We start from the raw sequence: 115,343 nt of genomic DNA on the forward strand, positions 1-115,343 counted from the left end.
GCTGGTCAGTCCCTCTTCGCGGGCCCAGCGCAGCAGTTCCGCCTCGGCCTCGTCCCGGTCCAGTGGGCCGCGCTCCAGGCGTACTTCCTTGAGGTGTTTCCAGGCCCGCCCGACGATCGGCCCCGGCGGTACGCCGAGCAGCTCCATGATCGCGTTGCCGTCCAGGTCGGGGCGGACCCGGGCCAGGTCCTCCTCGGCCTCGATCCGGGCGATCCGCTCCTCCAACGCGTCGTAGTCGGCCGAGAGTTGGGCCGCCTTGCGCCGGTTACGGGTGGTGCAGTCGGACCGGGTCAGCTTGTGTAGCCGAGACAGCAGGTCGCCGGCGTCGGTGACGTAGCGGCGTACCGCCGAGTCGGTCCACTCGCCCCGACCGTAGCCGTAGAACCGCAGATGCAGCCCGACCAGCTTGACTACCTGGGACGTCACGTCCTTGGGGTAGCGCAGCGCCTTCATCCGCTGCTTGGTCAGCCGGGCTCCGACCACCTCGTGGTGGTGGAAACTGACCCGCCGGTCCGATCCGACCGCCTTGGTCGCCGGCTTGCCCACGTCGTGCATGAGCGCGGCCATCCGCAGTACGAAGTCACAGTCACCGGCTTCGAGCCGGATCGCGTTGGCGACCACGGTCAGGGTGTGCTCGTAGACGTCCTTGTGCTGGGCGTGCTCGTCGATCTCCAGCTTCAGTCCGGACAGCTCGGGCAGGAACCGGTCGGCCAGGCCGGTGTCCACCAGCAGCCGCAGCCCAGTGATCGGGTCGGCACCGCAGAGCAGCTTGGTGAACTCGTCACGAATCCGCTCGGCCGTGATCCGGTCCAGGTCGGTGGCCATCGCCGCCATCGCCGCGCGTACCGCCGGGTGCACGGTGAACCGGAGCTGGGCGACGAAGCGGGCGGCCCGCAGCATCCGCAACGGGTCGTCCCCGAACGACTCCTCCGGCGTGCCCGGCGTACGGACGACCCGGGCGGCCAGATCTTCCAGCCCGCCGTACGGGTCGGTGAACCGGTGCTCGGGCAGGCTGACCGCCATCGCGTTGATGGTGAAGTCGCGTCGCTTCAGGTCGTCGACAAGATTGGTCCCGTATTCGACGATCGGATTGCGGGTGACGCGATCGTAGGATTCCGCCCGGAAGGTCGTGATCTCCAGTCGCAGTCCGGTGCGTTGCGCTCCGATCGTCCCGAACTCGCGGCCTGTCTCCCAGGTCGACTCGGCCCAGCCCTTGAGGATGCGCAGGGTCTGGTCCGGATGGGCGTCGGTGCAGAAGTCGAGATCGTCGCCGAGCCGACCGAGCAGCGCGTCCCGGACCGAGCCGCCCACCAGGTGCAACTCGTGACCGGCCTGGGCGAAGCGACGGCCCAGCTCGTCGGCGACCGGGGAGACCCGGAGCAGTTCGGCGACGGCGTTGCGTTGCGCGGCGGTCAGATCGCGCCGGTCGGGGGCGCTGGATACGGAGGCTTCGGACATGGGAGCGCCAGCCTATCGGGCGGTGCCGTCCTCCCGATCGGCGGGCGGCGAAGAGCCATGCGGATGCCGGGACGCCGGAACCAGGTACGGGTTGACTAAGGTCTGAGGGTGCTGGCGGGCAGCCCGTCCGCGATATCCCCCTGGGAGGCTGGCATGGGTGGCGGGCTCTACCGCAGCGCGAACGCCACGCCCGACGGGGTTCCCCCACCGCGCGACGGTGCCACCTACATCTCGGTCGACCGGCTCGACCAGCCGATGGTCGAGACCACCGCGCCGGCACCGGAGCCACCCGTCGAGGGCAGCGCCGCCGGCAACAGCGCGATCATGGCGGCCGGCAGTCTGGTCAGCCGGGGTACGGGCTTCCTGCGCACCGTGGCGCTCGGTTCCGCGCTGGGTACGCTCGGGGTGAGCAACGCGTACACCACGGCGCAGATCTTCCCGGGCATGGTCTACGAGTTCCTGCTCGGCGGCATCCTGACCAGCGTCCTGATCCCGGTGCTGGTGCAGCGGCGCAAGGTCGATCCGGACGGCGGCCAGGCGTACGCCCAGCGGCTGCTCACCCTGGCGGTGCTCGCCCTGTGGGTGGCGACGGTGGCGGCGGTCGCCGCCGCACCGATCCTGACCTCGCTCTACGGCGGCGATAATGTCCCCGGATTCCAGCGACTGGTCACGCTGCTCTCCTACCTGATGCTGCCGATGATCTTCTTTACCGGTCTCTCGGCGTTGATCAGCGCGGTGCTCAACACCCGGGGGCACTTCGCCGCCCCAATGTGGGCACCGATCCTGAACAACCTGGTGGTCATCACCACCTTCGGGCTCTACATCGCCATCTTCGGGGCGAAGATCGTCGAGCCCGACCAGATGACCCCCGGCCGGATCATCCTGCTCGGCGGCGGCACCCTGCTCGGGGTGATCGTCCAGGCGGCCGGTCTGCTCCCGGCGCTGCGCAAGGTGGGCTTCCGCTGGCGCTGGCGCTTCGACTTCCGGGCCCTCGGCCTACGCGAGCTGGGTCGGCTCGGCGGCTGGATGATCTGCTACGTGGCGGTCAGCCAGGTCGGTCTGGCGATCCTGTTCCGTCTGCTCAACCAGGCTGGCAAGGAGAACGGTGCCGGTCCAACGATCTACAACAACGTCTTCCTGCTGCTCAACATGGCGCACGGCATCATCGCCGTCTCGATCGTGACCGCGTTGATGCCCCGGATGAGCGCCGCCGCCGGGGACGGTCGCTTCACCGACATGACCCGCGACCTGTCCCGGGGCACCCGGATGATCACCGCCGTGCTCGCGCCGGTCGCGGTCCTCTTCGGCGTGCTGGCACTGCCGATCTCGGTCGCCCTCTTCAAGTGGGGCGCGTACGACGCGGACAGCGCACTCGCCACCTCGACGGTGCTGATCGTCGCCGCAGTGGCACTGGTGCCGTTCTCGATCAGCCAACTCTTCACCTTCGCCTTCTACGCCCTGCCCGACACCCGGATGCCGGCCCTGATCAACATTCCGGTGGTGGTGCTCCGGGTGCTGGTCCAGATCGGGCTCTTCGCGGCCTTCTCCGCCGAGTTCACGGCTTCCGGTCTGATGCTCGGCAACGCGGTGTCGTACGTCGCCGCCGCCGTACTCTCCGCCTGGCTACTCCGGCCCCGGATCGGCCGGATCGGCATGGGTGAGATCGCGCAGACCCTCGGCAAGGTGTTGGCTGCCGCGCTCGGTGCCGCCGTAGTCGGCCTGGTCGTGATCAACCTGCTGCCGAGCGGAGAGCATCTCAGCCGGGCGGAGGCGATCCTCCAACTGGTGGTGGGCGGTGCGGTGATCGGCGGCAGCTACGTCGGGCTGGCCGTGCTGCTGCGGATTCAGGAGATCAACGAAGTGATCGGAATGGTCCGTCGCAAACTGGGTCGGTGATCCGCGCCACCCTCCCTTGCGGGTGTCCACACCCACGGGCACAGCTGTGGACAGGGCTGTGGATAACTTGTCGATTTCCCCGTCCACAGCCACGTCCAGCCTGTGGATAACTCGCTGACCTGCCCGATCCTCCCGACATACCGGCAGCTCGGAAACGCCGGCCGGCTCTCGACGTACCAGGATGTGCCCCACTGGAGCCACGCCGGACAGGGCGGGCGGTTCACTGGGGCTCGCTCGTCCCGACGTACCGAACAGCAAGGGCGATGACCTCGCGATTTGCCCGGATGACACCGGCAAATTCATCGATACCTGCGAGGATTCTTCTGATTCGTTACTAATTGTTGGAGTAGCCAACCCGGATGACGGTCTCCGTACCTGGACGTATCACCGCACTCCTGGCACCTTGGAGGGTACGACCGCAAGATGACATGTCGGGGATCAGTCGAACCCGGGTAAGGTCGCTCCCGTCGGGTGCGGCAAGCGCCTACGCTATGCAAGGACGCTGCCGGCCGGTTCCTTCGACGGCGGAGCGGGAAGCCAATGCCCAGCAGTGCGGGTCCATCGATTGACAAGTTCACCGAGGGAGGACGGGTGACCCAGGTCGGCGAAGGCCAGGAGGCGGATGGATCCGCCCCGCCGGTAATGACCTTCGGTACGCCCGCGGTCGGTGAGGTTCTTGCCGAGCGGTACGAGTTGGCCGAGCACATCAACGACGACAGCGCCGGCCGACAGGTGTGGCGGGGCGTCGACGTGGTGCTCCGCCGGCCGGTGGCGGTGGTGCTGCGGTACCCGGGTGGTGACTCGGCCAAGGAAATGTTGCAGGGTGCCGTTGCCGCCAGCCGCGTGATCCACCCCAACCTGGTCGGCGTCTACGACGCCATCGACGAGGAGGACCGCGCCTACGTCGTACGGGAATGGGTGAACGGCCGGTCGCTGCGTGAGTTGGTCGCCGAGGGGGTCCTCGATCCCGCTCGGGCCACCAGCATCGCCCACGCCGTCGCCGGTGCCATCGCCGCCGTACACACCACCGGGATGGTGCATGGCAACATCCATCCGGGCACGGTGATGGTGGACAGCGACGGTCGCGTGGTGCTCGCTGACGGGCGCTCCGATGGTGCGGACACCCCGGAAACCGACGTACGTGCCGTCGGCGGCATCCTCTACTTCGCACTCACCGGTCGCTGGCCGCACGCCGAGGCCTCGCTTACCTCCGGTTCGAGTGGTCGAGGCCGCTCGGCGCTGGCCGACGCGGTCCGCGACGGCAGCGGCGCAATCGCCGCACCACGCCAGGTCCGGGCCGGCGTTCCGACCTACCTCGACGATCTGACCATGGACCTGCTCGACTCCGAGCTCGCGGTGCCCGCCTCGGACGTACTGGCCGCGGAACTGGCCCGGCTCGACGCTCCCGCCGAGGAGCAGTACCTCGACACCGGACCACTGCGCTTCACAACCAGCACCGAGGCGATGCCGCCCCCGGTGAGCGGCGGTCGAAAACTCATTATCGGCATCGCCAGCCTGCTGGTCATCGCCCTGGTCGGCCTCTTCCTCGGCGTGCAGGCACTGAACAGCGACGACGACCAGCCCACCGCCGGGCCGACTCCCACGTCCGGCGCCGGTGACCCGTCCAGCGGCGCCCCCGCCCAACCGGTCGGCAAGCCCGAAAAGATCTCGCTCAGCGGCACCCAGGTACGGATCATCGATCCCGACGGCGACGGCAGCCGATCTGAGGTCAGGGGTGCTGAGAAGACCGTCGACGGCGACACCAACGAGGGCTGGTACACCGAGAGCTACCGGGGCCGTTCCAACTTCGGCAACCTCAAGCGGGGAATGGGCATCCTCATCGACCTGCAACAGCCCCGCACCCTCAACTCCGTGCAGGTGCTGCTCTCCGCTCGGGGAGCCACCGCCCAACTGTTCACCGGCACCGTCAACCCACCGGCTACCCAGGCCGGTGACAAGCAACTCGTGAGCACCTACCTGAAGAACCCGGTCGGTGTGCCGTTCGAGAACGCCGGATCCACCATGGACTTCAGCGCGTTCGACCCGGACGCGAAATACCAGTACCTGCTGCTCTGGATCACCGATCTGCCGCTCGACGAGCCGGGCAGATACAAGATCGGCGTCCAGGAGATCACGGTCATCGGGCTGTGACCACCCGGTCCTGGCAGGTCACCAGCCAACCGGCTGGGGGTCCGCCATGACCGAACTCGCACCCTCCGGCCCGGACGGCGGGCCGGGTGAACAGCCCACGACCGTGGGTCGGGCAACGGCCGGTGGTCCGCACCGGCTCGTCGACCTGACCGACGAGCAACTGCTCCGCGCACACGTCGACGGCGATCCGGACGCCTTCGCGCAACTCCTCCACCGACACCGCGACCGGCTCTGGGCGGTCGCGGTGCGCACCGTCTCCGACCGGGAGGAGGCAGCCGACGCGCTTCAGGACGCACTGCTCTCCGCCCACCGGGCCGCTCCCCGGTTCCGGGGGGATGCCGCCGTCACCACCTGGCTACACCGGATCGTGGTCAACGCCTGTCTCGACCGGATCCGCCGCCGCCAGGCCCATCCCACCGTCCCGCTGCCCGACGGCTCCCGCCCGGCCGACTCCGACCGGTTCAGCGGAATCGAACCGGCCGCGCCCGCACCGGACCACGACACCGCGCTCGTCGTCCGGCAGGCCCTGGCCGAGTTGCCCGTCGAGCAACGGACCGCCCTGATCCTGGTCGACGTCCAGGGCTACCCGGTCGCCGAGGTCGCGGTGATACTCGGGGTGGCCGAGGGCACCGTAAAGAGTCGATGCGCGCGGGGACGGGCCAGACTTGCCCAGATCCTCGGCCACCTACGTACGGGCCCGCCCCGTGAACGAGCCCCAGGATCCGGCAGTGACTCGGCCCGAGGGCACGGCAGTGACTCGGCCCGAGGGCACGGCAGTGACTCGGCCCGAGGGCACGGCAGTGACTCGGCCCGAGGGCCAGGTGGCGGCTCGGCAACGGAGCCCACCACGGCCCGCGCCACGGACATCCCCGTACCCGCCCGAGCCGGCACCGACGTGCCTGCGGTCACCCTCGGGAACCCCGCACCCGGCAACCGCGTCCGATCAGGGTCAAGCCGGTCGGGACACGACGTCAGCCAGGAGGAAAAGTGACGGGGGGCCAGTTCGGGGAGGTCGACTTCGACCTGCTGGCCGACTATGTCGGCGGGGCGCTGGCCGGCACCCCCGGAGAGGCGGAGGTGGCCCGGCTGATCGCCTCGAACACCACTTGGGCTCAGGCGTACGCCGAAGTCACCACCGCCGTCGACGCGGTCGGTGTCGACCTGGCGAGTTGGGGCGCCGTACCGGAGCCGATGCCGGACGCGGTGACGGCCCGACTCACCGCGGCCCTCGCGGAGGCCGTATCCCTCGCGGACGCACCGCTCGCGGAGGCCGTACCCCTTGCGGACGCGTCCCTCGCGGAGGACGCGAACTTCGCAAATGCCGCAGCCCTCGCGGACGTCACCACGGTACGGGCTCCGAGCCCGGCTACCGAGCCGGCCGACCCCGGCGAGCGCCCCGGCCGGCGACCGGCGGGCGCACCACATGGAGGCGTCGCATCCTCCGGGCCGGGCCGGGCCGCCCGCTCCCGGCGGCGATGGTCGCGGCTGGCCGGCCCGGTGGCGGTCGCCGCCGCCGTCACCGCGTTCGCCGGCTTCGGGCTTCCCCGACTCACCGGCTCCGACGGCGCGGACAGGTCCAGCGGAGCAGCGGTCAGCGGCCCAGGTGCCGAACGTGCCGAGGGCGACAGGACACCGGCCAACATCCTCGGCGCTCCGCAGGCTCCGGTGGATGCCGCCGCGATGACGTCGACCTCCAGCGGCACCAACTACGCCGCCAGCACCCTTGCCGACCGGGTGGCCGCCCTGAGCGGGCAGCGGATCAACACGACGGAGACGGACTCCGGCGAGCAGCCCAACGGGACGCCCGAGCAGTCCCGAGCCGCCGGCGCGTACGGCCTGGAACGGCTCTCCGATCGAGGCGCGCTCACCGGCTGCCTCGACGCGGTGGCTCGCGCACACGGCGGCGCCGGCACGTTGACGGTGGATATCGTGGACTACGCCAAGTTCGAGGGCAGCCCCGCTCTGGTGATCTCCTTCACCGACCAGGCCGGTACGCGGTGGGCCTGGGCAGTCGGTCCCGAGTGTGGTCTGCCCAACGTCGGCACCGACGAGCGGCATCACACCCGGGTAGGGTGATTCGACAGTCCCAGCGGGTATGGCCGTCCACGTGACGTGACCCACCGGATGACCGGCTCGGGAATCTCCGTCCATACGATGCTGTTCTGCTGTGCACGACCGGTGTCCCGCTGGATACCGGTGACGAGCCGGTGCCGGTACGCCGTACTGGTGAGGAAGACACGACTATCGGGAGATGGCAGTGGACGAGGTCCGTAACCTGATCATCATCGGCTCAGGGCCGGCCGGATACACGGCGGCGGTCTACGCGGCACGGGCAAACCTCAAACCACTCGTCATCGAGGGTGTGCAGTCCGGTGGTGCGCTGATGACCACCACCGAGATCGAGAACTTCCCGGGTTTCCCGGACGGAATCCTCGGCCCGGAGCTGATGGACTCGATGCGCAAGCAGGCCGAGCGCTTCGGTGCCGAGTTCATCACCGACGACGTGACCCGGGTCGAGTTGGTCGACACCGGTACGCCGGGATCGGCGGCGGCGAGCACCGTTTACGTGGGGGAGACCGCGTACCGCGCGAAGGCGGTCCTTCTCGCCACCGGTTCGGCGTGGCGGCCCCTCGGGGTCCCCGGTGAGCAGGAATACCTCGGCCGGGGTGTGTCGTCCTGCGCCACCTGCGACGGGTTCTTCTTCCGTGGCCAGGACATCGTGGTGGTCGGTGGCGGCGACTCGGCGATGGAGGAGGCCACGTTCCTGACCAAGTTCGCCTCGTCGGTGACCATCGTCCACCGGCGGGACGAATTCCGGGCCAGCCGGATCATGGCGGACCGGGCGCTCGGCAACGAGAAGATCCGGGTCGAGTGGAACAGCATCGTGGAGGAAATCCTCGGCGAGGACGGCAAGGTAGTCGGCATCCGGTTGCGTAACGTGCACACCGGCGAGGCGAAGACGCTGGACGTCAGTGGGGTCTTCGTGGCGATCGGTCACGACCCGCGCAGCGAACTCTTCCAGGGACAGGTCGAGCTGGACGAGAGCGGCTACGTCAAGGTCGACGCGCCCGGGACCCGTACCAACGTGCCCGGGGTCTTCGCGGCCGGCGACCTGGTGGACCACACCTACCGCCAGGCCATCACCGCAGCCGGCACCGGCTGCGCCGCCGCACTGGACGCTGAGCGGTTCATCGCGACGTTGGAAGAAGAGTAGGCAACGTCGAAAGACGAATAATCAGAAGTTGCCCGAGGAGGGTCTCAGTGGGAGCAGTAAAGCCGGTCACCGACGGTAGCTTCGTCGGCGACGTGCTTCAGTCCGACAAGCCGGTGCTGGTCGAGTTCTGGGCCGAGTGGTGCATGCCCTGCCGCAAGGTCGCGCCGCTGTTGGAGGAGATCGCTGGCGAGATGGGCGACAAGGTGTCGATCGTCAAGCTCAACATCGACGAGAACCCGGAGACGGCCCGGGCCTATCGGGTGATGTCCGTACCGACCCTCACCGTGTTCAAGGGCGGGGAGCCGGTGCAGTCGGTCGCCGGAGCCAGGCCGAAGGGCACCCTGGTCAAGATGATCGAGGCGGCACTCTGACGATCTAGAAGGTCCGTCGACCGCCTCAACCAACTTGGGTGGTCCGCAGACCGCTCATCCGGCAGGGTGTCGTCACACCCCGCCCCGCATCGAACAGACCTCGCGCCTGCGGCCAGTTGGCTGCGGGCGCGAGTCGTATCATCCAGCGGCCCGGTCGGCGAACCGCGCAGGCTTTCGCCGCATCGGCATCCGGCCAACCGGGAGCACCGGCCATTACGTCACGGTACGCTCCCGGAAGCGTGCTCACAGCAAAGCTGGAGTCTGCGTCGCCGATCGGCGTACCACCGGCCGGGACGGGCCCCACCAGCAGAGAATCGTGCAGAGGGGGTCTTTCGTGCGTCCGATCCGACGAGGTGACCGCGGCCCTGCCGTCCAGGAGATTCGTGGCATCCTGGTCGGTCTCGACCTGCTCGACACCGATCCCGTAGGGCCCAACGACGACCCTGTAGCGCCTGACGACGAGTTCGAGGCGAAAATCGAGCGTGCCGTACGCGCCTTCCAGCAGAGCCGAGGGCTGAGCGTCGACGGACAGGTCGGTGCGGAGACCTGGCGCGCGCTGGACGCCGCTCGGTGGCGGCTCGGCGCCCGTACGCTCTACCACGCCATCCCCGACCCACTTACCGGCGAGGACGTCCGGTCGCTCCAGGAACGCCTGCTGGAGATGGGGTACGACGTCGGTCGGGCAGACGGCGTCTACGGTGCTCGGACGGCTCGGGCTGTGGCCCAGTTCCAACGGGAGGTCGGGCTGGCCACCTCGGACGGCGCGTGTGGGCCGCAGACGATGAACGCGCTACGCCGGCTGGGACGCAAGGTGGTCGGCGGTCGGCCGCAGTGGCTTCGGGAAGCGGATGCATTTCGGCAGTCCGGCCCCACCCTGGTCGGCAAGGTGATCATCATCGACCCCGGCCACGGCTCAGCCGATCCCGGAGTGGTGGTCCCCGACGGCCACCTGCGCTGGACCGAGGCCGACCTCACCTACGACCTCGCCACCCGCCTCGAAGGGCGACTCGGTGCCGCCGGCATGCGAGTACACCTCACCCGGGGCCCCGCGCCGGCCGCTTCCCTGCCAGACCTGGCCCGGGCGGAACTGGCCAACGAACTCGGCGGCGACCTCTTCATCTCCCTCCACGTCGACCGCCACGCCAATCCCGAGGCCAACGGGGTGGCCAGCTACCACTACGGCACGGACAACGGCGTCACCTCGACAGTCGGCGAGCGGCTGGCCGACCTGGTCCGACGGGAGATCGTGGCCCGGACCGGAATGAACGACTGCCGTACCCACGCCAAGACCTGGGAATTGCTCCGCCTGACCCGGATGCCGGCGGTACGCGTCGACGTCGGCTATCTGACCTCGGCCACCGACCGTGACCGGCTCATCGACCCGCGTTTCCGAGACCGGGTCGTGGAGGCGATCGTCGCCGCCGTTCAACGGATGTACTACCCCGTCGAGCAGGACGTGCCGACTGGGTCGATCGACGTCAGCGAACTCCGGGCGGCGATGGCGGCCGGCCGCTGAGTTCGCCCCCCCCCGGCTGAGTTCGCCCCTGGGCCGGGTGGGCGTTATCCCAGACAAGCACGCCCCTCGGCCGAGTTCGCCCCTGGGCCGGGCGGGCGTCAGTCCCAGACAATGCGCGGCCCCGACTTATCCGGGGCTCAGCCGATCGTCGTGGACCGGGTCGCCGGCCGGACCGGCCGGAGCAGACTGTCCGGGCTCATCGAGCCGAGCAGCTTCTCCAGGGCGTACTCGACGTCGGACTTCCACGACAGCGCCGTACGCAACTCCAGTCGCAGCCGGGGATAGCGGGGGTGTTGCCGCACCGTCTTGAAGCCGACGGAGAGGAAGAAGTCGGCCGGGGCGACACATCCGCCGCGCCCTTCCCCCGCCTCCCCGAACTTGGCGTCGCCAAACGCCTCGATGGCCTTGATACCGCGCTTGGTGAGATCTCGGGCGACGCCCTGCACCAGCATCCGCCCCAAACCACCGCCGGAAAAGGCCGCCACGATGTGTGCCGTGGTGAGCAGAGCCGCGTCGGCGGAGACCGGTGAGGTGGGGAACGCCATCGACCGCGGCACGTAGGCGGGCGGGGCGTACATGACGAACCCGGCAGGCATTCCGTCGACGTAGGCCAGCTTGCCGCAGGAGCCCCACTCCAGGAGGGTCTGGGATACCCAGGCTTCCTTCTCCAAACCGGGATCGCCAGCCGTACCGGCCCGTTCGGCCGCCACCGGATCCAGCTCCCAGTAGACGCACTGCCGGCACGGACGCGGCAGGTCTTCCAGCGTGTCGAGGGTCAGACTGACCAGACGTCGCGACATTGGCGCATCCCCAAAGTATGGTCGGAGGCTGAAGCACCGTGAAGCATCGCCGCCTCCTTGCCCCCCGACGAGCGATCGTACGCTGGAACCACCCGCTGTGGGAGAGGTTGGACGGTTTCGCACAGCTTCGGGTCGTGGCCAGCCGCAAAACCAGCAGGTCCGCGATGTGGACTGCCTCCGGTGCCGATGACGCTGATCGCTGTTGCGGACTAGGATCGACAAACCAACGCTGTGCCGCCAGATTTGTCGGCCTGCCCAGCGACCCGCGTGATCGAGGTGATGTCATGACCGGCACGACGCTCGACGACTATACCGATCGCTACGCCCGGCGCGTCCGCGGTATGACGGCATCGGAGATCCGAGCTTTGTTCGCCGTAGCCAGCCGCCCGGAAGTGGTGTCGCTCGCCGGCGGTGCGCCGTACATCGCCGCGCTGCCGCTCGACGCGGTGGGCGAGATGCTGGGTCGACTCGCCGCCGAGCAGGGCACGACCAGCCTCCAGTACGGCATCGGTCAGGGCACTCTCGAGTTGCGTGAGCGCATCTGCGAGGTAATGGCGCTTTCCGGCATCGACGTGAACTGTGGTGCCTCCCCGGAGGACGTGGTGGTGACCGTCGGCGGGCAACAAGCGCTCGACCTGGTCGCCCGGCTCTTCCTCGACCCGGGTGACGTCGTCCTGGCCGAGGGCCCCACCTACGTCGGCGCCCTGGGGGTCTTCCAGGCCGCCCAGGCGCAGGTGGTGCACGTACCGATGGACGACGACGGCCTGGTGCCCGAGGCGCTGGAGGCGGCCATCGCCGAGGTGGCCCGCTCCGGCCGCCGGGCCAAGTTCCTCTACACGATCCCGACCTTCCAGAACCCGACCGGCGTGACGCTAACCGACGAGCGGCGGGAACGGGTGCTCGACATCTGCGAGCGGGCCGGCCTGCTGGTGGTCGAGGACGACCCGTACGGGCAGCTCGGCTTCGACGGTGACGCGCCGGCCCCGCTGCGCGCCCGCCGCCGGGATGGTGTCTTCTACCTGAGCACCTTCTCCAAGACCTTCGCCCCCGGGCTGCGGGTGGGTTGGATCCTCGCGCCGCACGCGGTACGGGACAAGCTGGTCATCGCCAGCGAGGCGCAGATCCTGTGCCCCAGCAACTACGCCCAGGCCGCGGTGTCCACCTACCTGTCGACCATGCCGTGGCGGGAGCAGCTCAAAACCTACCGCGAGATCTACGGGGAACGCCGGGACGCGTTGCTGGCGGCCCTGGCCGATTTGATGCCGTCCGGCACCACCTGGACCGAGCCCAAGGGTGGACTCTTCGTCTGGGCGTCCCTGCCGGACGGGCTGGACGCGAAGGCGATGATGCCGCGTGCCATCACCGCCCGGGTGGCCTACGTGCCCGGCACCGGTTTCTACGCCGACGGCTCCGGAGCCGGGAACATGCGGCTCAATTTCTCGTTCCCGCCGCCGGAGCGGATCCGCGAGGGGGTCCGTCGGCTGGCCAGCGTGATGGAGCAGGAGATGGCGATGCGCCAGGTCTTCGGCCCGGTGGCACGACCGTCCCATCGCCGTCGTGGGCAGGCCGGGGCGGACGTGCCAGGTCCCGACTTGGCATGATCTTCCCCATGAGTACGACCCCGGCCAGCAGCCCGTATCCGACCGACCGGCCAGCTCCACCCCTGCCGGAGGCCCTTTCCGACCTCCGGGTCCTGGTGCTGGCCGGCGGGCTCTCCTATGAGCGTGACGTGTCGCTACGATCCGGTCGCCGAGTGCTCGACGCACTGCGGTCGGTGGGGGTAGAGGCGGAACTACACGACGCCGACAGCGCCCTGCTGCCAGTTCTGACCGCCGACCCCCCGGACGCCGTGGTGATCGCGCTGCACGGCTCGACCGGTGAGGACGGGTCGCTGCGCGGGGTCCTCGATCTGTGCGACGTGCCCTACGTCGGCTGCGACGCCCGGTCGGCGCGGCTGGCCTGGGACAAGCCGTCCGCGAAGACGGTGCTGCGCGAGGCGGGCATTCCGACGCCCGACTGGGTGGCGCTGCCGCACGACCGCTTCTCGGAGCTGGGTGCGGTCGCGGTGCTGGACCGGATCGTCGACCGCCTCGGGTTGCCGCTCATGGTGAAGCCGACCCAGGGCGGTTCCGGGCTGGGTGCCGCCGTGGTCCGGGACGCTGCTGCCCTACCAGCCGCGATGGTGGGCTGCTTCGCCTACGACACCACGGCGCTGGTCGAGCGCTACATCCCGGGCATGGACGTGGCGGTCTCCATCGTCGACCTGGGCGATGGTCCTCAGGCTCTACCGGCGGTCGAGATCGTCCCGCGCAACGGGGTCTACGACTACGCGGCCCGCTACACCGCCGGCCTGACCACGTGGCACAGTCCGGCCCGGCTGGCACCGGCCGTGGCGGCCAGGGTGGCCGAAGTAGCCCTGGCCGCACACTCCGCCCTCGGGCTGCGTGACCTGTCCCGGGTCGACCTCATCGTCGACGCGGCCGGGGACCCGCACGTGCTGGAGGTCAACATCTCACCCGGGATGACCGAGACGTCGCTGCTGCCACTGGCGGTACAGGCTGCCAATCTCGACTTCGGCAAGCTACTCGGGTCGTTGGTGGCCCGAGCGGCGGCTCGGCGGGGCTAGCGCCCCGACAGGCCGGGCTAGTAACCAGCACACCCGCAGGCCGCCCGCCGCACTGTCATTCACCCATCGGTACGGCGAGTCGCGCCGGCCCTGCCGCCGATGTCGCCACCAGTTTCGTCACTCGCTTCACTGCTGACGTCTTCGCTGGTTTCGCCGTTGGTGTCCTCGTCGATTTCGCCGTTGGTGTCTTTGCTGGTTTCGCCGTTGTTGGCTTCGTCGGCCCCAACATCGCCTCCCTGGTCGGTGTCCCGGGATGCTTCCTCAGGCTCCGCTACCGACTTCCCCTTGACCGCCAACTCCTCCACCGGGAGGGTCACCCCGGCTGATGCCTGCTGAGCCAGACTCGACGGTGCCTGCCACTCGATACGGGGCGGCTCCGCCAGCGTACGACCGCCGAACTCGGCGAGCCATGCCGCGACGAGTGCGAGGTTCTCCCGCCACACTGATTCGGGAATCGGCGGCAGGATGTCGTCCCACAGGGACAGGAACGTGCCGCGAAGCTGCAACCGCCCGTACGGGCGGGCCAGGAACCACATGTGGAAGTGTGCGGAGCCGTCCCCCCAGCGGTTGACGTGCACTCGCGCCACACCGTCGAGCGACCGGATGGCTCGCTCCAGCCGGACGGTCATCACCCCGAGTTCAGCGGCCAGCAGGTTCGGCAGATCACCGAGGTCCAGGTGAGATCGGGACTCCAGGATGAGCACCATTGGCAGCCCGCTGGGGCGGTCCATAGCGCGTACTCGCCAGCGTTCGCTGACCCAGATGTAGGCCTCGTCCGGCGTCTCGCAGGCCGCGCAAACGCTGGATCCCTCGCCCTTGCGGGCCGGTTCGACGTCGACCGGTTCGTCGAGTTGCTTGACGCGGAGATCGCCTTCGAATGGGAACGACGGCCATTGGGCGAACTTGGGAATGCGAGGGGTGTGGGACACGACGCTGACCCTAACCGAGTGAGGGACACCTCGGGAGAGTCCAGGGGCCTACATCCACCGATGGACCACACCGACTCGATGTCGTTCATCCACAGGGCCAGACCGCCATCTACGCGCGGTTTCACGTGAAACCACGGGCGCCTGTGGAAAACGCCTGTGGATTACTTCAAGGGCCCCATCGCCGCGTGGACGGCTCTGGAATCGGCTTGTCCTGGACTTCCGCCTACCTGCCCCCACCCCTGCCCCTTCGCAGCCGGTTTCACGTGAAACAGCACGACCTACCCGGGCTACGCCTTCCCGCCCGAAGCGTGACGCCAGTCTGCTACCGCACTCGGGGACCAGGGCGGCGATGCAGGCCTGCTACCGCACCCAAGACAAGGCAGGACAGGACAGGGCAGGGCAGGGAGGCGATACGGCCCCAACCCGGTTCACCGACACAAACGGGCGGCGGGCCCTCCCACTCGGAAGAACCCGCCGCCCGCGTACGACTGCCGGATCGGCCATGCCCTACTGCTGGATCGAGCCGCACCCGACTGCCGATTCGAGTGCCGATCCGTCAGGTGACGATCGACTCCTGTTCTTCGGTGCCGATGATCTCGACGATCCGCTCCAGGTCGTCCACACTGGCGAACTCGATGGTGATCTTGCCCTTGTTCCGCCCGAGGTCGACCTTGACCCGCGTGTCGAACCGGTCGGAGAGCCGTTCGGCCAGCTCCGTCAATCCGGGGGCATGCGGTTTGGGCCGCCGCTTCGCCGGTGTGGTGTTGGTCGGCGTCTCCTCCATCCCAGCAAGCTTGACCAGTTCCTCGGTCGACCGGACGGAAAGCCCTTCCGCGACGATACGAAGGGCCAGCTTCTCCTGCGCCGCAGCATCGTCCAAGCCGAGCAGGGCACGAGCGTGGCCAGCCGAGAGCACTCCGGCCGCCACCCGGCTCTGCACCTGTGGCGGCAGGTTCATGAGCCGGATGGTGTTGGAGATCTGCGGCCGGCTCCGGCCGATCCGGCGGGCCAGCTCTTCATGAGTGACACCGAACTCATCCAGCAACTGCTGATAGGCCGCAGCTTCTTCCAACGGGTTCAGGTTCGCCCGGTGGATGTTCTCCAGCAGTGCGTCCCGGAGCATCGCGTCGTCCCGGGTGTCCCGGATGATCGCCGGGATCTTCTCCCGCCCGACCGCCTGGGCCGCCCGCCACCGCCGCTCGCCCATGACGAGCTCGAACTGCTCGCCGCCGTCCAACTCGCGGACGACGATGGGCTGGAGAAAGCCGACCTCCTCGATCGAGACCTTGAGTTCCTCCAGGGCCTCGTCCTCGAAGATCTGCCGAGGCTGCTTGGGGTTCGGCACGATCGCCTCGACCGGGATCTCCGCGAACCGCGCACCCGGTACCGGCGCCAGTTGAGACACCGGCTCGACGTACGACTTGGCCGGGACTGCCGGGCTAGCCGAAGCAATCCCGACTTCGTCCCGCACCGGGCTCCCGCCGGACGGCTGGTCGACCAAACCCAACGGGTCGGTGGTCGACTCGGCCGGCTCCACCGGGCCGGTGGGAATCAGCGCGCCAAGGCCCCGTCCCAGGCCCCCTCGCGGACGGTTCTTCATGCCACGCCTCCCACCGAATTGACCGACCTAGGCATTGCGGCCGACCGGCTCTCTGACCCCACGTTCCGCGATCTCCTGGGCCGCCGCGAAGTAACTCATGGCGCCCCGCGAACCCGGATCGTAGGTCATGACCGACTGGCCATAGCTGGGCGCCTCGGACACCCGGACGTTACGGGGAATGACGGCCTGCAAAACCCTGTCACCGAAGTGGTTCCGGACGTCCTGCTCGACCGCGTCAGCCAGCCGGGTACGCCGGTCGTACATCGTGAGCAGGATGGTCGAGACGTTGAGTGCCGGGTTCAGGTGCTGCTTGACCAGGTTGATGTTGTTGATCAGTTGGTTGAGCCCTTCCAAGGCGTAGTACTCGCACTGGATCGGGATCAGCACCTCCTGGGCGGCCACGAGCGCGTTGACCGTCAACAGGCCGAGCGACGGCGGGCAGTCGATGAAGACGTAGTCGAACTGCTCAGGGTGGGAGGCGATCGCCCGACCCAACCGGGTCTCGCGAGCCACCATGGACACCAGCTCGATCTCGGCTCCGGCGAGGTCGATCGTGGCCGGTACGCACCACAGGTTCGGGATGCCCTCCACCCCCTGCGCCACCTCTGCCAACGGCAGGTTGTCGATCAGGCAGTTGTAGACATCCGGAACTCCGGCATGGTGGGGCACGTTCAGCCCGGTCGAGGCGTTTCCCTGCGGATCCAGGTCGACCACCAGTACCCGGTTACCGTGCAGCGCGAGGGCTACCGCCAGGTTGACCGTGGTCGTCGTCTTTCCCACCCCACCCTTCTGGTTGGCGACGCAGATGACCCGGGACCTGGCCGGCCGAGGCATCGTCACCTCGCCACTCGGATTCAGGATTTGCACGGCGCGCATTGCCTCCATAGCCAACGGTGGGTCATCCTCTTCGCGCGGCGGCGTTTCACGTGAAACGTACGCGTCAACTTCGCCTTCGCTGGCGGCGGGCCCGCCAGCGGGCATGGGCGTGTCGTGGTGAGCTGGGTTCTGGTGCTCCGCTGCCTGAGCGGCGCCGGTCGAAACGACCTCGACTTCACGATCCTTCGGGGGTGGTGGCTGTCGCACGTCCTGCGTCGGTACGCCGCCAGCCGTCGACCGTCTGCGGTTCGGTAGGCCGACCGGGTCTGCCTGAGGCTCCGAGGAAGGACCGTGCCGGCGTAGCGGATGTGACGCGTCATCGTCCTTCTGACCGCCGCTCAACCGCGCCCATTGCCGGCCGACCCGGTCCCGGGCGGCCCAGCCCTCGTAGTTTGTTTCACGTGAAACGGCGACCTCATTCGAGGGTTGGCCGCCGTGGTTCGCTATTCCTGTCTCGTACCTACCGTCTTCATACACCGTGTCATCCCTGCCCGCTTCGGATGGATCGGTCGGCGTCGGTGGCAGCTCGAAACCCAGCCCCAGAATCAACGCGGTTCGAAACCGCAGGGGCCTCCTGTGGGACGCCACCGAGGTCCGGTCCACATTATCGACGCGCGGCCAGCCTACGGGGGACAGGCGGGCCGAGGCCACGGCTGACGGCAGGGTGAGTCGTCACAATCCCCCCGAGCAAGCAAGAAAGAGCAAAGCCTGCGTCTACCGCTGTGGTTGCGATCGTCCGCCCCGGTTGCCGCCGAAGGCGCTCCCCGGCGGGGGGCCAGACCGGCGTTCGGCCCGAGTCGATCGAGTTTCCCGTTGCGGGGTCTTCGCCGTCTTCCCCCTCGTCGCCTTCCCCTTCGGAGCTTCCACCGCCCGCTCCCGGACGATCTCCACCACCGTGGTCGGCGGATCGATCACCCCGACCCCGCACCGTCGTACGCTCGCTGGCCCGCCCCCCAGCCGCTCGACCGCGGCGTGGTGTTCGGTCACCTCATCAGCCGCCGAGGCGCCCTTGAGCGCCAACAGCCGACCACCCACGGCCGCCAGCGGCAGGCACCACCCGGCCAGCCGATCGAGCGGGGCTACCGCCCGAGCGGTCACCACATCCGCAGGCGGCAGGCCACCGGACCCGGCGCGGTTCGAGACGACCTCTTCCGCCCGGGCCCGCAGCACGGTCACCGACCGGTCGAGGCCCAGCAGCGCGACCGCCTCGGCCAGGAAGGCGGTCCGTCGGGCCAGCGGCTCGATCAGGGTGACCGAGAGGTCCGGACGGGCCACCGCCAACACAAGTCCGGGCAGTCCCGCGCCGGAACCGACATCCACCACCGAGCAGTCCGGGGGCAGCAGCTCGGCCACGGCGGCGCAGTTGATCAGGTGGCGCTCCCAGATCCGGGGCGCCTCCCGAGGACCGATGAGGCCCCGTACCACCCCGTCCGTGGCCAGCAGTTCCGCGTACCTCTCCGCCAGCGGGAGCCGTTCGCCAAAGAGCGTACGGGCGGCCTGCGTCAACTCCGGTGGCAGCGGCACGACCTGGGACGGGACAGCGGACGGGCCGGGTGGTGTGCCACCCGGCCCGAAAACGGCGTCAGCCGCCGACTCGTTCGTCATGACTGGATCAGGAAACGGGACGGACGACGATGCGCCGGTTCGGCTCGACGCCCTCCGACTCGCTCTCGACCCCGGCCATCGCGTTGACCACGTCGTGCACGCACTTACGCTCGAAGGCCGACATTGGTTCGAGGCGTACCGCCTCTCCGTACTCCTTCACCTTCTCGACCGCGTTACGCGCGACGGCACCGAGTTCCTTTCGCCGGGCGGCGCGGTAGCCGCCGACGTCCAGCAGCAGTCGGCTCGGTGATCCGGTCTGCCGGAACACGGCAAGGCGAGTCAGTTCCTGGAGCGCCTCCAGGGTGGCACCCCGCTGGCCGACCAGCGGCTGCAACCGACCGCCGACCACCTCGACCATCGGTCGTCCACCGGACACCAGTTCGTCGATGTCGCCGTCGTAATCGAGGATGTCCAACAGCCCCTCGATGTAGTCGGCCGCGATCTCGCTCTGCCGGAAGAGTTCGGCGTCCGACGTGCTGGACGGGGCCTTGCCATTCGCCGGGGCCGGGGCCTCCGCCTCGTCTTCGACGTCGCCCTCGGTGTCACTGTCGACCTGCGCCGCGACCGGGGCGGCCTCTTCGTCGAGTGGCTGCTCGGTACGCGGAATGCTGGTGTCGGTCACGGTCTCATCTCCGTAGTCGCTCGGCCGGACCGTACGGTCCGTTGATTCCCCTGGTCGGCGGGAGGTCGCCGGATCCACGGGCACGTCTCTTCGGGCAGTTTCGCCCCTGACCACACCGGTACGCGGCGAAATCCGGATCCGGCGCGCACCGACACGGCGGCGGCACGGTTCCGTCTCCCACCGGTTGCAGGCCAGACCGTCGAGGCCCGACCGGCAACGTGGCGGTTCAGCTCTGTGGCTTGGCCGGGCGACCCTTCTTGGGGTTGACCGGCTTCGCGCCTGGCTTGGGGCCGGCCACCTTGGGGACAGGCTTGACCTCGGGCTTCGTCTCGACGGCCTTACGGCCGAAGAGTCCGGGCTTGGCCTTGGCAGCTGGCTTCGTGGTCTTGCCGGCGTTGGCGGTGGGCGGCGGCGGGAACTTGCGCAGCACCCACTGCTGCTGGGCGAGGGTGACCAGGTTGTTCGTCACCCAGTAGATGATCACACCGATCGGGAAGATCGCGCCAGAGATCAGCAGCGAGGCGGGGATGCCGTAGAGCATCAGTCGCTGGATCATCCGCTGCTGCGGGTCCTCCGCCCAACCGGTCTTCAGAATCATCTGTCGGCTGGTCAGGTAGGTGGTGGTAATCATCATGAGCACCAGGACGCCCGCCATGATCTTGACGGTGGTGCCGTTGGCACCGAGCGCGGCGAGTTCATCTGCAGTAGAGCCGAACTTACCGGCAATCGGGGCAGTGAAGATCTTGGCGCTGGCCGCGCTGTCGAACTGGTCCGCCGCCCAACCGTAGAGCGTCTTGCCCTCGTTCGCCGGGCTGAGCCGACGCAGCACGTGGAAGAGACCGAGGAAGACCGGAATCTGCAGGAACATCGGAAGGCAACCCATCAGCGGGTTGGCCTTCTCCTCCCGATAGAGCTCCATCATCTCTTTCTGGAGCGTCTCCCGGTCACCCTTGTGCTTCTCCTGAAGCGCCTTGACCTTCGGCTGGAGCGCCTGCATCGCCCGCTGCGACTTGATCTGCTTCACGAAGACCGGGAAGAGGATCGCTCGAACGGTGACGACCAGGAAGATGATCGCGAGGATCCAGGACCAGTTGGTGCCCAACACCGCAGTCGCCGGCACGCCGATGGTGTCCCAGGCCGAGTGCCAGAACAGCAGGATCCACGAAATCGCCCAGTAGATCCAGTCGAGACTCAATTCGGGGCTCCAGTCACATCGGCACGGCGGCGGCCGCCCGGCTCCGGCACCGGGTCATATCCACCAGGGTGGAAAGGGTGGCAGCGCAGCAGCCGTCGTACCGCCAGCGATGCTCCCCGGAGCGCACCGTGCTGCGCGATCGCAGTCAAGGCGTAGGCACTGCACGACGGGTAGAACCGACAGCGGGCCGGCAGTGCCGGGCTTATCCAACGACGGTACGCGATGATGGGTCCGGCCAGCATTCGGGCACCGGGTGAAGTCGCCCGTGGAATGCTGTTCTCGCTGCTCATCGGGATCGCCGCCCCGCCCGACGAGCGGTCCGGGCGGCGGCGAGCGCCGCATCGAGGTCGGCTCCGAGCCGGACGTACGAGAGCTGGTCGGCACCGGGTAGCGCCCGTACCACGAGGGTGCTGCCGGCCGGCAGGTCGGACAGCCGGTCCCGGACGAGATGTCGCAGCCGACGCCGGACGGCATTGCGTACCACCGCTCCGCCAACGGCCTTGGACACGACAAAGCCGGCGCGGGTCGGCACGGAAGCTTGCTCCGCACCTGTGCTCCGCGCCGGCTCGGCCGACGAGTTTCCGTCTAGGCCCCTGGATGGGGCTGTGGGGATCGGCAGGTCAAGGTGTACGACGACAGCACCGCGACCGGCACGTCGTCCGCCTCGGATTGCCGCAGCAAACTCACGGCTGTGGCGGAGGCGTTGCGTGGCCGCCAGCACGACTGCCTACATCCCCTGACTCAGACCCCCGGTCGACGCTCAGGCCGACAGGCGGGCACGGCCCTTCGTGCGGCGGGTCGAGATGATGGCGCGGCCGGCCCGGGTGCGCATGCGCAGCCGGAAGCCGTGGGTCTTCGCGCGCCGGCGGTTGTTCGGCTGGTAGGTGCGCTTGCTCACGTCAGGCTCTCCGTCTTCGTACGTCCCGAGATGCCGGGGTCGTAGTGGTCTGGCGTTGGTCACCACGGCGGGCAGCCGCGATGCGGTGGCCACTTCACCGGGTGGCCATAGTGCGTTTGGTCACCGCGGCTGGTGGCCGTGGTCGATGCTGCCCGACGACGCGTAGCCAGCGACCGTGAACAGCAAGCACTCATCACCCTAGCAGAGGGCAACAGAGCAGCCGATCGAGCCTACGCACGAGATCAAGAGGCGTCAAACACGTCCGGTCACGGCGGATCCGGGTACGCGGCGACATACCCCTTCTCGCGTCTTCCGGCCCACGTCGTCGGGCCCGCTCCGTCAGGTCGCACCCGCCCCGCCGGGCCCGTCGGTTGAAGGGGTGTGGACAACGCTGTTAGCGTGCCCGATTGCGGTCAGCGTCAGGAGAGCCAGCCCCCAGGGGGACTCACTGCCGCTGCCGGGCAAGACCGAACAAGGCGGTCAATCGTTCGGCACGGTGAACCCGCTTCAGCGCCACAGAAGGCAAAAACAGGTCCGACGCAGGTCTGGCGACGGCCGCGGTCAGTCGGTACACAGGTTGTGGATAACCTGTGGATGACGATTCGGCCAGGTGCCTTTCCAGCGAGGTCACGCCTGTTCGAGCGCGGTGCAGGCCCGGAACGGCCGACTGACGACGACACGGCGGCCGGGAACGCAGGAGCAATGGGGGTGGCGTGACGGTGGCCGAATCGATCGACCTTGCCGCGGTGTGGCTGGCAACGACCGACGAGATGGCCGACGAGATCGTCTCGGCCCAGCAACGCGCCTACCTCCGACTGACCCGGCTACGGGCGATCGTCGAGGACACCGCGCTGCTCTCCGTACCGGACGCGTTCACCCGGGACGTGATCGAGTCCCGGCTCCGCCCGGCCATCACCGAGACCCTGTCCCGCCGGCTCGGTCGCCCCATCCAGGTGGCGGTCACGGTACGACCGCCGGAGGACGGCCAGGGACGCCCCACCGGCACCATCTACGGCACCAGCTCCGCCAGCGAGGTGGGTGGGTTCCCGCCACCCGACAACTACGGCGGTCCCGCCGACACCGGCCAGCACCCCGTTTCGGGGGCACCCGCCCCAGGAGGGTCACCGACCGGGTATTCCGGTGATCCTGGCGGCGGGCAGCAGTTCGGCCCCAGTGAGGGCGGACACCGCCCGGGTGGTGGTGGTCTCCGAGGAGGCCTGATCCCGACCAGTCGGGACGGTCAGGAGACCCTCTTTCCCGCGCCCTATCCGCCGCCACACCGGAGCCCCGCGCCGCACCAGGAGCGACGCGGGCTCGACGACCGGGCAGCCGAACCCGCCGGAGTGGGTCAGGCCGCGATCGACCACCGGCAACTCGATCGTCGGTTCCCGGACGACGATCCCCTGCTGCACGTCGACCCGGCACTACGGTTGCCCCGCCCCGGAGACACCGACAGCGGACCGGGGCGTAATGCGCCCGTCGACCGACCGGGCGGACGGGACGACCGCCGTGGCCTGCCCGGTACGGAGACCGGCGGCAACCGGCTCAACCCCAAGTACATGTTCGAGACGTTCGTCATCGGTTCCTCCAACCGGTTCGCCCACGCCGCGTCGGTGGCGGTGGCCGAGTCGCCGGCGAAGGCGTACAACCCGCTGTTCATCTACGGCAGCTCCGGGCTGGGCAAGACCCACCTGCTGCACGCGATCGGCCACTACGCCACGACGTTGGGCAACGCCCGCTCGGTGCGGTACGTCTCGACCGAGGAATTCACCAACGACTTCATCAACTCGCTCCGGGACGACAAGACCAGTGCGTTCCAACGGCGCTACCGCGATGTCGACATCCTCCTGATCGACGACATCCAGTTCCTGGAGACCCGTGAACGGACCCAGGAGGAGTTCTTCCACACCTTCAACACGTTGCACAACGCCAACAAGCAGATCGTGATCACCTCCGACCGGTCCCCGAAGCAGCTGGCGACCCTGGAGGATCGGCTGCGGACCCGGTTCGAGTGGGGCTTGCTAGCCGACATCCAGCCACCGGACCTGGAGACCCGGATCGCGATCCTGCAGAAGAAGGCCGCCCAGGAACGCCTGTTCGCCCCGCCGGACGTCCTTGAATTCATCGCGTCCCGGATCTCCGCCTCGATCCGAGAGTTGGAAGGTGCCCTGATCCGGGTCACCGCGTTCGCCTCGCTGACCCGTTCACCGGTCGAACTGTCGCTCGCCGAGGAGGTCCTCCGCGACTTCATTCCGGACGGTAGCGGGCCGGACATCACCGCCGACCAGATCATGGTCGCCACCGCCGACTACTTCGGGGTCAGCCTGGAGGACCTGCGTGGGCACTCCCGTTCTCGGGTGCTGGTCAACGCCCGCCAGGTCGCCATGTATCTGTGTCGAGAACTGACCGACCTGTCGTTGCCCCGGATCGGGCAGGCATTCGGGGGGCGGGACCACACCACGGTGATGCACGCCGACCGGAAGATCCGACAGCAGATGGCCGAACGCCGCTCGCTCTACAACCAGATCGCCGAGCTGACCAACCGGATCAAGCAGACCCCCTGACCCTGTCGTCCGCGCGGTAGTCGCCGCCACGCGCCCGTCCGCGCCCCGAGATGCCGGTGCTGTTCGTAATCGGCTGACGACACCTCGCGCACAGTCATGCCCCGCAACCGGCACTCGCCGCTGCCGTCGGGACCGCTGTCCCGACGTCCCCGAGCCCGCCCGATAAGTGAGGTTTCGCGCTTTCCGAAGCTGGGTAGCCAGATTTCGGCTTCCAACCAGGCCGCCGTTCTCCACCACCACCGGCCTGGTTGTCCACCGCCCCTGTGGATAACAGGGCGTCGCCCGCCATAGTTATCCACAGGTTGTGGACAGACCCTGGGGATAGCACTGTGGACAAACACGAAGGGTAGTCGAGTTATCCACAGCTCTCCATCGGCCTGTGCATAGCCTGTTGAAGGTTCTGGGGATAACGTCCTTCGTCTGCCCACTGGTCATCCACAGGTCTGGGGAGAAACTCGGTGGATAACCGGTGGAAAACCTGTGGATGACGGTGGATAACCTGAGGCCGACTCAGGGGCTGTGGACGAAGACCCCGGTTTATCCCCCGGTTATCCACCGACAACCCACCGGTGCATAACTTCCTGACCTGCGGAAACGTTGGATATCCACAGTTTGCACAGCACCGATGAAGACGATGAGTTATCTCTTCAAGAGAACAAAAACCAATCATCACCGTTGGGGATTCTGTGGATTGTTCGATCGGGCTTCCGCAGCGAAGCAGTCATCGACCGGAACACCCGGGGGCGGGCACGCAGACAAAAATGCGGCGGCCTAAGGTGCGAGGGAGAGCCGCACGGACGGCCGGGTCGGAAGACAGCCGCCGGCATGAGACAGTTGTCGCTGACGTCGACGCGGAGGCATGACATGAAGTTCCGAGTGGAGCGCGACGCGCTCGCCGACGCGGTGGCCTGGACAGCGAAGAGCCTGCCCAGCCGCCCTTCGGTGCCGGTGCTAGCCGGGGTGATGCTGCGAGTCGCCGACAGCAGCCTGCACGTCTCCGGGTTCGACTACGAAGTCTCCAGCCAGGTCACCGTCGAGGTGCAGGGTGACTCGGACGGCGCCGCCCTGGTCTCCGGTCGCCTCCTTGCCGAGATCACCAAGGCGTTGCCGGCAAAGCCGGTGGACATCGCCGCCGTCGGTGCCCACCTGGAGCTGGTCTGCGGTAGCGCCCGTTTCACGCTGCCGACGATGCCGGTCGAGGACTATCCGAGCCTGCCGGAGATGCCGGCCAGCGCCGGCACGATCGACGCTGCGGCGTTCGCGGCGGCGGTGTCACAGGTCGCCGTTGCCGCCGGCCGGGACGAGACCCTGCCGATGATGACCGGCGTACGTATCGAGCTGACCGGCACGACCCTGGCGATGCTCGCCACCGACCGCTATCGGCTGGCCATGCGCGAGATGCAGTGGAACCCGGACGACCCCGAGGTGAGCATCACCGCCCTCGTACCGGCCCGGACCCTGCACGACACCGCGAAGACGCTCGGCCCAATCGGTGGCAACGTGACGATGGCCTTGGCCCAGGGCTCCGCCGGGGAAGGCATGATCGGCTTTGCCGGCGGTACCCGCCGGACCACCAGTCGGCTGCTGGACGGCGCCAACTACCCGCCGGTTCGCTCGCTCTTCCCCGCCAGTCACAACGCCGAGGCCCGGGTTGCGGTCTCGGCGTTGGTCGAGGTCGTCAAGCGGGTCGCCCTGGTCGCCGAGCGGACCACTCCGGTGCTGCTGAGCTTCAGCGCCGACGGCCTGGTCGTCGAGGCGGGCGGCACGGAGGAGGCCCGAGCCAGCGAGGCGATGGACGCCACCTTCACCGGCGAGCCGCTGACCATCGGCTTCAACCCGCAGTACCTCATCGACGGCCTGCAGAACCTCGGCGCACCGACTGCGGTGTTCCGCTTCGTCGACGCGTTCAAGCCAGCGGTGCTCTCCCCGTCCGGTGAGGATGGCGAGATCATTCCGGGGTACCGCTACCTGATCATGCCGATCCGGGTCACTCGCTGACCCCGCTGGCACCAACCGCACCGAACGCACCGAAGGGGAAGTAGATGCAGCTCGGCATCGTGGGGCTCGGCCGGATGGGCGGCAACATGCGCGAACGACTGCGCGCCGCCGGCCACGAGGTGGTCGGCTACGACCAGAGCCCGGAGGTGACCGACGTCGCGAGCCTGGCCGAGCTGGCCGAGAAGCTGACCGCGCCGCGGGCGGTCTGGGTGATGGTGCCGGCGGCGGTCACCGAGGCCACCATCGACGGGCTCGCCGAGGTGCTCTCCCCGGGCGACATCATCATCGACGGCGGGAATTCCCGGTTCAGCGACGACGGACCGCGCGCGGAACGCCTCGACCGGCAGGGTATCGGCTACCTCGACGTCGGTGTCTCCGGTGGCGTGTGGGGCCGGGAGAACGGCTACGCCCTGATGGTCGGTGGCGACCAGGAGCACGTCGCCCGGCTGATGCCGATCTTCGAGTCACTCAAGCCGGCGGGGGAGTTCGGCTTCGTACACGCCGGACCGGTCGGCGCCGGGCACTACGCCAAGATGGTGCACAACGGCATCGAGTACGGCCTGATGCATGCCTACGCCGAGGGCTACGAGCTGCTGGCCAAGTCCGAGCTGGTCACCAACGTGCCCGGGGTGTTCAAGTCGTGGCGGGAGGGCACCGTCGTCCGCTCCTGGCTGCTCGACCTGCTCGACCGGGCCCTCGAAGAGGACCCGGAGTTGTCCAGCCTGCGCGGTTACGCCGAGGACACCGGCGAGGGCCGGTGGACGGTCGACGAGGCGGTGCGGCTGGCCGTACCGATGAACGTCATCGCCGCCGCCCTGTTCGCCCGGTTCGCCTCGCGACAGGACGACTCGCCGGCCATGAAGGCCGTCGCGGCGTTGCGGTTCCAGTTCGGCGGCCACGCCATCCACAAGAACTAGGCGGCGAGCCTAGATCGTGTACGTCCGTCGGCTAGAACTGGTCGACTTCCGCTCGTACGAGCGGGTCGAAATCGACCTGAACCCCGGCGGGAACGTACTCGTCGGCTCCAACGGGGTGGGTAAGACCAACCTCGTCGAGGCGCTCGGCTATGTGGCGACCCTGGCAAGTCACCGGGTCGCCACCGACGCGCCGCTGGTGCGGGCCGGTGCGGACGCGGCGGTGATTCGATGTGCCATCGTGCACGACGCTCGCGAACTGCTGGTCGAGTTGCAGCTCGTGCCGGGCCGGGCCAACCGGGCCCGGTTGGGGCGATCACCGGTCCGACGGGCCCGGGACGTGCTTGGCGCGCTGCGCCTGGTGCTCTTCGCCCCGGAGGATCTCGAACTGGTCCGGGGCGACCCGGCCGAGCGGCGGCGCTACCTCGACGATCTGCTGGTTACCCGGATGCCCCGATACGCTGGGGTACGCGCCGACTACGAGCGGGTGGTCAAGCAACGTAACGCCCTGCTCCGTACGGCGTATCTCGCCCGTCGGGCCGGTCGTCCCCGCGGCACGCGCCCCCGTCCGGAGGCCGGGGACCCGGAGCTGGGCGGAGCCGCTACCGACCTGTCCACCCTCGACGTCTGGGACACCCACCTGGCGCACCACGGGGCGGAGTTGCTGGCTGGCCGACTCGAACTCGTCGCGGCCCTGAGTCCGCATGTGACCAAGGCGTACGACGCGGTCGCGGCCGGTCGGGGTGCGGCGGGGATGAGCTACCGGTGCTCGGTGGATCTCACCGACGTACCACCCGATCGGCCTGCCCTCCAGGCGGCGTTGGCGGCGGCGCTGGCCGGCTCCCGGGCCGCCGAGGTGGAACGGGGTGTGACCCTGGTCGGGCCACATCGGGACGACCTCGCGCTCAGCCTGGGGCCGCTGCCGGTCAAGGGATACGCGAGCCACGGCGAATCCTGGTCGTACGCGTTGGCGTTGCGGCTGGCCGCCTACGACCTGCTCCGCTCCGACGGCATCGAGCCGGTACTTGTTCTCGACGACGTCTTCGCCGAGCTGGACGCCGGCCGGCGGGAACGGCTGGCCGATCTGGTCGCCGGGGCGAGTCAGCTGTTGGTCACCTGCGCGGTCGCCGAGGACGTGCCCCGGGCGCTGCGGGGTGCCCGCTACGAGGTGGCCGGAGGCGAGGTGCGTCGTGTCGAGTGATGCCGAGCCGCGCCGGGCGAGACCGGACGGTACGGGGGCCGGTGGCAGGCCGGTGGGCGAGGAGGAGTTGGCCGGGCCGGAGCTGGCTCGGGCGGTGCTGGACGCGGCCCGGGCCCGGCGGGAGGCGGCCCGGCCCAGACGGCGTACCCCGGGTGGGTCGGACCTGGCGGATGGTGACCGCACGTCGGCAGCCGGCCGGAGCGGATCTGGTCGGCGGCTACGGGGCTATTCCGGGCCGGGGCCCGATCCCCGCGACCCGCAGCTGCTCGGCAGCGTGCTGGCCCGACTGGTCAAGGCTCGGGGCTGGCAGCGGCCAGCGGCCGAGGCGACGGTCTTCGGCGAGTGGGAACGGGTGGTTGGTCCGGAGGTGGCCAAGCACAGCCGACCGGTCAAGCTGGAGAACGGCGAGTTGACCGTGGAGGCGGAGTCCACCGCGTGGGCGACCCAGCTGCGGCTGCTTGCCGCGTCGCTCCTACAGCAGATCGCCGCCGTGGTCGGCCATAACGTGGTGCGCAAGCTGCACATTCATGGACCGGCCGCGCCGTCGTGGTCCCGGGGGCCGCGTCGGGTGCCGGGCCGTGGCCCCCGGGACACGTACGGCTGACCGTCGTCCGGTGTCGTTGCCGGGCGGTACGCCGACCGGCTCGCCTGCCGCACCGCTTCGGCCGGCAGGCGTACGTGGTGCCCGTTCGGCGGGGTTGTCCACCGGGATGGTCGATCCGGACTTCAGGTCCTACCGGTGGAGCGGTCAGCCGTACACACAGACGGTGGAGCGGTCGGCCGTTCGCGTAGACGGTGGAGCGGTCAGCCGTTCGCGTAGACGGCGAAGCCCCGGTCGGCGCACCGGCGGTAGAAGCCGGCGAGCACGCTGAGCTCGGAGTGGAAGAAGCGCCAGTGCGGTGCCGCACCGGAATCGTCGCGAAGCGCGTCGAGACGGCTGTCCAGCCACCGGAGCTGCTGTTCGGGGAGGCGCCCGTCGGCGAGCGCGGCGCGGAGTACGGCACCGACCGTGTCGAATGTCACTGACTCCCCGTGCGGGCGGTGCCCTTCGGTGAATCGTTCGAGGCCGCCCGCGATCCAGGCGCAGCCGTCCGGGTCGATTACCGGGTCCTCGTCCTCGGCGGCGGCCTCTGTGGCGTACAGCACACCGTCGAGGCCGAGGAGCAGGTCTACCAGTTCCGTGTAGGCGGTTGCCGGCACCGTTCCGGTCTTCGCGATGTGTGTGGCGAGGGTGGCGGTTGGTGCGGGTACCTCGGGCAGGTCGGCGACCGTCCCGAAGTCGACGAACTCGGCCGGGGCCACCGGATCGTAGAACCGGCCGGTACGTGGCCAGTGCACCGCGACGTTCTCCAGCCCCACGGGCGTCACCTCTCTGAGTAGGTTGATGGCCGAGCGTCCGGTTTCCCGGAGCGCGTAACGCGAATTGTCAGGAATCATGAACGGCGACGCAAAATTACGGTACGGAGATGCCTCGCCGCGACCCCCGGTCGACAGCCGGTCCTGTCCGGCTGACATGTCGGGGCGGCAGGGGGCGATTGCCCGGTTGAGGTGTCGGGCTGGCAGGGGTGGCTTGCCGGCGCGGTGATTCGCCCAAGATCCGAACCTGGGCCTGTGGGGGGAGTCGTGGGCGGGGCCAATTTGGCCGCTACGGGGCCCTCAGGTCGTTTCCGAGGGTGCCGAGTGCCGGTTCTGTCGCCTCGGCACAGTAGGATCGATGCAGAGACGAGGACGCGGTATGGAGCGACGACACGGGCCGGTCGCGGCCCGGGCCGCCAGTCCGCCCCGCGTCTGAGCCGATCGCGATCCGCGGGCATTTCGCGGCGAGCGGCGCTTCGGCCCGTACCCTGCGAATTTCGATGGTGCCGGCCCGTGCCAACGTCGCGTCCTGTCCGCCGAACCCGCGCCCCGGACGCCCATGTGGTGCCTGGCGGGTGCGAGAAAGTGGCCGAAAAGGTGGCAGCGCAGAATAAGCAGGAGTACGGTGCCGAGTCGATTACCGTGCTGGAGGGCCTGGAGGCGGTCCGTAAGCGGCCCGGTATGTACATCGGCTCGACCGGTGAGCGGGGTCTGCACCACCTGGTCTGGGAGGTCGTGGACAACGCGGTCGACGAAGCCCTCGCTGGTCACTGCGACACGATCAATGTGACGCTGCTCGCCGATGGTGGCGTCCGGGTGGTCGACAACGGCCGGGGATTTCCGGTCGACCTGCACCCGAAACTGAAGAAGCCGGGTGTCGAGGTCGCGCTGACCGTGCTGCACGCGGGTGGCAAGTTCGACGGCAAGGCGTACGCGGTCTCCGGTGGTCTGCACGGCGTAGGTGTCTCGGTGGTGAACGCGCTCTCCGTCCGGATGGCGGTGGAGATCCAGAAGTCGGGTTACTTCTGGCGGCAGCAGTACCACAACTCCAAGCCCGGTCCCCTGGAGAAGGGTGAGGAGACCGACAAGACCGGCTCTTCGGTGTCGTTCTGGCCGGATCCGGACGTCTTCGAGACCGTCGACTTCTCCTTTGAGACCATCTACCGGCGGATCCAGGAGATGGCCTTCCTCAACCGGGGGCTGACCATCCAGTTGCGGGACGAGCGGGTCCAGGAGGAGGACGGTAAGCCACGTGAGGTGACGTTCTGTTACAAGGGCGGCATCTCGGACTTCGTCCGGCACCTCAACGCGCCGAAGACCCCGATCCACCGGTCGGTGATCGAGTTCGGTGCCGAAGAAGAGGGCATGTCGGTCGAGATCGCCATGCAGTGGAACGAGTCGTACGGCGAGTCGGTCTACACCTTCGCCAACACCATCAACACCCACGAGGGCGGCACCCACGAGGAGGGCTTCCGGGCCGCGTTGACCAGCGTGGTCAACCGGTACGGCACGGAGAAGAAGCTGCTCAAGGGCGACGAGAAGCTCTCCGGCGAGGACATCCGCGAGGGCCTGGCCGCGATCATCTCGGTCAAGCTGACCAACCCGCAGTTCGAGGGCCAGACCAAGACCAAACTGGGCAACACCCCGATCAAGAGCTTCGTGCAGCGGGTCTGCAACGAGTGGCTGGTGGACTGGTTCGACCGGAACCCGGCCGAGGTGAAGACCATCATCACCAAGGCGTCGCAGGCTGCCCGGGCCCGGATCGCCGCCGCCCAGGCCCGGAAGCTGGCCCGGCGTAAGTCGCTGCTGGAGTCCGGGTCGATGCCCGGCAAGCTGGCCGACTGCCAGTCGACCGATCCGCGCGAGTCCGAGCTGTTCATCGTCGAGGGTGACTCGGCCGGCGGCTCGGCCAAGCAGGGGCGTGACCCACGTACCCAGGCGATCCTGCCGATCCGCGGCAAGATCCTCAACGTGGAGAAGGCGCGGATCGACCGGGTTCTCAAGAACGCCGAGGTCCAGGCGCTGATCACGGCACTCGGTACGGGTATCCACGACGACTTCGACATCGAGAAGCTGCGCTACCACAAGACCGTGCTGATGGCCGACGCCGACGTGGATGGCCAGCACATCCAGACGCTGCTGCTGACTCTGCTGTTCCGGTTCATGCGACCGCTGGTGGAGTTGGGGCACGTCTACCTCGCGGCCCCGCCGCTCTACAAGATCAAGTGGAACAAGAAGGGCGACGACGCCCAGTACGCGTACTCCGACCGCGAGCGGGACGGGCTGATCGCCCTCCGGCAGCAGAAGAAGCCCAACGCCAAGCCGGATGACATCCAGCGGTTCAAGGGTCTGGGTGAGATGAACTACCCCGAGCTGTGGGAGACCACGATGAACCCGGCGACACGCACGCTGCGTCAGGTCACCCTCGACGACGCGGCAACCGCCGACGAGCTGTTCAGCGTCCTCATGGGCGAGGACGTGGAGGCACGACGGTCGTTCATCCAGCGCAACGCCAAGGACGTGCGGTTCCTGGATATCTAGTCGGTGGCGGTGTCGCCGCCCAACCAGCCGGCGGCACCGTTACCCACAGAGTTATCCACAGCTTCGACGGTTTCCACAGTCGTTATCCACAGCGGAATACGGCTTTAAGTCTGATAAGGGTTGACAGTGACGGATACTCCCGAAAACCCCATTAACGAGCCGGCGGAGCCGGCTGCCGGCGGTGGCCCGGTCGCCGCGCACGACCGCATCGAGCCGGTGGGGCTTGAGGTGGAGATGCAGCGGTCCTACCTCGACTACGCGATGAGCGTGATCGTCGGGCGGGCCCTGCCGGACGTACGGGACGGGCTCAAGCCCGTACACCGCAAGATCCTCTACGCCATGTTCGACTCTGGCTACCGGCCGGACCGGGGGTACGTGAAGTGCGCCCGCGTGGTCGGTGACGTGATGGGTAACTACCATCCGCACGGCGACGCGTCGATCTACGACGCGCTGGTCCGGATGGCCCAGACCTGGTCGCTGCGCTATCCGCTGATCGACGGCAACGGCAACTTCGGCTCGCCCGGTAACGATCCGGCCGCCGCGATGCGCTACACGGAATCCAAGCTGTCCCCGCTGGCGATGGAGCTCCTGCGGGACATCGACGAGGACACCGTCGACTTCCAGGACAACTACGATGGCCGCGCCAAGGAACCGGTGATCCTGCCCTCCCGGATCCCCACCCTCCTGATCAACGGCTCCGAGGGCATCGCGGTCGGCATGGCCACCAAGATCCCGCCGCACAACCTGCGGGAGATCGCGGCGGCGGTGCAGTGGTGCCTGGAGAACCCCGAAGTGGACGAGGCGACCACGCTCGAAGCGTTGATCGAGATCGTCAAGGGGCCGGACTTCCCCACCTACGGTCTCATCGTCGGCACCGCGGCGATCCAGGACGCGTACCGCACCGGTCGCGGGTCGATCCGGATGCGGGCCGTGGTCGAGGTGGAGGAGGACAAGAAGGGCCGGTCCTGCCTTGTCGTCACCGAGCTGCCCTACCAGGTCAACCCGGACAACCTGGCCGAGCGGATCGCCGACCTGATCAAGGAGGGCAAGCTCGGCGGCATCGCCGACATCCGGGACGAGTCTTCCGGCCGTACCGGTATGCGGCTCGTCCTCGTGCTCAAGCGGGACGCCGTCGCGAAGGTGGTGCTCAACAACCTCTACAAGCACACCCAGCTTCAGGAGACCTTCGGCGCCAACATGCTGGCGCTGGTCGACGGGGTGCCGCGCACGCTCAACCTGGCCCAGTTCATCCGCTACTACGTCCACCACCAGATCGACGTCATCCGGCGTCGTACGGCGTACCGGCTGCGTAAGGCCGAGGAGCGGGCGCACATCCTGCGCGGGTTGGCGAAGGCGCTGGACGCGCTCGACGAGGTGATCGCGCTGATCCGGCGCTCGCCCACCGTCGACGAGGCGCGGCAGGGCCTGATGCAGCTGCTGGAGATCGACGAGATCCAGGCCACCGCGATCCTCGACATGCAGCTGCGCCGGCTCGCCGCCCTGGAACGGCAGAAGCTCATCGACGAACTCGGGAAGATCGAGATCGAGATTGCCGAGTTCAAGGACATCCTGGCCAAGCCGGAGCGGCAGCGGAAGATCGTTTCCGAGGAACTCGGCGAGATCGTGGCCAAGTGGGGCGACGAGCGTCGTACGAAGATCCTGCCCTTCGAGGGCGAGGTCTCCATGGAGGACCTCATCGCCCGCGAGGACGTGGTCGTGACGATCACCCGCACCGGTTATGCCAAACGCACCAAGGTGGACCTCTACCGGTCACAGCGGCGCGGCGGCAAGGGTGTCAGTGGTGCCACGCTGCGCCAGGACGACATCGTCAGCCACTTCTTTGTCTGCTCCACCCACGACTGGATCCTCTTCTTCACCAACAAGGGTCGGGTTTACCGGGCCAAGGCGTACGAGCTTCCGGAAGCCAGTAGGGTGGCAAAGGGCCAACACGTAGCCAATCTGCTCGCCTTCCAGCCTGGTGAGCAGATTGCTCAGATCATCGAAATTCCGAATTACCAGGTCGCGCCGTATCTGGTGCTCGCCACCAAGAACGGCCTAGTGAAGAAGACCAGGCTGGAGGAGTTCGACTCCAACCGGTCCGGTGGTGTCATCGCGATCAACTTGCGCGACGAGGACGAGCTGGTCGGCGCGGCGCTTGCGGGCCCCGACGACGACCTGTTGCTGGTGTCCAAGAACGCGCAGGCGATCCGGTTCAACGCCACCGACGAGACGTTGCGTCCGATGGGCCGGGCCACCACCGGTGTCATCGGTATGCGCTTCTCGGACGAGGACGTCCTGCTGGCGATGGAGGTTGTGCGCGACGGCATGGAGGGTATGGACGTCCTGGTGGCGACGAACGGGGGATACGCAAAACGTACTCCGATCGAGGAATACCCGGTCCAGGGCCGGGGAGGTAAAGGGGTGCTGACCGCGAAGATCACAGAACGTCGTGGCGCGCTGGTCGGCGCGGTCGTGATCAGCCCGGAGGACGAGCTGTTCGCGATCACCAGTAACGGCGGCGTGATTCGGACTCCGGTGAAGCCTGTACGCCGTACACGCGATCGGAACACAATGGGTGTCAAGTTGATGGACCTACCAGACGGCGTGACCATCGTGGCGATTGCTCGCAATGCCGACGAGCCTGACGAACAGGACTAGTTAATGACGGAGACACAGGCGAAGTCGGGGAGTGCGGGGACCTCGGCCAACCCGGTCGAAGAGGAGGTACCCAGCGGGGGTGCCACCGCGGCCGGCCGGACAGCTGTCGGCCGGGCGACCGTTCCCGCCGACGCGCCGTCCCCCAAGTTCACCCGGGCCCCGGGGATGCCGCCCCCGCCGGACCAGCCCGCCGGAGAAGCGGACAGCCGCCCCACACCCGCCCAGGGTGGGGCGGACGGGGCGACACCGACCTCGGCCACCGCCAAGGTAACTCCGGCGAAGTCCGCGGCCGACCGCGCCGAACCGTCGGCCAGCGCCGGTCGGGCCAAGCCTGAGGCACCTCGCCCCAGCCCTGGCGGTCGACCGGCCACCGGTACGCCCAGCCCGTTCGGTAGTCGTACCTCGGCGGCCCGGTCGGTGAGCGACCCGGCCGGCGGCAACATCGTGGGGTCGACCGGCGGGGGCGCCGCCGCCGTCGGTGCGGCCCGGGTCAACGAGGCGGTACGCGCGGCCCGCAGCTCCGTCAGCTCCGCCGCCTCGCGTGGTCCCCGCCGGGCCAGGCTGAACCTCAAGCGGATCGACCCCTGGTCCGTCATGAAGTTCTCGTTCGCCGTGTCGTTGGTGCTCTTCATCGTCGTCGTCGTGGCGACCGCCGTGCTCTACCTGGCGCTCGACGCGATGGGTGTCTTCGAGAGCGTCAACAACAGCCTGACCGACCTGCTCAGCGCCACCGGTGGGCAGGAGGCCGACAGCCTTGAGATCACGGCGAAGGGAGTCATCCTCACCTCCGTCCTCCTCGGTCTGGTGAACGTGGTGCTGTTCACCGCGCTCGCGACGCTCGGCGCGTTCGTCTACAACGTCTGCGCAGACCTGGTCGGCGGCATCGAGTTGACGCTGGCCGAACGCGACTGACGCGACTGACGCTTGACGAAACTCCGGGGCGGACCATAATCCGGTCGCCCCGGAGTTTCGTCTTCCGGTACCGTCGACCCCGATGGTGACCAGCCCTCCCGGGTGGCTCGCCGCCCCGGCTGCCGGGGTTGATAGCCCCGAGTTGGGGACTGCCGCCAAGGTGCGATACCCTTGCTCGGCACACGGGGGGCTATAGCTCAGTCGGTTAGAGCGCAGAGCTGATAACTCTGAGGTCGATGGTTCGATTCCATCTAGCCCCACTTCACACCCGTCCGACAGTAGTCGAGCGTGAGGGATCGCCCCATGTTGAAGAAGCTTCTGATCGTTGTCGGCGTGGTTGGCGTAGCGGCGCTGATCGCCAAGAAGGTCATGGACGCCAACGACGAGCGTGCGCTCTGGCACGAGGCCACCACCTCGCCCGACCTCCGATAGCACGGGTCCGAGTCGTCATACTGAACGACTCGGGCTTTTCGGGGCCATAGCTCAACTGGCAGAGCACTGCCTTTGCAAGGCAGGGGTTCGGGGTTCGAGTCCCCGTGGCTCCACCGATAGCCCGTAAGTGGGGTAGAGCGTCTCAGCGTCGCTTCGGCATCCGTCAACGACTCTCAGGCGTACCTCGTCATCCCGGAGCTACCCGCAGCCTTGTTACGTCGGGCAATGGCTAGGTCCAGCCTGTTGGCTCTGCCAGGCGCGTAGTGCCTGCTTTAGCCACACGTCTTCTTCCCGGAGCCCGTCTTCGACCGCGTTCCGGGCTATCAACTGGTCGACGACGCGCCGCACGAAGACGTAGACCTGTTCCTCGACCAGGCCGCGACGCCCTAACCCGGGTACGACGGAACCGGATCGCTCATACCTGCTCCGGCCGTGAAATGAACTGTCCAGTCCCAGTTGATGCTTGACGAATCTGTTCCAGGACATGCTGGACGGCCCAGACAACTTCCGCAGCTGCCGATGCCACCCGACCCCGCCTAGCATCGCCTGATGAGTGATGTGCCGCCGGTCCCCGTCACGATCCAGCAGGACTGCAACGGTCCTGGCGATGCCTGGCTACTTCCCCGATTGCAGATGCGGCTGCGACCAGTCGATGCGCCCATCCACGCTCCGCAAGCTAAGCTGGGCGGCCAACCCGTGTGCTCGGGCCGCCTACCTGGCCGGTGTCTCGCAGCCTGGGAACGCCCATGATGTTCGTCGGCCAGATCCCCATCCCCGGTGAACCAGTGACTCTCGCCTACCTGTTCGTCACCGACGACCCTCAGTGCATGGCCGAGACTTTCGATGCTGAGGCCGGCGAGAACGCCCTCCTGGTTCAACCCAGCGGCCGCATCCCGCCCCTTATCGTTACGACAGACAGGGGTACCGGTCCGTCCCTGTGGCGACGGGGCATGACATGGGACGAGCATGTACGCGTTGAATACGCCGTGGACTTGGTCCCCCCGGACCCAGCCGCCGAGGCAACTCTGGATGCGGATATCGCACGCCAAGAGGCCGAGCGGGCAGGCGTACTGCTGGACCTTCCGGAAGCCGTTGACGTACACACCAGCGCTCTTCCGCCCTGCAGCTACGTCGGGGGCAAGGCCCACCTATGGCAGTCCGATCTCCAGGGAGTACCGGCCGACTGGCGGTTTCACTTCCAACTTGACGGTGGAGAAGGCCACGGATCCGATGCCCCCTACGCCCTCAACTTCGGTGGAGGGACCGGATACGGTTTCCTCTCTCCGGACCTCCGCGAAGGCCGCTTCTTCTGGGACTGCGTCTGACGCGTAACGGCATTTGCCACCAGGTGCCCCGCGATCTTGTTAAGCATCTGGTGGGACGCGACTGTCAGGCATGTCCCGAGACGCGACACAGGCAAATGAACTCGTCCTACTCATGGATTTCTTGCCGATCGAGGTCGTACAGCTTTCGCTCGACCACCCGGTCCATGTCCGTCAACTCGGTGCTCGACAGGTCGGCACACACCGCCGTAGTTGTGCCAGAAACCGATCCATCCAGGCTTCGAGGCTGCCGTTGTCAACCATCGGCCGCAACAGCTAAGTGCTTGGCACCATGACATTTTGCCGGGCAGCGAAGGCGTTCGGGAGGTTGGCATTGACGCGTACGTGGCGTCGTCAGCGCGTCGGAGTCTGCACGCCGCGCGGTCCGGATGTCCGGTAAATCCGGTCGTGGATCTTCGCCTTGGCTGTTAGCGTCGCGCCATGTTCGTCACCGACCGGGTCCGACTGCGCCCGCCCACGCCCGACGACGCGTCGAACATGTTCCGCCTGTCGGGTGATCCTGACCTGCACCTGATCACAGACGACGAGCCGTTCTTGCCGCGCCACGTCGGCCAAGTCCGGGCCCGGCTGGAGAAACAGGTCACCGAGCCGCCCGATGGCCAGACGGCGGTGTCGCTGCTGGCCGAGACGGTGGCCGACGGCACCTTCCTCGGTAGCGGCGTGCTGTGGGGGATCAATGCCTTCAGTCGGTACGCCCACCTCGGGATCTCGCTGGTACCCGAGGCGCGTGGCCAGGGGTACGGGACCGAGGTGATCCGGCTGCTCTGCCGGTACGGCTTTCGCAACCGCAACCTGCGCCGCCTGGAACTGGAGACGCTCGCCAGTAACACGGCCATGCGGCGGACTGCGGAGACGTGTGGCTTCACGCACGAAGGCACCCAGCGGGACCGCGAGTACGACGGCGATGGCTTCGTAGACCTGGTGATCTACGGTCTGCTCCGGCGTGACTGGACGCCGTAGGGCGTTCCAGCGGTCACCCAGCCAGGGCGGAGCGGCGACGTTGCCAGTGCAGGTCATTTTGCTTCTTGACGACTTCCGCCTCCGACCTGGCCTAACATTTCGCTTCCGCTTGTTGTCCGCCCGGCCCAGATCGATGGCAGCCGCCCAGACGCCCAGACGCCGGGCTGCAGGCTCGGCGTACGAAGCAGGGCAGATCTCGCCACGCGTGCTGGCTCGCTAGCCGAAGAGCCGTTGAGCCCAGTACAGCTGACCGTCGGGCCCCATGCTGATGAAGGCGACCAGCAGGTCCGATATGGCCACCGGAGCTGTAGCAATCATGGGCGTAGCCTGCTGCAGCCGCTTCGCCTCGGGAAAGATGCCGACGAACGTCACCGGCGTCGCATCGGCTGCCGCTACGGAGATGGAACTGCCGGCGTTCATCCACCCGCCGTCGACCTCTTGGCCGACAATGCCGTCCAGCCAGGGATAGCGGTCGGCCGCTTTGCGCAGGTATCCGTGTGACCCAATGCCAACGCCGTCTTGACGGGGCGACGCGACCCCGAACGCCGTGGGCTTGACGTGGGTGCGCTTGTCCAGAACGACAATCCAGAACATGCCGCCTTCCTGCGGCTCGGCAGGCGGCTGCCAGGTAACCCGGCCCAACACCAGTTGGTCGCCCTCGTCCGCATGTGGCGCGTTCACTCGTCCCAGTGCAGCCGAGACGGCCTCATTGCCGACGAACTCCAACGTCACGGTGGCGGCTAGGACCTCCGGCCCGTAAGGCACCCGGTTGTGCCACCACCGCCACCCCCCGACGGCGGAGAGGCTGACCACCAGCATCAGCAGGGCCAGGCCCGTCCGTATCCGCCGCCGTTCCATAGACAGAAGTACAACATGCTTCGATAGCTGGAGTCATGAGCTGAGCTGCCGAGGTAGCCGGTGGCCCGATGCGCTCAGTGTCCCGGCGTTGACCACATGCGAGGCCGTAACGATCGCCAGGGGTGGCCAGCCGTCGGCGGGGTCGGGTCGATCGCTGCCGCGCCGCTACGCGGCCGCTTGCACGCTCATGAGCTGACCAATCCGATCTCCAGTCTTGGTTGGACCTGTGTTGGCGGGACGCGTGCTGCCCGGCTTGACCGAGGAGGCAGCGGCGCTCGACCTTGCTGGTGGCGAGTCCTGCCGCGGAGTGGAAGTGCTCGTGTGCTTGCTCTTCTTCGCCGAGGTAGTCAAGGAAATGAGCACGTACGGCGTGGGCCCGCCCCGCGCGACGGCGGGATCCCCGGTCAGCTGGTTGTCGTGGTCGAGGTCATCGAGCAAAGCCCTCGTCTTACCTCACCTTATTAGTTGTACGATAGTTCTAATTGAACTATCGTACAACTGCTTGTAGGTCGAACGAGGAGAAACTGGTGAGCGGACGGGCTACTGCACCTGCGGACGCACGGGCGTGGGCGGGGATGGCGCTATTGGCGCTGCCCACGTTTTTGCTGGGACTGGACGTGACGGTGCTGTACCTGGTGCTGCCGGCCATGGCGGCCGACCTCGGGCCGTCGGCAACGCAGACGCTGTGGATCATGGACGCCTATGGCTTCTTGCTGGCCGGGTTCCTCGTCACGATGGGCACTCTGGGGGACCGTGTCGGGCGGCGTCGGTTGCTGATGCTCGGGATCGCTGCGTTCGCGGCGGTCTCGGTGGTCGCGGCGTTCGCGCTGAGCGCGGAGCTGCTGATCGCTGCGCGTGCCCTGCTGGGGATTGCTGGTGCGACGCTGATGCCGTCCACGCTGTCGCTGATCTCGAATATGTTTCCCGACCCGCAGCATCGGGCGGTGGCGATCGGAGTGTGGGCCACGATGTTCGCCGCCGGGATGGCGGCCGGGCCGATCGTCGGCGGTGTGCTGGTCGACCGCTTCTGGTGGGGTGCTGCGTTCCTGGTCGCGGTGCCGATCGCTGCGATCGTGCTGCTGCTGGGGCGGGTGCTGCTGCCGGAGTACGCGGACCCGCGTGCTGGTCGGCTCGACCTGACCAGCGTGACCTTGTCGCTGGCGGTGATCCTTCCGATTGTTTATGCCATCAAGCACGCTGCCGCCGAGGGCTTCGATGTCAGCGCCATCATCGCCGTGGTGGTGGGGGTGATCGCCGGCGCGGTGTTCTGGCACCGGCAATCCCGCCTGGCAGACCCGCTGCTGGATGTCTCCCTGTTCAAGAACCGGGCATTCAGCGTCGCGCTGACCGTGCTGCTGGTCGGACTCGTAGGGATGGGCGGCACCATGTACCTCGTCACGCAGTATCTGCAACTGGTGGAAGGGTTGAGTCCGTTCGTGGCGGGCCTGTGGATGGGGCCGCCGGCGCTGGCGATGTTCGCCGCCGGCATCGGCGCGCCCGTGCTTGCCCGGCGCATCCGGCCGGGCTACGTCATGGGCGGCACACTGGGCGTTTCACTGATCGGCTATGTCATGTTGGCTACCGCTGGTCTGGACGACGAGCTGCCTGTGGCCGCGGGGTTCGCCTTCGTTTACCTCGGCCTGGGCGCGATCGCCGCCCTGGGCACCGACATCGTGGTCGGCGCCGCACCGGCAGCGAAGTCCGGTTCGGCGGCCTCGCTGTCCGAGACCGTCCAAGAACTCGGCATCGCCATCGGCGTTGCCATCCTGGGAAGCCTGACCACCGCCATCTACCGCACCCACCTGACCGTGCCAGCCGGCCTGCCGGAAGGAGAAGCAACGGCGCTGACCGACAGCCTCAGCAGTACTGTCGCGATCGCCGACGACCTCCCGCCCGGTGCACTGGTCGATGCCCAGCTCGCCTTTACCACGGGGCTGAACGTCGCCTCGGTGGTTGCCGGGCTCGCGATCGCCGCCGCCACCATGCTGTGCCTGCGCATGCTGCGCCACGTGCCCCAGCTCGGACGGACGCAGCACATCGGCTCCGACGTTTGAACGATGGTCCGACTATCCTTGGGGATAGCAGTCGTGAGGAGGTGGAGATGACCGACAGGGACGACCCCGAACACACCGACGGACGCTTCGCCCGCGGCGCGAGACGCCGCGCCGAGATCATCGAGGCCACCCTGGCAGTTGTCACCCGTGACGGCGCTGCGGGCGTCACCCACCGCACCGTCGCCAAGCAGGCCGGCATCACCACGTCCTTGAGCACTTACTACTTTGCAACCCTCGACGACCTGCTCATCGCCGCCCTGACCAGCGTCGCCGACGCCTACACCGCCCGCATCCGCGAGATTATCGACACCTCTGGCGACAAGCTCGCCGGCCTGGCCGAACTCATCGCCCAGACCGCTGGCGCGGGCCGTGAGCGTGCGCTGGCCGAACGAGAACTCGCCACCCTCGCAGCCCGCAGGCCCGCACTGCGACCCGTGGCACGCCGGTGGCGAGAGAACATCGCAGAACTCTCCGCCACCCTCACCGACGACCCCGTCGCCATCGCCGGAGTGGTCGCTGCCTCCGACGGACTCTGCACCGCCATACTCCTCGACAACGGACCCGCCGACCCGGAGCATCTTCGCGCCGTCCTGCAACGAGCACTCCACAACTGATCATCTCGACGCGCGGCGCTTTGGCCGGTTTAGTGGGGGCCACGCCTTCGTCAGTAGCCCCGGTCTCGTCGTCACCCTTCAGAGCGACCCCTGAAGATCGCCGGCGGAGCCGTCACCCGGGGCGATGTCCAGGAGTTCGCAGGCGATCACCGTCATGACATACGACACGTGGTCCGTGTTCCTGCTAGTTCCGAAGAAGCAGCTCTAGCCCGCCCACTCGTGGGCACCTGCTCGGCGGATCACGGCAGATGTCACGATGGCCCCTTCTCGAACCTCACACGAGGTCGGGCGTGGCGCCTTCCGTCGGGCGCGGAGGCGCCGCATGGTGTGCGCACTGGTCAGCCTTGGCGCCGTAACGGTCTTGCAGCCGCATCCAGGAGTAGGTCGGCTCCTGCGGCCACCCTTCGGGGGAGTCCTCCCAGGACTCCTGTCGTCCGTAGGGGGTGAAATCGAGAAGGTCGAAGACGAGCATGAACGGCTCTTCCCCCCGAGCAAACGTCGACCACGAATGAAATATCCGGTCGCGGCGTCGAATGAAGACGCTGATCGCCTGCTGCTCCTCGCCGTCCTGCGTGGCACCGAAGTCCTCGTTGAAGGTCATCCCTCCGGAAGACACCCACGGCAGTTTCCAGCCCATCCGTGTGCGAACGGGGGCAGGGTCACCGCGATCGCATAGCCGATCGCAGTGGCGGTCACCGAGGTCAGGGCGGAGGCTGTGAGTAGAAGCGCCCAATCCGAGGAGAATCGGATGGCTGACGCCGCAGACGGGGCGAAGACGACGGACGCTGTGTGCCAAGACGGCTCGCTCGACGGGCGCGGATTGGCTCGCGCATACTACGAAGAACTCGTGCGCCTGCTCTCAGATGCGGCAGCAGTCCTGGGCCGGACTACTCAGACGACGTCCGCGTCTGCCTCACGCGTAGGTTTGGGACATGCTTGAGTCCCAACGCGAAGCCGTGCCACGCAACGACGGTGGCGAGCTCGACACCGCCCTCGCCTTCCTGTCCTTTGCTCGTTCATGCGTCCTGAAGAAGGTCGCGGGCCTGAGCGAGGAGCAGCTTCGGCGACGGCTGGTCGTCTCCGACACCACACTGCTGGGCCTGGTCCAGCACTTGACCGACGCGGAACGGTACTGGTTCGGTTACACGGTTGCCGGTGACCCTCGCTATGCCGACGTCGACTTCGACATGATGGTCGATCCGGACCGCTCCCCGGACCAGATCCTCGACGGCTATCGGGCTGCCATCGCCGAGAGTGACGCCCACATCATTGCTGCCGCTGGCCCCGACGTTCTCACTGCGCAGCCGGTCGGTGACTCGCTTCGTACGCTTCGCTGGGTGCTCGCCCACATGACGAACGAGACCACCCGGCATGCCGGTCACGCCGACATCCTGCGGGAGCTTGTCGACGGTGCCACCGGCCGGTAAGAGCCTGTGGATCGGCTCTGGGGGGGTAAGCCGGTACGCGAGGCCCAGCGTCAGCTGGCCGTACCACCGAAGGTACGGCCAGCTGACTCAACCGACAGGGTCGCCTTCTCCTTACTTGGTGAGTGGCCGATCGGGGAGTAGGTCTCAGGAACCGGAGGTGTGGCCGAGGACCTGGGCGAAGACATGGTCGAGGGTGCCGTCGGCATCGTCGGCCAATGAGTGCGAGCGCCAGGCGACATAGCCATCCGGGCGTACCAGTACGGCCCCCGTCGGTTCGATGTCGTACTCGGTGAGGAAGACGTTGTCGTCGTCCTCGATGCCGGGGGCACCGATGGTGAATGATGCCAGCGGTACGCCGTACCGGCGGACGGCCTGGCGTGCGCTGGAGTGCCAGGTCGCGCCCTTGCTGCCGGTCAGCAGGGTGAACGCGGGACCGAACAGGTCCAGGATGGAGAGCTGGTTCTCACCTCGCCCCAACCAGACGTGCGGAGCACGACTTCCAGGAGTGGCGCTCGGGCGGTAGTCGGCGTAGGAGTCGTCGACCTCGGGCGGGAGGGTGCCGTCCGGAACGACCGCGGTGGAGGCGTATCCGGTGCCGAACTCGACGCCGAGGTGGTTTCCGTACCGGTGGGACGCCTGGATGACCTCAGCCGGACTGAGCTGTTGCTGCATTCCATAGAAGGAAACCGAGACCTGCATGACGTTGAAGAAGTTGGCCAGCGACTGTTGGATTGTCGTCTTCGTGGGCGGCCGGCGCTCGGCGTCGTAGGTTTCCAGCAGTGACCAGTCGGCGATGCCGCGGATGCACAGGGCCAGTTTCCACATGGCGTTGTGCATGCCCTGTAGGCCCGTGTTGACGCCGAGGCCGCCGGTCGGCGGGAACTGGTGGGCGGCGTCGCCGCAGAGCACGACCCGGCCCATGACGAGTCGGTCGGCGATGGTCGCGTTCATCTGCCAACGCCCGATGGTGAGTATCTCCACGTCAAGATCCTCGATACCGGAGCCGGCCCGGATCCATTCGGTACACGCCTCGGCGTCGTGTTTCTCGGCCTCCCAGTCGTCACGGGGGACGGGTATCTGGCACAGCCAGCGGCCTCGGGCGTCCAGGGGCTGGAAGATCCCGGTGGCTCGGGGGCCGGCGACGTAGAGCAGGACGCCGTGCCGGTCCCCGAGGTGGGCTTCCAGGTCGGCCCGGAAGTAGCAGTTGACGAATTGGTGGACGGCTTCCGCGCCGTCGAGGGCGAGGCCCAGTTGCGTACGTACGAGGCTGTCCGTGCCATCGGCGGCGACAAGAGCACTGCCAGCGATGGTGTAGCTGTCCCCGGCCGGGTCGACCACCTCCAGGGACGCTTCGGTGTGCTCGGGCAACCATCCGGAGAGCACGCGAGTGACCCGGTGACCGAACCGTAGCTCCACGAGGCCGGTGGCGAGCGCGGCGTCCCACATGATTCGCTCGACCAGATCCTGGGAGGACATCACGGGCTGGGCGGGGCTGATCTCCGGTCCCGGGCCGAGGAAACCGTGGGTTTCGATCTGTCCCAGTTCGGTGCCGGTGAGGGTGTCGAAGAACCGGATCGGACTCTTCCATCCCGGCGGGGTGTCGATGCCACGAAGGCGCTGGTAGGTCGCGTTGCCCCAGCCACGGGCGATCTCCATGGTGCGGGTGTTGAGGTTACGGGTCTTCGGGTGCCAGGACGTTTCCGTGCGTTGTTCAAGGACGACGGAACGGATGCCGAAGCGGGCCAGTTCGAGGGCGGCGGCGAGACCGACAGGGCCACCACCGAGTACGAGGACGGGAGAGGTGGGAGAGATCTGCGTCACGGCAAAATGGTAATCGCACTACCATTACTGTCAATGGCTACGCTGAAGTTCCATGAAGGAGTTGCGGGTCAACCAGCCCCGTCAGGCGCGCAGCCGCGCCACGATGGAGCGCATCCTGTCTGCCGTCGAGCAACTGTTGGCCGAAAAGCCCTTCGACCAGATCACCATTGCCGAGATCTCCGCGCGGTCGTCGAGCGCGCCCACCGCCGTCTACGCACGCTTCTCCGACAAGATGGCCGTGCTGCTGGCTGTCCACGAGCGGTTCCGGGAGCGGACGGTCAGCAAGATCTTTGCCGCGATCGAGGACCCGGACCGGAAGAGCCTGCCGTTTGACGAGTTCCTGTTCTACGTGGCCAGGGAGATGGTCACGCTCTACCGGGACAACCGTCGACTGCTACGCAGTGTGCTGCTCGCCGACAACGCCGTGATGTACGCCCACGCGGCCGAGTTGGCGACCTCGTTGTCCATCGCGATCGCCGGACGGATGGCACCCTGCGTCACCGAGGAACAACGTCCCCGTGCCGAGCGCGACCTCGACTTCGCGATCCGTACGGCACTGGCCCTGGTGCAGCAGGAACTCATCTTCGGCGCGCAGCGGACCACCCGGTTCGACTACTCGGCAGAGGAGGTGCTGGAGCGCGTCATCCAGCTTCTGATGGGCGCCCTCGAACCCTATCTGGCAGCGGGGACGGCCGCACCGCAACGGTGAGACGTGGCTTACCTTGAGCAGCCGCCGCTTGACTTCAACCCCGGTTCACATCGGAGGCTCTTCCGGTGTCGACCGAACTGTCGTCGCCGCCGCAGGAGTCACCGAAGCGGCCGGCCGACGCCCCACGATCCCCGTCAGTGCCGGGACTCTTCACCGGCCGGTTCCGTGCACTGACGGTGGGTGCCGTGGCGCTGGTCTCGCTGTCGGCGTTCGAGGCGCTCGCCGTGGCGACCGCGATGCCGAGTGTGGCCCGCGCCCTGGACGGACTGGCGTTGTACGCCCTCGCCTTCGGTGGGCCCTTCGCGTCGGGCGTACTCGGCATGGTCGTCTCGGGCATCTGGAGCGACGCCCGGGGCCCGAGTGCGCCAATCCGACATGGCGTCTTCTGGTTCGTGGTCGGCCTGCTGATCGCCGGCAGTGCGCAGAGCATGGGACTGATCGTGCTCGGTCGTGCCGTACAGGGCTTCGGTTCGGCTCTGTTCTCCGTGGCGCTGTACGTCATGGTCGCGCACGCGTACCCGGAGGAGTTGCACCGACGCATCTTCGCGGCCTTCGCGGCGGCCTGGGTGGTGCCGTCGTTGGTCGGCCCGGCTATCGCCGGCCTGATCGTCCAGTACGTCGGTTGGCGCTGGGTGTTCCTGGCGGTGCCGCTCCTGGCGGTGCCCGCACTGGCGCTGATCCAGCCTGCGCTGCGGCGACTCGACGGGGCGACCACCAACAGGCCGGTGGCTCCCGGTTCGGCCCGACGCATCGGCTGGGCGTTCGGGGCGGCGGCGAGTGCCGCGCTGTTGCACTACGGGGGGCAACAGCGCGGCCCGCTGGCCGTGGCCCTGCTCGCGGCGGCGCTCGTCGGGCTCGGTGTCTGCGTACCCCGGTTGCTGCCGGCCGGCTTCCTGCGGATCCGGCGCGGACTGCCGACGGTGATCGCCATACGTGGCCTCGCCTCGGCGGCGTTCGTCGGCGCGGAGGTCTTCATTCCGCTGTTGTTGTCCCGGGAACGCGGTCTCTCCCCGGCAGCGGCGGGCTTCGCCCTCATGGCGGGCGCACTGTCCTGGTCCGCCGGTTCGGCGGCACAGAGTCGGTTGCAAGAGCCGAGGCTACGTGCTGCCCTGCCTCGGGTCGGCATGCTACTTATCGCACTCGGGATCGGATTCGTGGCGACCGCCGTCTGGCATTCGGTGCCGGTTCTCGTCGGCGTCCTGGCCTGGGGCGTGGCGGGCCTGGGAATGGGCCTGGTCTTTCCCACCCTCTCCGTCCTGACGCTCGAACTGTCCGCCCCTGGCGAGCAGGGCCGTAACAGTTCCGCACTGCAGTTGGGGGACTCGCTCTTCTCCGCCACGGTCCTCGCGCTCAGCGGGGCGCTGCTCGCCGCGACGGCGGTGCCGGGTCCGTCGACCTATCTCGCCGGGTTCGCGGTTGCCGCCGTACTCGCGCTGTCCGGAGCGGCGATCTCGGGACGGGTCCGTCCGGGCACCGGCGCGTAGCCCCGTACCGGTTCGCCGCCTGCCCCACCGGTGAGGCGTACGTCAGTCCCGCTGCGCCTGCGGCCAGGCGGCGAACGCCTGGTCGAGTACGGAGATCAACCGCTCGTACGAGCGGTCGACGTCCTGGGGCAGTCCGAAGCCACCGGCCGCCTCCAGCGAGACGAAGCCGTGCAGGGCGCTGCGCAGCGACCGGGTGGCGTCCACCAGTTGGTCGGCGGTGAGGCCGTATCCGGCGAGAACGGCGTAGACGATCCGGACCGCCCGGTCACTGGCGGCGAGGTACGCGGTGTCGTCGCTGGATGCCGCCGATCGGAGGGTGGCCGCGTAGCTACCCGGATGGTTGCTGGCGTAGGTCCGGTAGGCGCTGGCCAGGTGTTGCAACGCGATCGACCCGGATCGCCCCACCGTCGCCTCGCTGAGATGATCGGACAGCTCGTCGAGGGCCCGAATGGCGAGCAGACGGTGCAGGTCGTCGAGACCCCGGACGTGCTTGTAGAGGCTGGGTAACGCCACCCCGAGCCGTTGGGCGACAGCGGCCAGGGTGAGCCGGTCGAGGCCGCCCTCGTCGGCGAGCTGGGCGGCTTCGGCGACGACCCGCGCGGGCGTCAGGCCGGCCCTAGCCACGGTCGTAGACCTTGTTGAGGAAGGAGACCAGCACCGGGTTGACCACCTCGGGATATTCCGCCATCGGGTAGTGACCGGAGTGGGGCACCATGAGCAGTTCGCCGTTGAGACGTTCGGCGACGAATCGTGCCTCGGCCGTCGGGTCGGGGAAGTCGCTGTCCTTCTCACCCATCACCACCAGCGTGGGCGCGATGACCTGACCCAGCCGCTCCTCAGCCGGCCGGTGGCTGGTCCGCGTGATCTTGATGAACGAGCGCCAGTGGTCACCCCGACGCATGCTCTCCCGAATGCGGGCCAGATGTGCTGCCTGGTCGGCGGGCGGGCGACCGGGGTAGAGCTTGCGGTAGTAGGTCTGCCAGGCGGCGGGCCCCCAGGGCTTGAGGAGTAGCAGCCGGAGCAGGAGGGGCATCAGCGGGTTGCTCTGTGGGTCGCGGACGAACGGCCCCATCAGCGCGAGACCGGCGACCTTGGCCGGGTCCTCCGCGGCGGCCCAGACCGAGGCACCGGCTCCCATCGACTGTCCGATGACAAATGCCCGACCGCCGAGGTGTTCGATCAGTGCCAGCACGTCGCTGCCCACGGCCACGTCGTCGTAGCGGCTGAAGCCGTCGTCGCTGTCGCCGTGTCCGCGCAGGTCCATGGTTGCCACGCGGTAGCCCGCCTCGACCAGGGCGGGGACGGTGAACCGGTAGGCCGAACGTAGATCACCCATGCCGGGCACGGCCACCACGAGCGGGCCCTCGCCGTGCACCTCGTAGGCGATCCGTCCGTCGTCCCGCATCAAATAGCTAGTTGTCATAGCTAAAAAGCTAACCGTATTAGCTTTGTTCGTCAAGCGCGCTACCAGCCCCGACCCGATGGCCGCGCGTCTCTAACGGGCGATTTGGGGGCAGGCGAGAGATTTTCCGGTCCGTTGTCGCCCTACAGTGGGCGGCATGGTTGATGTCTTCTTCGTGTTGGTTTTGTACATTTTTGGCTTCGTCCTTCTGTACGGGGTCGTCCGGCTGGCCGTGAAGCACGCCATCGAGGACGCCACGCACCGACAACATCGGAGGGCCCTACCGGAGGAGATCTTCTTCCCCGGCGGCTGATCCGCGTGCGGCAGGCGGGTGACGGTGCGGGTCGGTCGAGAGGCGACCGTTCACCGGTGCGAGGATCGGCAGCGTGATCGGAACCCTGCGCGCCGAACCCGCCCGCACCCGCCCCGACCTGCTAGCCCCACCCGTGGTCGCCCTACTCGGGGGCTGGCCGGCCGACACCCCGGTGCAGGTCGATGAGGTGCTGGTCGCCCCGATCGACGCCGAACTCGCCGACACGGCGGCCTTCTGTGCGGCGTACGACGTCGGGCTCGACGCTGCCGCCAACTGTGTCGTGGTCTCCGGCAAGCGAGACGGGGTGCCCCGGTACGCCGCCTGCGTCGTGCTGGCCACCACCCGGGTCGACGTGAACGGGGTGGCGCGCCGGCAGCTCGACGTACGCAAGGCGAGCTTCGCGCCGATGGTTGAGGCGGTGGAACTGACCGGGATGGAGTACGGCGGAATCACCCCGATCGGGCTGCCCGAACAGTGGCCGATCCTGGTCGACTCGCGAGTGGTCGACGTGCCGTACGTGATCGTCGGTTCCGGGGTGCGGCGCAGCAAGGTCGTCATACCTGGACGGGCCCTGGCCGCACTGCCGAGCGCCCAGGTGATCGAAGGGTTGGCGAAGTCGGCTGCCTCGGCCTGAGTCGAGGCAGCCGACGGGAAACCGAGACGGTCGACACTGCCTGAGGCGGTCGACGGCACCCGCCGAAACTAGCGGGTGCCGTCGATGTTGTTGCACGTGAAACCAACCGCAGGTGACTACGCGTCGCTTGTCGGTCTCCGTGGGTGCTGCGGGTCCGCCGCCCGCTATGCGTTGCTGTTCGCCTCCCGCTGGGCCACCTCGGCAAGTGCGGCGCGCAACACGTCCGGCTCCTGCGCGCCGGTGACGGCGTACTTCCCGGCGAGGACGAAGGTCGGCACGCTCGTCACGCCCAACTCGCGGGCGGTGGCCAGCGCCGTGCGTACCTCGGGCTCCCCGTCGGTGGAGTCGAGGAACTGGCGTACCTCGGTTTCGTCGAGGCCGACCCCGGCGCCGATGGTGGCGAGTGCGTCCCGTGATCCGATGTCCACACCGTCGGTGAAGTAGGCGCGATAGAGCCCTTCGACGGTCTCGGCCGCGTAACCACGCGAGTCGGCCAACCGCACAAGCCGGTGGGCGTCGAAGGTGTTCGCCGTCACCGCCCGGTCGAACCGTAGTTCCAGGCCATCCCTGGCGGCGACGCCGGTGGTGTGAGCAAGCATCTGCTCGGCCTTCTCGGCGCCACCGAACTTCTCGGCGAGCGACTCGACCAGCGGTCGAGGCTCGGGGACCGGTGACGGGTCAAGCTGGAATGGCCGGAACCCGACCGTCACGTCACCCTCGAAGGATTCAAGGGCGCGCTCCAACCGGTGCTTTCCGATGTAGCACCACGGGCAGACCACGTCGGCGTAGACCTCAATCTCCATGACCGAAGACAACATCGCGGATCAGGCGATCTGTTCCCGTACCTGGCGCTTGAGTCGGGCCAGAATGGCGGTGCCACCGCGTACCCGCAGCGGGCTGATCGCCTCGGCGAGGCCCATCCGCTGGTAAAGATCGTCGGGTACGGCCAGCACCTCGTCGGCGCTCGCGCCCGCCAGCCCTTCGGCCAGAATGCCAGCGAACGCCCGGGTGGTGGGTGCCTCGGGCGGGCAGTCGAACCAGGTGGTGACCGTACGGTCCGGCGCCACCTCGGCCCGCAGGAAGAACACCGTCTGGCACTCCGGCACCTGCTCCATTCCGGCCCGGTCGGCCAGGGCGGCGGGCAGCGGCGGGACGCTGTCGGCGAATTCCAGCAACATCTCCAGTACGACGTCTCGCGGAGCGGACGCGAACTCCTCGACGATCTCGGCGAGTTTCGGTGGCATGAGGCCCAGGCTACCGGTGTTAGGGCGGGCCCTTGACCGGCTGAAAGCGACAAGAAGGGGGCCCTTCCTTGCCTGGGGATGGGAGGTGGGTGGGCGGTATCGTTTGCGGTTGCCGCACACGCGAGAAGGTGATTCTGCGGTTGCCGCACACGCGAGAGGTGAACAGGTGAAGGCCACGGAACTGTCGATCTCCGGCGCATGGGAGTTTCTTCCGCAGCAGTTTCCCGACGATCGCGGCAACTTCGCCGTCTGGTACGACGCTGCCGCCTTCGCCGACGCCCTCGGCTTCGAGTTGACTGTCGCGCAGACCAACCACAGCGTCTCCCGGCGGGGTGTGGTCCGGGGCGTGCACTGGGCGGACGTGCCCATCGGGCAGGGCAAGTACGTCTACTGCCCGCAGGGTGCGCTGCTGGACTTCATCGTCGACCTGCGGGTCGGTTCACCGACGTTCGGGCAGCACGAGGTCGTACGGCTGGACCCCGTCGACTTCCGGGCGGTCTATCTGTCGGAGGGCCTGGGCCACGCCTTCGTCGCACTCGAAGACGACACGGTGATGAGCTATCTCTGCTCGGCCCGCTACGCGCCCACCCGGGAGCGGATCGTCAACGCCCTCGACGAGGACCTGGCGCTGCCGATTCCTTCCGACACCACACCGATCCTCTCCGAGCGCGACGCCAACGGGCCGGGGCTGATCGAACTGCGGGACGCGGGGCTGCTGCCGTCGTATGACGACTGCCAGCAGCTCTACCAGTTGCTGCGCAACGGTCAGCGGCCCCAACTGGACGGCTGAAGCTGACAGCCCAACTGGACGGCTGAAGCTGACAGTGTGGGGCCGCCACGAATAGGCGGTGCGGATGTCGGCGTCGCCACTTCCGTACCGGCCCAGGGGACGACCGGCGATGGGTGGCTGACACACTCCGACGGATTCTGGTGACGAGGTCGGGAAGTAAGGGCAAGGAGGCGCGGGTGCGCTGGCGCAGCTTCGTGGCGGTCGGGGACAGCTTCACCGAGGGAATGAACGACGCGTACCCGGACGGCACCTATCGAGGGTGGGCAGACCTGGTCGCGACGCGGCTGGCCGTCGAGGCCGGACCGGAGTTCGGGTACGCCAACCTCGCCATCCGGGGGCGGCTCTTTCCCAACGTCGTGGCCGAGCAGGTGCCGGCCGCGCTGGCCATGCGCCCCGACCTGATCAGTTTCGCCGCCGGCGGCAACGACGTGTTGCGCCGCAACTTCGACGCGAACACGCTGGTCGAGCGTTTCGACGGGGTGATCGGTGAGCTGCGGGCGACCGGTGCCGACGTACTGATCTTCCGGTTCGCCGACGTGATGGCGCGGCTGCCCGGCCAGCGGCTGGTCGCCCCCCGCGTCACGCTGTTGAACCGGATGGTGGGCGAAACTGCCGAGCGGCACGGCGCGATGCTGGTGGACCTGTACGCCGACGACGAGTTCCTCAATCCGGTGCTGTGGAGTGCGGACCGGTTGCACCTGTCGCCCGCCGGGCACCGGCGGGTCGCCGCGCACGTGTTGAGTGCGTTGGGGCTGGCGCCGGACGAGCAGTGGCTGGTCGTACCGCCCCGGCCCGCGCCGACGCCGTGGCTGGCGGCACGCGGTGCCGACCTGCGGTGGGCTGGGCAGCACCTGGCACCGTGGATCAAGCGGCGGATGACCGGCCGGTCCTCCGGCGACACGGTGACCGCCAAGCGGCCGGTGCTGACCCCGTTCACCGACTGAGCGGGTTCAGGTTCGGGAAGCGGGGCGGGTCGGACGGCGTACGGTGGGCTGATGGCAGTGCCGAACGATCCCGCGCCCGACCTACAGGCGTACGCCGATCCGCAGCGGCTGGTGACCACCGAATGGCTCGCCGCCAACCTCGACACGGACGGCCTGGTCGTCGTGGAGTCGGACGAGGACGTGTTGCTCTACGACACCGGGCACATCCCCGGCGCGGTCAAGGTCGACTGGCATCTCGAACTCAACGACCAGGTGACCCGGGACTACCTACACCCGACGGACTTCGCCGAGCTGTGCTCCGCCAAGGGCATCGACCCGGACGACACGATCGTCTTCTACGGCGACAACTTCAACTGGTGGGCAACGTACGCGTTCTGGGTCTTCTCCCTCTTCGGCCACGCGGACCTGCGGCTGCTCGACGGTGGCCGGCAGAAGTGGGTGGCCGAGGGGCGGGAGTTGACCCGGGACCGGCCCACCCGACCCCGGACCGACTACCCGGTCCCGGACCGTGACGACGCGCCGATCCGGGCCTTTCGCGACCAGGTGATGGCGCACATCGCGGCCGGCCGTCCGCTGGTGGACGTCCGGTCCCCCGCCGAGTACACCGGCGACATGCTGCACATGCCGGACTATCCGCAGGAGGGCGCACTACGTGGCGGTCATGTGCCGGGTGCGGTGAACGTGCCGTGGAAGTCGGCCGCCAACCCCGACGGTACGTTCAAGCGCCCCGACGAACTACGCGTGATCTACGCCGACGAGCAGGGGCTGACCCCCGCCGACGACGTGATCGCCTACTGCCGGATCGGCGAGCGGTCCAGCCACACCTGGTTCGTCCTGCACCACCTGCTCGGCTATCCGCAGGTACGTAACTACGACGGATCCTGGACCGAGTGGGGCAACCTGGTCCGCGCCCCGGTGGTGCGGGGCGACCAGCCCGGCGGGCTGCCCCGATGACCACCGCAGGGTCCTGGCTGGAGGGTTACCCGGTCGTCGTCCGCACCTGACCGCTGCACGGTCCGTGTGCCTGACCGCTGGATGGTCCCGGGACGCTGATCGATAGCCTGCGGGGATGGTTCAGGTGTGGCGGGACTGGGGTGGCGTCGTACTGGTTTCGTTGGCCGGTCTGCCGCTGGCGGCCCTGATCGCCTTCCTGCTGGTCCGGCGGCGCATCGCCCGCTCGATGCCGGTACGGCAGGCGTGGTGGCGCAGCGTCGCCGAGGTGGGCATGGTGGTCGGCACCCTGCCCTGGGTGTGGATGATCCTGACCCCGCTGGACGCGCCCCGCCTGGTACACCTGATCCCGTTGCGCGACCTGTACCTCCAGGTGACCACCACCTCGCCCACGTTCGTGGCGGTGCAGGCCGGCGGCAACCTGCTGGTCTTCGCCGCACTGGGTTTCTTTGCGCCGATCCGGTTTCCCGCCCTGGCCGGGGTGGGGCGTCTCCTCGCCCTCGGCGCCGCCGGGTCGATCGTGGTGGAGACCCTTCAGTTCACGCTCGACATCGGGCGGGTGACCTCTGTGGACGATGTGCTGATCAACGCCGTCGGAGCGGCGCTCGCCGGGCTGCTGTCCCGGCCGTGGTGGGCGTCGGGAGCGCCGGTTCCGGCCAGCGTCGCCCCCGTACGCGCTGAGGCGGGCTAGTCGATCTACACGCGTCAGGTCGGGTTACCCGACCTGATCCGGCGGGACGGGGCGGCTCAGCGTCCGCCACGATCCGAGGGTGGCGAGGGCGAGGACGGCGGTTGCGGCGTAGACGACCACGGGCAGCCCGTACGCCTGCGCGGCGAAGCCGCCCAGCGCCGCGCCGACCGGGGCGGTGAGCAGGCCGACGGTCCGCTGCGCGCTGCCCACCCGACCGAGCAGTTCGGCCGGTACGTTGCGTTGGCCGTACGCCGCCCACAACGCGTTCCACATTGCCGTACCGGCGGAGAAGACGGCCAGCGCCGCAGCCCCCGGGATCGGGTGACGGGAGAACGCGAGCCCGGCCAGCGCCAGGGTCTGCCCAGCCAGCACCCAGCGCAGCCCGGCGAGGGTGCCGAACCGTCGGGCCAGCCGGCCGGCTCCGAGTGCACCGAGCAGCGTGCCGACGACTGCGGCGGCCATGAACACGCCGTAGCCCGCCTCGGTGACGCCGAGTACGTCGAGTGCGTACAGCACCAGCACCGCGATCATGGCGCTGATGGCGAGGTTGGTGACCGCAGTCAATCCGGTGATCACGCGTAGCGTGGGCTCCTGCCTAATCCAGCGCAGCCCGTCGCCGGCTTCCCGCCACAGACTCCGCCCGCCGGGCTTCGCCATGCTGCCGGGCTTCGCCATGCTGCCGGGCGACCGGCCCGCCGCTTTGCTGAGGCCCGGTGAGGCGGGCCGCAGGGTCAGGGCCAGCAGGGCGGCGACGGCGAAGGAGACCGCGTCGACGGCGAACGGCAGCGCTGCGGCGATCGCGAAGAGCACCCCGGCGGCGGGTGCACCGACGAACCCGCGGGCCAATGCCGTACCGGCCTGCAACCGCCCGTTCGCCAGCGCCAACCGGTCGGCGGGCACCACTGCGGGCAGCATCGCGAAGGCGGAGGCGTCGAAGAACGTACCGAGGGTGGCCAGGAGGAAGGCACATCCGGCGAGTACGGCGATGCTTGCCTGCCCGGTGGCCACCAGCACCGCGAATCCGGCGACCAGGAGCGCCCGCAGCCCGTCCACCAACGCCATGGTGCGTCGACGGTCCCACCGGTCGGCGTACACCCCGCCGATCAGACCGAACAGCAGCGGCGGTAGTTGACCGGCGACGACCACGGCCGCGATCGTCCGGGGGTCACGGCTCAACGTGGCGGCGAGTAGGGCGAGCGCCGGGGTGCGCAGCGCATCCCCAAGTTGGGAGAGTACCGCTGCCGACCAGAGTCGCCAGAAGGCACCGCCGAGCCGACCGGAGCTTTGCCCGGTCTCCGGGGCTACCGCCGCAGTTGTGTCCGTCATGCCTGCTTCCTCCCATCCGCCGTCGCCCGAATGGGCGGCTGGCCACGGGGTGTGACGCTGGGGGGTGGAGCAGGTCGAGGGTCAAGTCGTCGGTCCGAACCGCGCCAGGGAAATCGGGGCGGCGGACTGTCGGTGATCACCGGTACGGTAGGCGCCGGCAGCGCACCGAAAAGAGACGGCAGCGCACCGGGAGAGAGCCGACCGGCACGGACCGGGAGAGTAGAAGAGCGTGGATCACACCTTCCAGGTCGACCTGCGGGGCATCGTCGACCTGTTGAGCCATCACCTGTACGGCAGCCCTCGGGTCTATCTGCGGGAACTGCTACAAAACGCGGTAGACGCGATTACCGCCCGACGGGCCAACGAGCCCACCGCTCCGGCGGTGGTCCGGATCCAGCCGCCCACGTCCACCGGAGACGGGACCCTACGGGTGACCGACACCGGCGTCGGGCTCACCGAGGCGCAGGTGCACGAGTTGCTGGCCACCATCGGTCGCAGCTCCAAACGGGACGAATTGGGATTTGCCCGGCACGAGTTCCTCGGTCAGTTCGGCATCGGACTGCTCTCCTGCTTCCTGGTCGCCGACGAGATCCGGGTGCAGACCCGGCACGGCGACGAGCCGACGGTCCTGTGGACCGGCTACGCCGACGGCCGATACGGCATCCAATTGGCACCAGCCGGCACCGGCCGGGCGGAGCAGGGCACGACGGTCACCCTGGTGCCCCGCCGCGACGCCGACCAGTGGTTCGCGGTCCCGACCGTGACCGAACTGGCCCGACTCTTCGGCTCGCTGCTACCGGTGACCGTCTACGTCGACGGTGTCGAGACGACCGCCGGCCCGCCGCCGTGGGCCGCCACCGTCGGCGGTTCACCCGCCGCCCGCCGGGACGAACTCATCCGGTACGCCCGGGAGACGCTGGGCTTCACCCCGTTCGACGTGGTGCCGCTGTCGGTGCCGGAGGCGGGACTGACCGGCGCGGCCTTCGTGCTGCCCGCCCCGGTCAACCCGGCGGCGCGGGCCGGGCACCGGGTCTACCTCAAGCGCATGCTGCTCACCGAGGGAGCCGAGGGGCTGCTGCCCGACTGGGCGTTCTTCGCCCAGTGCGTGGTGGACGCGAGCGAACTACGCCCGACCGCCAGCCGGGAGGCCCTGTACGAGGACAGCCTGCTGGAGAGCACCCGGGAGGCGCTTGGTGACCAGCTCCGCGCCTGGCTGGTCCGGCTCGCCAGTACCGAGCCGCATCGGCTCGGCGAGTTCCTCCAGGTACACCACCTCGGCGTCAAGGCGTTGGCGTTGCACGACGACGAGATGCTCGGGCTGGTCGAGCAGTGGTGGCCGATGGAGACCAACACCGGTCAGATGACGCTGGCCGAGTTCCGTCAGCGGCACGGCATCGTCCGGTACGCCGCCACGATCGACGAGTTTCGACAGCTCGCGGCGGTGGCGGCAGCCCAGGACCTGGCCGTGGTCAACGGTGGTTACACGTACGACACGGAGATCATCGAGCGGCTGCCCAACGTGGACCGTTCGGTGCTCATCGAACGGCTGGAGCCGACCGACCTGACCACCCGGTTCGACGCGCTTGACCCGGGGGTGGACCTGGCGCTGCGGCCGTTCGTCAAGGCCGCGCAGCAGGCCCTGGACCGGCTCGGCTGCGAGGTGGTGCTGCGGGCGTACGATCCGCCGTCGCTGCCCGCCCTCTACCTGGTCAGCCGGTCGGCGGCCTTCCACGACCAGCTCCAGGCAACCCGTGACCAGGCCGACGAGGTGTGGGCCGGGGTGCTGGACGCGCTCGCCTCATCCGGGCCGCCGGAGCGGCCCCAACTGGTGCTCAACCACCGCAACCCGCTGGTGCGCCGGGTCACCACACTGGGCGACCCGGAACTGGTCGGGCTCGCCGTGGAGGCGCTGTACGGCCAGGCGTTGCTGCTCGGCTACCACCCGATCCGCCCGGCCGACGCCGCCCTGTTGAACAGTTCCTTCCTCGGCCTGCTCGGCCGGGCCGTCCCCGGACAGGAATGATCGGATGACCTCCAGCCACGACGATCTGTGGCGGCAGTTCCGGCACGCGGCGAACATGCCGTACGGCGCGGGGCAGATCGCCACCGTCGAGCAGTTGATCCGGCAGGCGGATGCCGCTGGTGACGAGGAGATGGCGTTCGCCGCCCGGATGCTCGGCACGAACGCCTACGTGTACGGGGGCGAGCCGGTCAAGTCGTTCGTCACGTTCTCCTGGTGTCTGGCCGACTTCGACCGTAAACCGCGCCCCTACCACCAGCAGTACCTGCACAACCTGCTCTGGCACTTCAAGTACATGGTCAACGCGTTGCTCAACTTCCCCGAGGTGCCGCTCGACCGGACGTACGCGGTACTGGACGACATGGAACGTCGGTACCGGGCGGGTGGGCACAGCCCGCAGGCGGTCTACAAGTACCGGCACCGGGTGGCTCGGCATCTGGGCGATGTCGAGCAGGCCGAGGAGTGGTACCGGAAGTGGATCACCACACCGCGCGACGATCTCTCCGACTGCGCCGGCTGTGACCCGTCGGCGCAGGCCGCCTACCTGGCCGAGAACGGGCGGGACGAGGAGGCGATTGCGCTGGCCGAGCCGGTGCTCGCCGGCCGGCTCTCCTGCACCGAGCAACCGCAGGGCATCCTGGTCTCGCTGCTCCTGCCCTACCTGCGGACCGGGCGGCGGGACGCGGCCCGGGATGCGCATCAGCGGGCGTACCGGGCGGTGCGGGGCAACCTCGCCGACCTGTGGGACATCGGGGAGCATGTCGAGTTCTGCGGACTGACCGGCAACGACGCACGCGGTCTGGAGATCGTCGAGCGGCACCTGGACTGGTTGGACCGGGCACCGTCCCCGGCGGCGGCGATGGCGTTCGCCTCCACGGCGGTGCCGGTGCTGCGCCGGTTGGACCAAGCCGGCCACGGCGAGTTGACCGCGCACCGCCGGGCGTACGGGGATCGGCCGGCGGCTGACGTACCGGTGGGGGTGCTTGCCGACGAGTTGGCCCGGGTGGCCACCGAGATCGCTGCCCGGTTCGATGCGCGTAACGGCACCACCAGCCAGTCGGCGGGGGCGACCGACCGGATGGCGACGGAGCCGATCGGCGAGCACCTGCCGCTGTCGGCGACCGCCCGTCGGCAGACAGCCCGGTCCACCCCGGCAGAGGCTGGCACGAGCGCCGACCAGACCGCCGCCCCGGCCGAGTCGACGTCCCTCACGGAGATCTTCGAGCCCTTCATGATGCGTGTACTCACGGCGGTGGCGCTGCCCGAGGACGCCACCCCGGAGCAGTTGCTGGACCAGGCCGAGGAACTGTGGCGGACCGAGCGGATCGAGGACGTCGTCGCGGTCGTGCGGGCCTTCGACGAGCGCTTCGGCGAAGCGGAGCTGCCGCCTCGCACGGTGGCCCGGCGGGCCGAGTTCCGGGCGGTCGAGTGCGGTGTCACCGACGATCTGACCGGCGCGGCGGAGGCGAACCGGCAGGCGGTTGTCGGCTACCAGGAGTTGCCGGATCCGGTACGTGAGCAGATCGTGGCCGGGCGGCTCGGCGTACTGCTCTGCCAGACCGGTGCGGAGGACGAAGGGCTGCTCCTGGTGACGGAGTCGGCGGCCTACCTGGCCGAGCACGGTACGCCGGCCGAGCGGGCCAGCGCGTACGACCGGCTCGCCGTGGCGCTGTTCACCCAGGAACGCTGGTCGGAGGCGGCCACCGCGATCGAGTCGGCGGTCGAGGCCGCGAGCGAGGTCGACGATTCCTACCTGAGTGCCCGGATCACCCTGCGTCGTGCGGTCTGCTTCCAGGCGTTGGAGCAGCGTACGGAGTCGAGCCAGGCTGCGGCCGAAGCCCGGGACCACTACCGGGCGTTGGGCCTGCCGGACGGCTTCGCCGCCGCGTGTATCTGCTACGCCCAGTCTTTGGACGACCCGGCCGAGGTGGTGGCCGCCCTGGACGAGGCCCTTCACGTGCCCGCCGACGAGGCGGCGTTGCCGGCTCGGACCGGTCGGGCTCGCGCGTTGCTGGCGGCGGACCGACCGGCCGAGGCGGTCGACGACTTCGTCGAGGCGGTGGCGCTCTGCGCCGAGCGGGGAATCGCCGACGGTGCCGCCTACCTGCGGTGGGAGTTGGCCAACGCCTACCAGCAGGCCGGGCAGCTGCTGGATGCGGCGGAGGCGGCCGAGGAAGCGGTCTCCGAGCTGACCAAGCTGGGCTACCAGGCCGACGCGGACCGGTGTCGACACCTGCTGGCCAACGTCTACCTCTCGCTCGGTGAGACCGATCTGGCGTTGGGGCTGTTCGACCAGCTGGCGGAGAACCTTGACGGGCCGGACAATCTGGGTCCTCGGGGGGAGGTGCTGGAGGAGGCCGGTGACCTGCTCTATCGCACCGACCGGGACAGCGTCGCCGCGCAGCGGTTCGCGGCGGCGGCTGAGGCGTACCGGCTGGGTGGGCTGCCCCTCGACGAGGTGCGGGCCCGTCGCCGGGAGATGGACGCGTTGAACTGGGCCGGTTCGGCGGATGCGGCGCTGGCCGCGATCGAACGGGCGGATCGGGCGGCGACAGGCCTGTCGGCCGAGGTGGCGAGCGAGCCGGCTGCGGTCTGGGAGCAGTCGATGGTGGCTGCCGCCGGGGCGCGAGTCCTGTTCAACGTCGACCGGGCCGAGGAGGGCCTGGCCCGGCTGGACGGCGTGCCGGAGCGGCTGCGGGAGATCGAGGCGTTCGGCGAGGCGACCCAGGTCGAACTACTCGTCGGCGAGGGTCTGCTGCGGCTGGACCGGCCGGCCGAGGCGGAGCCGATTCTGCGGCGTACCGTGGCCGGCCTGCCCGCCGGGTCCGGGGTGGTACGCCAGGCGGCGTGGCTGCTGTCCCAGGCGCTCGTCGCGTTGGGCCGCAACGAGGAGGCAGAGGCGCTACGGGCGGAGCACGACCTGGACACCGACGAGTGACCGCTGTGGGTCGAGGGCGACAGGTGGGAAGGTGGGAAACCGGTCGGTAACCATTTGTCGCTCGATGGCTAGGCTGGCTGGGTGACGGTGGAACAGCAGGTGACATCAGCGGCGACCCCAACGGTCCCCGCCGGGACTCGGCGGCGGTCGCGCCGCGACGAGATCTTGGAGATCGCGGTCGGCCTTTTCGCGGCCCGTGGCTACCACGGCGTCTCCATGGACGACATCGGCGCGGCGGCCGGGGTCACCGGCCCGGCCCTCTACCACCACTTCGCCGGCAAGGAGGCGATGCTCGCCGCCGCCCTGATTCCGGTAAGTGAGGAGTTGCTGGCCGGTGGACGTAGCCGGGTGGCGGAGCGGGCGAGCGACCCGCGCGGTGCGCTGGAGTCACTGATCGACTTCCATGTCGAGTTCGCGCTGGCCAACCCGGCGGTCATCGCGCTGCACCTGAACGAACTCGACCGGTTGCCCGAGGAGCCACGTCGGCAGATCCGTCGGCTTCAGCGCCTCTACGTCGAGGAGTGGGTCTCGCTGCTGACCGCGTTGCACCGGGGACTGTCGGCCGGCGAGGCCCGGGTGCTGGCGCACGCCGCCTTCGGCCTGATGAACTCCACCCCGTTCCTCGGTGGTGAGGTGGACCGGCAGCGGCGGGCCGCCCTGCTGCGGGCCGCGACCCTGGCTGCCCTGCTCGTGGATCCAGACTCGTGATCGCGAGGCATCCGTGATGTTCTAGTGCCCGACAGAACATCCGGACACCCCGGGGAGACAGACATGATCGAGTCGTTGCTCGTCGCCAACCGAGGCGAGATCGCCCGTCGGATTATCCGTACCGCCCGACGACTGGGGGTACGGGCGGTGGCGGTCTACTCGGAGGCGGACGCCGGACTTCCGTTCGTCACCGAGGCTGATGAGGCGGTCTGCATCGGACCTGCCAACCCGGCGCAGAGCTACCGCAACGCCGAGGCGATCCTCGCCGCCGCGAAGTCGACCGGTGTCCAGGCGATCCACCCCGGCTACGGCTTTCTGTCGGAGAACGCCGACTTCGCCCGTACGGTGGAGAGCCTCGGCCTGATTTGGGTGGGACCCGGCGCGGATGCGATCACCGCGATGGGCGACAAGATCAATGCCCGGAACCTGATGGCGGCGGCCGGCGTGCCGGTGGCCCCCGGCACGACCGACCCGGCCGCCGACGTCGAGGCGGCGGTGGCCGCGGCGACCGACATCGGCTACCCGGTGATGGTCAAGGCTGCCGCTGGCGGCGGTGGGATGGGCATGGGCGTGGCGGTGGACGAGGCCGCGCTGCGCACCGAGTACGACAAGGTCCGCGCGTTCGCCGAGCGGATGTTCGGCGACGGCTCGGTGCTGATCGAGCGCTACTTTCCCCGGGTGCGCCACGTCGAGGTGCAGATCCTGGGGCTGGCCGACGGCCGGGTGATCGCCCTCGGTGAGCGGGAGTGCTCGGTGCAGCGCCGCAACCAGAAGCTGGTGGAGGAGTCGCCGTCGCCGGCCGTCTCGCCCGAGCTGCGCGAGCGGCTGCTGGCGGCGGCGGTACGCGCCGGCGAAGCGGTCGGCTACCGCAACGCCGGTACGGTCGAGTGCTTGTTGGTCCCACGTCAGCGGGACTTCGAGGGTGATGGTCCCGGGGCCGAGGAATTCTTCTTCCTGGAGATGAACACCCGGCTCCAGGTCGAGCATCCGGTGACCGAGCTGGTCTACGGAGTGGACCTGGTCGAGGAGCAGTTGCGGGTGGCGGCTGGTCTGGCCCCCCACTTCGACCCGGACGCGTTGACGGCGCGCGGGCACGCGATCGAGTTGCGGATCAACGCCGAGGACCCGAAGCGGTTCCTGCCCGGTCCCGGGGCGATCCGGACCTGGGTGGAACCCTCCGGCGAGGGGGTACGGGTCGACTCCGGCTACGCGCCGGAGACAACGGTGACGCCGTTCTACGACTCGCTGATGGCCAAGCTGATCGTGCACGGTGCCGACCGGGCGGAGGCGATCTCCCGGGCTCGGGCGGCGGTGGTCGGCTTCGAGGTCGTCGGCCCGAAGTGCAACCTGCCGTTCTTCGCGGAGTTGCTGGAGAACGCCGAGTTCGTCAGCGGCGACTACGACACCGGCATCGTCGGCCGGATGCGCTGAGCCTCTCCTTGCACCGGCCCGGCCGGGGAACGCCACATGTGTCACCCCGCCGGGCCGAGTCAGGCCGACCTGACCCGGTCAGGTCGGGGTCAGGCAGAGGGCAGGTCGGGGTCAGGCAGAGGTCAGGCCGGGGGTCAGGCAGAGGGCGGTCACCGTAGCTGCGCGAAGAACTCGCGTAGGTCGGCGACGAACAGGTCGGGCTCCTCCATGGCGGCGAAGTGTCCGCCACGATCGAACTCCGACCAGTGCACGATGTTGTTGTCGCGTTCGGCGAGTCGCCGTACCGGTGCGGCGATGTCGTGGGCGAAGACCGCGACCCCGGTCGGCATCGTCGACGAGGGTGGGTGCGGCGTACCGGTCGGGTGGGCCGCCTCGTAGTAGACGTTGGCCGAGGAGCCGCCAGCGGCCCCGAGCCAGTAGATCATTACGTTGGTCAGGAGCAGGTCACGCGGGATCGCATCCTCCGGTGCGTCGACAAAGTCGGTCCACTCCTTGAACTTCTCGATGATCCAGGCGAGTTGACCGACCGGCGAGTCGGTCAGGGCATAGGCCAGCGTCTGCGGCCGGGTCGACTGGAGCTTCGCGTAGCCGGACATCTCCGGTTCGGCGCGGATCATTCGTTCCAGCCGGGCCCGGTCGGCGTCGGTGAGGGCGGCGGCCTCGGCCGGGTCGCCGGAGGGGAGGGTGAGCAGCGTGTTCAGGTGGATACCGGTGACGTGGTCGGCGTCGATGACGGCGAGTTCCCGGGTGATGGTGTGGCCCCAGTCGCCGCCCTGTGCGCCGTAGCGGTGGTAGCCGAGGCGGCGCATGAGTTCGGCCCAGGCGCGGGCGATGCGGGTGGTGTCCCAGCCCGGTTCGCGGATCGGTCCGGAGAGCCCGAACCCGGGTAGCGAGGGCAGGACCAGGTGGAACGCGTCGGCGGGGTCACCGCCGTATCGGCGTGGATCGGTGAGCGGGCCGATGATGTCGAGGAACTCCACGATCGAGCCCGGCCAGCCGTGTGTGATGACCAACGGCAGTGCGTCGGGTTCGGGAGAACGTACGTGGACGAAGTGGATGTCGATCTCGTCGATCGTGGTGGTGAACTGTGGGCTCTGGTTGAGCCGCGCCTCGTGGACGCGCCAGTCGTATTCGGTCCGCCAGTAGTCGACCAGGTCCTTGAGGTAGGACAGCGGCACGCCGCGCCGCCACGGAACGTCCGGCACCTCGCTCGGCCATCGGGTGGCGTCGAGCCGTTGCCGCAGGTCGACCAGGTCGGCATCGGGAATGTCGAGGCGGAACGGGCGGATCGTGTCGCCGGTGTGGTTACTCATCGTCCTGCTCCTGGAGCCAGCGGTTGTGGGTCTCCCAGGCCGACTGTTTGCTGGTGGCAAGAGCGGCACCGATCTGTGTCCACGATGCGCCGGCGGCCCGGGCGGTACGGACGCCCAACTGTCGGCCGTAGCCCGCCTTCCGCATGATCAATTCGCCCAGGGCGAGGAGTTCCAATGCTTCGCTTCGGTTCAGTGGTGGGACGTCCGCCTCGCTGTCGGATGTCTCCTCGTCGGCCGGAGGGGCCAGGGTGTCCCGCATACGGAGTTCGTCGTACCGGGCGACGGCGGTCAGGAGGGTGAACCGCCGTTCCAACTCGTCAGGTGTCGTCATGTCGTCCACCCTTGCGTCAGATCACCTTGACGTCAAGCTGACTTGACGATTGTTTGTCCGGAGAGCAGTGACCTGGCCCACGGCCCTGCCCCTGGCCGTCAGCGCCTTCGCTCTGCTTCCCTATAGGAAACGCCCGATGTCCGGTCAGCGGACAGTCGCTCACAGCGAGGTGAGGACACATGACACAACTGCCGGACTCCGTCTCGATCCGCGAGGTCGGCCCCCGCGACGGTCTGCAGAACGAGGACCCGATCCCGGCCGACGCCAAGGTGCGGCTGATCGACGCGCTGTCGGCCACCGGCGTACGGCGGATCGAGGCGGTGTCGTTCGTGCACCCCAAGGCGATCCCGCAGATGGCCGACGCCGACGAGGTCTGGGCGCGGGCACAGCGCAACGAGAACGTCCGCTACTCGGCGCTGGTGCCCAACACCCGGGGCGCGCAGCGAGCCCTGGCCGCCGGGTTCACCGAGATCGAGGTGGTGGTCTCGGCCAGCGACACGCACAACCGACGCAACGTCAACCGGTCCACCGCCGAGTCGCTGGACGACATCGCCGGGCTGATCGCACTGCTGCACGGATCCGGTGCCATCGCCGAGGTGATCATTTCGACCAGCTTCGGCTGCCCGTACGAGGGGGACATCGACCCGGCCCGGGTGGCACAGATCGTCGACCGGGTGGTCGCCGACGGCGCGGACCGGGTCGCGTTCGGTGACACGACCGGGATGGCGACTCCGCGCCGGGTCCGGGAGTTGTTGACCGCCGTCCGCGACCGCCAGCCGGAGATTCCGCTGCTGCTGCACTTCCACAACACCCGGGGTACGGCGTTGGCCAACATCCTGACCGCGCTGGAGTTCGGCATCACCGAGTACGACGCCAGCGTCGCTGGCCTCGGCGGCTGCCCGTACGCGCCGGGGGCCAGCGGCAACGTGGCCACCGAGGAGGTGGTGCACATGCTGCACGACATGGGCATCGACACCGGGATCGACCTGGACGCCTTGCTGGATGCGGCGGCACTGGCCGAGGAGTTGGTCGGTCGGGAGTTGCCTTCCGGCGTGCTGCGAGCCGGCCCGCGTACCCGATTGACCGCATCCTGATCGGTCCCGTCGTCGCGCCGTGGTCGCCGCGCCGCCGCCGGATACGCTAGCCTAACGATCGTTCAGGGTGGCGGTGTGGCGAGGGAGTCGGCGTGACGCTCGACAGTGAGACGCTGGAGCAGCTACGTAAGCGGGTCCGGGCGGGGGGCGCGGAGAAGTACCACGCGGCCAACGCCGCCAAGGGAAAACTCTTCGCCCGGGAGCGCATCGCACTCCTCGTGGATGAGGGCTCCTTCGTCGAGGACGGACTGCTCGCCAACGCCACCGCCGACGGACTACCGGCCGATGGCGTGGTGACCGGCACGGCCACCATCGACGGTCGGCCGGTCTGCCTGATGGCCAACGACTCCACCGTCAAGGCCGGCAGTTGGGGTGCCCGTACGGTCGAGAAGATCATCCGGATCATCGAGCGGGCGTACGCCGCCGGACAGCCGATGGTCTACCTGGTCGACTCGGCCGGGGCCCGGATCACCGACCAGGTCGACCTCTTCCCTGGCCGCCGGGGTGCCGGAAAGATCTTCTGGAACCAGGTACGCGCCTCCGGCTCGATTCCGCAGGTCTGCGCCCTCTTCGGCCCGAGCGCGGCCGGTGGGGCGTACATCCCGGCGTTCTGTGACGTGGTGGCCATGGTGGACGGCAACGCCAGCATGTACCTCGGCTCCGACCGGATGGTCGAGATGGTGACCGGCGAGAAGACCACCCTGGAGGCGATGGGCGGGGCGCGGGTGCACTGCGCCGAGTCGGGCGTCGGGCACTTCCTCTGCAAGACCGAGGCCGACGCGCTGGACGTGGTCAAGAGCTACCTGTCCTACCTGCCGGCCAACTGGACCCAGTCGCCGCCGTCCGCCCCGGCGGTCGACGCACCGGCCAAGGTGGACCTGGCCAGCCTCGTACCGGCCAGCGAGCGGCAGGCGTTCGACATGCGCCGGTACGTCAAGGGCCTGCTCGACGAGGGGTCCTTCCTGGAGATCCAGGCGCTCTGGGCCAAGGAGCTGACGATCGGGTTCGGGCGGCTCAACGGCGAGGTCGTCGGCGTGGTCGCCAACAACTCGATGTTCAAGGGTGGGGTGCTCTTCGTCGACTCGGCCGACAAGGCGACCCGGTTCGTGCAGCTCTGCGACGCGTTCAACGTGCCGCTGCTCTTCCTCTCCGATGTGCCCGGGTTCATGGTCGGTACGACGGTGGAGAAGCAGGGCATCATCCGACACGGCGCAAAGATGATCACGGCGATCTCCGAGGCGACCGTACCCAAGATCTGTGTGGTGGTGCGCAAGGCGTACGGTGCCGGCCTCTACGCGATGGCCGGTCCCGGCTTCGAGCCGGACGCGACGATCGCGCTGCCCACGGCGAAGATCGCGGTGATGGGCGCGGAGGCCGCCGTCAACGCGGTCTACGCCAACAAGATCGCAGCGATCGCCGACCCCGACGAGCGCGCCGCCTTCGTCGCCGCCCGCCGCGAGGAGTACGAGCGCGACATCGACATCGTGCGACTGGCCAGCGAACTGGTGATCGACGCGATCGTCGAGCCGCACGAACTGCGGGCCGAACTGGTCCGGCGGTTCACGGCCGCACGCGGTAAGGAGCGGCACTTCTCCCGGCGTCGGCACGGCGTCACGCCGGTCTAGCACCGCCCCGGTGGGAAGCCATCCCGGCGACCTGGCCAGCCTGGCCCGATCAACAGACCACCCGTCCCCGTCCCCGTCCTCGACGTCACAAGCGTTCCCGGCGGATCCACGGCTAGGAGACAGAGATATGGACTTCCGGCTCAACGAAGAGCACGAGGCGCTGCGGCAGAGCGTGCGGGACTTCGCCCGCGAGGTGGTCGCACCGGTCGCCGCCGAGCACTACGAGCAGCACACCTTCCCGTACGAGGTGGTCCGGCAGATGGGCAAGATGGGGCTCTTCGGCCTGCCCTTCCCAGAGGAGCACGGCGGCATGGGCGGCGACTATTTCGCGCTCTGCCTGGCGCTGGAGGAGCTGGCCCGGATCGACTCCAGTGTGGCGATCACCCTGGAGGCGGCGGTTTCGCTGGGCATCATGCCGATCTACCGGTTCGGTACGCCGGCACAGCAGGCACAGTGGCTCCCGAAGCTGATCAGTGGCGAGGCGGTGGCCGGTTTCGGGCTGACCGAGCCGGGCACCGGATCGGATGCCGGCGGCACCCAGACCCGGGCCGTCCTGGACGGCGACCACTGGGTGATCAACGGATCGAAGGCGTTCATCACCAACTCGGGTACCGACATCACGTCGCTGGTCACCGTCACCGCCGTCACCGGCACCCGCCCGGACGGTGGTAAGGAGATCTCCACGATCATCGTGCCGTCCGGTACACCCGGTTTCACGGTGGCGCCCGGCTACTCCAAGGTGGGCTGGTGCGCGTCGGACACCCACGAGCTGACCTTCGAGGACTGTCGCGTGCCGGCCGAGAACCTGCTCGGTGAGCGGGGTCGGGGCTTCGCCCAGTTCCTGCGGATCCTCGACGAGGGGCGGATCGCCATCGCCGCCCTCGCGGTCGGCCTCGCCCAGGGCTGTGTCGACGAGTCGATCCGGTACGCCAAGGAGCGGCACGCCTTCGGCCAGCCGATCGGCAACTACCAGGCGATCCAGTTCAAGATCGCTGATATGGAGCTGAAGGCGCACACGGCCCGGCTCGCGTACTACGACGCGGCGGCCCGGATGCTGGCCGGTGCGGACTTCAAGCGGCAGGCCGCCATCGCGAAGCTGCACGCCAGCACCGTCGCGGTGGACAACGCCCGGGAGGCGACCCAGATCCACGGCGGGTACGGCTTCATGAACGAGTTCGCGGTCGGCCGCTTCTGGCGGGACTCGAAGATCCTGGAGATCGGCGAGGGCACGTCGGAGGTACAGCGGATGATCATCGCACGCGATCTGGGGCTCTAGTCGGGGCCGACGACCGGCAAAAATGGTTCGTTCCGGGGGCGTAGCGCCGGCATGATCGCTGACATGTCGATCAGCACCCACATCAAGATCAGCCTCGCCGAGAAGCCCACGCTGACCGGAGAGCTGGTCCTGCTGCGGCCGGTGGAGGCGGCCGACGTGCCGGGCCTGGTCGAGCTGGTCTCCGACCCGGAGGTGGGCCGCCTGACCGGCTCACATGCGTCGTTCAACATCGAGGCGTTGGAGCAGTGGTACGCGACTCGGGCCGACCACGACGATCGGCTCGACCTCGCGATCGTCGAGCGCGCCACCGGCGGGTACGTCGGTGAGGTGGTCCTCAACGAGTTCGACGTGGACAACCTGTCGTGCTCCCTGCGGATCGCGCTGGTCGGGACTCGTGCGTTTGGCCGGGGATTCGGCAGCGAGGCGATCCGGCTGATCCTGGGGCACGCGTTCGAGACGGTCGGGCTTCACCGGGTCTCGCTGGAGGTCTACGACTTCAATCCGCGCGCTCGGCACGTCTACGAGAAGATCGGTTTCGTACACGAGGGCACCCGGCGGCAGGCGCTGCGCTGGGAGGACGCCTGGGTCGACGCACACGACATGGCCATCCTGGCCCACGAGTGGGCCAAGCACCAGGGGCACCCAGACCGCTGCGGTTAGTGGGTCCGGCTGACCGATAGCTGACTGCCCGTCGGCTCCGCCGGTGTTTGCATGTCCGGCATAGGCGACCGTGCGGACGCCGTGGCGGAGGTCGGGCATGTTCGCTGGGATCGGGCGGGCGATGTTCCGCTGGCGGTGGCCGGTGCTGGGCGGCTGGCTCATCCTCACTGCCCTCGGAATCGTCTTCGGCGGTCAGGTCTTCGACCGGCTGGGACAGCCGGAGAACCTGCGCGCCGACGCCGAGTCCCGGATCGCCGAGCGGCGGATCATCGAACTCCTGCCCGAGGGGCCGCTCGTGGTCGCCGTCGTACGGGACCGGGACCCGTACGACCCGCCGCTGGTGGAGAGTGTCACGAAGGTAGCCGCCGAGCTGCGGGCCGTGCCCGGCGTGGCCGACGTCGAAGACCTGTACGGATCACCGGGCGGCCGGATCGGTGCCGACAACCGCAGCACCCTGGTCGTGGTCGAACTGGTCGACGGGCTGCCCGAGGCGGAACGGGAACGGGTCGAGGATCGGGTGACCGGGCTGCTGCGCGGGATCGACGCACCGCAGGTGCTGGTCGGCGGGGAGACGCTGGCCGAGCGTGCCTTCGCCGAGCAGGCGATCCGGGACGCGGCCGTTGGCGAGTCGGTGGCGCTGGTCGTACTCGTGGTGGTTTTGGTTTTGCTCCTCGGCGGTCTGCTGGCGGGCGTGCTCCCGCTGGTGGCGGCGCTGGCGGCGGTGGCCGGGACGCTGCTCGGCCTGCTCGGTCTGGCGGCGGTGACCGAGGTCAGTGAGTTCACGGTCAACGTGGTCACCCTGCTGGGCATCGGCCTGACGGTCGACTACGCGCTTCTGGTGATCATGAGGTTCCGGGAGGAGTACGCCGCCGACGCTGCTGGCGAGCCGGCGGAGCTGCTGGCCCGGACCATGGCCACCGCCGGTCGGGCCGTCGTCGTCTCCGGGGCCGCCGTCGGCGTGGCGATGGCCGGACTGTACGTCTTCGCCGAGCCACTGCTGGCGGCGATGGCCCTGGGCGGGGCACTGGTGGTCGTACTGGCCACCGCCGCCGGGCTGACCGTCGTGCCGGCCCTGATCGCGGTCGGGCACCGACGCATTGCCACGCCGAGCCGGCGACTGCGGAGCCTTCGGCCGATACAGCCAGCCAGCGGCACCACTCCAGGAATTCTCGGCCGGCTGGCCGGCTTCGCGCAGCGGCACCCCGCTCCGGTGGCCCTTACCGTGTCGGTTGGTCTGCTGTTGCTTGCCGGGCCGTTCCTGCTCGGGGCCAACCTCGGTGACTCGGACGCGCGGACCCTGCCGAGGTCGATGGAAGCCCGGCAGGTGCATGACGTCATGCTGCGCGACTTCCAGGCGAACCGGGCGGCACCAGTGGTCGTGGTGGTGGAGGCCGATCCGACCTCGGCGGCGGTACGGGACCTGATGAACCAGCTCAACCGACTGCCGCAGGTGATCCGGATGCAGCCGCGGCCGGATGTGCCGGGGGCTGCTCTGGTGATCGACCTGACGCCGAAGGGTACGACCGGCGGCCCCGAGTCGCGGGCGCTGGTCCGGGAGGTGCGATCCCTGGAAGCACCCTTCCGGGTGCTGGTGGGCGGCCCGGCGGCCGAGCTGGTGGACTACCGCGACTCGGTGGCGGACCGACTGCCCCTGGCCGTACTGGTGCTGGTGGTGACCACCGCGCTACTGCTCTTCGCCCTGACCGGGTCGGTGCTGGTCCCGGTCAAGGCGCTCGTGCTGAACGTCCTGACCCTGTTGGCCACCCTCGGGGTGCTGGTGGTGGTGTTCCAGTGGGGGATCGGTTCCGCGCTGCTCGGAGTCGAATCCTGGGGTGCGCTCGATGTCACCACCCCGGTCCTGCTCTTCGTCTTCGTCTTCGGGCTCTCGATGGACTACGAGGTGTTCCTACTCGCCCGTATTCGGGAGGAGTGGGACCGCTATCGGGAGCTGCGTACGCCCGCCGCTCGGGCGCGGGCCAGCGCTCGGGCGGTGCTGGCGGGGATCACCCGTACCGGCCGGGTGGTCACCACGGCGGCCGGCTGCATGATCGTCGTCTTCCTGGGGTTCCTACTGGGTGAGCTGACCGCGGTGAAGGAGATCGGCTTCGGCATGGCCGTCGCTGTGCTGCTCGACGTGACGGTGGTCCGGGGCCTCCTGTTGCCGGCGGTGATGAGTCTGCTCGGCGAGTGGAACTGGTGGGCGCCGGCACCCCTGCGCCGGCTGTACGGCCGGGTGTCCGCTGGCCGCGCTCGGGTACCGATGGCGCGAGAGGCGAGCAGCCGGCAGCCGGTCGACAGTTGAGCCGAGGGTCATCTGCGGTGGTCAGTCCGACGGAAGCTGTGGGTGGTCGGGCGACCCGGTGGATCCAAGGGTGGCACCGGGATGTACGGCATCGCGCACGGTGCGCAGGCCGTCAAGCATGATCCGTAGGGTCTCGGCATCGAGTTGGCCGGTGAACCAGCGTTCGATGATCTCCAGGTGGCCCGGCAGGGTCTCGGCGAGCCGGTCCAGCCCAGTCTGGGTGACCACCGCGTGCAGACTGCGCCGGTCCGAGGGGCAGGCGCGGCGACGGAGCAGCCCGTCCCGCTCCATCCGGTCGACCACCCGGGTGACTCCGCTGGTCGACAGGGAGGTTTGGGCAGCGAGGTCGGTCATCCGGAGTTGCTTGTTCGGCGAGCGGGCCAGCCGGGTCAGCACCTCGAACTCCACCACGGAAAGGCCGTGCTCTTCATATTGAGCCGCAAACCGGGACAGCAGCCCGGTGTACGCCTCGACGAGCAGGCCGACGGCGGTGATGCGCGGATCGTCGAACGGGTCTTGGCTCACCAGGTCATCGTAACAGTACTTGACACGCGGAATATTGCTGACGCTATAGTTGCTGGCGTAGCCGTTGGCATATTCAACTAATTTGGCGGAGGATCACCATGACCACCAGCACCGGCGAGCCCACCCGCGACTGGGCGGGGTTGACCATCCCGACGGCTGGCACCTACCTGCTCGACCAGGCGCACAAGCGGGTCGGTTTCGTGGCGCGGCACATGATGGTGAGCAAGGTGCGGGGCGAATTCACGGAGGTGGAGGCCGCCGTCACCATCGACGAGGACCCGCTGAAGTCCTCGGTGACCGCGACCATCCAGGCTGCCAGCATCGCGAGCGGCCAGGGTGACCGGGACGTGCACCTGCGCAGCGCCGACTTCCTCGACGTGGAGCAGTTCCCGACGCTGGAATTCCACAGCACCGGGGTCAAGTCGCACAGCGGTAACGAGTTCGTGCTCACCGGTGAGCTGACCATCAAGGGTGTCACCCGGACCGTGGATCTTGAGGTCGAGTTCGAGGGTGCCGGACGCAGCCCGTTCGGGCAGGACGTCTTCGGGTTCACCGCGTCGACCGAGATCGACCGCGAGGACTTCGGCTTGACCTGGAACGTCGCGCTGGAAAGCGGTGGCATCCTGGTCGGCAAGAAGGTGAAGATCGAGATTGAGGGCGAGGCGATCCGCCAGCCGTGAGCGGAAGGGGTCGGGGACTCGCGCTTCCCTGACCGTTCCTCGGGCTCGACCGAAGGCTCCGGTAACCATCACTGGTCACCGGAGCCTTTCGGCTGTTTCATAGCGGTCAGTGTCCTTTGGGGAGCAGTGGGTTATCTCACTCCGACGCCCTGACGTGCACCGAATGAAGTTGCGTGATCACCGCCTGCCTACAGGGCCCGTTTTGTCCCTGGCCGCAGGGCGGCCGCGCTTCTACCGTGTTAGTTCCACAGCACCGCTGGGTGGGTAGGGATCCGTCCAGCCGTTGACTTCGTGCTGTGCCGGGGAGGGCCACATGGGCAGGGACGTCTCGCGAAGTGCCTTCTCGCGGGAGGATCGCGTTCACTACCGGCAGAAGGTACGCCGGTGCCTGGACGTCTTCGCGCTGATGCTCGACGACTTCGGCTTCGACGCCGACCGCCCCACCACCGGTCTGGAAATCGAGCTCAACCTGGTCGACTCCGCCGCCGAACCCGTGATGCGGAACGCGGAGATCCTCGCCGACATCGCCGATCCGTTGTTCCAGAGCGAACTCGGCCGGTTCAACCTGGAACTCAATGCCCGACCGCGGCTCATCGAGGGGGCCGGGTTCGCCGACTACGAGCAGGACCTGGTGACCAGTCTCGGCCGGGCCGACGAGCGGGCGGCGAAGTCCGACGCCGGGATCGTGCTGATCGGCATCCTGCCCACCCTCACCTCCCGGCACCTGGTCGAGGGAAACCTCTCCACCGACAAGCGCTATCGGGTGCTCAACGAGCAGATCGTGGCGGCCCGGGGTGAGGACATCGAGATGGACATCCGGGGAGTCGAGCGGTTACAGACCTACACCGACTCCATCGCGCCGGAAGCGGCCTGCACCAGCGTGCAGTTCCATCTCCAGGTCTCGCCGGACACCTTCGCCAACTACTGGAACGCATCCCAGGCCATCGCCGGGGTCCAGGTAGCCATCGGGGCCAACTCGCCGTACCTCTACGGGCGACACCTGTGGGCCGAGACCCGGGTCGCCCTCTTCGAGCAGGCAACCGACACCCGGCCGGACGAGCTGAAGGCCCAGGGCGTACGTCCCCGGGTCTGGTTCGGCGAACGGTGGATAACATCGATCTTCGATCTGTTCGAGGAGAACGTCCGTTACTTCCCGCCGCTACTGCCCATCTGTGAAGACGAGGACCCGGTCGAGGTCCTGCACAACGGCGGAGTTCCCCAGTTGGGAGAGCTACGGCTGCACAACGGCACCGTCTACCGCTGGAACCGGCCGGTCTACGACATCATGAACGGTCGTCCGCACCTGCGGGTCGAAAATCGCGTGCTGCCGGCTGGCCCGACCGTGGTCGACATGCTCGCCAACGCTGCCTTCTACTTCGGACTGACCCGGGAGCTGGCCGAGGCCGACCGCCCGATCTGGAGCCAACTGACGTTCAGCGCCGCCGAGGAGAACTTCCACTCGGCAGCCCGTCGGGGCATGGACGCGACCGTCTACTGGCCGAGGCTCGGCGACGTACGCGTCAGCAACCTGGTCCTCGACGTGCTCCTGCCCCGGGCGGCGGTAGGGCTGGACCGGTTTGGTGTCGACCCCGATCACCGGGACCGGTTGCTCGGCATCATCGAGCAACGGTGCCGTACCGGGCGCAACGGTGCGGTGTGGCAGACCGAGTCGGTGTTCGCGGCCGAACAAGGCCGAGGCCTGGACCGCCCGGCGGCGCTGCATCACATGTTGCGCCGCTACCGCGAACTGCAGGCCACCAACGCCCCGGTGCACACCTGGCCGGTCGACTAGTCGTCCTCCTCGATGCGAATGCCCAGCGCACCGGCCAGGACATGGGACAGGGTGACCAGATCCTGGCGGGCCACGGCCGCGCCGGACATGCTGGTGACCCCACCGATTCCGGCTAGGGCGCAGTTCGTGAACCGGGCCCCGGCCATCCGGGCGTGGGAGAACTGCGCGCTGGTCAGGTCGCAGTCGACGAACGAGGCACCACGTAGGTCCGCGTTCTGGAAGTCCGCCTGGCCCAGGTTGCATCCCTGGAAGACCACGTGCTGGAAGGCGGTGAACCGGAACGACGAAAGGTCGAGTCGGCAGTCGGAGATCGTCACATCTCGTAAGGCGCCGTTGACCCAGTGCAGACCGGTCATCCGGGCCGTCGACAGTCGTACCCGGAACATCGACGACTTCTCGGCGCGGAGGTTTGCCAGGTTCGCATGCTCGAACAGGCAGTCGTCGAGCCGGGCCCCGTCGAGTTGGGTGCCGCTCAGGTCCGTCCCCTTCACCCGGCACTGGGTGAACTCCACCGAATCCGCGCGGCGTCCGGAGAGGTCGAGGTCGAAGAAGGCCAACCTTCGGTACGTCGCCTCGTCGGCCAGGTCGTGGTCCTCGACGGTGGCCAACTCCAGCGCCGAAGGCGGCTTCGGGGCGACCGGGTCACGGCGTGCCGGGAAGCCATTCGAACCAGGACGTGTCGACCGGGCGGACATAATCGCACGCTACCAAGATGCATCGGCGGTGCTCCGTCCGCCTGATCGCGCCGGTACCGGACGGCGTGCCCTCCGTCCGCTCAGCGGGGCGGGCCGTGCACCGGACGCGGGGAGACCCGTACGATCCGGTCATCGGAGGCGAGGCGGGAGTCGTAATGACTGACGGAAGCGGTAGCTGGGGTACGCCACCCGGAGGGCAGCCAGCCCGGTCTGGGCGGATGTCCCTGGTAGCCGGGAGCGTCGTCGCGATCGCGCTCTTCGCCACCGTCGGTGCGGTGGGCGGGTGGCTACTGGCCAAGTCCGAGCAGGACGACGTGCCGCTCGCAGGACAGACCACCCCCACGGTCGCACCACAGACGACCAGCGCGGCGAAACCGACCCAGCAGTCCGTGAAGCCCACCAACAAGCAGACCACCCCGCCCGCCGGGCAGGTCCTGATGCCCGATCTGGTCGGCCGGAACTTCAAGGATGTCCGGCAGGAGCTGCGTGCCCAGGGACTGAAATGGGCGTTCCACTTCGGGGGCGCGGGGCAGAACAGCAGTATTTCGAGCACTGTCCCCCTGGCCGGTGACCCGGTACGACCGGGCCGCGTCGTGCAGGTCTTCGTGATCGGCGAGGCGCCCCAGGTGGTCGTCCCGAACGTCGTCGGACTGAGCTGTCAACAGGCGGCGGCCAAGCTCGTCGATGCCGGGCTGGAGCCGAAGTACGCGAAGACCGACTCCGGCACGGTCACCAAGCAGAAGCCGGAGGCGGCGGCGGAGAAGCGGTGGAACGACCAGGTGCAGATCCACTGCGGCCAGGACGGCGAAGAGTCCGACGACGACACGCCTGAGTCGCCCACACCCTGATGGTCGGGCCGCGCACCACGCCGTACCGGTGAATCTCCCAGGCCGGGACAAGTTGCACGATTGTCGGCATCGGCCACCCGTGCGGTGGGAGAGTACGTGCTATGGCCGACGACCGTCAGCAGCCACCGGGCGACTCCGGAGACCGTGACGGCCAGGCGGCCCCCAACGACCGGGCGGGCCCCGGCGGCCAGGTAGACCCCAGCGGCCAGGTAGACCCCGACGAGTCGTTGGAGCAGACCGGCGAACTGCCCCGGGTTACCGGGACGGATGAGGCGAGCACCCAACCCGTTCCTCGCCCGGCGGAGCCGGGCGGGACCGCGCCGCTGCCGGCGCAGCACCCGCCGGCGGCTTCGGTGCACCATCCGCCGGCGGCTCCAGCGCAGCAACCGCCGAGGCCGTGGTCGGGCCGGGCCGAGGTGCCGGCGGGCATCCGAGGCGGTGCACCCCCGGACTGGTACGACGAGGTCGACTACGACAACGGCCGCTGGTGGATGCCGATCCTGCTCGGTGTCATAGCGTTGTTCCTCCTCGCGGTCCTCGGCTTCGGTGTCTGGCTCATCGTCCAGGCAAGTCAGGGTGGTCCAGCGTCCGGACCACGCCCGGTCCCCACACCGTCAGCAACCTCGGCGCCGTCACCTGCCCCGCAGGGCAGCCCCACACCGTCGCCGTCGACCACCACCCAGACCCCCACGACCCGTACCACTCCACCGGGCGCGGTGCCCATGCCGATCCTGGTCGGTCTGCCCGAGGCGGTGGCGCGGGAGGTACTCGACCAACTCGGGTTGACGTACCAGATCCGGTTCCGTACGGGCAGCGGCTGGCCCTCGGGCACGGTGATCGAGACCGATCCTCGTGCCGGCACCCCTGTGCTTCCGAATCAGCGGGTCACCCTGGTGGTCGCCGAGTCGCCGTCGCCGTCTGCGGCGACCACCCGCCCTGGGCGTCCGACCGTGCGGCCGACCCGCTGACATCGGCAGATCGGGCAGGCTAGCCCACCTGTACGGGATGTCGCGCCGCCGACTGTCGTACCGTCGGGGTCCGGGGCGCTGGCGGCCGGGGGCCCGGCTGCCGTACCACGGTCCGGCCAGCCGACGGGGCAGCGGCAGGTACGGTGTGCAGCCCGTCGAGCCGTACGAAGATCGAGCGACGGTCGACGGCTTCCCCGGCTGAATTGAGCTGGTATCCGTCGAGCCAGATCCAGCCACGGTAGGTGGGCCAGTCATGCGAGCGGATCACCCGGAAGAGGATTGGTGCGGCGAACTGCGCACTTGCCGAACGGGTCACTCGTAGCACATCACCGGAGCGGGGGAACACGGTTACTCCTGTCTGGACTAGCCGGCGGCGGCCGGCTGGAGCTGGCTGTTCAGGGAAGTGGGACCACCGACCGGGCACGCTGCACTGCCGGCCGCTCGTGATGTGGGACATTGGCCGGTCGATGCGCCGCGGCGGTTTTGGGCATGGCGCATCGACTCGACCAACATCCGTCAACTCCGGGACCGCGCCCGCCGCCATAGCTTCGTGGCGTACAGCGGCGGGGTCTGTTACCCCAGAGCGGGTCTGCCTCCTGTCATGGGTCCGGTGTGGCTGACCCGGTCGCTCCGGTGCAAAGCGAAATCACCCCTTCGATCGACCAGATCGGGACACTCTGTGACCCAAGCCATACGCACAGACTGCATCAATGGCTTGATCAATGCAAGTTGCAAGTTTGGCCGTGTGGTTACCGACCACAGGCGCTTGATGTCCGGCTTGCGTACCCGGCAGACTGGACGCCGCCCTGCCGCAGCGGCCCGGCCGGGGTGTGCCGGTTTCTCTCGCCGCGAAGTCATCGTCCGCCGCCTTCGATGGTCGCGCCTCGGCGGACGTCCACCGCATGCGCGATCGACCGGAGGTGACCCGGTGGCCGAGCGCCGGAGTCCGACTATTCGCCGACGTCGACTTGGTGCCGAGCTTCGGCGACTGCGCGAAGCGGCCGAAGTGACGATCGATGTGGTCGCGGAGCAGTTGGGCTGCTCCGCATCCAAGATCTCCCGGATCGAGACCGGACACACGTCGGCGACGCCCCGTGACGTCCGAGACATGCTCGGTATCTACGGCATCGTGGGCACCCAGAGCGAGGAACTGGTGCAGATCGCGCGCGAGGCGCGACAGAAGGGGTGGTGGCATCCCTTCAGCACCGTGCTGACCGGCGCGTACGTCGGGTTCGAGCAGGCTGCCTCCTCGCTACGGGCGTACGAGCAGCAGGTGGTGCCGGGCCTGCTCCAGACCGAGGAGTACGCCAAGGCGATGATCCGGGGCGCTCGGCCGGACATCACCGCCGAAGATGTCGAGCAACGGGTCCGTGTCCGTCAGACGCGTCAGTCGTTATTGAGCCAAGACGATCCGATTGACCTGTGGGTGGTGCTTGATGAGGCGGTGGTGAGCCGGCCGGTGGGCGGTGACGCTGTCATGTGCGCTCAGTTGGAGCGGCTGGTGGAAGCGGCCGACCTGCCGAACGTGACGATCCAGGTACTTCCTTTCGAGGCCGGGGCGCATGCCGGAATGGACGGCACGTTCTCGATCCTTGAATTTCCGGAACCGGGTGATCCGGACGTGGTGTATGCCGAAAACGCCACGGGCGGGCTCTTCCTTGAGAAGAGCGATGAACTGCAAAAATATTCATTTATCTTCGACTACATACGAGCGGCGGCGATCCGCCCGGAGGAATCCGTCGCTCTGCTGGCGAAGTTGGCAAAGGAGCCGTTGTGGAGACGCAGAAAATCGGGTTTCGAGTGGACCTGAGCCAGGCGAACTGGTTCAAGAGTTCACGGAGCGGACCCAACTGCGACAACTGCGTGGAGGTCGCGTTCGTGCCCGGCGCAATTGGGGTCCGCGATTCGAAGAACCCGACGGGGCCGGCGTTGCTCTTTACGCCGGAGGAGTGGGACGCATTTGTCGGCGGTGCCAAGGACGGCGAGTTCGACCTGCACTGACCGGTGCTTGTGGCACCAATAGCCAATTGATGAGCGTGGTCATCAGCCCGGTAGTGGACGGGCGGGTGGCCACGTTCTTCGTGTATCACGCCGATGCGGAACGTCGACTCGTGTCGTTGCTGGCCCCGCCTCCCGTCGTTGTACGTGGCGGACGGCAGAGGCCGCTCCGCAACAGCCGTACGGTTCGCAATCGAGCGAGGCAGGCGAGACAGATGACCATGGAGCAGGAGAACCTGGGCAACGGGTCGGGCAAGCCGGAACGGTTCGGTGGTAAATACCGGGGAGCCCGACGTAACGGCCCGCTGGTGGACGAGCTGTCCGCCGGCGACGACCTGGATCAGCGCGATCCTGGAACGCCGGGTCTGGAGTTGGTGGACGCGCAGGGAACTCCGCCGTCCCTTCAGCCGCCCAGCCTTCCGTCCCTGGATCTGAGCGGGCTGACCGAGCCGGTGTTTCCCGCCGGAGGATGGTCGGACGGCCCGATCGAGTCGCTCGCCGACCATCCGCTGCTGCGCGGATTGCTGCTGGAGTTGCCGCCAAAGGGCACACTGCCCTCGCCGGTCTGGCTCGACCGCTGGTTCGAAGCAGCCAGGTCCATTCTGGAACTGCTATACGTGCAGGACACCTCCGGCCGCCCGAGGTGACCTCGGCCGAACCGTGACCACGGCCTCCGTCAGGCGGCTGTGCCGTAGGGCGTGCCGAACGCCGATGGTCGCCACCACGAGCACCGCCCCGGTGAGCACCAGGCCGATCAGGTTGGGGCCGGTGAGCGGGAGAAGATCAGCGGCGGTCGCAGCCACGGGCAGGGTCGCCAGGCCGGTGATCTGTATCGGAAGCGCGATCATCGGGTGTGCGGCTCCGGCCGTCAGCGCGGGTGCGGTCGGAGTGCCTGGTGCCGAGGCGAAGGCGGTCGCGCCGGTCCACAGCCGTCGCAGCCGCCGTACGCTTCCCAGCGCCACCACTGCGGCCGGAACCACGGGCAGTGCGAGACCGGCCATCGCCGCGTCGGTCGGAGCCTGCCTGGTCGTAACCAAATTCTGGCTGGTCGTTACCGGATCTTGGCTGGTCAGCGCTGCCGTGCCGAGTACGGCGAGGCCGACCAGACCGGTCAGGGTGAGCCCGGCCAACCACCCGGTACGGCGACGCATCGCCCGTGCCGTGGCTGGTCGGGGTAGTCCCTCGGCCACGATCCCGGCTGCCAACCAGAGGGCGGTGATCGCCAGCAGGGCGACGAGGTCGAGGTTCACGCACCTCAGCATCGTCCGGCCGGTCGTGCTACGGATCCGGGCTGAACCCGGTACGAACCCCCAGAGCCGACCCGTAGGGGCCATCCGCCGGTGATATATCAGGTTCGGCATCTATATTTGATGTTCATCTATTAGTAGCCTCGCCTTGATCGGTAATCGTAAGATCCTCCCGTCACAAGCGGATGGACAGTCGACCGATCGGAGGGGAGAGAGGGAGATGAATCTCCCAGGAAGGTACGTCCTCGTCGGGGTAGCCGCCCTGACAATGATGGCGGCGGCCACCCCGGCCGTCGCTGCGGAGCCCCAGGGCACGATCCTGAACGCCGGTGGTGCCACTGCCGTGGCCGACAGCTACATCGTCGTGCTCAAGGACAGTGCCGTGGCCAGCGCGCAGGTCGGCACGACAGCCAGCGCCCTGGTCAAGCAGTACGGCGGCTCGGTAGCCCGTACGTACACCTCGGCCCTGCGTGGCTTCGAGCTGAAGGTGGACGCCAAGTCCGCCGCTCGGATCGCGGCGCACCCATCGGTGTCGTACGTCGAGCAGAACCACACCGTGCAGCTCTCCGGCACCCAGACGAACCCCCCGTCCTGGGGTCTGGACCGGGTCGACCAGCGCAACCTGCCGCTGGACAGTTCGTACACGTACCCGAACACCGCGACCAACGTGCACGCGTACATCATCGACACGGGTGTGCGGTACACCCACACCGACTTCGGTGGCCGGGCCGTCAGCGGCTACGACGCGATCGACGGCGGCTCCGCCGACGACTGCCACGGTCACGGCACACACGTGGCCGGCACCGTCGGTGGCTCGGCGCACGGCCTGGCAAAGGGCGTGCAGATCGTCGGTGTACGGGTGCTCAACTGCCAGGGCAGCGGCACCAACGCGCAGGTCATCGGGGGCGTCGACTGGGTGACCGCGAACGCGGTCAAGCCGGCCGTGGCCAACATGAGCCTGGGCGGCGGCGCCAACACCGCCCTGGACAACGCGGTGGCCAACTCGATCAACGCGGGCATCACCTACGGCCTGGCCGCCGGCAACGACAGCGGTGCCAACGCCTGCAACACCTCACCGGCCCGTACCCCGGCCGCGATCACCGTCGGATCGACCACCAACACCGACGCCCGGTCGTCGTTCTCGAACATCGGCACCTGCCTGGACATCTTCGCGCCAGGCTCGTCGATCACCTCGGCCTGGGCAACCAGCGACACCGCCACCAACACCATCAGCGGTACGTCCATGGCCACCCCGCACGTGGTCGGCGCCGCCGCCCTCGTAGCGAGTGCCAACCCGGCGTGGACGCCGCAGCAGGTGCGCGACTACCTGGTCAACAACGCCACCAACAACGTGGTGACCAACCCGGGCACCGGCTCGCCGAACAAGCTGCTCTACGTCGTCAACGACGACACCCCGCCGCCGACCAACGACTTCTCCGTCTCGGTGTCGCCGACCTCCGGGTCGACCGCCCCGGGTGGATCGGTCACGGCGACCGTCAACACCGCCACCACCAACGGTTCCGCCCAGTCGTTGAACCTGTCGGCCAGCGGCCTGCCGGCCGGCGCGACCGCGTCGTTCAACCCCGCCACGGTCACCTCGGGCGGCTCGTCGACGCTGACCATCGCCACCACGGCGAGCACGCCGGCCGGGACCTACTCGGTCACCATCACCGGCACCGGTGCGTCGGCCACCCGGACGGCGACCTACACCCTGACCGTGACCGGCACCGGTGGCGGCTGCTTCGGCACCAACGGTACGGACGTGGCGATCCCGGATGGCGGTAGTGCGGTCACCAGCTCGATCGTCATCGCCGGTTGTGGGCGTAACGCCTCGGCCAGCTCGACGGTGGCGGTCAACATCGTGCACACCTACCGTGGCGACCTGGTCATCGACCTGCTCGCCCCGGACGGTTCGTCGTACCGGTTGAAGAACAGCAGCATCTTCGACGGTGCCGACAACGTCAACACCACCTACACGGTCAACCTCTCCTCGGAGGCGGCCGACGGCACCTGGCGGTTGCAGGTCCGTGACGTCTGGGGTGGCGACACCGGCTACATCAACACCTGGACCCTGACGCTGTAGCCAGCGGCTGGACCGGTTCCCGGGCCGGTGGCTGTACCTCACGAAGGTACGGCCACCGGACCCCGTCCATCCCGCGACCATCCGGGTTGATCGAGAGATTTACGTCGTGATCGGACCGCTTCGACGACGCAAATCTCCTGATCAACTTTGCGAGGGGGAGCCCCGTCGGTCAGACAGCGAAGGTGGTCGGGCGCTCGGTAGCCGGGGACGGCGGAGTGGCCTTCCAGAGCTTCGACTTCTGGGCGGTCAGCCGGGCGAGATAGGCCGGGTTGAGCACCATGTAGCGGTGCCAGAGGCGCTTCGGTTCCAGACCGAGCCGCCACAGCCATTCCAGCCCGGCGCGCTGCATCCACGGCGGCGGCTTGCGCAGCAGACCGGCGTGGTAGTCGAACGCGGCACCAACGGCCATCATCGGCATGTCCAGCAGCGGACGCATGGCGTGCGTGAAGATCTCCTGCCGGGGACAGCCCAGCCCGACCAGCACCAGCCGGGCACCCGAGGCCCGGATCCGATCGGCGATCTCCGCATCCTCACCCGGCTGCACCGAACGGAACTTCGACGACTCCACCCCGGCGACCTTCAGGGCCGGGAACATCCGCTCCAACGCCGGGATCAGCCGGGACAGGGTGTCGTCGGTGGAGCCGTACAGGTAGACCGGGAGCCCTTCCTCGGCGAACCGGGCGAGTACGCGCAGCGTCAACGTCGGCCCGTACACCCGGTCGGTAAGCCCGGCGCCGTGCAGCAGGTTGAGCGCCCAGCGCACCGGTTGGCCATCCGGGGTGACCAGGTCGAAGGAGTTGAGCCGAGCGTTGTGCGGGCGATCCAGCACCCCGGTCATCACGCCGTGCACGGCCAACGCGGTGAGCGCGAACGGCCGACGCTCCCGCCCGGCAGCCACCACCTGTTCGGTTGCGGCCTCGTAGTCCACCGCGTCAACCAACACGCCGAGCACATTGCGCTTACCCTTGGCGATCACGTCGCCTCCTCGCTGCGCTCGTCGTCGCCGTGATCTGGGTTGCTGAGCCAGCTGGTTCGCTCGCTTGCTCGCTCACGGCATCTCCTCGCTGCGCTCGTCGTCGCCGTGATCTGGGTTGCTGAGCCAGCTGGTTCGCTCGCGTTGCTCGCTCACGCCAACTCCTCGCTGCGCTCGCTCATGCCTGCGGGACCCACTTGTCCACGTTCGCCTCGTAGATCTCCTGGAGGATCATCGGCACGTCGTAGACCTGTTTCCAGTCCGGGTAGTCCCGCTGGAACGCCTCGTTGGAGCCGATCCACCACTGGTGGTCGCCGATCCGGTTGGCCTCGCGATACTCGGTGACCATCTCCACACCCGTGATCTTCTCGGCCAGAGCGAAGGCCTCCCGGTTGGAGACGTTCGAGTGCCGTCCACCACCCAGGTTGTAGACCGCTGCCGAGCGCGGGGCACGGAAGAACGCCTCGAACGCCGACACCACGTCCGAGCTGTGGATCGCGTCACGTACCTGCTTGCCCTGGTAGCCGAAGATGTTGTACGTCCGGCGCTCCATGTTGCAGCGCATCACGTACGCCAGGAAGCCGTGCAGTTCGGTCGCGGAGTGGGCGGGTCCGGTCAGTGTGCCGCCCCGGAAGCAGGCGGTCTTCATGTCGAAGTAGCGGCCGTACTCCTGCACCATCACGTCCGCGGCCACCTTCGAGGCACCGAAGACCGAGTGCAGGCAGGCATCGATCGACATGTCCTCTTTGATGCCGTTGTAGTACGGGTGGTCCGGCTCCAGCTCCCAGCGCGTCTCCAGCTCGACCAGCGGCAGCGAGTTGGGGCGGTCGCCGTAGACCTTGTTGGTCGAACAGTGGATGACCGGTGCCTCGATGCAGTGCTCGCGGACGTTCTGTAGGACATTCAGCGTCCCGCCGGCGTTCACGTCGAAGTCCGTGAACGGGTCGCGGACGGCCCAGTCGTGCGATGGCTGAGCAGCGGTGTGGATCACCACGGCGATGTCGCGGCCGTACCGCTGGAAGATTTTCGCCAGCGCGTTCCGGTCGCGGATGTCGATGCTGTGATGGGTGTACGCCCCGCCGAGGTCGTCGGTGAGTCGGGCCACGTTCCACGCCGTGGACGCCTCGGCACCGAAGAATTCCTGGCGCATGTCGTTGTCGATGCCCACCACGTCGAGGCCGAGGCCGGCGAAGTGCCGGACCGCCTCGGAACCGATCAAACCGCCTGATCCGGTTACCAACGCGACACTCACACGCCACTCCATGGGTCTGGGGCCGGAAACCATCGGAGCATAGCGCGCGGGCCATCGGGTCCTGGAGAAGGAAGGGGGCGGAACGGACGAAGGGCCCCGCGTTGCCGCGAGGCCCTTCGGTCAGCTGGTGGGGAAGGGGGGAGTTGAACCCCCACGCCCTTTCGGGCACACGGACCTGAACCGTGCGCGTCTGCCATTCCGCCACTCCCCCATGCGGTGCATGGTGAGGCCCACCTGCGCCCATGTCTGGCATGGGCATATCTAAACTTTTGTCCTGAACCTGCCCGTCGGCGGGTGCCTGGACATATTACGCTGTACCCTACTGCCGCTACGAGCGGATATCTCTCGCAGCGGAAGGAACATTAGCACGACTATCCCGGCCCCTCGAGGATGGGCCGGCAGCAGGCGGTCGAGCGGCGTGCGAGCTGCACGTGCGACGGCCGGATACCATCATGTCCTCGGGACCCGAGGAGGAGCCGGTGAGCGTGCTGCAACGCTTCGAGAAGCGTTTGGAAGGTCTGGTTGAGGGGGCCTTCGCAAAGGTGTTCAAGGGTGTTGTCCACCCTGTGGAGATCCTCAACGCGATGCAGCGGGAGGCGGAGGCGCACAAGGCGATCCTGGCCGGCGGGCGCACTCTCGTACCCAACCGCTACGTGATCGATCTCTCGCCGTACGACCATAGCCGGCTCGCGCCATACGCGGCGGCACTGGCCCAGGAACTGGCCCAGTCCCAGGCGGAGTTCATCGGCGAGCAGGCGTGGACGGTCTACGGCGACGTGATCGTCGAGATCGAGCGCGGGGACGGACTCGACACCGGCATGTTCCGGGTCACCGCCGAGGTCTACACCGGTGGCGAGGTGGCACCGGCGCAGCCGGCCTACGACGCTCCCGGTGGTTATCCGCACTACGACCAGGGTGGCGGCTACGGTCCTCCCCCTGGTCACGGCGGTGGCCGCAACATCCGTCTGGTCTCTGGCGACGGACGGACTTACCCTCTGCAGATGGGTTCCACCGTGATCGGCCGGGGCGACCAGGCCAATCTCCGCCTGCCCGACGTCGGCATCTCGCGCCGACACGCCAGACTCGACTTCGACGGTTCCCAGGTGGTGCTCACCGATCTGGGCTCGACCAACGGCACCATGGTCAACGGCCAGCGCGTCTCGGCCGTGGCGCTCAACCCCGGTGACATGATCCAGCTCGGGACGACCACCCTCACGTTCCGAGTGGACGGCTAACACCTTGCCCCCTTTCGTCATCACTGTCGCGCGTTTCGGGTTCATCATCCTGCTGTGGATCTTCGTATTCACGGTGGTCGGCGTGATCCGCCGGGATCTCTTCGCCGGAGCCAGATCCAGTCGTCTCGTCGCCGCACCGCGGGTCGGGGCGTCACTGGTGCACGGAAAGCCGGCAAAGGTGAAGAAGGGGCGGGCGGCGCGTCAGCTCGTCGTCACCGCCGGCCAGTTGGCCGGTACCCGGATCACGCTCGGCGAAGCGCAGATCACCATCGGCCGCGCGGAGGATTCCACCCTCGTCATCACCGACGACTACGCCTCGGCCCGGCACGCACGGCTGGTGCCCCGGGCTGGACAGTGGTTCGTCGAGGATCTCGGCTCGACTAACGGCACCTATCTCGATCGCGCTAAGGTCACCGGACCAACCCCCGTCCCCCTCGGCGTGCCGATTCGAATCGGCCGCACTTCTCTCGAATTACGGCCATGACTCTGACCCTGCGCTATGCGGCCCACAGCGACCGCGGTCTACTTCGAGACGGTAACCAGGATTCCGTCTACGCCGGACCGCGGCTTCTCGCCGTCGCCGACGGCATGGGCGGCATGGCCGCCGGTGACGTCGCCAGCAACATCGTCATCGGTGCGATGGCCCCGCTCGACGAGGACGTCCCTGGGGACGCGCTCGTCGATGCGCTCCGGTCTGCCGTCGACACCGCCAACCAACAACTACGCGACACCGTGGACGCCAACCCTCAGATGGAGGGGATGGGCACCACCCTGACGGCGATCCTGTTCTCCGGCAGCAAGATCGGCATGGTGCACATCGGCGATTCGCGGGCGTACCTGCTGCGCGACGGCGAGTTCGCCCAGATCACCAAGGACGACACCTACGTCCAGATGCTTGTGGACGAGGGACGGATCAGCGCGGAGGAGGCCAGCAGCCACCCGCAGCGGTCGCTGCTGACCCGGGCACTCGATGGTCGCGACATCGACCCGGAATACTCCGTCCGTCAGGTGCGCCCGGGTGACCGCTATCTGATCTGTAGTGATGGTCTTTCCGGCGTCGTCAGTGCCGAGACCATCGCGGACACCATGCGGGAGCTCCGGGACCCCCGCGAGTGCGTCGAGCGGCTGGTGAAGCTCGCACTCCGGGGCGGTGGGCCCGACAACATCACCGTCGTCATCGCCGACGCCACGGATCAGGACATCGTGGAGGCGGCACCGATCGTGGGCGGTGCGGCGGCCCGGGACCGGGGGATGGCGACCTCGGCCGACCAGTCGACGCCGGCTGCCCGAGCCTCTGCCCTCTCCGCGCCTCGGCCAGCCAGCCCTGAGCCGCCGGACACGGCGGATGGTCCCGAAGACGAGGAAGCCCCCCGTCGGCATCCGGTACGGGTCGCCGCGATCGTGGTCGTGGTCCTGGCTCTTCTCGGTGGCGGGCTCTGGTTCGGCTGGAGCTACAGTCAGCGGCAGTACTACGTGGGGGCCACCGAGGACGGTCAGTTGGCGGTGTTCCGGGGCGTTCCCGGCGAGATCGCCGGGCTGAGCCTCTCCAGTGTGCACACCACCAGCGACGCCACGCTCGACGACCTGACCGCTGCCGCGCAGGAACAGGTCAAACAAGGCATCCAGGCAAAGAACGAACCCGATGCCGAGCGCCGGCTCGCCGAGTTGACCAACGACGATCCGAGCAACCCCAACCTCAAGCCGACCTGTCCGCCGAGCCATGTCCCGGGCACCGGTCAACCCACCACGACCCCCGGCACCGCCGCGACCGTCGACCCGACAGTCGGTCCGTCGTCGAGCAGTAGCCGATCCGCCACCCCCACCCCGGCACACTCACCAGAAGCTCTCCCCTCCGACACGATCCCGCCGGTTACCGACCCGGCGGGATGTCGGTCGGTGGACTGAGCATCAGTCCCGACGATCCGAGGTATCGATTGTGACCGCTCCGGCCGGACCGGCGGCCTCGCCCGTGCCCACGGGCGAGATGCCGCGCGTCCGGCTGTCCAGGTCCCGGCGAAACTCCGAACTGGCGCTGTTGTTGATGGCCATGGCGCTGGTGATGGCCTACTCGGCCACGGTCGAGGCAAACCTCTTCGACACGGTCACGGCCGACTTCTGGGTGCCGACCGCGCTACTGACCGCACTCTTCCTCGGCCTGCACCTGGTGATCCGGTTCCTGGCCCCGTACGCCGATCCGGTGCTGGTGCCGGCGGTCGCCCTGCTCAACGGGCTCGGGGTGGCGTTCCTGCGCCGGATCGACCTGGCCAAGGCCGACCCGGAGGAGCGCCCGGACTTTCCGATCTTCGCGGGGATCGGGGGCACCCAGCTGACCTGGACGCTGATCGCGATCGTCCTCGCCGCCGGGCTGCTGTTCATCATCCGGGACCACCGGTCGGTCTCCCGGTACGCGTACACCCTGGGCCTGGCCGGCATCGTGCTGGTGATGATCCCGGCGGTGCTGCCCCGGGCGTACTCCGAGATCAACGGTGCCAAGCTGTGGATCCTGATCGGTGGTTTCTCCATCCAGCCCGGCGAGTTCGCTAAGCTGGCCCTGCTGGTCTTCTTCGCCTACTACCTGGTGCGTAAGCGCGAGGTGCTGTCGCTGGCGAGCCGACGCTTTCTCGGCATCGACTTCCCCCGAGGCCGCGACCTCGGCCCGGTTCTCGTCGTCTGGGTGATCAGCGTCCTGGTGCTGATCTTCGAGAAGGACCTCGGCACCTCGCTGCTCTACTTCGGCATGTTCGTGGTCACGCTCTACGTCGCCACCGAGCGGGTGAGTTGGCTGATCATCGGTCTGGTGCTCTTCTTCGGCGGGGCCTTCCTCGCCTACTTCCTCGGTGGCGCGTTCCCCAACAGCCCGTTCGCCAACTTCTACGTACGGGCCGAGATCTGGCTCAACCCGTTCGAAGACCCATACGAGAAGGGCTATCAACTGGTGCAGGGTTTGCTCGGCCTCGGCACGGGCGGCCTCTTCGGCACCGGTCCGGGCGGCGGTCAGCCGCTGAAGGTGCCCGAGGTGCAGAACGACTTCATCTTCGCCGGCATCGGTGAGGAGATCGGGTTGTTCGGGCTCTCCGCCCTGCTGGTGATCTACCTGCTGATCGTCGAGCGGGGCCTGCGGGCGGCGATCGCCGTACGGGACTCGTTCGGGAAGCTGCTCGCCGGTGGCCTCGCCTTCACCCTCGGGTTGCAGGTGTTCGTGATCGTCGGTGGGATCAGCGGGCTGATCCCACTGACCGGCCAGACCACTCCGTTCCTCTCCGCCGGTGGCTCCTCACTGATGGCCAACTGGCTCCTCATTGCCTTCCTGCTGCGGGTCTCCGATGCGGCGCGTCGGCCGGTGACCGGAGTCAGTCCCCGGCCGGACAACCGGCCAGCGGGGGTGCCGGAACAGCTGCACGGCGCTCCGACGGAGGTGATTCGACCGTGAACGCGCCATTACGCCGTGTCGGCGTGGTCGTCATGATCCTGTTCGGTCTGCTCTTCGCCAACCTCAACTGGGTGCAGGGCTACAAGGCCGACGAATACCGCACCAGCGACTACAACGGTCGGGTCCAGGTCGCCGAGTACGACCGCAAGCGCGGCAACATCGAGGTCGGCGGCACGGCCGTGGCGGTGAGCAAGGAGACCAGCGGAAACCTTAAGTTCCTGCGCACCTACCCCAAGGGCGACGCCTACGCGCACGTGCTGGGCTACCAGCCGGTCAACCTGGCGGCAGTCGGGATCGAGCGCAGCGAGAACGACTTCCTCGCCGGCAACAGCGACCAGCTCTTCGGCGACCGCGTGAAGGACCTCTTCACCGGCGAGCAGACCGCCGGCGGCAACGTGCTGTTGAGCCTGTCCCGTACCGCCCAGGAACGGGCGTTCACCGAACTGGCCAACAACCGGGCCGGGGCCAGCAAGGGCGCGGCGGTGGCGATCGACCCGAAGACCGGTGCCATCCAGGCCCTGGTCTCCATGCCGAGCTTCGATCCCAATCCGTTGACCAGCCACAGCAGCAAGGAGGCGGAGGCGGCCTACCAGAAGTTGGAGGCTGACAAGAACGGTCCGCTCAAGAATCGCGCGCTGGCCGAGACACTGCCGCCCGGCTCGACCTTCAAGGTGGTCGTCGCGGCGGCGGCCCTGGAGAACGGGTACACCAAGGACGGCATGATCCCGGCCGGACCGAGTTACCGTGCGCCCACCGCCGGTACGGACATCCGCAACGCCGTCCCGTCCATCTGCCCCGAGTCGCAGGTGACGCTGATCAACGCGCTCACCGAGTCGTGCAATACCGGATTCGCCCAGATCGGGGTCAACCTCGGCGCGGCGAAGATCAAGGAAAAGGCTCGGGAGTTCGGCTTCGAGCAGGAGAACCTGACCTGCGGTCGGCTCGACGAGGGCGGCCTGCCGGTGGCGGCCAGTCGTACCGGGGCGATGCAGAACCCGGACGGCAGCGAGGACAAGGCCGCGCTCGCCCAGTCGTCGATCGGGCAGAACAACGTCCGGATGACCCCCCTGGAAGGGGCGATGATCGCCGGAGCGGTGGCCAACGGTGGCACGCAGATGCGGCCCTACCTGGTGCAGAAGCTGCTCGGGCCGGACCGGACCACCACCCACTACACCGCCGTACCCCGCCAGCTACGCGAGTCGGTCAGCGGCCAGGTCGCCAGCGACCTGCGGGAGATGATGACCAGCGTCGTGCAGAACGGCACCGGCCGCAACGCTCGGATCAGCGGTTACACGGTCGGTGGCAAGACCGGTACGGCGGAATCCGGGGCACAGGTCGACGAGCACGGCTGGTTCATCGGTTTCGTGATGAAGGGCAACGAACCGATCTCCGCGGTGGCGGTCATGCTTGAGTCGACCGGCGACGGCGGTAGCGCGGAGGCTGCCCGGATCGCTGCCCAGATCATGCGCGCCGTAATCCAGGACCGGGGAGGCAAGTGAGATGCTCAGCCCTGGTGTCGAGCTCGGCAACCGGTATCGGCTCGACGAGCGGATCGCCAGTGGTGGCATGGGCGACGTGTGGCGCGGCACCGACCAGGTGCTCGGCCGTACGGTGGCGGTAAAGAGCCTGCTCCCCGCGCTGCTGGACGAGCCCGGCTTCGCCGAGCGGTTCCGCGGCGAGGCCCGCACCATGGCGACCATCAACCACCCGGGCGTGGTCGACGTCTACGACTTCGGCAGCGATCAGCAGATCGCCTTCCTGGTGATGGAGTACGTCGAGGGCGACGCCCTGTCCCGGACCCTGGGTCGGGTCGGTCGGCTCACCCCGGCCCGCACCATGGCGTTGATGGCCCAGGCGGCCGACGCCCTCCAGGCCGCCCACGACAAGGGCATCGTGCATCGGGACGTCAAGCCCGGCAACCTGCTGGTCCGGCCGAACGGCACGCTGGTCCTCACCGACTTCGGCATCGCCCGTTCGGACATGGTCGGGCAGCTCACCGCCGCCGGGTCGGTGCTCGGCACCGCGTCGTACATCTCACCCGAGCAGGCATCGGGCGCGACCGCGACTCCCGCTTCCGACGTGTACGCCCTCGGCGTGGTCGCCTACCAGTGCCTGGCCGGTCGACGGCCGTTCGAGGGCGACAACCCGCTCGAGATCGCGATGAAGCACGTTCGGGACCTGCCCCGGCCTCTGCCCGCCGACATCCCACCGGCCATCCGGGCCATCGTCGAACGTGCCCTGGCGAAGGATCCGGCGGCGCGCTGGCCGAGCGCTTCCGCGCTGGCGGCGGTCGCCCGCCAGGCGGCGGTGGCCAAGGCCGGACCGGCCCCGGTGGTGATACCGGCACAGCCCACCAGCCCACCGAGGTTCGGACCGGTCGGCGTGCCGCCCCGCCCCGGCATGGTCAGTGCTCCGCCGGCCCATCCCGGCCCCGGCGTCCCCGGCTCACCGGTGGCGGCCCCCGGCCACGGCCGGGCGGCACCACCGCGTCCACCGACGGCGGCGACCGGCATGCCGCCGCGACCCCCGATGACCCCAGCGGGACCTGTCTACCCGCCGGTCAGCCCGGTTGCCGGCGGTCAACCCCGGGGGGCCGCCGCCGTATCGTCCGTGCCGCGCCAGCCGACCCACCAGGGGTACGCTCGCCCGCCGGCCGCCGCACCGGCGGAGCCGGAGAGCGTCCTCAACCGACCATTGGTGGTCGTGCTCGTGATCGCGGTGGGCGTATTGGTGATGATCTGCGCGGGCGTGATTTCCTATCGGATGACGCAGGACGACGCTGCCATTGGTCAAGGCAACCGAAGCGTGTCGATGATGACGGCCAGGTTGCAGATGAGGAGCGAGGGCGACGGATCGCGGATTGAGCCGTACCGTCAGGTGGAGCGGGCCGCGCGTGCCGGCTGGGCGACGAGACTGAGCGAAGGACGAACGACGAGATGACTGCGCAGGCCCGCCTGCTGGGAGGCAGGTACCAGGTCGGCGAGCTGCTCGGCTATGGCGGCATGGCCGAGGTGCACCGAGGGCGCGACCTCAGACTCGGTCGGGACGTCGCCATCAAGATGCTGCGTACGGACCTCGCCCGGGATGCGACCTTCCAGATGCGGTTCCGGCGGGAGGCGCAGAACGCGGCGTCGCTCAACCACCCGGCGATCGTCGCCGTCTACGACACCGGCGAGGAGACCGCCCCCACCGGCGAGACGATTCCGTTCATCGTGATGGAGTTCGTCAACGGGCGCACGCTCAAGGAGGTGCTCGCCGCCGAGGGGCGGTTGATGCCCCGCCGGGTGATGGAGATCAGCGCGGACATCTGCGCCGCGCTGGAGTTCAGCCACCGGCACGGGATCATCCACCGGGACATCAAGCCCGGCAACGTGATGCTCACCCTGACCGGCCAGGTCAAGGTCATGGACTTCGGTATCGCCCGCGCGTTGGCCAGCGGTGCGACCACGATGACCCAGACGAGTGCGGTGATCGGCACCGCGCAGTACCTCTCGCCCGAGCAGGCGCGCGGTGAGGCGGTGGACGCCCGCTCCGATGTCTACGCCGCCGGTTGCGTGGTGTTCGAACTGCTCTGCGGTCACCCGCCGTTCGTCGGGGACAGCCCGGTCAGCGTGGCCTACCAGCATGTGCGGGAGGACCCGCCGACGCCGAGCAGTATCAACCCGGACATCACCCCGCCGATCGACGCGATCATCCTCAAGGCGCTGTCGAAGAACCCGCTCAACCGCTACCAGAGCGCCGGCGAAATGCGTGCCGACCTGCTCCGGGCCGCCACGGGGCGGCCGGTCATGGCGACGCCGGTCATGCAACACGACGAGACCGTGCCGATGGCCCCCTCCGGCGGGCGGTCGGCTGCCGGAGGTGCCGGCGGAGGGCGTCCCACCCCGCCCTCGGCTCGGGTGGGCGACGGCCGGCGGCGTACTCCGGCCTGGGTGATGGCCACGCTCAGCGGTCTCGGTGTGCTCGCGGTGATCGCCCTGGTAGCCGGTATCGTCCTCTCCAACCAGCCGAAGAATGTCACGGTGCCGACCGTGCTGGACATGTCGCGGGCCGACGCCATCGCCGAACTCACCAAGGCGAAGTTGCAGTACCAGGTCGGCGAGGAGGAGTTCACCTCCACCTGCAAGAAGGGGTTGGTGACCCGGCAGGACCCGCAGCCCAGCGAAGAGGTCGCCGAGCAGACCCCGGTCACCATCCGGGTCTGCGGTGGGGCGCCGCAGGTGAAGATCCCCGAGCTGGTCGGCGGGGAGTTCGACTTCGTGGAGGGCCAGCTCAAGGGCCTGAAGCTCAAGGTCACCCGCAAGGACGTGGAGAACGAGCGGCCAGAGGGCATCGTCGTGAAGCTCTCCCCGGCGCCCGGCGAGATGGTGGCCGAGAACACGGAGATCATCGTCGAGGTGTCCAAGGGCAACCTCAAGGCGGTACCGGACGTGGTCGACAAGACGGAGCAGGAGGCCAGGGCGGAACTGATCGCTGCCGGTTTCCGGGTGAGCGTGAAGTACCGGGACTCCAACAAGACCCCGGGTACGGTGCTCGACCAGAGCCCGAACGCCAATCAGAAGCGGCGTACCGGCACCGTCATCACGATCACCGTCGCTCGCGAGATGCAACCGAGCCAGGGGCCGAGTGGCACGCCGTCGGCGAGCCCACCGGCGGGCGGCTGATCCGGGCAGCCCGCCGGGCGGCTGAGCGAGTTAGCACGACGGGCGGCTGAGCCAGTCAGCGCGGCGGGCGGGCGGGCGGCGAGAGGGACCGTCGGCCCGCTCGGGGCGGGCGACGGTTGCGGCGTGGTCAGCCGGCGGCGAAGGCCGCCCGCCGCCGGGCGTCGACCTCGGCGGCCAGGGCGGGGGCTCGGTCCACCGCCGCCGGTAGGCCACAGCGGGCCAGCCAATTGGCCAGCATCAGATGCCCGCCCTCACTGAGCACCGACTCCGGGTGGAACTGCACCCCCTCGATCGGCAGGGTGCGGTGCCGCATCGCCATCACCACCCCGGACTCGGTCCAGCCGGTTACCTCGATCTCGTGCGGCAGGGTCGCCGGCAGGACGGTCAGCGAGTGGTAGCGGGTCGCCGTGAACGGATCGGGCAGGCCGGCAAGTATCCCGGCACCCTTGTGCCAGACCTGTGAGGTCTTGCCGTGTAGCAACTCGGGTGCCCGGTCCACCGTGCCGCCGAAGGCGGCACCGATGGCCTGGTGGCCGAGGCAGACCCCGAAGATCGGCAGCCTGCCACCGTACTCCCGGATCACGTCGAGGCAGATCCCGGCCCGTTCGGGCGTACCGGGCCCGGGTGAGAGCAGGATCCCGGCCACGTCCAGCCGATCGATCTCGTCGAGGCCGATCTCGTCGTTACGCCGTACGTCGCACTCCGCGCCGAGTTGGCCCAGGTACTGCACCAGGTTGAACACGAACGAGTCGTAGTTGTCGATCACCAGGACACGCATCGGCTCACCTGTTCGGCGTCTTCGAGGGGGGCGGGGTGTTGTTGCGGGACGTGTCGTACGGGAGGTCGTGCTCGTCGTCGCTGCCCGGGTCGGTACCTCCACCCGGCGCGTCGTTCCCGGTGTCCGGGCCACCACCCGGGTTGGTGGAATCCTGTGTCACCTGGACGTCGTCAAACGGCAGTAGCGGTTCGGCCCAGGGGAAGATGACGTACCACAGCAGGGCGACCAGCGCGGTGGCGATCAGCACCGAGCCGGCCAGTTTGCCGGGCAACCCGAACGGCAGGCGTCGCCAGATCCAGGCGTACATCGCCGATCAGCCTCCCAGTTCGGCGGGCTGTCCAGCCGACTTCGGCGTGCTGCGAACCAGTTGTGCGTGGATGATCAGACGCTCGTAGTTGTCGAACTTCGGGTTACAGGTGGTCAGCGTGAGCATGGCCTTGGTCGGCTTGGCCCCGCTCTTGCCGGGGACCGGCGCGACCACCTCCACCTGGTGCGGCTTGACGACGCGCGACTGTGAGACGCGGTAGATATGCCAGTCGGCCTTCGACTCGACGACGACCACGTCGCCGGTGTGTAGCTCGTCGAGCCGCCAGAAGGTGGCCCGGTTGCGGTGCCCCGCCACCGAGAAGTTGCCCACCTGACCAGGCAGGGCACTGTCCGGGTAGTGGCCGGGTGCGTATCGGATGTCGGCCTGGCCGACACCTTCCACGACGATCCACTGCTTGTCGAGCTTCGGGATGTAGAGCCCGGCTATCGGCTTACCGGTGACCGGCGGCTTCGGTTTGCCGCTGGGCGCGGTGCTCGCACTCGCGGTCGGCGCGACAGTCGGATCCGCCTCCCGGTCCCACTGCTGGTCCAGTATTCCGCGCAGGTCGTCCTGGTGGGCGTTGACGACAGCGGACTTGCCCCAGACCTCGTAGCCGGCGAAGAGCAGTACGACCAGGCCGAAGGTGATCAGAAGCTCGCCGCTGACCCGGATTCCTGTTCGGATTCGGGAGCCGAGCGTGGGGCGGGTCAGCTCGGAGTAGATGCTCTTGTAGCCCTCGTCGGTTCGCTGGGGGCGAAGCTTGACCACCCGCTCGCCGCGTCGGGGGCGTACCTCGGACTCGGACTCGGCCTTGGTCGGCGCCTCGGCGGTCGAGTCGCCACCGGACCGGCGGCGGCCGTGCGTCCCGGCCCTCTCGGTCGTCGCTTGCCGGTCGGCAACGACCGGGATCAGCGCGGTGGACTGGTCATGGTCGTTGCGGATCGCCGGGATGAGCTGGGTGAACACCTCGGTACGCTGCTCGCCGGGCGAGCTGCTGGGCTGGTCGGTCGGGGCGGTGTGCCGAGGTGCTTGTCCGCCGCGCGACCCGGCGGAGCGGCCGGGCAACTCATCGTTCGGCGATCCACCACCTCGTCCGTCGGGTGGGGCGGCGGGCCGGTGTCGGCCATCGCTAGGCCGCCGTCGGGGTGGGCCGTCCGGCCGCGTGGCCCAGTCGCCGCCGTCGCCATGTGCTTCGGGAGTGCCGTGATGTGCCGTGGGGGTACTGCGATGTGGTGCCGGAGTGCCGTGATGTGCCGTGGGGGCGCTGCGATGTGGTGCCGGAGTGCCGCCGCCCACGCGGGGAATCTGCGCCGTCGGCTCGTCGGCCGGTGTGCCTCGCCGACGTACCTCGTAGTCGTCCGGGGAGTCGCCCGGGGAGCCGTCCGGTGTCGGTCTCACTGGGGCACCTGGGCGGAGTGCAGCGCGGTCGAGCCCTCGAAGGCCGGCACTTTCATGGTGCTGACGGTCTCGCGGTAGCCGAGTTGGTAGTGCTCGACAGCGTCCCGAAACAACTGGACTCCCTGGGAAGCGGCGAGGGCCCGCTGCATCGCGGCGGGATCACCGATCGCTGTGATCTTGAAGGGTGGTGAGTAGACCCGTCCGTGTAACAGCAACGTGTTGCCCACGCAGCGTACCGCGCTGGTGGTGAGTACGCGGACATCCATGATCGACATGGCTTCGGCGCCGCCCGCCCAGAGCGCGTTGACGACCGCCTGTACGTCACTCTGGTGGACCACGAGATCGTCGTTGGTGGCACCCTCCGGGAGTTCGTCGCTGCCCTGTCGGGGCGCGTCGTTGAGCTCGACGGTGATGCCCGGCCCGGTCAGCGCGGTCAGGCCGACGGTCTGGTGATTGCTTTTCGCCCGGTCCCGCTGCTCGGCGATCGGCAGGTCTGAGCCGGCAAGCGCCGAGGTCTGCTCTTCGACGTGATCGCGGAGGGTGTTGGCGCGAGCTTGGCTGTTGGCGAGTTGGGCCTGGCGATCCTGGATCAGCTGGGCAAGTTGTGGCCGGCGGTCTTCGCGTAGTGCGGTGCCGCCAGCGGTGGTCGCGGTGGCGGTGAAGAGCAGACCGGCGGCGAAGGCGATCAGCGGTACGCCGATCGACCAGCCGCGGCGGCGCTGTCGGGGCCGCCTGGGGAGTAGACCCACTGCGACACGCCCGAGCACCTTGCGCCAGGACGCGGCGCCGGTTGTGTACTCCACCGAGCCTCCCTCTCCCGAGGTCTTCCTGCTACCTTGGGGTGTTTCGGACAAACTTCCTGTGTTGTCCTGAATCTATCGCGGCCTGTGATGTCGCAGCGTCATCATGGCGCTTGATCTGTCAACCGTACGTACTCAGGTGGCCCCATTCATGGCCTGATCGGCTCGTCCCGACTACGCTAGCTGTCGAACATTATTGGCCATGGACCGTCGCCCCGCGCCCGGTTGTCAGGCCGGATGAGGATTGCCACCCCCTCGGGAGAGCGTCGTGCCGAAGTCTCAGGTCCGTAAGAAGAAGGTGTACACCCCGCCGACGGATGTCCGCCCGACGGCGACTGCGGCGAGGCAGAAGCCGAGCCCGATCTGGCTGCCGATCGCCGCGGTCACGCTGATCGTCGTCGGTATCGGTTGGTTGGTGGTCTACTACCTCTCCGAGACGGCGTACCCCGTCGCGAGCTGGCAGTACTGGAACCTCGCGGTTGGCTTCGGGGCCATGGTCGCCTCGCTGATCCTGCTGTCCCGCTGGCGTTGACCGGGCAGTCGTCGGCATAGTTCCCGGCTCGGCCACGTCACACTCGGCAGAGCCGGTGCTCGGCGTCAATCTCCGCGCATCTTAAGGTGTTCGTGGGGCGCCGTGCACCGCTGCGACATTACTCACGTTACTGATCGGTAACGTAGCGCGTAGGCTGCACCCCATGACCGGAACCCCCGGTCACCCAGCCGCTCGCCCCGCAGATCGGGAGGCCACCGCATGGGCAGCCTACAGATAGTCACCACGGTCCTCGCGGCCGCCATCACCGCCGTAGCGGTGTACCTGGCGGTCCGCGCGGTGCTGCGCATGGTGGCCGTCGTACGACTGGGCCAGCCGGACCCCGAGCGGTTCAGCGACAAGGGCACCCGGACCAAGACGATGCTGACCGAGACGGTCGGCCACACCCGGATGCTCCGGTGGGGCGTCGTCGGTGCGGCGCACTGGTTCGTGATGATCGGCTTCATCGTGCTCTCCACGCTGGTGCTGGAGGCGTACTTCGAGGTGGTCAGCCCGACCGCCGGACTGCCGGTTATCGGCCACTGGACGATCTTCGGCCTGGTCACCGAGATCATCGGTGTGTTGGGCATCGTCGGCATTCTGGTGCTGATCGGGATCCGACTGGCCAACCGGCCGGCCAACCCCAATCGGCGCTCCCGGTTCACCGGTTCGACCATGTGGCAGGGCTACTTCGTCGAAGCCGTGGTGCTGGGCGTACTGGTCTTCGGCTTCCTGATTCGGGGCTTCAAGGTCGCCACCGACCACTTCGAGTACCCGCTCTGGGCCACCCCGGTCAGCCACGCCGTCGGCGCGGTGCTGCCGGCCTGGGAGGGCGGGATCAGCGTCGCCGCCGTCATCAAGATCTGCATCTCGATGACCTGGCTGATCGTCATCGCACTGAACGTGACGATGGGCGTCGCCTGGCACCGGTTCTCCGCATTCCCCAACATCTTCTTCAAGCGCAACCCGGGTCGGCCCGGCTCCGGCCTCGGCGCACTCCGGCCGATGATGAGCGACGGCAAGCCGCTCGACTTCGAGGAGGCCGACCCGGAGAAGGACCAGTTCGGCGTTGCCCAGGTCGAGCAGTTCACCTGGAAGGGCCTGCTCGACTTCACGACCTGCACCGAGTGTGGCCGCTGCCAGTCGCAGTGCCCCGCCTGGAACACGGCCAAGCCGCTCTCCCCGAAGCTGCTGGTGCTGTCGCTGCGCGACCACGCGTACGCCAAGGCGCCCTACCTGCTGGCCGGGGGCGGCAAGGACCTCACCGGTGAGGAGAAGGCCACCGCCGCCCAGCTCGCCCACATGGACGTACTCGCCCTGGCCGAGGCGGACCGACCGCTGATCGGGAGCGCCGAAGACGGCGGCATCATCGACCCGGACGTGCTCTGGTCCTGCACCACCTGCGGTGCCTGTGTCGAGCAGTGCCCGGTCGACATCGAGCACATCGACCACATCGTCGACATGCGCCGCTACCAGGTGCTGATCGAGTCGAGCTTCCCCTCCGAGGCCGGCGTCATGCTGCGCAACCTGGAGAACAAGGGCAACCCGTGGGGCGCGCCGCCGAACACCCGGGAGGACTGGACCAAGGGGCTGGACTTCGAGGTGCCCCGGGTCGGCGAGGTCGACGACTTCGAATACCTCTTCTGGGTAGGCTGCGCCGGCGCGTTCGAGGACCGGGCGAAGAAGACCACCCGCTCCGTCGCCACCCTGCTGCACGAGGCGGGCGTCAAGTTCGCCATCCTCGGCGAGGGCGAGACCTGCACCGGTGACCCGGCCCGCCGGCTCGGCAACGAGTTCGTCTTCCAGATGCTGGCCCAGCAGAACGTGGAGACCCTCAACGAGGCGTTCGGTGACCGCGAGCCGGCCAAGCGCAAGATCGTCGCTACCTGCCCGCACTGCTTCAACACCCTGGGCAACGAGTACGGCCAGGTCGGCGGTGACTTCGAGGTCGTACACCACACGCAGCTGCTGGCCCACCTGGTTTCCACCGGCAAGCTCACCCCGGTCCAGCCGATCGACGGCGGCGTCACCTACCACGACCCGTGCTACCTGGGCCGGCACAACCGGGTCTTCAGCCCGCCTCGGGAACTGCTCGACAGCGCGACCCAGGGCGTGACCGAGATGCCACGTAACAGCGAGCGTTCCTTCTGTTGTGGTGCCGGTGGCGCCCGGATGTGGATGGAGGAGCGGATCGGCAAGCGGATCAACGTCGACCGGGTCGAGGAGGCGCTCTCCACCGGGGCGAAGACCATCGCGGTGGGCTGTCCGTTCTGCACCACGATGCTCAGCGACGGCGTCACCGGCAAGGGCGTTGCCGAAGAGGTCGAGGTGATCGATGTGGCGACCGTACTGCTCCGCTCGGTCAAGCCCGAGGCGCAGAGCCAGCCCGAGGCGGCCACCACCGTCTAGGACTGGTCCGAAGCCCAGGTTGGCTTGAGGGTTCTCGGCCGAATACTCGGCTGCGGGTGACGCTGGCTCAACCTAGACTCCGATCGGCGGGCCGATGGGTGCCTGTCGGCAGCCGTCGGTCAACCGATCGGAGATGAGCAGCAGGATGACCTGTGAACTCTTTGCGGTCAGCTTCGATGCCAGTCAACCTCAGCGTCTCGCCCGGTTCTGGTCTGGGATCCTCGATTGGCAGCTGATCGACGATTCGCATGACGGTGCCGCGCTGCTGCCCAGTGACGACACCGGATTCCGGATCCGATTTCTGCCGACGCAACGGCAGAAGGTCGGACAGAATCCGATGCACTTCGATCTGACGAGTACCTCGTTGGAGGGCCAACAGCAGACGGTCGCCAGGGCGCTGGAACTTGGCGCCCGGCATATCGACATCGGCCAAACCCCTGATGATGGTCATGTGGTGCTTGCCGACCCCGAAGGTAACGAGTTCTGCGTCATCGAGCCGGGCAACAACTTTCTTGCCGACTGTGGATTCGTCGGAGCGCTGGCCTGCGACGGTTCCCAGGAAGTCGGATACTTCTGGAGCGAGGTACTGGGGTGGCCACTGGTCTGGGATCAGGACCAGGAGACCGCTATCCGCTCACCGCTCGGCGGTCCGAAGATCACCTGGGGCGGTCCACCGCTGATGCCGAAGACGGGCAAACAGCGACTGCACTTCGACCTCACTCCACCTGCCCACAGTGATCAGCAGACAGAGGTCGAGCGGCTGCTCTCCCTCGGGGCGACTCGGAAGGACATAGGTCAGGGCGAGGTCAGCTGGGTGGTGCTGGCCGATCCCGATGGCAACGAGTTCTGCGTGTTGACGTCCCAGTAGCGCGGCTGGCCGGGGTCCTGCGGATCCTGCGTGTGCTGACGGGTGGACACACATCGTCACGCGAACCCTCCGGCCCGACCGGCCCGGCCCGGCCGGCCCGCAATGATGGCCGGGGTTTGTGAACGGTTGTTGCTACCCCCCCAACAGCGATAGATGTTCCCAAAGCAGCAGAGCGGTCACATCCAAGGCGTGATCAGTGGTAAGCGTCAGCAAGATCTGGACAAACCCGGGCCGGATCGCCCTGACATAGCCTGCGACCAGGTACGGCACCAGGGCCCGATGGGTGCGGGAAACCACACCCGTGAACCGCGGCGTCCCTCATGGCCACCGGGACGGCCCAGGCCCTAGCGTCGACGACATGGCGATCATGCAGATACGGCTGCCCCGACACCTTTGGCTGACATGAGCGGATCGCGTGCCTGGCTTCACACGCTCTACCGGATCTGCGAACCGATCAGAGTGTTCACCCTGGCGACCGGGGTCGCGTTGGGGGCAGTCAACGCGCTGTTCGGCCTGGTCTACCTCATCGGCGCGGGGCTCGCGTACGCCGTCCTGGCGGTCGCGCCGCGCGACCATCGACTGCGCGGCCGTCGGCGACTCGGCCGGGTTGCCCGCCGACTGGCCGAGTACGACCGGCGACGGGTCGAATGGTTCCTCGGCGACTCTCCGGCCGGCGTGGTGACCGACCTCCGCGCGGTGGGCTACCTCGCCGCCCGGGTGCCGCTCGGCGCGCTCGGCGGGACGGTGCTGCTGCTCCTGCTGTACGGCGCGCTGATGGCGTTCGCCGTGGTGGTCGGCTGGATCGCGGGACGACCGGTGGACGACATCGAGGCGACACCGTTCGTCGTGACGTACTTCGCGATCGTCGGGGTGGTGCTGCTCTTCCTCGCCGTACAGGGGATCACCGGGGTGGCGGCGCTCGACCATCGGCTTACTCGCGCGCTGCTCGGGCCGACCGAGAAAGCCCACTACGAACAGCGCATCGCCGTACTGTCGGCGGCTCGGGCCGAGATCGTCGCCGCAGTCGACGCCGAGCGTCGCCGGATCGAACGGGACCTGCACGACGGAGTGCAGCAGCGGCTCGTCGCCCTCGGCATGCTGCTCGGTCGGGCCCGTCGCGCCACCGACCGGGCGAAGGCGGACGACCTGCTCCGCCAGGCGCACGAGGAGTCCGCCGGAGTGCTGGCCGAACTGCGCGAGGTGGCCTGGCGGGTGTATCCGGCGGCGCTGGACGATGGCGGGCTGACCGCCGCCCTGGAGATTGTCGCCGAGCGCTCCCCGTTACCGGTACGCATGACGCTGGATCTGCCGGCCCGGCCCGGCCCGGCGATCGAGACGGTCGCCTACTTCGTGGTCTGCGAGGCGGTCACCAATGCTGCCAAACACTCCCGGGCACACCGGGTGGAGGTCGTGGTGGCTGGCCTCGACAACGCCGTACACGTGAAGATCACCGATGATGGTGTCGGCGGGGCCGACCCGGCCGGCGGCGGCCTCGCCGGCCTGCACCGGCGGGTGCACGCCCTGGATGGCCGGATCCACGTCCACAGCCCGGTCGGTGGACCGACCACGATCACTGCGGAGCTGCCATGCGTCTGATCCTCGCCGAGGACTCGGCCCTGCTGCGCGAAGGACTGGTCCGGCTGCTCACCGACGAGGGCCACGAAATCCTGGCTGCGGTAGGCGACGCCGAGCAGTTGTTGGCCGCCGTCGCCGCCGACCCGCCCGATCTCATCGTGGTCGACGTACGGATGCCGCCCACGCACACCGACGAGGGGCTGCGGGCGGCGTTGGAGATTCGTCGCCGTTGGCCCGCTGTCGGGGTGCTGGTGCTGTCCCAGTACGTCGAGAAGCGCTACGCCGCCGAGCTGCTCGGTGGCACCGCCAGCGGGGTGGGATACCTGCTGAAGGACCGGGTGGTCCAGGTCGGTGAGTTCCTGGACGCGCTGGACCGGGTGGGCGCGGGCGGGGCCGCCTTCGATCCGGAGGTGGTACGTCAACTGCTCGCTCGTACGACCCGGGTCGACCCGCTGGCCGCCCTCACGCCTCGGGAGCGGGACGTGCTGGAGCACATGGCGCAGGGCTGCACCAACGCCCATATTGCGGCGAAGTTGCACGTGTCGCAGAGCGCGGTCGAGAAACACGTCAACGCGATCTTCGACAAGCTCGGCCTGGCGCACGTCACCGGCTACAGCCGCCGGGTGCTCGCGGTGCTGCGCTACCTCGGCACCTAGTGCGGTAGGGGACCGGGCTCGCCGCTCGCCGCTCGCCTGCTCGCCGCTCTGCCGCTCTGCTGGGCCTGCTGACCGGCCGACCTGCTGACTGGCCGACCTGACGGCCCTGGCTGGCTGGCCGACCGTCCAGGTTGCCCTCCAGGGGGTGATGGAGCGTGGCTCCACATGAGTCGGGTCGGACCGGCTACGAGTCGTGACGACATTGAATCGTCATGCCGCCGAATTACTATGACGAGGTCGAAATAGGCACTCCTCACCTTGATTCAAAGCCGAACCTTCCCTAATGTGGGGCACCGACCGTTTGCGGATAGTCGGCCTCCACTTCCCCCTCCGCGAGGCGCCCGGCGGTCGGTCACGAAGGAGTCGCGCCGGTGCGAAGTCGGCCATCCCATCCTCGTACGCCGGAGCAGGTATCCACCCGTCGTAACGCCGCGCGTCGGGTCTTTCACCGTCTGGTGACGGTAGTCGCAGCGGCCTGTGTCGGTCTGGTGCCTGCCGTGCAGGCGCAGGCCACACCCACGCCGGAACAGATCGACGCGCAGATCGAGAAGCAGTGGCATGAACTCGAAGGCGTGATCGAGCAGTACAACAAGGTACGCGTCGAGATGAAGGCCAACCAGAAGAAGGCGACGGAGCTGGAGAAGAAGATCCAGCCCCTCTCCCTTCAGGTCGACGAGGCGCTGAGCCGGGTCGGTGGCCTGGCGGTGCGGTTCTACAAGACCGGCCCCTCGTCCAACCTGAACGCATTGTTGTCGACTGGTAACCCCACCACGTTGGCCGATCAGTTGACCTATCTGAATTTGTTGAACGAGCACGAGCGGCGGCAGATTGCCGATGTCGTGGCCACCCGGGACCGGTACATGGCCGAGAAGACGAAGCTCGACAACCTGATCGCGCAGCAGGCCCGGCAGGAGGCCGAACTGGCGGCGAAGAAGAAGGACATCGACGCCGAGGTCACCCGGCTGAAGGCCATGATGCCGAAGACGACCGTCAAGGTCGCAAATTGCCCGACGATCAACGGTGTGGTCACCGAAGCCGCGCGGATCGCGATCCAGACCGCCTGCGCCCAGGTGGGGGACCCGTACGTCTGGGGTGCCGCCGGACCGAACTCGTTCGACTGCTCCGGGCTCACCCAGTATGCCTACGGCAAGGCGGGGATCTACCTGGATCACTACACCGGCTCGCAGATCGGCGCGGGCAGAGGGGTGAGCGCCTCCGAGGCGCGTCCGGGTGACCTGGTCTTCTTCCCGAACCACGTAGGCCTCTACATCGGCAACGGAAAGATGGTCCACGCGCCGACGTTCAACCAGTCGGTCACGGTGGCGTCGGTGGGCAGCTTCGGCAAGTCGGTGACGGCGTACCGCCGCGTCGGCTGACGCTGTGCTGTGCGGAAGGGCCCCTTGCCATGCAAGAAGCCTTGAGTTCTAGTGGTGGTTGCAACACCTGATCTGTTCAGGAGTTGCAGTGTTCGAGATCCGTAAGGACCGGGCGCCTCAGGGCCGGAAGAAGTTGCATGCTGAGCGTCAGGCTTATCTTGATCTTGTGGCGCAGGGTGTAGGTACCGCACAGGCGTGTCGGATCGTCGGGGTCAACCGGCGTACTGGCCATCGTTGGCGGCACGGGCGGAAGTCCCGGGCCGGGCAGGAGGCGCAACCTCCTGCCCGGCCCGGGACTTCCGCCGGTCGGTTTCTGTCCGTGGACGACCGGATCCTGATCGCTGACCTGCGGCGCGAGGGCAGGTCGCTTCGGTCGATCGCAGCCGAGGTGGGGCGGGATCCGTCCACGATCAGCCGTGAACTGCGCCGTAATGCCCATCCCGGGACAGGGGACTACCGCCCTCACGCGGCTCAGGCACGGGCCGAACAGCGGCGCCCACGGCCGAAGACGGGCAAGCTCGCCGCGAACCCGCGGCTACGCCAGGCAGTGCAGGACGGCTTGGACCGTAAGTGGAGCCCGGAACAGATCGTGCAACGGTTGCGGCGAGACTTCCCCGACCAGCCAGGGATGCACGTGACCCACGAAACGATCTACCAGGCGCTCTACGTGCAGGGACGCGGTGAGCTACGCCGCGAGCTGACTCGGGCGCTGCGTACCGGCCGCGCGGTCCGCCGCCCGCGCCGCCAACCCGGACAACGTCAGCCTCGCTTCACCGCGCCCATGGTGATGATCAGCGACCGGCCCGCCGAAGCCGACGACCGGGCCGTGCCCGGCCACTGGGAAGGCGACCTCATCATCGGTAAGGACAGCGCCTCGGCCATCGGCACCCTGGTGGAACGCGCTACCCGCTACGTCCTGTTGGTGCACCTGGGTCGCGGTCGTACCGCTGAGCGTGTCCGTGACGCGCTGCAGGCCACCGTCGCCACCCTGCCGGCCCACCTCAAACGATCCCTGACCTGGGACCAAGGCACCGAAATGGCCCTGCACCACCAGTTCAGCACCGCTGCGGACATTCCCGTCTACTTCTGTGATCCACACTCGCCCTGGCAACGCGGCTCCAACGAGAACACCAACGGTCTGCTTCGCCAGTACTTCCCCAAAGGCACCGACCTCGCCGTCCACGCCCCGGAGCACCTCGCCGCCGTCGCCGCCGAACTCAACGGCCGACCACGCAAAACACTCGGCTGGGACACCCCAGCCGAGCGCATCGCTAAGCTTCTGACCGAAGCCAGTTGATCACCTGTGTTGCAACGACCCCTGGAATCCGCCAGCGATGGCAAGGGGCCCTTCCTCACGTGTGCGGTACGGCGTCAGCGCGGCGCACCGATCGGCGACGGCAGGATCTGTACGTCGTCGAGGTTGACGAACATGATGCGATGACCGAACTGGATCTGGACGTACCGGTTCTCGCCCCGGATCACCGTCCAGTCACCGGGGGACGTCCCTTCGAACGTCGTGGCCCGGTAGTACTCGCCCGGTAGCACATCCCCGACCGCGTACCGCTGCCCGGCGGAGAGCGTGTACTGCAACGGGGTGATCGTCTGGTACGGCACCCCGGTCGGGTAGGCGGCCTGCTCCGGGTAGGCCCGGCCGTACACCGGGATGGTGGCCTTGCCCGGCTTGGGGGTCACGACCAGGCCGAGTGTCCACTTGGCGGTGGGGGCCGAGGCCGGGTTGTGGAACCACGCCTTCTGCCCGAGGTACCAGATCGCGGTCCAGTCGCCCTGCCGGTCGGCGATGGCGTACGTCTGGCCCGCCGAGCCCCGCGCGCCATGGTCGGAGATCTGCATCGTGTTCGGCGTGCCGTCCGGCCGCAGCGCGATGTCGTTGACCAGCGGCGCGTCCGGGCTGGGCGCGCTGCGCAGGATCACCGACGACGAGCCACGCGAGGGGCACGGCTCGGTTGGCGGGGCGGGTGCCTTGGCACATCCGTAGAAGTTCGGCCGGTTGGTGGCGAAGTCCGGGTCCAGGGTCACCAGTCCGGTACGCGGCGTGCCGGTGCCCCGGATCGGTGCCCCCAGCAGGTCGAAGTAGTGCGACCAGTCCCAGTACGGGCCCGGGTCCCAGTGCATCCCTCGGACGGTGCTCGGCACGGTGCCGGGCACGTTGTCGTGGCCGATGATGTGTTGCCGGTCCAGCGGCACGTTGTGCTTCTTGGCCAGGTAGCGCACCAGCTTGGCCGAGCTGCGGTACATCGCCTCGGTGTACCAGGTGCCCTGGGCGGCGAAGCCCTCGTGCTCGATTCCGACCGACTTGGCGTTGACGTACCAGTTGCCGGCGTGCCAGCCGACGTCCTTGGCCTTGAGGTGCTGGGCGGTGTGACCGTCTGCCGAGCGCATCGTGTAGTGCCAGCTCACCCACTCCGGGTCCTGGGCCAGCCGGGTCGTGCTGTCGAAGTAGCCCTCGGCGTCGTGGATCAGGATGTACTCGATCTTCTGCTGCGCCGGCCGGTTGCCCTTGTCGTGGTTGCCGTAGTTGCCCGGATCGGTGCCGTCGCCGAGTAGCTGGTAGGGGGCGGGCAGCCACTCACAGGAGATGGTCGTCGGGCATTCCAGCCCGTCCGGTCGGGTCGGCGTGCGCAGGCCGAGCCGGTCCAGCCAGGACCTGATCGGGTCGAGGCTGGGGTGCGCGGCGAGGGTGATCCGGTGCCCGTCGTCGGTGACTCGGTTGGCACCCGTACGGATGGTGGCGTAGACCTCGTCGGCGAAGGCCGCGGCGGCGTCGCTGGTCTCCGCGCCGGAGTACCGGGCCACCGCGCCGTACCAGGCCGCCGGGTCGCTCGCGCTTCCCGTCGGTCCGGTCAGGGCCTTCTGGTACGACGACAGCAGCGCCGCCCCGCCCCGGATGTTCGCCCGAGCGTCGGTACGCAGTGCCTCCGCCCCGGCCCCGGTGAGCGTGGCGGCGGTGCCCAGGGTGCGTAGGGCCGCGCTCTCTGGCGTGGCCACACTGGGGTGCTCGCGGGCGAGTGACCGGCGGGAGTCGTCGCCACGCGGGTCCTCCGCCGAGTCGTGGTGACCGCCGGAGGTGGGCAGGCTGGCCACGTGGGCGGCGTCGGTGAGGTGCATCGGGCCGTAGCCGCCGGCGGTGCTGGGGGTGCCGGCGTTGGTGTCCCAGCGGGACTGGAGATAGGAGACGCCCAGCAGGACGCTCTCCGGTACGCCGTAGTCGCTGGCGGCGGCGGTGTAGTCCTGTTGCCGGGAGTCGACCGTTGCGCTCGCGGTGGTCGGTACGGGCGTGGTGGCGGACGCCGACGCGGCGGGTACGAGCGTCGCCGCGCCGACCACCACGGTACTGAGCAGTATCCGGCTGCTCAGCGGTACTTTCGGACGGTGCATCGAACCTCCATTCGGGGGATGACTCATTGGTCACCCTCACTCGCCCGAGGGGGGTTCGTCAATGGCTTGCGGAATCGTTGATGGAGGTGAAAGATTTCTTCATGTCTGCCCTCAGTGGCCCACTCTCTGCAACCAATGGTTGTACGAAGCGAATTATCTTGCCGGTTCGGGTTGCGCCTGGTAGTGCACTTCCCTAGGTTGGGGACGGTCGAGACGAGGGCAGTTCGTCCATCCGGGGCGACGTCGGCTCGATACCGCCGAATCGTTCGCAAGATCGAACCGGGGACCCACATGATCCATCGGGGTGAATCCGCGATCCGCGGTAGGGCGCACATCTTCCCGCCCGAACCCGTCAGCTAACTCGGTAGGCGGTCAGGAAGAAGGAGTACGGACGCCGGTGGCACATCATGCCCCCCGGTTGCGCCCGGTCCGGTCGGTGCACGCCGACCGAGATACGGCGATACCGCCTACCCGTCGGTCCCGGTTCACCTCCACGCGATCCCGGTTCACCGCCACTCGGTCCTGGTACACCGCCACGCTCGCCGCGATTGCCAGCATCGCCGTCGTGCTCGTCGGCGCGACCCCGGCCCATGCCGAGCCGTCGGTGACCGAGATCGAGAACCAGATCGACAAGGCGTGGGCGAAGCTGGAACCGATCATCGAGAAGCACAACGCCACCCGACAGGACCTGGCCGGCAAGAAGAAGCAGGCCGACGCGCTGGGCAAGAAGATCCAGCCGCTGCAACGCCAGATCGACGAGGCGATGGGCAAGGTCGGGGCGCTCGCTGTCCAGGCGTACAAGGGCGACAACGCCTCCACGCTCAACGCCATCCTCACCACCGGCTCACCCACCACCCTCCTCGACCAGCTCGGTGTGCTCGACCAGTTCGCCCGCCAGCAGCAGCACGACATCCAGGCCGTGGTCGACCTGAAGAACAGGTACGCCGCGCAGAAGGGGCCGCTGGACGTGCTGGTCGCCCAGCTCACCCGCACCGAGGCCGAGTTGGCGGCGAAGAAGAAGGAGATCGACGCCGAGGTCACCCGGCTACAGAAGCTGCGCCTGGTGGCGTACGGCAACGGTGGCGGTGGCGTGCTCCGGCCGGCACCCTGCCCCGCGACCTACCCGGGTGGCTCGACCGGACAGGTGGTCAAGTTCGCCTGCGCCCAGATCGGGAAGCCCTACGTGTGGGGCTCGGCCGGACCCAACTCGTACGACTGTTCCGGCCTGACGCTGCGGGCCTGGCAGCAGGCGGGCGTATCGCTACCGCACAACGCGGCCCAGCAACGGGCGATGATGCCGCACGTGAGCCGTGCCGAGCTACGCCCAGGTGACCTGGTCTTCTACAACGGCCTCGCGCACGTCGGCCTCTACGTCGGCGACGGTTGGGTGGTGCATGCTCCCACCGCCGGTGACCAGGTCAGGATGCGCAAGGTCGACGGTGGTGTGCACAGCTACGGTCGCCCGGGCTGACGTCTTTGGTGTCAGGAAGGGCCCCTTCCTATCGCGTTTCGCATAGGAAGGGGCCGCCCAACACCCGTGGTACGCGTCAGCGGGTCGGCCAGGTACGCCAGCTCTGCCAGGACCGGCTCGGGGTCGGCCCCCGCTGTCCCTGATAGCGCGAGCCGTAGACCTCGGAGCCGTACGGGTGCTCGGCCGGGGACGAGAGCCGGAAGATGCACAACTGACCGATCTTCATGCCCGGCCACAGGGTGATCGGCAGGTTGGCGACGTTGGACAACTCCAGCGTGACGTGACCGGAGAAGCCGGGGTCGATGAAGCCCGCCGTCGAGTGGGTGAGCAGCCCCAGCCGGCCGAGGCTCGACTTGCCCTCCAGCCGCCCGGCGAGCTGGTCGCCGAGGGAGATCACCTCCAGCGTGGAGGCGAGCACGAACTCGCCCGGGTGCAGCACGAACGGCTCACCGTCAGGCACGTCGACCACGGAGGTCAGGTCGTCCTGCTGACGGGACGGGTCGATGTGTGTGTAGAGGTGGTTGTTGAACACCCGGAACAACCGGTCGAGGCGTACGTCGATGCTGGACGGCTGGACCAGCGCCGGCTCGAACGGTTCCAGCGCCAAGGTGCCCGCCTTGATCTCGCTGACGAGGTCACGGTCGGAGAGCAGCATCGTGCCACCATAGCGACCTCCCTTCTGACCAGCACCGTCGCACTACCGATCTCGTACATATGTTCGATAGGATGATCCCATGGCTTCCTGGTCCGAATTCGCCACCGACGATCCCCGGCTCGCCGCCGCGATCCGCTCACTCATGCAGCAGTACGGGCCAGGCTTCGGCTACCTGGCCACCATCCGGGCCGACGGCGGCCCTCGGGTCCACCCGGTCTCGCCCGTGATCACCGACGAGGGGCTGTTCTGCTTCATCGTCGACTCACCGAAACGGCGCGACCTCGAACGCGACGGTCGCTACGCACTGCACTCCTTCCCGCCGGAGGAGAGCGACGACGAGGCGTACGTGGCGGGCCGGGCCCGCCCCGTTACCGACCAGGTCCGGGTCGCCCGACTTGCCGACAGCATGCGGGCCGCACCACAGGTCGACTGGCGCCTGTTCGAGTTCACCGTCGACGTGGCAATGCTGTCCCGGCACGGCAACGACGGCGCGAGCACCTTCGGTGGCGGGGCGGGCCGGCCAGCCGTACAGGTGTGGTTCGACCCGGCCGACGGTCGCAATCGCATGAGCGGCCCAGGGCTGGCGATGCGGCACAGTCGGCGGATCCATCGGCATGCCACCCCCGAATACACGCCGGTGCCGGCCCGTTGACCGAGCCGGCACCGTTGATCAGGTTCGACCTTCCGCCTGTTATGGAGCGCGGTAGGCATTCCAGGCGTTCAGCATCCGGGTCGCCTGGCCCGTCGTGAACTCGTACATGCAGGAGTCGTAGGTGTAGTCCATGAAGTTGTGGATGGGGTCCACACCGGCCGAGCTGCAGGTGTTCCGTCCGGTCGGGCACTGGTAGGCCGGGGACGACTCGGCCGGGGTGTCCGAGACCTGGTCACCGGAACCGGAACAACCACCCTGGAAGGTGTGGTAGAGGTTCAGCCAGTGGCCGACCTCGTGAGTGCCGGTGTCACCCTGGTTGTAGTTGGTCGCGGTGCCGCCCGGCAGCGACTCGTTCAACACCACCACGCCGTCGTAGCTGTCCAGGTTGTTCTTCGGGAACGTCGCCCAGCCGAGCAGGCCGTCGCTGAGTTCGCCGAGATAGATGTTCAGCGTGTTCTTGCCGCCCTGCCGGAGCTGGCTCTTCATCTGGCGTTCCGCCGACGAACCGTCGACGATCGGGTACCAGGCCGGGTTGGTGACGCGGTTGATGCTCTGCAACTGGAAGGCGAACGCGGTGACCGCGCCGCCGGTCCCACCCGCGTACGCCTGGTTGAGCACCGTGATCTGAGAGTTGATCATCGAGTTGGGGATGTTGCCCCCGGCCCGGGTGCTGTTCTCCTGGATCACGTGTACGACCACCGGAATGGTGACCGTGGCCTGGACGCTCGGCCCGGCGATCGTCGCGCTGGCCCGAGCCCGCAGCGTGCTGGTGAAGTCCGCCTCCCGCTCGGCGATCTGGGCCGGCGTCAGGTGGTTGGGGTCATGCTTGCCAGGAGTGCCCGGCCGAGCCTTGGCGAGCGAGTCGTGTGCGCTGCCTGGTTCGACACAGGCGACTGGTGCCTGGTCGGCGGCCAGCGCGGTGGTGGCCGGAGCGACGGATGCTGCTGCGGCGGCGAGCAGCATGGCGAGGGAGGTGGATGCGACTCCGGCTTTTCGCCAGGTCGAAGCGCTTGAGTGCAGCCCCATGAGTTCACCTCTTTCTAGCCGCGACGCGGCCGGGGGTGTGCCGCATCGGGTGCGTGAACGTGAGGCGAACGTTACCCGCCCATCGATACTCATGGAAATAGTGAAGTGTTGCGCAGCGGTTAACGGATGCGTCGTCGACGACGGATGCGTCCGTACGCCAAGAGGCCGGCTGTCCGTCACGACGGAAGCCGGCCTCTGCGGGCAGCGGGTCGGGACTACCTGGCGCGGTACGCCCGCCACGCCTGGACCATGCGCTTCACCTGGTCCGGGGTGAACTGGTGCATGCAGGAGTCGTAGGTGTAGTCCATGAAGTTGTGGATCGGGTCAAGCCCGGCCATGGTGACGCAGGAATCTCGGCCCGTAGGGCAGCCGAACGCCGGGGCCGCCTCGGCTGGCGTGTCCGGCACCGCGTCGCCCTCGCCCGCGCAGCCACCCTGGAACGTGTGGTAGAGGTTCAGCCAGTGGCCCACCTCGTGGACAGCGGTGTCCCCCTGGTTGTAGTTGGCGACGGTGCCACCCGGCAGCGACTCCGCCAGCACCACCACGCCGTCGTACTTGCCGACCTTCTTCTCCGGGAACGTCGCCCAGCCGAGTAGGCCCTCGTCCAACGCGCCGGTGTAGATGTTGAGAGTCTGTGCCCCGCCGACCCGCAGGGCTGTCTTCATCTGCCGCTCCGCAGGACTGCTCGGGACGATCGGATACCAGGCCGGCTTGACCACATGGTTGATCTTCTTGAGCTTGAACGTGAACGGCGACGGGGCGCTGCCGTTGCCGCCGGCAAATGCCTCGTTCAGCACCTTGATCTGCGCGTCGATCAGCGGTCGGGGGATGTTGCCACCAGTTCGAGAGCGGTCCTTGGCGATGACGTGGACCACCACCGGGATGGTGACAGTGCCGCGTGCCGGCATCGCGTACGGGCCGAGCCTCGTCACCCGGGAATGCATCTCAATCAGCTCGCGGTCCCGCCGGGTGGCCTCGGCGAGCGTCAACTCGTTCGGATCGTGCCAGTCCGGTCCACTCCCCGGTCTCGCCCTGGCGCTGCTCGGCGGGAGTTCTGCCGGCGTGACGCAAGTCTGCTCAGCCGTGGCGGGGGATTTCGTCGCCTCGGCCACCGACGGCCCGGCATTCGCCGTCGTCGGCCACAACACGAGTACGAGAGAAGCGGCTGTCGCTCCGGTCGAGCGCAGCGACCAGCGAATGCGGTTGAGGTCCATGCTCACCCCTCGATCGACGGAGGCGACGCGTGGGGTGAGCGAGTCGCTACCTTTCGTGTGGTGAACGTTACCCAGGGCTGTCGGTTTTTCAAACGCTGCGCCCGTGTGCCCTGTCTTGGCGTGGCGACACGGACAACCCGGGGGTACGCGAGTGCACTCCCGCGCTCGACCAGGTACAGTGGGGTCCGCTTGCGGGTGTAGTTCAATGGCAGAACATCAGCTTCCCAAGCTGACAGTGCGGGTTCGATTCCCGTCACCCGCTCCAATAGCAAAGGCCCAGGTCAGGAACTGTTTCCCGACCCTGGGCCTTAGCTTTTCTCGATCTCTATTCGGCCGCCGTGCCCCCTGCGTGCCCCTCCGGTTCAGCGTGCCCGTCCGTGCCCCCGCGTGCGTCCTCGACGAGCCTGCTCAACGCGTCGGCGGTCTTCCTATCCCGGCCGGCAGCTTTGTGCAGGTAGATCAAAGCCGCCCGGGTGGTCAAGGCGCTGCGCGGTGCGGGCGCGGGAGGCCACCCCCATAGCCGCCGGACAGCTACGCCCTGGATGGCTCGGTAACCTCCCGTGCATGGATGTCTTCGTGCTCTGGCACATCCGGCACGCTCGCAACCTTGACGGGATCCCGAACCTGCACCGAGAGAACGGCGAGCTGATCTGGGACGAAGAAGACGGCGATGACCTCAAGCTCCTTGGCGTCTACTCCAGCGAACAACTCGCGGATGACCGCATCCAGGAGGCCCGGCTCCTTCCCGGATTCCGCGATGAGCCGGACTGCTTCATGATTGCCGGCTACGAGCTGGACAAGGATCAGTGGACCGCCGGCTTCGTCTCCATACCTTGCAGCGAGGAGCAGCGACCCAGCCGCTGACTTGCAGCACGCAGGGCAGTACGGAAGCCGGCGGGAGAGAAGGCCCAGGAAAAGGCTATAGACCGTAACGGGATGAGAACGGCAGCGACGTGCTCCCGCCAGGCAGGCTTGCAGGCCGTTGACCGTGGCCCGGATCAGCACCGCGCCGGTACTTAAGCGGTTTACGACAGCTACGCGCGGGCGGGCGGCGCGGGGGGCAAAGCTGCGGGTTCGGCGGTGGTGCCGGCCACTGCTCCCGTACCGTCGCGGCAGGCGTAGGAAAGGCTGGCGTGGATCCACCTACCGTCGATGTCGCGCAGGACGACGAGGCCGCAGTGCCGGCAGGGGACAACCCGGGGGTACGGCGGGGAGAGGCCCGCTCTGGCCTGGCTCATTGTTGGCCTGTCGGATCGTCGTGGCCGTCGTCGCCGTCGAGAGCGTCACCGGTCGCCTGGTCGTCGCCCCAGCAGAGGCCGAGGGTGAGGTCGTCACGGTGGCAGCCGAGATGGTCGATGGGGCGATTGCATTGCTCGCCGTCGGGGCCGATCAGGCCGCAGGTCACCGGCTCGACGTGGTTCCACTGGTCGGCCCGGGAGAGTAGCGCCGGGCTGAGGCCTACTTCGGGTCGGAGCATGATCAGAGCCTCGGCGTACGAGGCGGCCTGGTCGCGTGCCGTGGTCAGGTCACCCGCCGGAAAGGTCAGGTGCAGGGTGTACCGATTACCCGAGCTGTTGGGCGGGTTGAGTGCGTGAGCGCAGGCCGCGCGGACGGCCTCCGACACGTCGGCCCGGTCGAGCACCGCAAACAACTCGGCGTACGGCTCGGACGGTGCACTCTGGCCGGTCGGCTCGGGTCGCATGTTCTCCCTACGCACCCGCTCCCAATACGGTGAGCTGTTGCTCGTCACGCGTACCTCCCAAGTCCTTGCTGTCAGGTCAGTTCGGCGGGTCACCGGGGAGACGGGTGTCCGGGTCCGCCTCCCCGGTGACGTGCGGCGGTGCCGGATTGCCGGATCCGGCTGCCGCCGGCGAAACACGGCCGCACGCCGCTGTTGCCCCCTCGGCGACAGCGGGTGGAGGAAGGCGGTCGTGTTTCGCGGTCCCTGGCGGGGGCGACTGGCCAGGGACGGTGGTGGGCTTCGGTGGGTGGCCGGTAACGGGCCTGCTCAGTCGCTCGTCCCGTACTTGCTGAGCCCAGAGCCGGGCTGCGCACGGCCATGATCCGTGGCAGGCCTGGCACCGACGGTCGTTGTTGAGCGGGTGGAACACCCAGGCGCCGAGCGCCCGCCGGGCCGGGATGTGGTGCGACCAGTAGCGGTCGGCGAGCGCCGCACGCGCCGGATCGTCGATCCGCATTCGCCCGTGACCAGGAACGATCTCCGTCTCGGGGAGCACATCACCTCCG

Annotated in this window: 102 protein-coding genes, 4 tRNA genes and 1 riboswitch (1 of these 107 running past the window's edge); of the genes, 68 read left to right on the plus strand and 38 right to left on the minus strand. The window is 68.3% G+C overall.

Annotation, left to right across the window (positions count from 1 at the left end; translation table 11 throughout):
- Window positions 1–1,458 carry the 5' portion of a CCA tRNA nucleotidyltransferase gene (locus FHR38_RS14085; protein ID WP_184535102.1) on the minus strand. The gene continues 3 nt to the left of window position 1, outside the view, so the window shows 1,458 of its 1,461 coding nt (coding positions 1–1,458); it begins with the start codon at window positions 1,456–1,458; the stop codon falls past the left edge of the window.
- A gap of 153 nt (window positions 1,459–1,611) precedes the next feature.
- Between FHR38_RS14085 and murJ the strand changes: the two genes are divergently transcribed.
- The 7 genes from murJ (at window position 1,612) to FHR38_RS14120 (ending at window position 10,606) form a co-directional block, all read left to right on the plus strand.
- Window positions 1,612–3,354 carry a murein biosynthesis integral membrane protein MurJ gene (gene murJ, locus FHR38_RS14090; protein WP_184539655.1) on the plus strand — a complete coding sequence of 581 codons (1,743 nt, stop codon included), beginning with the start codon at window positions 1,612–1,614 and terminating at the stop codon, window positions 3,352–3,354.
- A 540-nt stretch (window positions 3,355–3,894) separates the two neighbouring features.
- A complete protein-coding gene (locus tag FHR38_RS14095; protein ID WP_184535103.1) occupies window positions 3,895–5,505 on the plus strand; it encodes a protein kinase family protein in 1,611 nt (536 codons plus the stop codon).
- Window positions 5,506–5,551: 46 nt separating this feature from the next.
- A complete protein-coding gene (sigM, locus tag FHR38_RS14100; protein ID WP_184535104.1) occupies window positions 5,552–6,496 on the plus strand; it encodes an RNA polymerase sigma factor SigM in 945 nt (314 codons plus the stop codon).
- Window positions 6,493–7,581: an RsmA family anti-sigma factor gene (locus tag FHR38_RS14105; protein WP_184535105.1), complete on the plus strand. Its 1,089-nt coding sequence runs from the start codon at window positions 6,493–6,495 to the stop codon at window positions 7,579–7,581. The genes sigM and FHR38_RS14105 overlap by 4 nt, the downstream gene beginning before the upstream one ends.
- Window positions 7,582–7,762: 181 nt before the next feature.
- On the plus strand, window positions 7,763–8,719 hold the full coding sequence (gene trxB / locus FHR38_RS14110; protein ID WP_184539657.1) for a thioredoxin-disulfide reductase: 957 nt from the start codon (window positions 7,763–7,765) through the stop codon (window positions 8,717–8,719).
- Between the two features lie 47 nt (window positions 8,720–8,766).
- Window positions 8,767–9,090 carry a thioredoxin gene (gene trxA, locus FHR38_RS14115; RefSeq protein ID WP_184535106.1) on the plus strand — a complete coding sequence of 108 codons (324 nt, stop codon included), beginning with the start codon at window positions 8,767–8,769 and terminating at the stop codon, window positions 9,088–9,090.
- A gap of 334 nt (window positions 9,091–9,424) precedes the next feature.
- Window positions 9,425–10,606: an N-acetylmuramoyl-L-alanine amidase gene (locus FHR38_RS14120; protein WP_184535107.1), complete on the plus strand. Its 1,182-nt coding sequence runs from the start codon at window positions 9,425–9,427 to the stop codon at window positions 10,604–10,606.
- A 137-nt stretch (window positions 10,607–10,743) separates the two neighbouring features.
- Here the strand turns inward: FHR38_RS14120 and FHR38_RS14125 are convergent, their stop codons facing one another.
- Window positions 10,744–11,406 carry a GNAT family N-acetyltransferase gene (locus tag FHR38_RS14125; protein WP_184535108.1) on the minus strand — a complete coding sequence of 221 codons (663 nt, stop codon included), beginning with the start codon at window positions 11,404–11,406 and terminating at the stop codon, window positions 10,744–10,746.
- A 284-nt stretch (window positions 11,407–11,690) separates the two neighbouring features.
- On the opposite strand from FHR38_RS14125, the gene FHR38_RS14130 reads away from it, so the two are divergent.
- Window positions 11,691–13,007 (plus strand): aminotransferase-like domain-containing protein, encoded by a 1,317-nt coding sequence (locus tag FHR38_RS14130; protein ID WP_184535109.1) that lies wholly within the window; start codon window positions 11,691–11,693, stop codon window positions 13,005–13,007.
- Window positions 13,008–13,015: 8 nt separating this feature from the next.
- A complete protein-coding gene (locus FHR38_RS14135) occupies window positions 13,016–14,032 on the plus strand; it encodes a D-alanine--D-alanine ligase family protein (protein ID WP_184535110.1) in 1,017 nt (338 codons plus the stop codon).
- A gap of 59 nt (window positions 14,033–14,091) precedes the next feature.
- Here FHR38_RS14135 and FHR38_RS14140 read toward each other — a convergent pair whose 3' ends face one another.
- The 9 genes from FHR38_RS14140 to rpmH form a co-directional block, all read right to left on the minus strand.
- Window positions 14,092–14,943 carry a hypothetical protein gene (locus FHR38_RS14140; RefSeq protein WP_312882551.1) on the minus strand — a complete coding sequence of 284 codons (852 nt, stop codon included), beginning with the start codon at window positions 14,941–14,943 and terminating at the stop codon, window positions 14,092–14,094.
- A gap of 574 nt (window positions 14,944–15,517) precedes the next feature.
- The gene (locus tag FHR38_RS14145) at window positions 15,518–16,561 is read right to left on the minus strand and encodes a ParB/RepB/Spo0J family partition protein (RefSeq protein WP_184535111.1); all 1,044 of its coding nucleotides are present in this window, start codon (window positions 16,559–16,561) and stop codon (window positions 15,518–15,520) included.
- A 27-nt stretch (window positions 16,562–16,588) separates the two neighbouring features.
- Window positions 16,589–17,914 (minus strand): ParA family protein, encoded by a 1,326-nt coding sequence (locus tag FHR38_RS14150; protein WP_376771403.1) that lies wholly within the window; start codon window positions 17,912–17,914, stop codon window positions 16,589–16,591.
- A 237-nt stretch (window positions 17,915–18,151) separates the two neighbouring features.
- Window positions 18,152–19,042 carry a 16S rRNA (guanine(527)-N(7))-methyltransferase RsmG gene (gene rsmG / locus FHR38_RS14155; protein ID WP_184535113.1) on the minus strand — a complete coding sequence of 297 codons (891 nt, stop codon included), beginning with the start codon at window positions 19,040–19,042 and terminating at the stop codon, window positions 18,152–18,154.
- Between the two features lie 7 nt (window positions 19,043–19,049).
- A complete protein-coding gene (locus FHR38_RS14160; protein ID WP_184535114.1) occupies window positions 19,050–19,664 on the minus strand; it encodes a Jag family protein in 615 nt (204 codons plus the stop codon).
- Window positions 19,665–19,890: 226 nt separating this feature from the next.
- The gene (yidC, locus tag FHR38_RS14165) at window positions 19,891–20,859 is read right to left on the minus strand and encodes a membrane protein insertase YidC (RefSeq protein ID WP_184535115.1); all 969 of its coding nucleotides are present in this window, start codon (window positions 20,857–20,859) and stop codon (window positions 19,891–19,893) included.
- The gene (gene yidD, locus FHR38_RS14170) at window positions 20,856–21,101 is read right to left on the minus strand and encodes a membrane protein insertion efficiency factor YidD (protein ID WP_221449685.1); all 246 of its coding nucleotides are present in this window, start codon (window positions 21,099–21,101) and stop codon (window positions 20,856–20,858) included. Before yidD ends, yidC begins: the two co-directional genes overlap by 4 nt.
- 44 nt (window positions 21,102–21,145) lie before the next feature.
- Window positions 21,146–21,580, minus strand: a complete 435-nt coding sequence (gene rnpA / locus FHR38_RS14175; RefSeq protein ID WP_184535117.1) for a ribonuclease P protein component — start codon at window positions 21,578–21,580, stop codon at window positions 21,146–21,148.
- Between the two features lie 39 nt (window positions 21,581–21,619).
- A complete protein-coding gene (rpmH, locus tag FHR38_RS14180; protein ID WP_132264196.1) occupies window positions 21,620–21,757 on the minus strand; it encodes a 50S ribosomal protein L34 in 138 nt (45 codons plus the stop codon).
- A gap of 719 nt (window positions 21,758–22,476) precedes the next feature.
- Here rpmH and dnaA point away from each other — a divergent pair.
- From dnaA to FHR38_RS14205, 5 genes are all read left to right on the plus strand, one after another.
- Window positions 22,477–24,321: a chromosomal replication initiator protein DnaA gene (gene dnaA / locus FHR38_RS14185; protein WP_184535118.1), complete on the plus strand. Its 1,845-nt coding sequence runs from the start codon at window positions 22,477–22,479 to the stop codon at window positions 24,319–24,321.
- An 864-nt stretch (window positions 24,322–25,185) separates the two neighbouring features.
- Window positions 25,186–26,319 carry a DNA polymerase III subunit beta gene (gene dnaN, locus FHR38_RS14190; protein WP_184535119.1) on the plus strand — a complete coding sequence of 378 codons (1,134 nt, stop codon included), beginning with the start codon at window positions 25,186–25,188 and terminating at the stop codon, window positions 26,317–26,319.
- 44 nt (window positions 26,320–26,363) lie between these two features.
- Complete coding sequence (gene gnd, locus FHR38_RS14195) at window positions 26,364–27,236, plus strand: phosphogluconate dehydrogenase (NAD(+)-dependent, decarboxylating) (protein WP_184535120.1); 873 nt, start codon at window positions 26,364–26,366, stop codon at window positions 27,234–27,236.
- Between the two features lie 16 nt (window positions 27,237–27,252).
- Window positions 27,253–28,434 (plus strand): DNA replication/repair protein RecF, encoded by a 1,182-nt coding sequence (recF, locus tag FHR38_RS14200; protein WP_184535121.1) that lies wholly within the window; start codon window positions 27,253–27,255, stop codon window positions 28,432–28,434.
- Entirely contained in the window at window positions 28,424–29,038 is a 615-nt protein-coding gene (locus tag FHR38_RS14205; protein ID WP_184535122.1) for a DciA family protein, read from the plus strand. The genes recF and FHR38_RS14205 overlap by 11 nt, the downstream gene beginning before the upstream one ends.
- Window positions 29,039–29,238: 200 nt before the next feature.
- Here FHR38_RS14205 and FHR38_RS14210 read toward each other — a convergent pair whose 3' ends face one another.
- Window positions 29,239–29,793, minus strand: coding sequence for a hypothetical protein (locus tag FHR38_RS14210; RefSeq protein WP_184535123.1), 555 nt, complete (start codon window positions 29,791–29,793; stop codon window positions 29,239–29,241).
- 594 nt (window positions 29,794–30,387) lie between these two features.
- On the opposite strand from FHR38_RS14210, the gene gyrB reads away from it, so the two are divergent.
- The 8 genes from gyrB to FHR38_RS14245 all read left to right on the plus strand — a co-directional run bounded on the left by gyrB (window position 30,388) and on the right by FHR38_RS14245 (window position 38,636).
- On the plus strand, window positions 30,388–32,331 hold the full coding sequence (gyrB, locus tag FHR38_RS14215; RefSeq protein WP_184539659.1) for a DNA topoisomerase (ATP-hydrolyzing) subunit B: 1,944 nt from the start codon (window positions 30,388–30,390) through the stop codon (window positions 32,329–32,331).
- A 126-nt stretch (window positions 32,332–32,457) separates the two neighbouring features.
- Window positions 32,458–34,989 carry a DNA gyrase subunit A gene (gyrA, locus tag FHR38_RS14220; RefSeq protein WP_184535124.1) on the plus strand — a complete coding sequence of 844 codons (2,532 nt, stop codon included), beginning with the start codon at window positions 32,458–32,460 and terminating at the stop codon, window positions 34,987–34,989.
- 3 nt (window positions 34,990–34,992) lie between these two features.
- Complete coding sequence (locus tag FHR38_RS14225; RefSeq protein WP_184535125.1) at window positions 34,993–35,901, plus strand: DUF3566 domain-containing protein; 909 nt, start codon at window positions 34,993–34,995, stop codon at window positions 35,899–35,901.
- A 186-nt stretch (window positions 35,902–36,087) separates the two neighbouring features.
- Window positions 36,088–36,161, plus strand: a tRNA-Ile gene (locus FHR38_RS14230).
- A 43-nt stretch (window positions 36,162–36,204) separates the two neighbouring features.
- Window positions 36,205–36,333, plus strand: a complete 129-nt coding sequence (locus FHR38_RS31590; RefSeq protein ID WP_221449017.1) for a DLW-39 family protein — start codon at window positions 36,205–36,207, stop codon at window positions 36,331–36,333.
- Window positions 36,334–36,373: 40 nt separating this feature from the next.
- Window positions 36,374–36,446: transfer RNA gene (locus tag FHR38_RS14235), tRNA-Ala, on the plus strand.
- A 633-nt stretch (window positions 36,447–37,079) separates the two neighbouring features.
- Window positions 37,080–37,658, plus strand: a complete 579-nt coding sequence (locus FHR38_RS14240; RefSeq protein ID WP_221449018.1) for a hypothetical protein — start codon at window positions 37,080–37,082, stop codon at window positions 37,656–37,658.
- Window positions 37,659–38,096: 438 nt separating this feature from the next.
- Entirely contained in the window at window positions 38,097–38,636 is a 540-nt protein-coding gene (locus FHR38_RS14245; protein ID WP_184535126.1) for a GNAT family N-acetyltransferase, read from the plus strand.
- Between the two features lie 216 nt (window positions 38,637–38,852).
- On the opposite strand, the gene FHR38_RS14250 is transcribed toward FHR38_RS14245, so the two are convergent.
- Window positions 38,853–39,494 (minus strand): hypothetical protein, encoded by a 642-nt coding sequence (locus FHR38_RS14250; RefSeq protein ID WP_184535127.1) that lies wholly within the window; start codon window positions 39,492–39,494, stop codon window positions 38,853–38,855.
- Between the two features lie 527 nt (window positions 39,495–40,021).
- Here FHR38_RS14250 and FHR38_RS14255 point away from each other — a divergent pair.
- Window positions 40,022–41,548 (plus strand): MFS transporter, encoded by a 1,527-nt coding sequence (locus FHR38_RS14255; RefSeq protein ID WP_312882131.1) that lies wholly within the window; start codon window positions 40,022–40,024, stop codon window positions 41,546–41,548.
- A gap of 47 nt (window positions 41,549–41,595) precedes the next feature.
- Window positions 41,596–42,162, plus strand: a complete 567-nt coding sequence (locus FHR38_RS14260) for a TetR/AcrR family transcriptional regulator (RefSeq protein WP_184535128.1) — start codon at window positions 41,596–41,598, stop codon at window positions 42,160–42,162.
- Window positions 42,163–42,436: 274 nt separating this feature from the next.
- On the opposite strand, the gene FHR38_RS14265 is transcribed toward FHR38_RS14260, so the two are convergent.
- Window positions 42,437–42,799: a DUF899 family protein gene (locus FHR38_RS14265; protein ID WP_184535129.1), complete on the minus strand. Its 363-nt coding sequence runs from the start codon at window positions 42,797–42,799 to the stop codon at window positions 42,437–42,439.
- A gap of 295 nt (window positions 42,800–43,094) precedes the next feature.
- On the opposite strand from FHR38_RS14265, the gene FHR38_RS14270 reads away from it, so the two are divergent.
- Window positions 43,095–43,589 carry a DinB family protein gene (locus FHR38_RS14270; RefSeq protein ID WP_184535130.1) on the plus strand — a complete coding sequence of 165 codons (495 nt, stop codon included), beginning with the start codon at window positions 43,095–43,097 and terminating at the stop codon, window positions 43,587–43,589.
- Window positions 43,590–43,733: 144 nt separating this feature from the next.
- Here FHR38_RS14270 and FHR38_RS14275 read toward each other — a convergent pair whose 3' ends face one another.
- On the minus strand, window positions 43,734–45,410 hold the full coding sequence (locus FHR38_RS14275; RefSeq protein WP_184535131.1) for an FAD-dependent monooxygenase: 1,677 nt from the start codon (window positions 45,408–45,410) through the stop codon (window positions 43,734–43,736).
- Window positions 45,411–45,462: 52 nt separating this feature from the next.
- Here FHR38_RS14275 and FHR38_RS14280 point away from each other — a divergent pair, with 52 nt between their 5' ends.
- Complete coding sequence (locus FHR38_RS14280; RefSeq protein ID WP_184535132.1) at window positions 45,463–46,119, plus strand: TetR/AcrR family transcriptional regulator; 657 nt, start codon at window positions 45,463–45,465, stop codon at window positions 46,117–46,119.
- Between the two features lie 65 nt (window positions 46,120–46,184).
- On the plus strand, window positions 46,185–47,603 hold the full coding sequence (locus tag FHR38_RS14285; protein WP_184535133.1) for an MFS transporter: 1,419 nt from the start codon (window positions 46,185–46,187) through the stop codon (window positions 47,601–47,603).
- Window positions 47,604–47,645: 42 nt separating this feature from the next.
- Here FHR38_RS14285 and FHR38_RS14290 read toward each other — a convergent pair whose 3' ends face one another.
- The gene (locus FHR38_RS14290; RefSeq protein WP_184535134.1) at window positions 47,646–48,227 is read right to left on the minus strand and encodes a TetR/AcrR family transcriptional regulator; all 582 of its coding nucleotides are present in this window, start codon (window positions 48,225–48,227) and stop codon (window positions 47,646–47,648) included.
- The gene (locus FHR38_RS14295; protein ID WP_184535135.1) at window positions 48,220–49,026 is read right to left on the minus strand and encodes an alpha/beta fold hydrolase; all 807 of its coding nucleotides are present in this window, start codon (window positions 49,024–49,026) and stop codon (window positions 48,220–48,222) included. Before FHR38_RS14295 ends, FHR38_RS14290 begins: the two co-directional genes overlap by 8 nt.
- A gap of 136 nt (window positions 49,027–49,162) precedes the next feature.
- Here FHR38_RS14295 and FHR38_RS14300 point away from each other — a divergent pair, with 136 nt between their 5' ends.
- The gene (locus FHR38_RS14300) at window positions 49,163–49,318 is read left to right on the plus strand and encodes a hypothetical protein (protein WP_184535136.1); all 156 of its coding nucleotides are present in this window, start codon (window positions 49,163–49,165) and stop codon (window positions 49,316–49,318) included.
- A 76-nt stretch (window positions 49,319–49,394) separates the two neighbouring features.
- Complete coding sequence (locus FHR38_RS14305) at window positions 49,395–49,952, plus strand: YbaK/EbsC family protein (protein ID WP_184539663.1); 558 nt, start codon at window positions 49,395–49,397, stop codon at window positions 49,950–49,952.
- A gap of 164 nt (window positions 49,953–50,116) precedes the next feature.
- Here the strand turns inward: FHR38_RS14305 and FHR38_RS14310 are convergent, their stop codons facing one another.
- On the minus strand, window positions 50,117–50,755 hold the full coding sequence (locus FHR38_RS14310) for a DsbA family oxidoreductase (RefSeq protein WP_184535137.1): 639 nt from the start codon (window positions 50,753–50,755) through the stop codon (window positions 50,117–50,119).
- A gap of 21 nt (window positions 50,756–50,776) precedes the next feature.
- Entirely contained in the window at window positions 50,777–51,196 is a 420-nt protein-coding gene (locus tag FHR38_RS14315) for a SufE family protein (RefSeq protein ID WP_376771404.1), read from the minus strand.
- Between the two features lie 166 nt (window positions 51,197–51,362).
- Between FHR38_RS14315 and FHR38_RS14320 the strand changes: the two genes are divergently transcribed.
- The 4 genes from FHR38_RS14320 (at window position 51,363) to FHR38_RS14335 (ending at window position 54,572) form a co-directional block, all read left to right on the plus strand.
- The gene (locus tag FHR38_RS14320; protein WP_184535138.1) at window positions 51,363–51,986 is read left to right on the plus strand and encodes a dTDP-4-dehydrorhamnose 3,5-epimerase family protein; all 624 of its coding nucleotides are present in this window, start codon (window positions 51,363–51,365) and stop codon (window positions 51,984–51,986) included.
- Between the two features lie 176 nt (window positions 51,987–52,162).
- Complete coding sequence (locus FHR38_RS14325) at window positions 52,163–52,930, plus strand: SGNH/GDSL hydrolase family protein (RefSeq protein ID WP_184535139.1); 768 nt, start codon at window positions 52,163–52,165, stop codon at window positions 52,928–52,930.
- A gap of 51 nt (window positions 52,931–52,981) precedes the next feature.
- A complete protein-coding gene (locus FHR38_RS14330; RefSeq protein WP_184535140.1) occupies window positions 52,982–53,884 on the plus strand; it encodes a sulfurtransferase in 903 nt (300 codons plus the stop codon).
- A gap of 115 nt (window positions 53,885–53,999) precedes the next feature.
- Window positions 54,000–54,572 (plus strand): VanZ family protein, encoded by a 573-nt coding sequence (locus FHR38_RS14335; RefSeq protein WP_184535141.1) that lies wholly within the window; start codon window positions 54,000–54,002, stop codon window positions 54,570–54,572.
- A 24-nt stretch (window positions 54,573–54,596) separates the two neighbouring features.
- Here the strand turns inward: FHR38_RS14335 and FHR38_RS14340 are convergent, their stop codons facing one another.
- Entirely contained in the window at window positions 54,597–55,898 is a 1,302-nt protein-coding gene (locus FHR38_RS14340; protein ID WP_184535142.1) for an MFS transporter, read from the minus strand.
- A gap of 229 nt (window positions 55,899–56,127) precedes the next feature.
- Between FHR38_RS14340 and FHR38_RS14345 the strand changes: the two genes are divergently transcribed.
- The 4 genes from FHR38_RS14345 to FHR38_RS14360 all read left to right on the plus strand — a co-directional run bounded on the left by FHR38_RS14345 (window position 56,128) and on the right by FHR38_RS14360 (window position 62,995).
- Complete coding sequence (locus FHR38_RS14345) at window positions 56,128–57,921, plus strand: HSP90 family protein (RefSeq protein ID WP_184535143.1); 1,794 nt, start codon at window positions 56,128–56,130, stop codon at window positions 57,919–57,921.
- 4 nt (window positions 57,922–57,925) lie between these two features.
- A complete protein-coding gene (locus FHR38_RS14350; RefSeq protein ID WP_184535144.1) occupies window positions 57,926–60,856 on the plus strand; it encodes a hypothetical protein in 2,931 nt (976 codons plus the stop codon).
- Between the two features lie 81 nt (window positions 60,857–60,937).
- Window positions 60,938–61,564 carry a TetR/AcrR family transcriptional regulator gene (locus FHR38_RS14355; RefSeq protein ID WP_376771405.1) on the plus strand — a complete coding sequence of 209 codons (627 nt, stop codon included), beginning with the start codon at window positions 60,938–60,940 and terminating at the stop codon, window positions 61,562–61,564.
- A 63-nt stretch (window positions 61,565–61,627) separates the two neighbouring features.
- On the plus strand, window positions 61,628–62,995 hold the full coding sequence (locus FHR38_RS14360) for an acetyl-CoA carboxylase biotin carboxylase subunit (protein ID WP_184535145.1): 1,368 nt from the start codon (window positions 61,628–61,630) through the stop codon (window positions 62,993–62,995).
- A gap of 149 nt (window positions 62,996–63,144) precedes the next feature.
- Here FHR38_RS14360 and FHR38_RS14365 read toward each other — a convergent pair whose 3' ends face one another.
- Window positions 63,145–64,284 carry an epoxide hydrolase family protein gene (locus FHR38_RS14365; RefSeq protein ID WP_312882555.1) on the minus strand — a complete coding sequence of 380 codons (1,140 nt, stop codon included), beginning with the start codon at window positions 64,282–64,284 and terminating at the stop codon, window positions 63,145–63,147.
- Window positions 64,285–64,300: 16 nt separating this feature from the next.
- On the minus strand, window positions 64,301–64,639 hold the full coding sequence (locus tag FHR38_RS14370; RefSeq protein ID WP_184535147.1) for a hypothetical protein: 339 nt from the start codon (window positions 64,637–64,639) through the stop codon (window positions 64,301–64,303).
- Between the two features lie 179 nt (window positions 64,640–64,818).
- Between FHR38_RS14370 and FHR38_RS14375 the strand changes: the two genes are divergently transcribed.
- The 5 genes from FHR38_RS14375 to FHR38_RS14395 all read left to right on the plus strand — a co-directional run bounded on the left by FHR38_RS14375 (window position 64,819) and on the right by FHR38_RS14395 (window position 71,596).
- Window positions 64,819–65,733: a hydroxymethylglutaryl-CoA lyase gene (locus FHR38_RS14375; RefSeq protein WP_184535148.1), complete on the plus strand. Its 915-nt coding sequence runs from the start codon at window positions 64,819–64,821 to the stop codon at window positions 65,731–65,733.
- Between the two features lie 92 nt (window positions 65,734–65,825).
- The gene (locus tag FHR38_RS14380; protein WP_184535149.1) at window positions 65,826–67,358 is read left to right on the plus strand and encodes an acyl-CoA carboxylase subunit beta; all 1,533 of its coding nucleotides are present in this window, start codon (window positions 65,826–65,828) and stop codon (window positions 67,356–67,358) included.
- 127 nt (window positions 67,359–67,485) lie between these two features.
- Window positions 67,486–68,634: an acyl-CoA dehydrogenase family protein gene (locus FHR38_RS14385; RefSeq protein WP_184535150.1), complete on the plus strand. Its 1,149-nt coding sequence runs from the start codon at window positions 67,486–67,488 to the stop codon at window positions 68,632–68,634.
- Window positions 68,635–68,697: 63 nt separating this feature from the next.
- Window positions 68,698–69,294 (plus strand): GNAT family N-acetyltransferase, encoded by a 597-nt coding sequence (locus FHR38_RS14390; protein ID WP_246446532.1) that lies wholly within the window; start codon window positions 68,698–68,700, stop codon window positions 69,292–69,294.
- Between the two features lie 97 nt (window positions 69,295–69,391).
- Complete coding sequence (locus FHR38_RS14395; RefSeq protein ID WP_246446534.1) at window positions 69,392–71,596, plus strand: MMPL family transporter; 2,205 nt, start codon at window positions 69,392–69,394, stop codon at window positions 71,594–71,596.
- A gap of 21 nt (window positions 71,597–71,617) precedes the next feature.
- On the opposite strand, the gene FHR38_RS14400 is transcribed toward FHR38_RS14395, so the two are convergent.
- Window positions 71,618–72,121: a MarR family winged helix-turn-helix transcriptional regulator gene (locus tag FHR38_RS14400; RefSeq protein WP_184535152.1), complete on the minus strand. Its 504-nt coding sequence runs from the start codon at window positions 72,119–72,121 to the stop codon at window positions 71,618–71,620.
- 98 nt (window positions 72,122–72,219) lie between these two features.
- Between FHR38_RS14400 and FHR38_RS14405 the strand changes: the two genes are divergently transcribed.
- The gene (locus FHR38_RS14405; RefSeq protein ID WP_184535153.1) at window positions 72,220–72,801 is read left to right on the plus strand and encodes a YceI family protein; all 582 of its coding nucleotides are present in this window, start codon (window positions 72,220–72,222) and stop codon (window positions 72,799–72,801) included.
- 313 nt (window positions 72,802–73,114) lie between these two features.
- Complete coding sequence (locus tag FHR38_RS14410; RefSeq protein ID WP_184535154.1) at window positions 73,115–74,593, plus strand: glutamate-cysteine ligase family protein; 1,479 nt, start codon at window positions 73,115–73,117, stop codon at window positions 74,591–74,593.
- Here the strand turns inward: FHR38_RS14410 and FHR38_RS14415 are convergent.
- Window positions 74,590–75,288, minus strand: a complete 699-nt coding sequence (locus FHR38_RS14415) for a pentapeptide repeat-containing protein (RefSeq protein WP_184535155.1) — start codon at window positions 75,286–75,288, stop codon at window positions 74,590–74,592. The two genes, FHR38_RS14410 and FHR38_RS14415, sit on opposite strands and share 4 nt — an antisense overlap.
- A 155-nt stretch (window positions 75,289–75,443) precedes the next feature.
- Here FHR38_RS14415 and FHR38_RS14420 point away from each other — a divergent pair, with 155 nt between their 5' ends.
- Together FHR38_RS14420 and FHR38_RS14425 are read left to right on the plus strand one after the other, a co-directional pair.
- Window positions 75,444–76,136 (plus strand): PASTA domain-containing protein, encoded by a 693-nt coding sequence (locus FHR38_RS14420; RefSeq protein WP_184535156.1) that lies wholly within the window; start codon window positions 75,444–75,446, stop codon window positions 76,134–76,136.
- 101 nt (window positions 76,137–76,237) lie between these two features.
- Complete coding sequence (locus FHR38_RS14425; protein WP_184535157.1) at window positions 76,238–77,104, plus strand: Stk1 family PASTA domain-containing Ser/Thr kinase; 867 nt, start codon at window positions 76,238–76,240, stop codon at window positions 77,102–77,104.
- A 19-nt stretch (window positions 77,105–77,123) separates the two neighbouring features.
- Here FHR38_RS14425 and FHR38_RS14430 read toward each other — a convergent pair whose 3' ends face one another.
- Window positions 77,124–77,450 (minus strand): hypothetical protein, encoded by a 327-nt coding sequence (locus FHR38_RS14430; protein ID WP_184535158.1) that lies wholly within the window; start codon window positions 77,448–77,450, stop codon window positions 77,124–77,126.
- A gap of 582 nt (window positions 77,451–78,032) precedes the next feature.
- On the opposite strand from FHR38_RS14430, the gene FHR38_RS14435 reads away from it, so the two are divergent.
- The 3 genes from FHR38_RS14435 (at window position 78,033) to FHR38_RS14445 (ending at window position 79,749) form a co-directional block, all read left to right on the plus strand.
- Entirely contained in the window at window positions 78,033–78,914 is an 882-nt protein-coding gene (locus tag FHR38_RS14435; protein ID WP_184535159.1) for a helix-turn-helix domain-containing protein, read from the plus strand.
- On the plus strand, window positions 78,893–79,105 hold the full coding sequence (locus tag FHR38_RS14440) for a DUF397 domain-containing protein (RefSeq protein WP_376771479.1): 213 nt from the start codon (window positions 78,893–78,895) through the stop codon (window positions 79,103–79,105). Before FHR38_RS14435 ends, FHR38_RS14440 begins: the two co-directional genes overlap by 22 nt.
- Before the next feature lie 212 nt (window positions 79,106–79,317).
- Window positions 79,318–79,749, plus strand: coding sequence for a hypothetical protein (locus FHR38_RS14445; RefSeq protein ID WP_184535161.1), 432 nt, complete (start codon window positions 79,318–79,320; stop codon window positions 79,747–79,749).
- Here FHR38_RS14445 and FHR38_RS14450 read toward each other — a convergent pair.
- Window positions 79,714–80,352 (minus strand): hypothetical protein, encoded by a 639-nt coding sequence (locus FHR38_RS14450; protein WP_312882137.1) that lies wholly within the window; start codon window positions 80,350–80,352, stop codon window positions 79,714–79,716. The two genes, FHR38_RS14445 and FHR38_RS14450, sit on opposite strands and share 36 nt — an antisense overlap.
- Before the next feature lie 217 nt (window positions 80,353–80,569).
- Between FHR38_RS14450 and FHR38_RS14455 the strand changes: the two genes are divergently transcribed.
- Window positions 80,570–82,432 (plus strand): S8 family peptidase, encoded by a 1,863-nt coding sequence (locus tag FHR38_RS14455; protein WP_184535162.1) that lies wholly within the window; start codon window positions 80,570–80,572, stop codon window positions 82,430–82,432.
- Between the two features lie 169 nt (window positions 82,433–82,601).
- Here the strand turns inward: FHR38_RS14455 and FHR38_RS14460 are convergent, their stop codons facing one another.
- The 3 genes from FHR38_RS14460 to FHR38_RS14470 all read right to left on the minus strand — a co-directional run bounded on the left by FHR38_RS14460 (window position 82,602) and on the right by FHR38_RS14470 (window position 84,868).
- Window positions 82,602–83,408: a WecB/TagA/CpsF family glycosyltransferase gene (locus FHR38_RS14460; protein WP_184535163.1), complete on the minus strand. Its 807-nt coding sequence runs from the start codon at window positions 83,406–83,408 to the stop codon at window positions 82,602–82,604.
- 175 nt (window positions 83,409–83,583) lie between these two features.
- Window positions 83,584–84,657, minus strand: coding sequence for an NAD-dependent epimerase/dehydratase family protein (locus tag FHR38_RS14465; protein WP_184535164.1), 1,074 nt, complete (start codon window positions 84,655–84,657; stop codon window positions 83,584–83,586).
- A gap of 125 nt (window positions 84,658–84,782) precedes the next feature.
- Window positions 84,783–84,868: transfer RNA gene (locus FHR38_RS14470), tRNA-Leu, on the minus strand.
- A gap of 241 nt (window positions 84,869–85,109) precedes the next feature.
- Here FHR38_RS14470 and FHR38_RS14475 point away from each other — a divergent pair.
- From FHR38_RS14475 to pknB, 7 genes are all read left to right on the plus strand, one after another.
- Window positions 85,110–85,892, plus strand: coding sequence for an FHA domain-containing protein (locus FHR38_RS14475; RefSeq protein WP_184535165.1), 783 nt, complete (start codon window positions 85,110–85,112; stop codon window positions 85,890–85,892).
- 4 nt (window positions 85,893–85,896) lie between these two features.
- The gene (locus FHR38_RS14480) at window positions 85,897–86,376 is read left to right on the plus strand and encodes an FHA domain-containing protein FhaB/FipA (RefSeq protein ID WP_184535166.1); all 480 of its coding nucleotides are present in this window, start codon (window positions 85,897–85,899) and stop codon (window positions 86,374–86,376) included.
- Window positions 86,373–87,797 carry a PP2C family protein-serine/threonine phosphatase gene (locus FHR38_RS14485; RefSeq protein ID WP_184535167.1) on the plus strand — a complete coding sequence of 475 codons (1,425 nt, stop codon included), beginning with the start codon at window positions 86,373–86,375 and terminating at the stop codon, window positions 87,795–87,797. The genes FHR38_RS14480 and FHR38_RS14485 overlap by 4 nt, the downstream gene beginning before the upstream one ends.
- Before the next feature lie 79 nt (window positions 87,798–87,876).
- Window positions 87,877–89,322 (plus strand): FtsW/RodA/SpoVE family cell cycle protein, encoded by a 1,446-nt coding sequence (locus FHR38_RS14490; protein ID WP_184539672.1) that lies wholly within the window; start codon window positions 87,877–87,879, stop codon window positions 89,320–89,322.
- Window positions 89,319–90,821 carry a penicillin-binding transpeptidase domain-containing protein gene (locus FHR38_RS14495; RefSeq protein WP_184535168.1) on the plus strand — a complete coding sequence of 501 codons (1,503 nt, stop codon included), beginning with the start codon at window positions 89,319–89,321 and terminating at the stop codon, window positions 90,819–90,821. The genes FHR38_RS14490 and FHR38_RS14495 overlap by 4 nt, the downstream gene beginning before the upstream one ends.
- Before the next feature lies 1 nt (window position 90,822).
- Window positions 90,823–92,262: a serine/threonine-protein kinase gene (locus FHR38_RS14500; protein WP_184535169.1), complete on the plus strand. Its 1,440-nt coding sequence runs from the start codon at window positions 90,823–90,825 to the stop codon at window positions 92,260–92,262.
- Window positions 92,259–93,986: a Stk1 family PASTA domain-containing Ser/Thr kinase gene (gene pknB, locus FHR38_RS14505; RefSeq protein WP_184535170.1), complete on the plus strand. Its 1,728-nt coding sequence runs from the start codon at window positions 92,259–92,261 to the stop codon at window positions 93,984–93,986. The genes FHR38_RS14500 and pknB overlap by 4 nt, the downstream gene beginning before the upstream one ends.
- 127 nt (window positions 93,987–94,113) lie before the next feature.
- Here the strand turns inward: pknB and FHR38_RS14510 are convergent, their stop codons facing one another.
- The 4 genes from FHR38_RS14510 to FHR38_RS14525 are packed head-to-tail and all read right to left on the minus strand — an operon-like array spanning window position 94,114 to window position 97,272.
- Window positions 94,114–94,764 carry an aminodeoxychorismate/anthranilate synthase component II gene (locus tag FHR38_RS14510; RefSeq protein ID WP_184535171.1) on the minus strand — a complete coding sequence of 217 codons (651 nt, stop codon included), beginning with the start codon at window positions 94,762–94,764 and terminating at the stop codon, window positions 94,114–94,116.
- A gap of 4 nt (window positions 94,765–94,768) precedes the next feature.
- Window positions 94,769–95,071, minus strand: a complete 303-nt coding sequence (locus FHR38_RS14515) for a hypothetical protein (RefSeq protein WP_184535172.1) — start codon at window positions 95,069–95,071, stop codon at window positions 94,769–94,771.
- Between the two features lie 6 nt (window positions 95,072–95,077).
- Complete coding sequence (locus FHR38_RS14520) at window positions 95,078–96,469, minus strand: class E sortase (protein WP_184535173.1); 1,392 nt, start codon at window positions 96,467–96,469, stop codon at window positions 95,078–95,080.
- A complete protein-coding gene (locus FHR38_RS14525) occupies window positions 96,466–97,272 on the minus strand; it encodes a DUF881 domain-containing protein (protein ID WP_184535174.1) in 807 nt (268 codons plus the stop codon). The genes FHR38_RS14520 and FHR38_RS14525 overlap by 4 nt, the downstream gene beginning before the upstream one ends.
- A gap of 265 nt (window positions 97,273–97,537) precedes the next feature.
- Between FHR38_RS14525 and FHR38_RS14530 the strand changes: the two genes are divergently transcribed.
- The 7 genes from FHR38_RS14530 to FHR38_RS14560 all read left to right on the plus strand — a co-directional run bounded on the left by FHR38_RS14530 (window position 97,538) and on the right by FHR38_RS14560 (window position 105,979).
- A complete protein-coding gene (locus FHR38_RS14530; RefSeq protein WP_184535175.1) occupies window positions 97,538–97,801 on the plus strand; it encodes a cell division protein CrgA in 264 nt (87 codons plus the stop codon).
- A 219-nt stretch (window positions 97,802–98,020) separates the two neighbouring features.
- Entirely contained in the window at window positions 98,021–100,207 is a 2,187-nt protein-coding gene (locus tag FHR38_RS14535) for a heterodisulfide reductase-related iron-sulfur binding cluster (RefSeq protein WP_184535176.1), read from the plus strand.
- 133 nt (window positions 100,208–100,340) lie between these two features.
- Window positions 100,341–101,075 (plus strand): VOC family protein, encoded by a 735-nt coding sequence (locus tag FHR38_RS14540; RefSeq protein ID WP_246446537.1) that lies wholly within the window; start codon window positions 100,341–100,343, stop codon window positions 101,073–101,075.
- 402 nt (window positions 101,076–101,477) lie between these two features.
- Window positions 101,478–102,671, plus strand: a complete 1,194-nt coding sequence (locus FHR38_RS14545; RefSeq protein WP_184535177.1) for a sensor histidine kinase — start codon at window positions 101,478–101,480, stop codon at window positions 102,669–102,671.
- The gene (locus FHR38_RS14550; protein ID WP_184535178.1) at window positions 102,662–103,306 is read left to right on the plus strand and encodes a response regulator transcription factor; all 645 of its coding nucleotides are present in this window, start codon (window positions 102,662–102,664) and stop codon (window positions 103,304–103,306) included. The genes FHR38_RS14545 and FHR38_RS14550 overlap by 10 nt, the downstream gene beginning before the upstream one ends.
- A gap of 371 nt (window positions 103,307–103,677) precedes the next feature.
- On the plus strand, window positions 103,678–104,682 hold the full coding sequence (locus FHR38_RS14555) for a C40 family peptidase (protein WP_184535179.1): 1,005 nt from the start codon (window positions 103,678–103,680) through the stop codon (window positions 104,680–104,682).
- A gap of 88 nt (window positions 104,683–104,770) precedes the next feature.
- Window positions 104,771–105,979 carry an IS30 family transposase gene (locus FHR38_RS14560; RefSeq protein WP_376771406.1) on the plus strand — a complete coding sequence of 403 codons (1,209 nt, stop codon included), beginning with the start codon at window positions 104,771–104,773 and terminating at the stop codon, window positions 105,977–105,979.
- Window positions 105,980–106,053: 74 nt separating this feature from the next.
- Here FHR38_RS14560 and FHR38_RS14565 read toward each other — a convergent pair whose 3' ends face one another.
- On the minus strand, window positions 106,054–108,078 hold the full coding sequence (locus FHR38_RS14565) for an N-acetylmuramoyl-L-alanine amidase (RefSeq protein ID WP_184535180.1): 2,025 nt from the start codon (window positions 108,076–108,078) through the stop codon (window positions 106,054–106,056).
- Window positions 108,079–108,323: 245 nt separating this feature from the next.
- Window positions 108,324–108,463, plus strand: a riboswitch (cyclic di-AMP (ydaO/yuaA leader).
- 12 nt (window positions 108,464–108,475) lie between these two features.
- Here FHR38_RS14565 and FHR38_RS14570 point away from each other — a divergent pair.
- Complete coding sequence (locus FHR38_RS14570; RefSeq protein WP_184535181.1) at window positions 108,476–109,549, plus strand: C40 family peptidase; 1,074 nt, start codon at window positions 108,476–108,478, stop codon at window positions 109,547–109,549.
- Window positions 109,550–109,625: 76 nt separating this feature from the next.
- Here FHR38_RS14570 and dcd read toward each other — a convergent pair whose 3' ends face one another.
- Complete coding sequence (gene dcd, locus FHR38_RS14575; RefSeq protein ID WP_184535182.1) at window positions 109,626–110,204, minus strand: dCTP deaminase; 579 nt, start codon at window positions 110,202–110,204, stop codon at window positions 109,626–109,628.
- Window positions 110,205–110,283: 79 nt separating this feature from the next.
- Between dcd and FHR38_RS14580 the strand changes: the two genes are divergently transcribed.
- The gene (locus tag FHR38_RS14580; protein WP_184535183.1) at window positions 110,284–110,856 is read left to right on the plus strand and encodes a pyridoxamine 5'-phosphate oxidase family protein; all 573 of its coding nucleotides are present in this window, start codon (window positions 110,284–110,286) and stop codon (window positions 110,854–110,856) included.
- A 39-nt stretch (window positions 110,857–110,895) separates the two neighbouring features.
- Here the strand turns inward: FHR38_RS14580 and FHR38_RS14585 are convergent, their stop codons facing one another.
- Complete coding sequence (locus FHR38_RS14585) at window positions 110,896–111,882, minus strand: zinc metalloprotease (RefSeq protein WP_184535184.1); 987 nt, start codon at window positions 111,880–111,882, stop codon at window positions 110,896–110,898.
- A gap of 215 nt (window positions 111,883–112,097) precedes the next feature.
- The gene (locus tag FHR38_RS14590; protein ID WP_184535185.1) at window positions 112,098–113,096 is read right to left on the minus strand and encodes a zinc metalloprotease; all 999 of its coding nucleotides are present in this window, start codon (window positions 113,094–113,096) and stop codon (window positions 112,098–112,100) included.
- A gap of 191 nt (window positions 113,097–113,287) precedes the next feature.
- On the opposite strand from FHR38_RS14590, the gene FHR38_RS14595 reads away from it, so the two are divergent.
- A tRNA-Gly gene (locus FHR38_RS14595) sits at window positions 113,288–113,361 on the plus strand.
- Between the two features lie 299 nt (window positions 113,362–113,660).
- Window positions 113,661–113,960 carry a DUF7336 domain-containing protein gene (locus FHR38_RS14600; RefSeq protein ID WP_184535186.1) on the plus strand — a complete coding sequence of 100 codons (300 nt, stop codon included), beginning with the start codon at window positions 113,661–113,663 and terminating at the stop codon, window positions 113,958–113,960.
- A gap of 370 nt (window positions 113,961–114,330) precedes the next feature.
- On the opposite strand, the gene FHR38_RS14605 is transcribed toward FHR38_RS14600, so the two are convergent.
- Window positions 114,331–114,846, minus strand: a complete 516-nt coding sequence (locus FHR38_RS14605; protein ID WP_184535187.1) for a hypothetical protein — start codon at window positions 114,844–114,846, stop codon at window positions 114,331–114,333.
- Window positions 114,847–115,343 lie beyond the last annotated feature (497 nt).

This window comes from Micromonospora polyrhachis, from assembly GCF_014203835.1.
Taxonomy (GTDB): Bacteria; Actinomycetota; Actinomycetes; order Mycobacteriales; family Micromonosporaceae; genus Micromonospora_H; species Micromonospora_H polyrhachis.

Bases quoted from the DNA above. Each gene is read 5' to 3' on its own strand.
- FHR38_RS14370 (WP_184535147.1), bottom strand. From the start codon at position 64,639: ATGACGACACCTGACGAGTTGGAACGGCGGTTCACCCTCCTGACCGCC.
- FHR38_RS14130 (WP_184535109.1), top strand. From the start codon at position 11,691: ATGACCGGCACGACGCTCGACGACTATACCGATCGCTACGCCCGGCGC.
- FHR38_RS14535 (WP_184535176.1), top strand. From the start codon at position 98,021: ATGGGCAGCCTACAGATAGTCACCACGGTCCTCGCGGCCGCCATCACC.
- FHR38_RS14600 (WP_184535186.1), top strand. From the start codon at position 113,661: ATGGATGTCTTCGTGCTCTGGCACATCCGGCACGCTCGCAACCTTGAC.
- FHR38_RS14280 (WP_184535132.1), top strand. From the start codon at position 45,463: ATGAAGGAGTTGCGGGTCAACCAGCCCCGTCAGGCGCGCAGCCGCGCC.
- FHR38_RS14335 (WP_184535141.1), top strand. From the start codon at position 54,000: ATGGTTCAGGTGTGGCGGGACTGGGGTGGCGTCGTACTGGTTTCGTTG.
- FHR38_RS14395 (WP_246446534.1), top strand. From the start codon at position 69,392: ATGTTCGCTGGGATCGGGCGGGCGATGTTCCGCTGGCGGTGGCCGGTG.
- FHR38_RS14455 (WP_184535162.1), top strand. From the start codon at position 80,570: ATGAATCTCCCAGGAAGGTACGTCCTCGTCGGGGTAGCCGCCCTGACA.
- FHR38_RS14590 (WP_184535185.1), bottom strand. From the start codon at position 113,096: ATGGACCTCAACCGCATTCGCTGGTCGCTGCGCTCGACCGGAGCGACA.
- rsmG (WP_184535113.1), bottom strand. From the start codon at position 19,042: ATGACGAACGAGTCGGCGGCTGACGCCGTTTTCGGGCCGGGTGGCACA.
- FHR38_RS14405 (WP_184535153.1), top strand. From the start codon at position 72,220: ATGACCACCAGCACCGGCGAGCCCACCCGCGACTGGGCGGGGTTGACC.
- FHR38_RS14145 (WP_184535111.1), bottom strand. From the start codon at position 16,561: ATGAAGAACCGTCCGCGAGGGGGCCTGGGACGGGGCCTTGGCGCGCTG.
- murJ (WP_184539655.1), top strand. From the start codon at position 1,612: ATGGGTGGCGGGCTCTACCGCAGCGCGAACGCCACGCCCGACGGGGTT.
- yidD (WP_221449685.1), bottom strand. From the start codon at position 21,101: ATGCTGGCCGGACCCATCATCGCGTACCGTCGTTGGATAAGCCCGGCA.
- FHR38_RS14485 (WP_184535167.1), top strand. From the start codon at position 86,373: ATGACTCTGACCCTGCGCTATGCGGCCCACAGCGACCGCGGTCTACTT.
- FHR38_RS14415 (WP_184535155.1), bottom strand. From the start codon at position 75,288: ATGTCCGCCCGGTCGACACGTCCTGGTTCGAATGGCTTCCCGGCACGC.
- FHR38_RS31590 (WP_221449017.1), top strand. From the start codon at position 36,205: ATGTTGAAGAAGCTTCTGATCGTTGTCGGCGTGGTTGGCGTAGCGGCG.
- FHR38_RS14385 (WP_184535150.1), top strand. From the start codon at position 67,486: ATGGACTTCCGGCTCAACGAAGAGCACGAGGCGCTGCGGCAGAGCGTG.
- FHR38_RS14340 (WP_184535142.1), bottom strand. From the start codon at position 55,898: ATGACGGACACAACTGCGGCGGTAGCCCCGGAGACCGGGCAAAGCTCC.
- FHR38_RS14550 (WP_184535178.1), top strand. From the start codon at position 102,662: ATGCGTCTGATCCTCGCCGAGGACTCGGCCCTGCTGCGCGAAGGACTG.
- FHR38_RS14585 (WP_184535184.1), bottom strand. From the start codon at position 111,882: ATGGGGCTGCACTCAAGCGCTTCGACCTGGCGAAAAGCCGGAGTCGCA.
- FHR38_RS14315 (WP_376771404.1), bottom strand. From the start codon at position 51,196: ATGCCACCGAAACTCGCCGAGATCGTCGAGGAGTTCGCGTCCGCTCCG.
- FHR38_RS14475 (WP_184535165.1), top strand. From the start codon at position 85,110: ATGTCCTCGGGACCCGAGGAGGAGCCGGTGAGCGTGCTGCAACGCTTC.
- FHR38_RS14375 (WP_184535148.1), top strand. From the start codon at position 64,819: ATGACACAACTGCCGGACTCCGTCTCGATCCGCGAGGTCGGCCCCCGC.
- FHR38_RS14565 (WP_184535180.1), bottom strand. From the start codon at position 108,078: ATGCACCGTCCGAAAGTACCGCTGAGCAGCCGGATACTGCTCAGTACC.
- FHR38_RS14490 (WP_184539672.1), top strand. From the start codon at position 87,877: ATGCCGCGCGTCCGGCTGTCCAGGTCCCGGCGAAACTCCGAACTGGCG.
- FHR38_RS14125 (WP_184535108.1), bottom strand. From the start codon at position 11,406: ATGTCGCGACGTCTGGTCAGTCTGACCCTCGACACGCTGGAAGACCTG.
- FHR38_RS14245 (WP_184535126.1), top strand. From the start codon at position 38,097: ATGTTCGTCACCGACCGGGTCCGACTGCGCCCGCCCACGCCCGACGAC.
- FHR38_RS14540 (WP_246446537.1), top strand. From the start codon at position 100,341: ATGAGCAGCAGGATGACCTGTGAACTCTTTGCGGTCAGCTTCGATGCC.
- FHR38_RS14260 (WP_184535128.1), top strand. From the start codon at position 41,596: ATGACCGACAGGGACGACCCCGAACACACCGACGGACGCTTCGCCCGC.
- FHR38_RS14330 (WP_184535140.1), top strand. From the start codon at position 52,982: ATGGCAGTGCCGAACGATCCCGCGCCCGACCTACAGGCGTACGCCGAT.
- FHR38_RS14225 (WP_184535125.1), top strand. From the start codon at position 34,993: ATGACGGAGACACAGGCGAAGTCGGGGAGTGCGGGGACCTCGGCCAAC.
- FHR38_RS14500 (WP_184535169.1), top strand. From the start codon at position 90,823: ATGCTCAGCCCTGGTGTCGAGCTCGGCAACCGGTATCGGCTCGACGAG.
- FHR38_RS14095 (WP_184535103.1), top strand. From the start codon at position 3,895: ATGCCCAGCAGTGCGGGTCCATCGATTGACAAGTTCACCGAGGGAGGA.
- dnaN (WP_184535119.1), top strand. From the start codon at position 25,186: ATGAAGTTCCGAGTGGAGCGCGACGCGCTCGCCGACGCGGTGGCCTGG.
- FHR38_RS14135 (WP_184535110.1), top strand. From the start codon at position 13,016: ATGAGTACGACCCCGGCCAGCAGCCCGTATCCGACCGACCGGCCAGCT.
- pknB (WP_184535170.1), top strand. From the start codon at position 92,259: ATGACTGCGCAGGCCCGCCTGCTGGGAGGCAGGTACCAGGTCGGCGAG.
- dcd (WP_184535182.1), bottom strand. From the start codon at position 110,204: ATGCTGCTCTCCGACCGTGACCTCGTCAGCGAGATCAAGGCGGGCACC.
- gnd (WP_184535120.1), top strand. From the start codon at position 26,364: ATGCAGCTCGGCATCGTGGGGCTCGGCCGGATGGGCGGCAACATGCGC.
- FHR38_RS14420 (WP_184535156.1), top strand. From the start codon at position 75,444: ATGACTGACGGAAGCGGTAGCTGGGGTACGCCACCCGGAGGGCAGCCA.
- FHR38_RS14445 (WP_184535161.1), top strand. From the start codon at position 79,318: ATGACCATGGAGCAGGAGAACCTGGGCAACGGGTCGGGCAAGCCGGAA.
- FHR38_RS14510 (WP_184535171.1), bottom strand. From the start codon at position 94,764: ATGCGTGTCCTGGTGATCGACAACTACGACTCGTTCGTGTTCAACCTG.
- FHR38_RS14360 (WP_184535145.1), top strand. From the start codon at position 61,628: ATGATCGAGTCGTTGCTCGTCGCCAACCGAGGCGAGATCGCCCGTCGG.
- FHR38_RS14270 (WP_184535130.1), top strand. From the start codon at position 43,095: ATGCTTGAGTCCCAACGCGAAGCCGTGCCACGCAACGACGGTGGCGAG.
- FHR38_RS14350 (WP_184535144.1), top strand. From the start codon at position 57,926: ATGACCTCCAGCCACGACGATCTGTGGCGGCAGTTCCGGCACGCGGCG.
- FHR38_RS14545 (WP_184535177.1), top strand. From the start codon at position 101,478: ATGAGCGGATCGCGTGCCTGGCTTCACACGCTCTACCGGATCTGCGAA.
- FHR38_RS14300 (WP_184535136.1), top strand. From the start codon at position 49,163: ATGGTTGATGTCTTCTTCGTGTTGGTTTTGTACATTTTTGGCTTCGTC.
- FHR38_RS14240 (WP_221449018.1), top strand. From the start codon at position 37,080: ATGATGTTCGTCGGCCAGATCCCCATCCCCGGTGAACCAGTGACTCTC.
- FHR38_RS14390 (WP_246446532.1), top strand. From the start codon at position 68,698: ATGTCGATCAGCACCCACATCAAGATCAGCCTCGCCGAGAAGCCCACG.
- FHR38_RS14295 (WP_184535135.1), bottom strand. From the start codon at position 49,026: ATGACAACTAGCTATTTGATGCGGGACGACGGACGGATCGCCTACGAG.
- FHR38_RS14265 (WP_184535129.1), bottom strand. From the start codon at position 42,799: ATGGGCTGGAAACTGCCGTGGGTGTCTTCCGGAGGGATGACCTTCAAC.
- FHR38_RS14410 (WP_184535154.1), top strand. From the start codon at position 73,115: ATGGGCAGGGACGTCTCGCGAAGTGCCTTCTCGCGGGAGGATCGCGTT.
- FHR38_RS14425 (WP_184535157.1), top strand. From the start codon at position 76,238: ATGGCCGACGACCGTCAGCAGCCACCGGGCGACTCCGGAGACCGTGAC.
- FHR38_RS14310 (WP_184535137.1), bottom strand. From the start codon at position 50,755: ATGGAGATTGAGGTCTACGCCGACGTGGTCTGCCCGTGGTGCTACATC.
- FHR38_RS14515 (WP_184535172.1), bottom strand. From the start codon at position 95,071: ATGTACGCCTGGATCTGGCGACGCCTGCCGTTCGGGTTGCCCGGCAAA.
- FHR38_RS14580 (WP_184535183.1), top strand. From the start codon at position 110,284: ATGGCTTCCTGGTCCGAATTCGCCACCGACGATCCCCGGCTCGCCGCC.
- FHR38_RS14250 (WP_184535127.1), bottom strand. From the start codon at position 39,494: ATGGAACGGCGGCGGATACGGACGGGCCTGGCCCTGCTGATGCTGGTG.
- sigM (WP_184535104.1), top strand. From the start codon at position 5,552: ATGACCGAACTCGCACCCTCCGGCCCGGACGGCGGGCCGGGTGAACAG.